Annotated in this window: 105 protein-coding genes, 4 tRNA genes, 1 rRNA gene and 1 riboswitch; of the genes, 61 read left to right on the top strand and 49 right to left on the bottom strand. The window is 34.2% G+C overall.

Annotated elements, in window-relative coordinates:
• Positions 1-15 precede the first annotated feature (15 nt).
• Together rrf and ABZA65_RS10945 are read left to right on the top strand one after the other, a co-directional pair.
• Positions 16-131, top strand: a 5S ribosomal RNA gene (rrf, locus tag ABZA65_RS10950).
• Between the two features lie 184 nt (positions 132-315).
• Positions 316-1572 carry an OmpP1/FadL family transporter gene (locus ABZA65_RS10945; RefSeq protein WP_373073569.1) on the top strand — a complete coding sequence of 419 codons (1257 nt, stop codon included), beginning with the start codon at positions 316-318 and terminating at the stop codon, positions 1570-1572.
• 14 nt (positions 1573-1586) lie between these two features.
• Here ABZA65_RS10945 and purM read toward each other — a convergent pair whose 3' ends face one another.
• Positions 1587-2585 (bottom strand): phosphoribosylformylglycinamidine cyclo-ligase, encoded by a 999-nt coding sequence (gene purM / locus ABZA65_RS10940; RefSeq protein ID WP_373073567.1) that lies wholly within the window; start codon positions 2583-2585, stop codon positions 1587-1589.
• An 11-nt stretch (positions 2586-2596) separates the two neighbouring features.
• Positions 2597-2797, bottom strand: coding sequence for a DUF2892 domain-containing protein (locus ABZA65_RS10935; RefSeq protein WP_373073565.1), 201 nt, complete (start codon positions 2795-2797; stop codon positions 2597-2599).
• 105 nt (positions 2798-2902) lie between these two features.
• Between ABZA65_RS10935 and ABZA65_RS10930 the strand changes: the two genes are divergently transcribed.
• The 3 genes from ABZA65_RS10930 to dapF are packed head-to-tail and all read left to right on the top strand — an operon-like array spanning position 2903 to position 4796.
• Complete coding sequence (locus ABZA65_RS10930) at positions 2903-3448, top strand: spermidine synthase (protein ID WP_373073563.1); 546 nt, start codon at positions 2903-2905, stop codon at positions 3446-3448.
• Positions 3448-4041 (top strand): dephospho-CoA kinase, encoded by a 594-nt coding sequence (gene coaE / locus ABZA65_RS10925; protein WP_373073561.1) that lies wholly within the window; start codon positions 3448-3450, stop codon positions 4039-4041. Before ABZA65_RS10930 ends, coaE begins: the two co-directional genes overlap by 1 nt.
• Positions 4038-4796, top strand: coding sequence for a diaminopimelate epimerase (gene dapF, locus ABZA65_RS10920; RefSeq protein WP_373073559.1), 759 nt, complete (start codon positions 4038-4040; stop codon positions 4794-4796). The genes coaE and dapF overlap by 4 nt, the downstream gene beginning before the upstream one ends.
• On the opposite strand, the gene prfA is transcribed toward dapF, so the two are convergent.
• Positions 4793-5860: a peptide chain release factor 1 gene (prfA, locus tag ABZA65_RS10915; RefSeq protein WP_373073557.1), complete on the bottom strand. Its 1068-nt coding sequence runs from the start codon at positions 5858-5860 to the stop codon at positions 4793-4795. The two genes, dapF and prfA, sit on opposite strands and share 4 nt — an antisense overlap.
• A 13-nt stretch (positions 5861-5873) precedes the next feature.
• Positions 5874-6134: a 30S ribosomal protein S20 gene (gene rpsT, locus ABZA65_RS10910; RefSeq protein ID WP_373073555.1), complete on the bottom strand. Its 261-nt coding sequence runs from the start codon at positions 6132-6134 to the stop codon at positions 5874-5876.
• 170 nt (positions 6135-6304) lie between these two features.
• On the opposite strand from rpsT, the gene glmM reads away from it, so the two are divergent.
• From glmM to def, 6 genes are all read left to right on the top strand, one after another.
• Positions 6305-7645, top strand: coding sequence for a phosphoglucosamine mutase (glmM, locus tag ABZA65_RS10905; RefSeq protein ID WP_373073553.1), 1341 nt, complete (start codon positions 6305-6307; stop codon positions 7643-7645).
• A complete protein-coding gene (lspA, locus tag ABZA65_RS10900; protein WP_373073551.1) occupies positions 7638-8093 on the top strand; it encodes a signal peptidase II in 456 nt (151 codons plus the stop codon). The genes glmM and lspA overlap by 8 nt, the downstream gene beginning before the upstream one ends.
• A 74-nt stretch (positions 8094-8167) precedes the next feature.
• Positions 8168-9466, top strand: a complete 1299-nt coding sequence (gene tig, locus ABZA65_RS10895; RefSeq protein WP_373073549.1) for a trigger factor — start codon at positions 8168-8170, stop codon at positions 9464-9466.
• A gap of 1 nt (position 9467) precedes the next feature.
• Complete coding sequence (clpP, locus tag ABZA65_RS10890) at positions 9468-10058, top strand: ATP-dependent Clp endopeptidase proteolytic subunit ClpP (protein WP_373073547.1); 591 nt, start codon at positions 9468-9470, stop codon at positions 10056-10058.
• Positions 10059-10067: 9 nt separating this feature from the next.
• Entirely contained in the window at positions 10068-11129 is a 1062-nt protein-coding gene (locus ABZA65_RS10885) for a GGDEF domain-containing protein (protein WP_373073545.1), read from the top strand.
• Between the two features lie 8 nt (positions 11130-11137).
• Positions 11138-11659 (top strand): peptide deformylase, encoded by a 522-nt coding sequence (def, locus tag ABZA65_RS10880; RefSeq protein WP_373073543.1) that lies wholly within the window; start codon positions 11138-11140, stop codon positions 11657-11659.
• 2 nt (positions 11660-11661) lie between these two features.
• On the opposite strand, the gene ABZA65_RS10875 is transcribed toward def, so the two are convergent.
• Both ABZA65_RS10875 and ABZA65_RS10870 read right to left on the bottom strand, forming a co-directional pair.
• Entirely contained in the window at positions 11662-12384 is a 723-nt protein-coding gene (locus tag ABZA65_RS10875; RefSeq protein WP_373073541.1) for a 2OG-Fe(II) oxygenase, read from the bottom strand.
• Between the two features lie 65 nt (positions 12385-12449).
• Positions 12450-12641 (bottom strand): hypothetical protein, encoded by a 192-nt coding sequence (locus ABZA65_RS10870; RefSeq protein ID WP_373073539.1) that lies wholly within the window; start codon positions 12639-12641, stop codon positions 12450-12452.
• A 144-nt stretch (positions 12642-12785) separates the two neighbouring features.
• Between ABZA65_RS10870 and ABZA65_RS10865 the strand changes: the two genes are divergently transcribed.
• From ABZA65_RS10865 to ABZA65_RS10855, 3 genes are read left to right on the top strand one after another with little or no spacing between them, the layout of a single operon-like run.
• Positions 12786-14291, top strand: a complete 1506-nt coding sequence (locus ABZA65_RS10865; RefSeq protein ID WP_373073537.1) for a YifB family Mg chelatase-like AAA ATPase — start codon at positions 12786-12788, stop codon at positions 14289-14291.
• Positions 14292-14304: 13 nt separating this feature from the next.
• Positions 14305-14721, top strand: coding sequence for a secondary thiamine-phosphate synthase enzyme YjbQ (locus tag ABZA65_RS10860; RefSeq protein ID WP_373073535.1), 417 nt, complete (start codon positions 14305-14307; stop codon positions 14719-14721).
• A 1-nt stretch (position 14722) separates the two neighbouring features.
• Complete coding sequence (locus ABZA65_RS10855; RefSeq protein ID WP_373073533.1) at positions 14723-15376, top strand: HAD family hydrolase; 654 nt, start codon at positions 14723-14725, stop codon at positions 15374-15376.
• Here ABZA65_RS10855 and metH read toward each other — a convergent pair.
• Positions 15357-18842, bottom strand: a complete 3486-nt coding sequence (gene metH, locus ABZA65_RS10850; RefSeq protein WP_373073531.1) for a methionine synthase — start codon at positions 18840-18842, stop codon at positions 15357-15359. The genes ABZA65_RS10855 and metH overlap by 20 nt on opposite strands.
• A gap of 203 nt (positions 18843-19045) precedes the next feature.
• On the opposite strand from metH, the gene ccoG reads away from it, so the two are divergent.
• Both ccoG and ABZA65_RS10840 read left to right on the top strand, forming a co-directional pair.
• Positions 19046-20482 carry a cytochrome c oxidase accessory protein CcoG gene (gene ccoG, locus ABZA65_RS10845; protein WP_373073529.1) on the top strand — a complete coding sequence of 479 codons (1437 nt, stop codon included), beginning with the start codon at positions 19046-19048 and terminating at the stop codon, positions 20480-20482.
• Between the two features lie 117 nt (positions 20483-20599).
• A complete protein-coding gene (locus ABZA65_RS10840; RefSeq protein WP_373073527.1) occupies positions 20600-21664 on the top strand; it encodes a YeiH family protein in 1065 nt (354 codons plus the stop codon).
• A gap of 116 nt (positions 21665-21780) precedes the next feature.
• Here ABZA65_RS10840 and ABZA65_RS10835 read toward each other — a convergent pair whose 3' ends face one another.
• Positions 21781-22314: a cyclic nucleotide-binding domain-containing protein gene (locus ABZA65_RS10835; RefSeq protein ID WP_373073525.1), complete on the bottom strand. Its 534-nt coding sequence runs from the start codon at positions 22312-22314 to the stop codon at positions 21781-21783.
• Complete coding sequence (locus tag ABZA65_RS10830) at positions 22311-23021, bottom strand: hypothetical protein (protein ID WP_373073523.1); 711 nt, start codon at positions 23019-23021, stop codon at positions 22311-22313. The genes ABZA65_RS10835 and ABZA65_RS10830 overlap by 4 nt, the downstream gene beginning before the upstream one ends.
• A gap of 85 nt (positions 23022-23106) precedes the next feature.
• Here ABZA65_RS10830 and ABZA65_RS10825 point away from each other — a divergent pair, with 85 nt between their 5' ends.
• The 14 genes from ABZA65_RS10825 (at position 23107) to ABZA65_RS10760 (ending at position 32688) form a co-directional block, all read left to right on the top strand.
• A complete protein-coding gene (locus ABZA65_RS10825; RefSeq protein ID WP_373073521.1) occupies positions 23107-23574 on the top strand; it encodes a hypothetical protein in 468 nt (155 codons plus the stop codon).
• The gene (locus ABZA65_RS10820; RefSeq protein WP_373073519.1) at positions 23571-24617 is read left to right on the top strand and encodes a tetratricopeptide repeat protein; all 1047 of its coding nucleotides are present in this window, start codon (positions 23571-23573) and stop codon (positions 24615-24617) included. Before ABZA65_RS10825 ends, ABZA65_RS10820 begins: the two co-directional genes overlap by 4 nt.
• Positions 24592-25029 (top strand): ribonuclease HI, encoded by a 438-nt coding sequence (gene rnhA, locus ABZA65_RS10815; protein ID WP_373073517.1) that lies wholly within the window; start codon positions 24592-24594, stop codon positions 25027-25029. Before ABZA65_RS10820 ends, rnhA begins: the two co-directional genes overlap by 26 nt.
• Positions 25029-25709, top strand: a complete 681-nt coding sequence (gene rnc / locus ABZA65_RS10810) for a ribonuclease III (RefSeq protein ID WP_373073515.1) — start codon at positions 25029-25031, stop codon at positions 25707-25709. The genes rnhA and rnc overlap by 1 nt, the downstream gene beginning before the upstream one ends.
• The gene (aroC, locus tag ABZA65_RS10805) at positions 25709-26785 is read left to right on the top strand and encodes a chorismate synthase (RefSeq protein ID WP_373073513.1); all 1077 of its coding nucleotides are present in this window, start codon (positions 25709-25711) and stop codon (positions 26783-26785) included. The genes rnc and aroC overlap by 1 nt, the downstream gene beginning before the upstream one ends.
• 10 nt (positions 26786-26795) lie before the next feature.
• Complete coding sequence (locus tag ABZA65_RS10800; RefSeq protein ID WP_373073511.1) at positions 26796-26927, top strand: hypothetical protein; 132 nt, start codon at positions 26796-26798, stop codon at positions 26925-26927.
• Entirely contained in the window at positions 26927-27196 is a 270-nt protein-coding gene (locus ABZA65_RS10795; protein ID WP_373073509.1) for a hypothetical protein, read from the top strand. The genes ABZA65_RS10800 and ABZA65_RS10795 overlap by 1 nt, the downstream gene beginning before the upstream one ends.
• A 263-nt stretch (positions 27197-27459) precedes the next feature.
• Entirely contained in the window at positions 27460-28791 is a 1332-nt protein-coding gene (gene soxC / locus ABZA65_RS10790; protein WP_373073507.1) for a sulfite dehydrogenase, read from the top strand.
• Complete coding sequence (locus ABZA65_RS10785; RefSeq protein WP_373073505.1) at positions 28769-29902, top strand: c-type cytochrome; 1134 nt, start codon at positions 28769-28771, stop codon at positions 29900-29902. The genes soxC and ABZA65_RS10785 overlap by 23 nt, the downstream gene beginning before the upstream one ends.
• Before the next feature lie 17 nt (positions 29903-29919).
• On the top strand, positions 29920-30372 hold the full coding sequence (locus ABZA65_RS10780) for a thiosulfate oxidation carrier protein SoxY (RefSeq protein WP_373073503.1): 453 nt from the start codon (positions 29920-29922) through the stop codon (positions 30370-30372).
• A 51-nt stretch (positions 30373-30423) separates the two neighbouring features.
• Entirely contained in the window at positions 30424-30732 is a 309-nt protein-coding gene (soxZ, locus tag ABZA65_RS10775) for a thiosulfate oxidation carrier complex protein SoxZ (protein WP_373073501.1), read from the top strand.
• 35 nt (positions 30733-30767) lie between these two features.
• Positions 30768-31205, top strand: coding sequence for a thioredoxin fold domain-containing protein (locus ABZA65_RS10770; protein WP_373073499.1), 438 nt, complete (start codon positions 30768-30770; stop codon positions 31203-31205).
• 8 nt (positions 31206-31213) lie between these two features.
• Positions 31214-31642: an MOSC domain-containing protein gene (locus ABZA65_RS10765; RefSeq protein ID WP_373073497.1), complete on the top strand. Its 429-nt coding sequence runs from the start codon at positions 31214-31216 to the stop codon at positions 31640-31642.
• 80 nt (positions 31643-31722) lie between these two features.
• Positions 31723-32688 (top strand): DUF302 domain-containing protein, encoded by a 966-nt coding sequence (locus ABZA65_RS10760; protein ID WP_373073495.1) that lies wholly within the window; start codon positions 31723-31725, stop codon positions 32686-32688.
• A gap of 26 nt (positions 32689-32714) precedes the next feature.
• Here the strand turns inward: ABZA65_RS10760 and ABZA65_RS10755 are convergent, their stop codons facing one another.
• The 7 genes from ABZA65_RS10755 to ABZA65_RS10725 form a co-directional block, all read right to left on the bottom strand.
• The gene (locus ABZA65_RS10755; RefSeq protein WP_373073493.1) at positions 32715-33770 is read right to left on the bottom strand and encodes a DUF6781 family protein; all 1056 of its coding nucleotides are present in this window, start codon (positions 33768-33770) and stop codon (positions 32715-32717) included.
• 21 nt (positions 33771-33791) lie between these two features.
• On the bottom strand, positions 33792-34061 hold the full coding sequence (locus tag ABZA65_RS10750) for a YbeD family protein (protein WP_373073491.1): 270 nt from the start codon (positions 34059-34061) through the stop codon (positions 33792-33794).
• Positions 34042-34512 carry a cyclic pyranopterin monophosphate synthase MoaC gene (gene moaC / locus ABZA65_RS10745; protein ID WP_373073489.1) on the bottom strand — a complete coding sequence of 157 codons (471 nt, stop codon included), beginning with the start codon at positions 34510-34512 and terminating at the stop codon, positions 34042-34044. The genes ABZA65_RS10750 and moaC overlap by 20 nt, the downstream gene beginning before the upstream one ends.
• A gap of 50 nt (positions 34513-34562) precedes the next feature.
• The gene (gene mobA / locus ABZA65_RS10740; protein WP_373073487.1) at positions 34563-35138 is read right to left on the bottom strand and encodes a molybdenum cofactor guanylyltransferase MobA; all 576 of its coding nucleotides are present in this window, start codon (positions 35136-35138) and stop codon (positions 34563-34565) included.
• Positions 35138-36397, bottom strand: coding sequence for a 3-isopropylmalate dehydratase large subunit (leuC, locus tag ABZA65_RS10735; protein ID WP_373073485.1), 1260 nt, complete (start codon positions 36395-36397; stop codon positions 35138-35140). Before leuC ends, mobA begins: the two co-directional genes overlap by 1 nt.
• Before the next feature lie 70 nt (positions 36398-36467).
• Positions 36468-38729, bottom strand: coding sequence for an EAL domain-containing protein (locus tag ABZA65_RS10730; protein ID WP_373073483.1), 2262 nt, complete (start codon positions 38727-38729; stop codon positions 36468-36470).
• Positions 38730-38774: 45 nt separating this feature from the next.
• Complete coding sequence (locus ABZA65_RS10725; protein ID WP_373073481.1) at positions 38775-39269, bottom strand: hypothetical protein; 495 nt, start codon at positions 39267-39269, stop codon at positions 38775-38777.
• Between the two features lie 263 nt (positions 39270-39532).
• On the opposite strand from ABZA65_RS10725, the gene ABZA65_RS10720 reads away from it, so the two are divergent.
• From ABZA65_RS10720 to ABZA65_RS10710, 3 genes are read left to right on the top strand one after another with little or no spacing between them, the layout of a single operon-like run.
• Entirely contained in the window at positions 39533-40747 is a 1215-nt protein-coding gene (locus ABZA65_RS10720) for a NifS family cysteine desulfurase (protein ID WP_373073479.1), read from the top strand.
• Between the two features lie 30 nt (positions 40748-40777).
• Positions 40778-41752: an iron-sulfur cluster assembly scaffold protein gene (locus tag ABZA65_RS10715; protein WP_373073477.1), complete on the top strand. Its 975-nt coding sequence runs from the start codon at positions 40778-40780 to the stop codon at positions 41750-41752.
• Between the two features lie 2 nt (positions 41753-41754).
• A complete protein-coding gene (locus ABZA65_RS10710) occupies positions 41755-42624 on the top strand; it encodes an HpcH/HpaI aldolase/citrate lyase family protein (RefSeq protein ID WP_373073475.1) in 870 nt (289 codons plus the stop codon).
• Here the strand turns inward: ABZA65_RS10710 and ABZA65_RS10705 are convergent.
• Complete coding sequence (locus ABZA65_RS10705) at positions 42619-43176, bottom strand: PAS domain-containing protein (protein WP_373073473.1); 558 nt, start codon at positions 43174-43176, stop codon at positions 42619-42621. The two genes, ABZA65_RS10710 and ABZA65_RS10705, sit on opposite strands and share 6 nt — an antisense overlap.
• Positions 43177-43273: 97 nt before the next feature.
• Here ABZA65_RS10705 and ABZA65_RS10700 point away from each other — a divergent pair, with 97 nt between their 5' ends.
• The gene (locus ABZA65_RS10700; RefSeq protein ID WP_373073471.1) at positions 43274-43717 is read left to right on the top strand and encodes a CZB domain-containing protein; all 444 of its coding nucleotides are present in this window, start codon (positions 43274-43276) and stop codon (positions 43715-43717) included.
• Here ABZA65_RS10700 and ABZA65_RS10695 read toward each other — a convergent pair.
• The 13 genes from ABZA65_RS10695 to ABZA65_RS10635 form a co-directional block, all read right to left on the bottom strand.
• Positions 43714-45633: a LapD/MoxY N-terminal periplasmic domain-containing protein gene (locus tag ABZA65_RS10695; protein WP_373073469.1), complete on the bottom strand. Its 1920-nt coding sequence runs from the start codon at positions 45631-45633 to the stop codon at positions 43714-43716. The genes ABZA65_RS10700 and ABZA65_RS10695 overlap by 4 nt on opposite strands.
• A 72-nt stretch (positions 45634-45705) precedes the next feature.
• The gene (locus ABZA65_RS10690; protein ID WP_373073467.1) at positions 45706-46245 is read right to left on the bottom strand and encodes a YceI family protein; all 540 of its coding nucleotides are present in this window, start codon (positions 46243-46245) and stop codon (positions 45706-45708) included.
• Between the two features lie 37 nt (positions 46246-46282).
• Entirely contained in the window at positions 46283-47188 is a 906-nt protein-coding gene (locus ABZA65_RS10685) for a hypothetical protein (protein ID WP_373073465.1), read from the bottom strand.
• Positions 47185-48726, bottom strand: coding sequence for a hypothetical protein (locus tag ABZA65_RS10680; protein ID WP_373073463.1), 1542 nt, complete (start codon positions 48724-48726; stop codon positions 47185-47187). The genes ABZA65_RS10685 and ABZA65_RS10680 overlap by 4 nt, the downstream gene beginning before the upstream one ends.
• The gene (locus ABZA65_RS10675; RefSeq protein ID WP_373073461.1) at positions 48713-49336 is read right to left on the bottom strand and encodes an ABC transporter ATP-binding protein; all 624 of its coding nucleotides are present in this window, start codon (positions 49334-49336) and stop codon (positions 48713-48715) included. The genes ABZA65_RS10680 and ABZA65_RS10675 overlap by 14 nt, the downstream gene beginning before the upstream one ends.
• Positions 49333-50406, bottom strand: a complete 1074-nt coding sequence (locus tag ABZA65_RS10670; protein WP_373073459.1) for an ABC transporter permease — start codon at positions 50404-50406, stop codon at positions 49333-49335. The genes ABZA65_RS10675 and ABZA65_RS10670 overlap by 4 nt, the downstream gene beginning before the upstream one ends.
• A gap of 2 nt (positions 50407-50408) precedes the next feature.
• Complete coding sequence (locus tag ABZA65_RS10665) at positions 50409-50873, bottom strand: hypothetical protein (RefSeq protein ID WP_373073457.1); 465 nt, start codon at positions 50871-50873, stop codon at positions 50409-50411.
• A complete protein-coding gene (locus ABZA65_RS10660; protein ID WP_373073455.1) occupies positions 50873-51508 on the bottom strand; it encodes a hypothetical protein in 636 nt (211 codons plus the stop codon). The genes ABZA65_RS10665 and ABZA65_RS10660 overlap by 1 nt, the downstream gene beginning before the upstream one ends.
• Positions 51508-52146, bottom strand: coding sequence for a transglutaminase-like cysteine peptidase (locus tag ABZA65_RS10655; RefSeq protein WP_373073454.1), 639 nt, complete (start codon positions 52144-52146; stop codon positions 51508-51510). Before ABZA65_RS10655 ends, ABZA65_RS10660 begins: the two co-directional genes overlap by 1 nt.
• 17 nt (positions 52147-52163) lie before the next feature.
• Positions 52164-53669, bottom strand: a complete 1506-nt coding sequence (locus ABZA65_RS10650) for a DUF4080 domain-containing protein (protein WP_373073452.1) — start codon at positions 53667-53669, stop codon at positions 52164-52166.
• Positions 53670-53673: 4 nt separating this feature from the next.
• Complete coding sequence (locus tag ABZA65_RS10645) at positions 53674-56496, bottom strand: EAL domain-containing protein (protein WP_373073450.1); 2823 nt, start codon at positions 56494-56496, stop codon at positions 53674-53676.
• 15 nt (positions 56497-56511) lie between these two features.
• Positions 56512-57495: a substrate-binding domain-containing protein gene (locus ABZA65_RS10640; protein ID WP_373073448.1), complete on the bottom strand. Its 984-nt coding sequence runs from the start codon at positions 57493-57495 to the stop codon at positions 56512-56514.
• Between the two features lie 11 nt (positions 57496-57506).
• Positions 57507-58763, bottom strand: coding sequence for a carbohydrate porin (locus tag ABZA65_RS10635; protein WP_373073446.1), 1257 nt, complete (start codon positions 58761-58763; stop codon positions 57507-57509).
• A 182-nt stretch (positions 58764-58945) separates the two neighbouring features.
• On the opposite strand from ABZA65_RS10635, the gene nifJ reads away from it, so the two are divergent.
• A complete protein-coding gene (gene nifJ, locus ABZA65_RS10630; RefSeq protein WP_373073444.1) occupies positions 58946-62521 on the top strand; it encodes a pyruvate:ferredoxin (flavodoxin) oxidoreductase in 3576 nt (1191 codons plus the stop codon).
• The gene (locus ABZA65_RS10625; RefSeq protein ID WP_373073442.1) at positions 62518-63513 is read left to right on the top strand and encodes a dihydroorotate dehydrogenase-like protein; all 996 of its coding nucleotides are present in this window, start codon (positions 62518-62520) and stop codon (positions 63511-63513) included. Before nifJ ends, ABZA65_RS10625 begins: the two co-directional genes overlap by 4 nt.
• 9 nt (positions 63514-63522) lie before the next feature.
• Here the strand turns inward: ABZA65_RS10625 and ABZA65_RS10620 are convergent, their stop codons facing one another.
• Together ABZA65_RS10620 and ABZA65_RS10615 are read right to left on the bottom strand one after the other, a co-directional pair.
• Positions 63523-64668 carry an iron-containing alcohol dehydrogenase gene (locus tag ABZA65_RS10620; RefSeq protein WP_373073440.1) on the bottom strand — a complete coding sequence of 382 codons (1146 nt, stop codon included), beginning with the start codon at positions 64666-64668 and terminating at the stop codon, positions 63523-63525.
• Between the two features lie 74 nt (positions 64669-64742).
• Positions 64743-65900, bottom strand: a complete 1158-nt coding sequence (locus ABZA65_RS10615; protein WP_373073438.1) for an alcohol dehydrogenase catalytic domain-containing protein — start codon at positions 65898-65900, stop codon at positions 64743-64745.
• Positions 65901-66074: 174 nt separating this feature from the next.
• On the opposite strand from ABZA65_RS10615, the gene ABZA65_RS10610 reads away from it, so the two are divergent.
• The 3 genes from ABZA65_RS10610 to ABZA65_RS10600 are packed head-to-tail and all read left to right on the top strand — an operon-like array spanning position 66075 to position 67195.
• The gene (locus ABZA65_RS10610) at positions 66075-66455 is read left to right on the top strand and encodes a DUF302 domain-containing protein (protein WP_373073436.1); all 381 of its coding nucleotides are present in this window, start codon (positions 66075-66077) and stop codon (positions 66453-66455) included.
• 10 nt (positions 66456-66465) lie between these two features.
• A complete protein-coding gene (locus ABZA65_RS10605) occupies positions 66466-66675 on the top strand; it encodes an SHOCT domain-containing protein (protein WP_373073434.1) in 210 nt (69 codons plus the stop codon).
• A 16-nt stretch (positions 66676-66691) separates the two neighbouring features.
• Entirely contained in the window at positions 66692-67195 is a 504-nt protein-coding gene (locus tag ABZA65_RS10600) for a DUF1104 domain-containing protein (RefSeq protein ID WP_373073432.1), read from the top strand.
• Positions 67196-67256: 61 nt separating this feature from the next.
• On the opposite strand, the gene ABZA65_RS10595 is transcribed toward ABZA65_RS10600, so the two are convergent.
• Positions 67257-68000, bottom strand: coding sequence for an SDR family NAD(P)-dependent oxidoreductase (locus tag ABZA65_RS10595; RefSeq protein ID WP_373073430.1), 744 nt, complete (start codon positions 67998-68000; stop codon positions 67257-67259).
• A 99-nt stretch (positions 68001-68099) separates the two neighbouring features.
• Between ABZA65_RS10595 and ABZA65_RS10590 the strand changes: the two genes are divergently transcribed.
• A complete protein-coding gene (locus ABZA65_RS10590) occupies positions 68100-68540 on the top strand; it encodes a MarR family winged helix-turn-helix transcriptional regulator (protein ID WP_373073429.1) in 441 nt (146 codons plus the stop codon).
• Between the two features lie 78 nt (positions 68541-68618).
• On the opposite strand, the gene ABZA65_RS10585 is transcribed toward ABZA65_RS10590, so the two are convergent.
• Both ABZA65_RS10585 and ABZA65_RS10580 read right to left on the bottom strand, forming a co-directional pair.
• Positions 68619-69206 carry a hypothetical protein gene (locus tag ABZA65_RS10585; protein ID WP_373073427.1) on the bottom strand — a complete coding sequence of 196 codons (588 nt, stop codon included), beginning with the start codon at positions 69204-69206 and terminating at the stop codon, positions 68619-68621.
• 49 nt (positions 69207-69255) lie between these two features.
• A riboswitch (cyclic di-GMP riboswitch) is annotated at positions 69256-69337 on the bottom strand.
• A gap of 40 nt (positions 69338-69377) precedes the next feature.
• Positions 69378-69725 carry a cyclophilin-like fold protein gene (locus tag ABZA65_RS10580; RefSeq protein WP_373073425.1) on the bottom strand — a complete coding sequence of 116 codons (348 nt, stop codon included), beginning with the start codon at positions 69723-69725 and terminating at the stop codon, positions 69378-69380.
• 214 nt (positions 69726-69939) lie between these two features.
• Here ABZA65_RS10580 and ABZA65_RS10575 point away from each other — a divergent pair, with 214 nt between their 5' ends.
• On the top strand, positions 69940-70434 hold the full coding sequence (locus ABZA65_RS10575; protein ID WP_373073423.1) for a cupin domain-containing protein: 495 nt from the start codon (positions 69940-69942) through the stop codon (positions 70432-70434).
• 42 nt (positions 70435-70476) lie between these two features.
• Positions 70477-71376, top strand: coding sequence for an AraC family transcriptional regulator (locus ABZA65_RS10570; RefSeq protein ID WP_373073421.1), 900 nt, complete (start codon positions 70477-70479; stop codon positions 71374-71376).
• Here ABZA65_RS10570 and ABZA65_RS10565 read toward each other — a convergent pair.
• The 3 genes from ABZA65_RS10565 to ABZA65_RS10555 are packed head-to-tail and all read right to left on the bottom strand — an operon-like array spanning position 71354 to position 72551.
• Positions 71354-71539 carry a hypothetical protein gene (locus tag ABZA65_RS10565; protein WP_373073420.1) on the bottom strand — a complete coding sequence of 62 codons (186 nt, stop codon included), beginning with the start codon at positions 71537-71539 and terminating at the stop codon, positions 71354-71356. The two genes, ABZA65_RS10570 and ABZA65_RS10565, sit on opposite strands and share 23 nt — an antisense overlap.
• A gap of 47 nt (positions 71540-71586) precedes the next feature.
• Entirely contained in the window at positions 71587-71910 is a 324-nt protein-coding gene (locus ABZA65_RS10560; protein ID WP_373073419.1) for a hypothetical protein, read from the bottom strand.
• Complete coding sequence (locus ABZA65_RS10555) at positions 71841-72551, bottom strand: porin (RefSeq protein ID WP_373073418.1); 711 nt, start codon at positions 72549-72551, stop codon at positions 71841-71843. Before ABZA65_RS10555 ends, ABZA65_RS10560 begins: the two co-directional genes overlap by 70 nt.
• A 135-nt stretch (positions 72552-72686) precedes the next feature.
• On the opposite strand from ABZA65_RS10555, the gene ABZA65_RS10550 reads away from it, so the two are divergent.
• Complete coding sequence (locus ABZA65_RS10550) at positions 72687-74177, top strand: extracellular solute-binding protein (RefSeq protein WP_373073416.1); 1491 nt, start codon at positions 72687-72689, stop codon at positions 74175-74177.
• Between the two features lie 3 nt (positions 74178-74180).
• Positions 74181-75935: an HD domain-containing phosphohydrolase gene (locus tag ABZA65_RS10545; protein WP_373073414.1), complete on the top strand. Its 1755-nt coding sequence runs from the start codon at positions 74181-74183 to the stop codon at positions 75933-75935.
• A 9-nt stretch (positions 75936-75944) separates the two neighbouring features.
• On the opposite strand, the gene ABZA65_RS10540 is transcribed toward ABZA65_RS10545, so the two are convergent.
• The gene (locus tag ABZA65_RS10540) at positions 75945-77516 is read right to left on the bottom strand and encodes an NADP-dependent glyceraldehyde-3-phosphate dehydrogenase (protein ID WP_373073412.1); all 1572 of its coding nucleotides are present in this window, start codon (positions 77514-77516) and stop codon (positions 75945-75947) included.
• Positions 77517-77624: 108 nt separating this feature from the next.
• Here ABZA65_RS10540 and ABZA65_RS10535 point away from each other — a divergent pair, with 108 nt between their 5' ends.
• Together ABZA65_RS10535 and ABZA65_RS10530 are read left to right on the top strand one after the other, a co-directional pair.
• Positions 77625-77930: a hypothetical protein gene (locus tag ABZA65_RS10535; protein WP_373073410.1), complete on the top strand. Its 306-nt coding sequence runs from the start codon at positions 77625-77627 to the stop codon at positions 77928-77930.
• 4 nt (positions 77931-77934) lie between these two features.
• A complete protein-coding gene (locus ABZA65_RS10530; protein WP_373073408.1) occupies positions 77935-78432 on the top strand; it encodes a nucleoside 2-deoxyribosyltransferase in 498 nt (165 codons plus the stop codon).
• Positions 78433-78460: 28 nt separating this feature from the next.
• Here the strand turns inward: ABZA65_RS10530 and ABZA65_RS10525 are convergent, their stop codons facing one another.
• From ABZA65_RS10525 to ABZA65_RS10505, 5 genes are all read right to left on the bottom strand, one after another.
• The gene (locus ABZA65_RS10525; protein ID WP_373073406.1) at positions 78461-80314 is read right to left on the bottom strand and encodes a hypothetical protein; all 1854 of its coding nucleotides are present in this window, start codon (positions 80312-80314) and stop codon (positions 78461-78463) included.
• Positions 80315-80587: 273 nt separating this feature from the next.
• Positions 80588-80676: transfer RNA gene (locus tag ABZA65_RS10520), tRNA-Ser, on the bottom strand.
• Positions 80677-80708: 32 nt separating this feature from the next.
• Positions 80709-80782, bottom strand: a tRNA-Cys gene (locus tag ABZA65_RS10515).
• Between the two features lie 19 nt (positions 80783-80801).
• A tRNA-Leu gene (locus ABZA65_RS10510) sits at positions 80802-80888 on the bottom strand.
• A gap of 37 nt (positions 80889-80925) precedes the next feature.
• Positions 80926-81000: transfer RNA gene (locus ABZA65_RS10505), tRNA-Gly, on the bottom strand.
• 140 nt (positions 81001-81140) lie between these two features.
• On the opposite strand from ABZA65_RS10505, the gene ilvD reads away from it, so the two are divergent.
• Entirely contained in the window at positions 81141-82829 is a 1689-nt protein-coding gene (ilvD, locus tag ABZA65_RS10500; RefSeq protein ID WP_373073404.1) for a dihydroxy-acid dehydratase, read from the top strand.
• 9 nt (positions 82830-82838) lie between these two features.
• On the opposite strand, the gene ABZA65_RS10495 is transcribed toward ilvD, so the two are convergent.
• Both ABZA65_RS10495 and ABZA65_RS10490 read right to left on the bottom strand, forming a co-directional pair.
• A complete protein-coding gene (locus ABZA65_RS10495) occupies positions 82839-83318 on the bottom strand; it encodes a DUF2721 domain-containing protein (protein ID WP_373073402.1) in 480 nt (159 codons plus the stop codon).
• The gene (locus ABZA65_RS10490; protein ID WP_373073400.1) at positions 83319-83960 is read right to left on the bottom strand and encodes a class I SAM-dependent methyltransferase; all 642 of its coding nucleotides are present in this window, start codon (positions 83958-83960) and stop codon (positions 83319-83321) included.
• A 57-nt stretch (positions 83961-84017) separates the two neighbouring features.
• Here ABZA65_RS10490 and thrS point away from each other — a divergent pair, with 57 nt between their 5' ends.
• Together thrS and infC are read left to right on the top strand one after the other, a co-directional pair.
• Positions 84018-85832, top strand: a complete 1815-nt coding sequence (thrS, locus tag ABZA65_RS10485) for a threonine--tRNA ligase (protein ID WP_373073574.1) — start codon at positions 84018-84020, stop codon at positions 85830-85832.
• A gap of 23 nt (positions 85833-85855) precedes the next feature.
• A complete protein-coding gene (infC, locus tag ABZA65_RS10480) occupies positions 85856-86347 on the top strand; it encodes a translation initiation factor IF-3 (RefSeq protein ID WP_373073572.1) in 492 nt (163 codons plus the stop codon).
• Here the strand turns inward: infC and ABZA65_RS10475 are convergent.
• Together ABZA65_RS10475 and ABZA65_RS10470 are read right to left on the bottom strand one after the other, a co-directional pair.
• Positions 86298-86480: a hypothetical protein gene (locus ABZA65_RS10475; protein ID WP_373073398.1), complete on the bottom strand. Its 183-nt coding sequence runs from the start codon at positions 86478-86480 to the stop codon at positions 86298-86300. The two genes, infC and ABZA65_RS10475, sit on opposite strands and share 50 nt — an antisense overlap.
• Positions 86481-86576: 96 nt before the next feature.
• Entirely contained in the window at positions 86577-87893 is a 1317-nt protein-coding gene (locus ABZA65_RS10470; RefSeq protein ID WP_373073396.1) for an MFS transporter, read from the bottom strand.
• 71 nt (positions 87894-87964) lie between these two features.
• On the opposite strand from ABZA65_RS10470, the gene rdgB reads away from it, so the two are divergent.
• A complete protein-coding gene (gene rdgB, locus ABZA65_RS10465; protein ID WP_373073394.1) occupies positions 87965-88552 on the top strand; it encodes an RdgB/HAM1 family non-canonical purine NTP pyrophosphatase in 588 nt (195 codons plus the stop codon).
• Positions 88553-88757: 205 nt separating this feature from the next.
• Here the strand turns inward: rdgB and ABZA65_RS10460 are convergent, their stop codons facing one another.
• Positions 88758-89528 carry an undecaprenyl-diphosphate phosphatase gene (locus tag ABZA65_RS10460; RefSeq protein ID WP_373073392.1) on the bottom strand — a complete coding sequence of 257 codons (771 nt, stop codon included), beginning with the start codon at positions 89526-89528 and terminating at the stop codon, positions 88758-88760.
• A gap of 130 nt (positions 89529-89658) precedes the next feature.
• Here ABZA65_RS10460 and ABZA65_RS10455 point away from each other — a divergent pair, with 130 nt between their 5' ends.
• From ABZA65_RS10455 to ABZA65_RS10405, 11 genes are all read left to right on the top strand, one after another.
• The gene (locus ABZA65_RS10455; RefSeq protein WP_373073390.1) at positions 89659-90768 is read left to right on the top strand and encodes an alanine--glyoxylate aminotransferase family protein; all 1110 of its coding nucleotides are present in this window, start codon (positions 89659-89661) and stop codon (positions 90766-90768) included.
• 3 nt (positions 90769-90771) lie between these two features.
• On the top strand, positions 90772-91620 hold the full coding sequence (locus ABZA65_RS10450) for an ATP phosphoribosyltransferase regulatory subunit (protein ID WP_373073388.1): 849 nt from the start codon (positions 90772-90774) through the stop codon (positions 91618-91620).
• A 2-nt stretch (positions 91621-91622) separates the two neighbouring features.
• Positions 91623-92879, top strand: a complete 1257-nt coding sequence (locus ABZA65_RS10445; protein ID WP_373073386.1) for an adenylosuccinate synthase — start codon at positions 91623-91625, stop codon at positions 92877-92879.
• Between the two features lie 18 nt (positions 92880-92897).
• The gene (locus ABZA65_RS10440) at positions 92898-93317 is read left to right on the top strand and encodes a flagellar export protein FliJ (RefSeq protein WP_373073384.1); all 420 of its coding nucleotides are present in this window, start codon (positions 92898-92900) and stop codon (positions 93315-93317) included.
• A 14-nt stretch (positions 93318-93331) separates the two neighbouring features.
• Positions 93332-93841, top strand: a complete 510-nt coding sequence (locus tag ABZA65_RS10435) for a magnesium transporter MgtE N-terminal domain-containing protein (protein WP_373073382.1) — start codon at positions 93332-93334, stop codon at positions 93839-93841.
• A 72-nt stretch (positions 93842-93913) separates the two neighbouring features.
• The gene (locus tag ABZA65_RS10430) at positions 93914-94465 is read left to right on the top strand and encodes a DUF507 family protein (RefSeq protein ID WP_373073380.1); all 552 of its coding nucleotides are present in this window, start codon (positions 93914-93916) and stop codon (positions 94463-94465) included.
• Positions 94466-94473: 8 nt separating this feature from the next.
• Positions 94474-95601, top strand: a complete 1128-nt coding sequence (gene carA, locus ABZA65_RS10425; RefSeq protein ID WP_373073570.1) for a glutamine-hydrolyzing carbamoyl-phosphate synthase small subunit — start codon at positions 94474-94476, stop codon at positions 95599-95601.
• A 209-nt stretch (positions 95602-95810) separates the two neighbouring features.
• Entirely contained in the window at positions 95811-97289 is a 1479-nt protein-coding gene (gene ccoN / locus ABZA65_RS10420; protein ID WP_373073378.1) for a cytochrome-c oxidase, cbb3-type subunit I, read from the top strand.
• An 18-nt stretch (positions 97290-97307) separates the two neighbouring features.
• Positions 97308-98000: a cytochrome-c oxidase, cbb3-type subunit II gene (gene ccoO, locus ABZA65_RS10415; protein WP_373073376.1), complete on the top strand. Its 693-nt coding sequence runs from the start codon at positions 97308-97310 to the stop codon at positions 97998-98000.
• A 12-nt stretch (positions 98001-98012) separates the two neighbouring features.
• A complete protein-coding gene (locus ABZA65_RS10410; protein ID WP_373073374.1) occupies positions 98013-98216 on the top strand; it encodes a cytochrome c oxidase, cbb3-type, CcoQ subunit in 204 nt (67 codons plus the stop codon).
• A 9-nt stretch (positions 98217-98225) separates the two neighbouring features.
• Positions 98226-98810 (top strand): cbb3-type cytochrome c oxidase N-terminal domain-containing protein (locus ABZA65_RS10405; RefSeq protein WP_373073372.1); only part of this gene is annotated, 585 nt, incomplete at its 3' end.

The raw sequence follows: 98810 nt of genomic DNA, 5'->3' as shown, positions 1-98810 counted from the left end.
TTTACACTTGATTGTCTAGGTGGCAACAGAGAGAGGGAAACGCCTGGTCCCATTCCGAACCCAGAAGCTAAGCCTCTCATCGCTGATAATACTTGTCCTTTCAGGATTGGGAATGTAGGTCGCCGCCTAGTTGATCAGTTTACTCTATCAATAATTCAATCACTTAATTTTATAATTACTTTTAACTTACACAATATATCAATAAACTAATTTATTTTATATTTTTATTTTCATAAAATTTTTTTATATATAAAAAAAAATTATAATTATTTGTGATATAATCTGCAACATCTAAACAGAGGATATGCAATTATTATGTGCAAAATATTTATTTATCTACTATTCGTTTCTTCTTTAATTATCCCTACATCACTGTTTGCTACAAATGGATCTGTATTAATTGGAATAGGTGCTAAGTCCCGTGCCATGGGTGGTACAGGAATAGGAATTAGCCATGGTGCTGATTCTGCATTAGTTAATCCATCTCTCATAGTTTACGTAAATAATAATCAAATATCATTAGGTGGTACTTTATTTATGCCTGAAGTATCTAATAGTATGGGGCAAGTTGGATTTATGAGTGCATACAAGGATGGTTTAGCTGATAAGAGTGTTATACCATCTGTTTCATTCTCTACTAAGATAGATGATAATTTTTATTTAGGCCTAGGTATGTGGGGAACTGCAGGAATGGGTGTAGATTATAGAAATAGTGTTAATAACTTTAATATGGTTACTAATCTTCAAATAATGCAGTTTGGAGTACCTTTAGCTTATAAAATAGATAACTTAAGTATAGGGATCACACCACTTGTACAATATGGTTCATTGGATGTTAGTTATAATGGAGTTTTAGACACAAGTCTAGTAGGTCCAGCAACAACTGAAATAGGACATGATGAAGGTGTATCTCAAGATTTAGCTATTGGATATAATATAGGTGTTTCATACAGGATAAACAGCATGACTATAGGGCTTTCATATAAGTCAAAAATAGATATGGTATATGATGGACAACTCTCAGGTGCAAGCACTGATTTTGCATCTTTTGGATTATTTGGTGGGAATAGGTTAGGTGATGAAATCTCAACTCCAGCGGAGATAGGTATTGGAGTGAGCTATAAATATAAATATCATACTATTGCAGTTGATATTAAACAAATAAAGTGGTCAGATGCAAAAGGTTATGAAGATTTTAAATGGGAAGATCAGAATGTTTTTGCTTTAGGATATGAATTTTTAAAAGATATATGGGCATTAAGAGTAGGATACAATTATGGTAGTAGCCCTATAAATGAGCAAAATACAAATACAATAGATGCTACTGCGTCAGCTATAAATATGTTTAATTTATTAGGTTTTCCTGCAATTGTTGAATCACATTTTACAATAGGGGGAGCTTATATGTTTTCAAAAGAAGCTTCGTTGGATTTTGCTTATGTGTATGCACCTGAAGTTACTAATACATATTCAATTAAACAGTTTAGTGCATTTGGAGGGACAAATCCAACACAACTAGAAACAAAACATTCTCAATCTAGCTTATCTGTTGGATTAAAATATAATTTTTAAATTTAGTAATGGTTTTAAACCATTACAGCTTCTCTTTTACCTTCTAGTATTTCACCTATAAGGTAAGAACCTTCAGCTTTTGATAACACTATATCTACATCTTTTTCATCTACTACAAGTATCATACCTACACCCATATTAAACGCTCTGTACATCTCATCTTCAGCAACGTGCTCACCTATTAGATCAAATATAGGAAGAGTTTTAACAGCATCTTTTTTAACTTCAGCACGTAAGTTTTCAGGAAGTACACGAGGAAGATTTTCAACTATACCACCACCTGTAATATGTGCCATAGCTACTATCTCGTTTTTAAGTGCTTTGAACGTTTTAACATAGATATTTGTCGGAGTTAAAAGAGTTTCAATTAAAGGCTTTCCGTTAAAGTCTTCATTGAAATCTAAATTCATTTTTTCAAACAGTACTTTTCTAGCTAGAGAGAAACCATTTGAGTGTAGACCAGAACTTGGAAGTGCTATTAGTTTATGACCAGCTTTAACTAAAGAAACTCTATCCATTTCAGACTTTTCAGCTACACCAACAGCAAAACCTGCTAAATCGTAATCATCCTCAGAATACATACCAGGCATCTCGGCAGTTTCTCCACCGATTAGTGCACATTCACTTTGTTTACATCCTTCGGCAATTCCGGCTACAACATTTGTTGCAATATTTACATCAAGTTTACCTGTAGCATAATAATCAAGAAAAAAGCTAGGTGTTCCAAAGTTACAGATCAGATCGTTTACACACATTGCAACTAAATCTATACCTACTGTATTATGAATGCCACTATCAATAGCTAGTTTTAACTTTGTACCTACACCGTCAGTTGCTGCAAGCATAACAGGCTCTTTAAAACCAGTAGGTACTTCAAATGCACCTGCAAATGAACCGATTCCACCCATTACACCTGGGATTTTTGTTGACTTTACAAGAGGTTTAATATTTTCAACAAAACTGTTTCCAGCATCTATATCTACACCAGCATCTTTATAAGAAATTTGACTCATACTCTCTCCACTTATTTAGGTGTATCACATTTTTTAGAAAAAATACAAAGCGGACAAAAATTTGTTAAACCAGCAATTAAAGGTATAAACCCTAAAAAGAACCAACCAGCACCATCAAATGCACCTAATTGAATAATACCTGTTCCAACAAGTAAAAGTCCTATAGTAATGCGAAAAACTCTACAAAATTTTCTGACTTTGTTGTAATCCATGATATACCTTTACGATTTTTAAATATAATGCAATTATATCAAATTATTAAGAAATATTAATCCAAAAGTGGTTAAAATCGCGGTAATTGAAAAGGAAATTATAGAATGAAAGAATTTATTTACAATGAGATGATGGTGCATGTACCGCTATGTACCCATAAAGAACCAAAACGAATTTTAATTATCAGTAATGATGCAGCGGGTCTTGAAAAAGAAGTAGAAAAACATACAAATATTACACTAGATAAGATCGAGTGTTCACTTGATAATGTTAGCAAACTTGAGGACTCTAAGTATGATGTAATTATCTCTGAAATGGAAGGTGATTCACTGTTTATATCTCAAATAAACCGTGTTCTTAGTGAAGATGGTATTTTAGTAATTAAGCATCCAAATCTTGACAAAATAGAAGAAAATAAGTCTATTATGCAAACACTGGGAAATTATTTTAAAATCATTATGCCGTATAATTTAGGTAATGGTGAGACTGCACTTTTATGTTCACACACTTATCATCCTACCGCTGATCTAATCTTACAACGTACAGACATGTTGGATGGTTTAGAGTATTATAACTGCGATATTCATCCGGCAGCTTTTGCAATGGGAAATAATGTTCGTAAAACTTACTTAGGTATTATCAAAAACTAATGCCATTTAAGTACGCTATTGCATTAACAGGAGGGATTGCTACAGGTAAAAGTACGGTCGCATCCCTTTTAGCTTTAAATGGGATGCGTGTAATAGATGCTGATACAATCTCTCATCAAATATTAGATGATTCAAAAGAGTGGGTAGCAGATACATTTGGAGAAGAGTATATTAACTCTAAAAAAGTAGATCGCGCGAAACTTGGAACACTAGTATTTTCTAATGCTGAGGCAAAGAAAAAACTGGAAGATTATCTACATCCTAAAATACGTCAAGAGATTGCTAAGCAGAGTGAGAAACAAGACAAGTTTAATTTTCCTTATTTGATTGATATCCCGCTTTTTTTTGAGAACAACTCTTATGATATAGAGGATTCGGTTGTTGTTTACACACCTGCTGATATTCAGCTAGAGCGCTTTATGAAACGTAACGGATACTCACTTGATGAGAGTCAAAAAAGAATTGCATCTCAAATGCCTATAGACGAAAAAAAGGCAAAAGCTACATGGGTAATAGATAATTCTAAAGATCTAAAACATCTTCAAGAAGAGGTTGAGGCTTTTGTTCAGAAAATTAAGGAGAAATACCTATGAAATGCTCAAAATATACTGCCAGTGGAAATGATTTCGTAATCTTTCACTCAGATATAAAAGAAGACAGAACTGAACTGGCAAAAAAACTGTGTCATAGACAAGAGGGAATCGGTGCAGATGGATTAGTGGTACTTATTCCAAATGATGATTATGATTTTGAATGGCAGTTTTATAATTCTGATGGAAGTCATGCAGATATGTGTGGAAATGCTTCTCGTGCTACTGCACACTATGCGTATAAACATGGTTTAGCTGATAAGAACATGACTTTTTTAACTGGTGCCGGTATTATTAAAGCAACAGTAGAGAGTGAAAATGGAAAGAGAGGTGTAGTTTTAAGTGAGTTAACTCCGCCAGAAATAATTGACTCAAATATTAAGTTTAACTCTAAATCGTATTGGCTTATAAACACAGGGGTTCCACATATAGTCAGTTTTACAGATAATATCGAAGAATTTGACATAGCTGAAGCTAGAGAACTTCGCCATAGATATAATGCGAATGTAAACATAACTCAAGTTATTGGTGGAAACTTGAGAGTGCGCACTTATGAGCGTGGTGTTGAAGATGAAACATTAGCTTGTGGTACAGGAATGGCAGCTTGTTTTTACAGAGCTTTCAAAGAGGGAAAAGTTGGTGATAATATAGAGGTTTATCCAACTAGCGGAGAGACTTTGTATCTTGGATACAATGGAAAAACTATTACTTTTAAAGGTGAAGTGAAAAATACTTTTAATACAGACTGGACAGATTAGAGTCCAGCTGCTTCAACAATTTTAGCTTGAGTATCTGCTATTAATGGATCGATTATCTCATCAAAAAGACCGCCACTCATAATCTCATTTAATCTATAAAGAGTCAGTGTGATTCTATGATCACTTATACGGTTTTGAGGATAGTTGTAAGTACGGATACGTCCGCTTCTATCTCCAGTACCAACTTGAGCTGCACGCTCAGCTGCATTTTCAGATTGTTGTGCCTGCATCTCGATCTCATAAAGACGGGACTTAAGTACTTTCATAGCCTTTTCTTTATTTTTGTGTTGAGATTTCTGATCCTGGTTTGTAACTACTATACCCGTTGGTAAGTGCGTAATACGAACAGCAGAGTCTGTTGTATTTACAGACTGACCACCACAACCAGATGAACGCATAACGTCGATTTTTAGATCGTTTTCATTGATCTGAACTTCAACATCATCAACTTCCGGCATGACTGCAACTGTAATAGCTGAAGTATGTACACGACCTTGGCTCTCAGTAGCAGGTACACGTTGAACACGGTGTGTACCACCTTCATATTTAAGTCTAGAGTATACTTGTTCACCTTTAATAAGTGCAGTTACCTCTTTAAAGCCACCAGCTTCTGAAGGTGAAGTAGAGATCAACTCTATTTTCCAGCCTCTAACATCTGCATAACGTGTATAAGCTTCAAATAGATCGCCAACAAATAAAGCAGCTTCATCACCACCAGTACCCGCACGAAGTTCAACAATAATATTTCTATCATCATTTGGGTCTTTAGGAAGCATAAGAAGTTTTATCTCTTCCTCAATCTCTGGTAGTTTAGGCTCTAGCTCTTTAAGCTCTTCCTTTGCCATCTCAGCCATTTCTGCATCGCCTAACATCTCTTTAGCTTCAGCAATTTCTTCTAATATTGATTTATATTCTTTTGCTTTTTCAACTATCGGTAAAAGTGAAGATTGTTCTTTTGAGAGTTCTGTCATCTTTTTGATGTCAGATGTTATGTCAGGTGAACTTAGCAATTCGCTAAGTTCGTTATAGCGGTTGATAAACGGCGTGAGTTTATCTGATAACATATTTGTTACCTAATTATATAGCGTTAACGGCTTTGTTAAGACGACTAACTTTTCTAGCAGCAGTTTCTTTTTTAAGAACACCTTTGCTTACAAATCTATGAATTTGTTTGTTTGCTACTTTGAAAGCTTCTGTAGCTTCCTCTTTATTTCCAGCTTCAACAGCACTGTTAACAGCTTTAACTATGTTTTTAAGACGAGTTCTATAGAAACGGTTACGTTCTGCTTTAACGATCGTTTGACGAATTCTCTTAATTGATGACTTATGATTTGCCATTTAATGAGTCCTTGTTTTTGGGTTAGTTTATATTGCCCAGATAATTTTAGTGCGCAATTTTAGCTTAAATATAATTAAATTTAAGTTAAACCAAAGTCTTATTCTAAAATATTCTAAATTTACGTTTATTTGTGCTAAAATACGTCAACTTTAAAAATGGATAATTTATTATGAAACTATTTGGAACTGACGGTGTAAGAGGCGAAGCCGGAACATTTTTAAATGCTTCTTTAGCAATGCGTGTAGCAATGGCTGCCGGAATATATTTTAAAAAACATTCAATAACAAACAAGATATTAGTCGGAAAAGATACAAGACGAAGCGGTTATATGATCGAAAATGCAATTGTGAGCGGTTTGACTGCAATTGGATATGATGTGATCCAAATAGGTCCAATGCCAACTCCTGCAATTGCATATATTACTGAGAGTATGCGCTGTGATGCAGGAATAATGATTAGTGCTTCACACAACTCTTTTGAAGATAACGGTATTAAATTTTTTGACGGTCATGGAGATAAACTTTCAAGCGAGGTTGAAGCAGAGATAGAGAGAATATACCGTGATGAAGATATTATTATACAAGCACAAGCCAGAGCAAAAAATATTGGTAAGGCTAAGAGGATAGATGATGTGATCGGTCGTTATATCATTGCCCTTAAAAATTCTTTTCCAAGAGAGTTGTCACTGAGCGGTATGCGTATAGTCCTTGATACGGCAAATGGAGCTGCATATAAAGTTGGACCTACTGTTTTAGAAGAGTTAGGTGCCGATGTAGTTGTTTTACATAATAATCCAAATGGATATAACATAAATGAAGACTGTGGGGCACTACATACAAAAGATCTATGTGAACATGTGTTAATGTTTCGTGCAGACCTTGGAATAGCACTTGATGGTGATGCTGATAGACTTGTAGTGGTAGATGAAAAAGGTGAGGTAGTAGATGGTGATCAGCTTATAGGTGCACTTGGAGCATATATAAATGAAAGAGGTCTTTTAAAAGGTGGCGGAGTTGTTGCTACGGTTATGAGTAATCAAGGTCTTGAGGACTATCTGCAAGGTTTAGGACTTGAACTGCACAGATCTGCTGTCGGGGATAAAAACGTTTTAGAGATTATGAAGCGTGATGGCATAAACTTTGGAGGTGAGCAAAGCGGACATGTAATTATGCATGATTATGCTAAAACAGGTGATGGTTTAGTATCTGCTCTTCAAACACTTGCACTTATACTAGATAAAAAAGAAAAAGCTTCAAAAGCTCTGCGTCCGTTTGAACTTTATCCTCAAAAACTTGAAAATATAAAAATTGCTAAGAAAAAGCCTTTAGAAGATATAGATGGATTAACACCTCTCCTAAAAGAGTTAGACGATAAACATATACGTCATCTAGTGAGATACTCTGGAACTGAAAATAAATTGCGTATTTTGTTAGAGGGTCAAAACTCTAAAGAACTTGACAAAGAGATGGATAAACTTATAGAGTTTTTCAAAAAAGCGCTAAATGGATAAGGTACATGTAAAACTAGGAGGGATTCTTTTTTTAACCCTTATTGGAATCTTTATAATAGATCAGAATATAAAAATGCTTTTTGTCGATGGTTTTAGGTACTACACAGAGTGCATCGATTTAATCCTTGTCTACAACAGGGGCGTGGCATTTTCTATGTTTGCATTTTTAGACGAGTGGCTAAAGTATATACAGCTTGTTATGGTTACTGGGGTGTTAGTTTATGTTTTGTATTTGAAAAAAATTTGTTATGCTATACCTGTAGGACTTCTTTTGGGCGGGGCATTTTCCAATATATATGATCGTTTTGTTCACGGCGGTGTTGTCGATATGGTTTATTGGCATTGCGGCTTTGATTTTGCAGTGTTTAATTTTGCCGATGTTATGATAGATTTAGCTGTTATCTGGCTTTTAATACTTAATTTTAAAACTAATTTATGCAAGAATTAACTTATTTTTAGATATTATTGCTCAAAATAATAGTTAAAATTTGACTATGTAAGACATATACTAAAAGGAAATTGATGGAAATCAAATCAAATAAAATTGATGGTGCTAATGCTGAGATTGAAGCAACTATACTTAAAGAAATAATAGATGCTAACCTAGAAAAGATTGCTAAAGAGTTTGCAAAAGGCGCAAACGTTCAAGGTTTTAGAAAAGGTAAAGTTCCTGTAGCAGTAATCAAGCAACAATATGGGGAAAAACTTGTTCAAGAAGCAGAATCTGAAGCATTGAGAAATGTATTAAGTGCAGGTTTAGACGAGATGGGAATTGAAAACAGTTCTTTAATTGGTGAACCAACTATCACAAAGTTTGATAAAAGCGATGATAAAATTGAAGTAATCGTTAAAATTGCTATCCGTCCTGAAATCGATTTAGGTGATTATAATGCTTTAGTAAAAGACTTTAAAAAGCCAGAAGTAAAAGATAAAGATGTAGATGCTCGTTTAAAAGAGATTGCTGAGAGCCAAGCTCCACTTGAAAATATTAAAAGAAATCGTAAAATGAAAGAGGGTGATACTGCTGTTATTGACTTTGAAGGTTTTGTTGACGGTGTTGCGTTTGATGGCGGTAAAGCTGAAAACTTTGAACTACTATTAGGTTCAGGTCAGTTTATCCCTGGTTTTGAAGATCAACTAATCGGTGTAAAAAGAGACGAAGAAGTTGAAATCAACGTAAAATTTCCAGACGAGTATCAAGCTAAAGATTTAGCTGGTAAAGATGCTATGTTTAAAGTGAAAGTAAACGGTATTAAAGTAAAAGGTGAAGTTGAGATTGATGACGAACTTGCTAAAAAACTTCTTGGAAAAGAGGATGCTACTGCTGATGAGTTAAAATCACAATTAAAAGAGCAAATGGAAAATGAAGAGTTAGCTAAACTTTACAATGAAGAATTAAAGCCTGCACTTTTAGAAACATTAGTAAGTGAAATCTCATTTGACCTTCCTGAGTTTGTTGTTGATCAAGAGATAGACATGGCTCTTAACAAAAAAGCTCAAAGCATGAGTGAAGATGAGATTAAAGAGCTTCGTGAGAATCAAGATAAATTAAAAGAGCTTCGTGAAACTTTCCGTGAAGAAGCAGAAAAAAGCGTAAAAGCTACTTTTATAATTGACTCTTTAGCAGTATCTGAAAACGTAAAAGTTGAAGAGCAAGAAGTTATGCAAACAATTTACTACGAAGCAATGCAAATGGGTCAAGATCCACAAAAAGCTTATGAACAGTATAGAGAAGCTGGATATATTCCTGCGATTCAAATGTCAATGATCGAAGATAAAGTACTTCGTCAAATTTTAGATACAAAGATAAAAGAGGCATAATATGAGCTATGTACCATACGTTGTTGAACAAACTGGGCGTGGTGAGCGTTCATACGATATATATTCTCGTCTTTTAAAAGATAGAATTGTTATGTTAAGTGGTGAGGTTAACGATGCAGTTGCTTCATCAATTGTAGCGCAGCTATTGTTTTTAGAAGCAGAAGATCCCGAAAAAGATATATATTTTTACATAAATTCACCAGGTGGTGTTGTTACAGCAGGTATGGCTATATTTGATACGATGAACTACATCCGTCCTGATGTATCAACTATATGTATAGGTCAAGCAGCATCTATGGGTGCTTTTTTACTTTCAAGTGGGGAAAAGGGCAAACGTTATGCTCTTCCACATGCAAGAGTGATGATTCACCAACCACTTGGTGGTGCTCAAGGTCAAGCTACAGATATTGAGATTCAAGCTAATGAAATTTTACGTATGAAAAAAGAGTTAAACTCTATTTTGGCTAAAAATACAGGTCAAAGTATAAAAAAAGTTGAAAAAGATACTGACCGTGATAATTTTATGAGTGCTGAGCAGTGTGTAGAATACGGAATGATTGATAAAGTATTAACTAAAAACGAGAAAGAGTAGGGGTTGACAATGGCAGCTAAAATAAGAGAGAGAGGACGCAGAGAAACAAAAAGAGAAACTTCTGTTAATGCTGAATCTTTAAGAGATAGCGGAATATCAAGTGAAGCTACTAGTGATTTGGAATTGTATGCAAAAGAGGTTCTTTCCGCTCTTATTAATGATAACCTGCCACCCACACCAAATAACTATTCTTTGTACTTCGATAGACTTTTAGAAGATAAAAGCGAAAACTTCCGCAAGCAAATTATGTCTATGCTTGAACTTGAAGAGAGCAATGATGCTGAAAATACTATTATGCTTGAACAGAGTTTAAAACAAGGTTTTACATCTGTCAAGGGCGTTCTAAATGTTTCAGCTTCACTATATAAAAATATATCTTTAATGACAAAAATACTTAAAAAACGTCGTGATGAATTAGATAGCAGTAGAGATGATGCTTCTGCATCTAGTAGTGTTATTGCAGCTTTAGAAGGTGATGTAGCTAAGTTGAATGCTATACTTAAAAAACAATCTACTTCTTTAAAAACTCAATATGACGAAACAGCAAAAGTTGTTAAAAATGTTGAGAATGAAACTATCTTCGATAATAAATACGGTGTTTATAATAAACGCTATCTTATGACAAAACTTGAACAAGAAATAGAACTTGTTCGTGAGTTCAAACACAGTTCATCTATGATCATGGTTGAATTAAGCAAAGAGCTTACTGAGAGTGTTAATAATGAAAAAGCGATAGTATTAATGACTAGAACTATTGCAAGACTTTTACTGAAAACTTCTAGAAGAAGTGATACCGTAGCATACTATGGAAACGGTCAGTTCTCAATGCTGCTAAAACACACTGATATTGAAAGTGCTAAAAAAGCAAGTGAGCGTTTAGTTGAATTAGTTTCAAACTCTAACTTCTTCTTAGGTGATCGTGAAATACAGCTTAAAATTGCTATTGGTATTACAGATATTAATCCATCATATTCTGTTGAAGAGACTATTGTCGCTACAATGGACGGTATAGAGAAAGCTTACGCGGACAAAGATACAGATTTTGCAGTATCGTTAAAGAATAAATCGTAGAGATTTTTATGAAATTAAAGATAGTTACATATCCAGATAAAAGATTACGTCAAAAATCTTTGGAAGTTGAAAAATTCGATAGTGAACTTCATGAACTTTTAGATGCAATGTACCCTTTCATGATGCAGACAAACGGCATTGGTTTGGCTGCTATTCAAGTTGCACATCCTAAAAGAGTATTGATCATTAATATTCCTGATGAGGAAGATATGCAAAATGATGATAACCTTATTGAGATGGTAAACCCTGTTATAGTTGGAAAAAAAGGGACTACTACTTATCAAGAGGGATGTTTAAGTGTACCTACTTTCTATGAGGATATAGAAAGGTTTGAAGAGGTAAAAGTTAATTACCAAGATAGAGACGGCAACACTAAAACTCTAGAAGCAAACGGTCTTTTAAGTATAGCTATCCAACATGAGATGGATCACCTTGAAGGTATACTTTTTATAGATAAGCTTTCATATTCACGTAGAAAGAAGTTTGAAAAAGAATATAAAAAATATCAAAAAGAGCAAAAAAACAAATAACTCTAGTTTAATATGGCATTATGCCATTGAACAAGTGTTAATCTATACCCGCTTTTAACTTTTTTTACTTCATGTGAAAAATACGGATTACTTGGAAAAACTACCATATCACCGGCTTCAGGTTTTAAAATTACTTCACTACCATCTAAATTTCTTAAAAAATTAAATACTAATTCTCCACCGCTAAAGTTAAATCTATCATTTGCATCTTCTTTATACGATGTAGCAAATAAAACAGTTGTAAGCTTTCGTTCAGGTGCTACGGTCGTATATCCAACAATATTTCCATCTTTATCTATCAATGCATTTGAATCATCTGCATGTTGTATATAAAATCCATCTTTTATATATTCAAGAGCTTGAACATCTGTAGATGTAGTTAAAGCTATATGAAAATACTCTTCAATAATTTTTTGATGTTTTAGAAACTTAGATTGATATAGTTCATTTAGATGAGTGTCTAATGAATAGATATTTGTATCTCTGTATTTTTTAATAACTTTTGGTTCAACAACACCGTGTATGACTTCACTTTTTACTTTGGCTTGCTCGGCATCTTCATCTTCGTTTACCTCTTTTACAAAAAGAGATAGTTCATGCGGCTCTAAAAAATTCTTAATTATAAGATATGGTGTTTCTTTGTAAGGACTTGGAAGATAGTTTGTTTGTATATCAAGGTTATATATATACTCATCAAGAAGTATTTTTTCACTGATTTGAATCAATATTAGTTCCAATATATAAAGTTGGAAATAATACTGATTTTTTTAAAATAAATCAATATCTAATATTATTTATTCTCACTCATATTATTTGAATTACCATTTATTCCGCATCTGCAAGCACTCCCGCATTGGCATGGTTTTGGACATTTACATTTAGGATTTTCACACACACCACCGCCAGCTGGTGCAGGCTGATTACATCCGCTAAAAGATAATATCATCATTAATACTGAAATAACATATACTATAGATTTCATATAGCTCCTTTTATTTGGATATGTATTATAGTCATTTCATATAAAAAATACAATATGGATTAAAATATAACAAATTGTCATATTTTTTAAGGATATTGATTTTTTTTACTATTATGATATGAGAAATTAATAAAAGGGTGATAGATGAAAACAATATTTTGTGCAACATATGAAGGTTTAGACGCAAAAGTGGTACAGGTTGAATCGACTCTGACAAAAGGTCTGCCCTCATTTTCTATAGTAGGAATGGCATCTTCAAGTATAAATGAGAGCAAGGAGAGAGTAAAGTCTGCACTGCTGAGTAATGAATTTAAATTTCCACCTAAGCGTATTACACTCTCTTTAGTACCGTCAGATCTGAAAAAGGACGGTTCACATTTTGATTTGAGTATCGCCCTTATGATAATTTTAAATACAGAAGATAAAGATTTTTCTGAATGGTTTGTATTTGGTGAACTTGGTTTAAACGGAGATGTAAGGGAAAACAGTTATATCTATCCATTACTTCTTTCATTAGCAAACCAAGGTGTATTAAAAAGAGCTATAGTACCGTATGAATCTCTTGAAAAACTATCAAAAATTCCAAATATTGAGTTTTATGGCGTAAAAACTTTGCAAGAGGCTATGGATATGTTGAAAGCCGAAAATATAGAGAGTCAACAAATGAATCAGACTGACTTTGAGTATCCTTCTTATACATTAGATGAAAAATACTATGTATATAACAAGTACGATGAAGACTTCTTAGATGTTAAGGGTCAAGAAATAGCAAAACGTGCAGCTTTAATCTCAGCTTGTGGTATGCATAATATATTATTGGAAGGAAGTCCGGGTAGCGGTAAAAGTATGATAGCTCAGAGATTAAGATATATATTGCCTCCTCTAAATAAAAATGAAATATTAGATATAGCGAAATTAGAAACTTTAGATGATAAAAGCCCAAGTTTTAAGCCTTTAAGAAATTTTTGCTCGCCTCATCATACTTCTACCAGTGCATCGATCTTTGGTGGTGGAAGTTATAAGGCAAAAATTGGTGAAGTCGGATTAGCAAATAATGGGATACTTTTTTTTGATGAACTACCACATTTTTCAAAAAGTATTTTAGAAGCATTACGTGAACCTATGCAGGATAAAAAGATAAAAATATCTCGCGTTAATTCAAAAGTAGTATATCCGGCTGATTTTTTGTTTGTAGGAGCGATGAATCCTTGTCCATGTGGAAATCTGCTTGATGAATCTAAGGAGTGCAGATGTAATGAGCTTGAGGTTCAAAGATATAAAAATAAACTCTCTGACCCATTTTTGGATAGGATTGATCTGAATGTAGTAATGTCTAAGGTCGGTTCAAATGATCAGCCTAGTATAAGTTCACGTCAGATGCACCAAAAAGTGATTGATGTGCATCATATAATAAAGAAGCGGGGACAAAAAGATTTTACTGCTAAACTTAGTGATAAAGAGATAGATAAATACTGTGTACTAGATTCAGATGCTAAAACCACATTAGATATAGCAGTTAATAAATTTACACTTAGTTTTAGAAGTATTAAAAAGGTACAAAAAGTTGCCCGTACAATAGCTGATATAGATGGATGCGAAACTATAAACAAAAGTCATATTTTGGAGGCTTTGAGTTATAGAAGAAGATAGAGTATAATTTTATATGGCTATATTTCAAAAAACGATTAAAATTTTACCACGAGCAAGAGGTTTTCATCTTATAACTAGAGAGATAGAAGATGCATTACTTTCTTTTCCGGACATTACAAAAGGTATTTTAAATATTTTTTTAAAACACACTTCCGCTTCACTAACAATAAATGAAAATGCAGATCCCACAGTTAGAGACGATATGGAAGAGTATTTTACTGATATGATTGATGAAAAACCGTATTATATGCATACTTATGAAGGTGAAGATGATATGCCTGCTCATATAAAAAGCTCAATTCTCGGAAACTCTTTAACCATACCTATAACAAACGGTGAGATGAATCTGGGGACATGGCAGGGAATCTACTTAGGCGAGCATAGGGATAATGGAGGGAGTCGAACTATAGTTTTGACTATGCAGTACTAGAATGAAAAAATATATCTTATTTGATAATGACGGTGTTTTAATAGAAACTGAGATGTGGTACTTTGAGGCAAGTAAACGTGCGCTAAAAGAGTTCTTTAACCTAGAACTTACCTTTGATCGTTACATGGATATTATGGCAAAGGGGCAAAGGGCTTGGGTTATTGCTGAAGAGATAGGTATTAGTGAAGATGAGATCATAATTGCTAGAGAGAAAAGGGACGAGTACTATCAAGAGTATATCAAAACAAAAGAGATAGCAATTGAAGGTGTGATAGAAACACTGAAGAGTTTAAGTAAAAACTACAAGATGGGTATAGTGACCACTTCAAGACGTGTAGATTTTGAGCTTGCCCATGCTGATCGTGGTATAGTTGATTTTATGGAGTTTGTTTTATGTGTTGAAGATTATCCAAACTCTAAACCACATCCTGATCCATATTTAAAAGGGATGGAGATTTTTAGGGCAATTAAGGATGAATGCATCATAATAGAAGACTCAAAACGTGGACTAAGTTCAGCTGTTAATGCAGGGATAGAGTGTGTAATAGTTCATAATGAGTTTACTAAAACACACGACTTTTCAGATGCTACCCATAGAGTAAAAAAGATTTCAGAACTTCCTGAACTTTTAGACTCTATACATTGTAATAAGTAGCATTAGGATGATAAACAACTAATGCACTTGTAGACTGCTCAGGATGGATTTGGAAAGTCTCGCTAAGTTCAATTCCAAACTCTTCTGGTTTTAACAGATCAAACAGCGGACGGTTAAGTTCCAGATCCGGACATGCTGCATAACCAAAGCTGTAACGGCTTCCCTGATATTTGTTCATCTGAACGTCTGCCAGAGTCGGACCCTCACCTTCTGAGATTCCTAGGTCAAGTCTGATCTGTTTGTGTGCTATTTCTGCAAGTGCTTCTGCAAGTTCTACTCCAAGACCGTGGAACTGATAGTACTCAGTATATTTACCATCGTCGTAAATCACTTTTTCAATCTCGCTAAGTTTTGCCCCTGCACTTACACAAGTCATAGCAACAACATCGTGTCTGTCAGAGTGGAAAAAGTCACTCAGTGCGCGGTGTGGTTGTTTTCTCTGTCTTGGAAAAGTAAACTCTTTTATAGCCCTGCCCATTACATGCTCAAGATGCTCTTTGTTTACTTCCGCTTCTGAATTATAACCCTCGCTCTCATCAAAGATTAAAAGCGTGTTGTCATCGCTTCTACAAGGCCAGTAACCATAAAGAATAGTCGGTTCAAACAGTTTCTCTTCCAAAAACTGTTTTTTTAGCTTTTCATATGCAGGCCATACAACTTCATCCAATTGTTTTTCATATGCCTCTTTACTCATCCCCTTAGAGCTATAGCCCCAGCGTGATTTAAAAAGAATTTTATGGTTGATCCACTCAAATGCCATTTCAAGCTGAGCTTCACTTAGTTTGATCTCGCGTCTGCCCCAAAAAGGAGGTGTAGGGACTTTTATATCGCGACTTGGCATTTTAAGTTCACTAAAAGGCGGAATAAGAACCTCTTTTTTCTCTTTAATATCCTCTTTTTCCACTTCAGGATGCAAGTTTGTATCAAAGTTCCCTGCTTCTATACGGCTCATTGCAGTTACACCATCAAACGCATCTTTACAATAAAAGATCGGACCATCATAAAAGGGGCGGCAAAACTCATCTATAAAATTTCTTGTTAGCGCAGCTCCACCTAAAAGGATTGGTATATCAATTCCCTGTTCTTTTAGAGCTTCAAGATTTTCTTTCATAACCTGAGTTGATTTTACTAAAAGCCCGCTCATACCAAATGCTGAAATATGCCCATCTTTTGTAGCTTGAATAAAATCTTCAAGTTCAACTTTAATCCCTAAGTTATTTACTTTGAAACCATTGTTTGTAAGGATGATATCTACAAGGTTTTTACCAACATCATGGACATCACCTTTAACAGTTCCAAGAGCTAGTGTAGTATCAACTTCTTTTTCAACCTTTGGCAGATACGGGTTTAGATAGTCAACTGTTGCTTTCATAGTCTCGGCAGATTGAAGTACAAAAGGCAGTTGCATCTCACCGTTTCCAAAAAGCTCACCTACAACCTTCATAGCATCTATCAGGATCTCATTTACGATTATCTCAGGTGCTATAGAGTGGCGAACCTCTTCAACAAGAGGTATCATTCTCTCTTTATCACCATCCATTAAAAGTTTGGCAATTTTTTCTTCATCGCTCATAGCCAGATACTCTTCATCTAGAGCATCTGTATCTATTGCCTCTTTTTTAGAGAAGTGTTCTATAAACTCAAATAGGGCATTGTCTGTTTTGTTGAAGATCAGGTTGTTACAAACATCCTGATCCTCTTGGCTTATTTTGTTTATAGGTATTATATGTTTTACGTTTATAATAACACTTGTAAGTCCAGCTTCAACACAATGGTGTAAGAACATTGAATTAAGATATGGTCTCGCATCTTTATCAAGCCCGAAAGAGATATTTGATAGACCAAGTACCGCTCCAACTTCAGGATGTTTTTCTCTTAGATGACGTATGGCTTCTATTGTATTTATACCAGCATCCAAATACTCTTCATCACCGCTTCCGAGTGTGAATGTAAGTACGTCAAATATTAGGTCTTCTTTTTTAAGTCCATGCCTATTAGTTGCAAGATCAATTATTCGATCAGCTACTTGAAGTTTATGTTCAACTGATTTTGCCATACCTACTTCATCAATAGTTAAACAAACAAGGCTTGTTCCGAATTTTTTAGCTAAGTGACATACTTCATCAAACTTCTCTTCACCATCTTCAAGGTTTACTGAATTGATTATTGGCTTACCGCCTATATTTTTAAGTGCAGTCTCAAGCCCTTTAACCTGAGTAGAGTCAGGCATAAGAGGAAGTTGAATCTTTTGGTTATACATACCCATTACAGCTGTCATATCTTTAGTCTCATCACGCCCTGCAAAACCGACATTTACATCTATTACATGAGCACCTGCACGAACTTGTTGTTGTGCTACACTTAACGTACCTTCGTAGTCCTCTGCTAAAAGAAGCTCGCGGAATGCTTTTGAACCCGTAGCATTACTTCTCTCACCCATTAAAAGTGGAGCAGGTTCCTGCATAAGAGGAGTTGAATGAAATAATGAAGCAACAGAGGTTGGATGACTTCCAGTTGGCTTTTTTGGTGTTTTATTTGATACTCTATCAACAAGAGCACGTATATGTTGAGGTGTAGTACCGCAACATCCACCTAAAAAACTTACACCGTCAAATTCTAAAAATTTCTCTTGGTTTGCTGCAAACTCATCTGGACCCATTGGATAGTAAGTATAACCGCCGCGGTTTTGAGGAAGACCTGCATTTGCATGAACACTTATAGGTTTATGCCACACTTCACTTAGAGTTTTTACATGCTTTAGTACCTGTTCTGGTCCTGTACCACAGTTAAAACCAAGACTTAAAATATTAAAAGGCTCTAATATGGTAGCTATTGTTTGTGCATCAGTACCGATAAGCATAGTACCGCTAAGCTCGATCGTAGTACTTACCATAATTGGAATGTTAGTGTTTTTGTTAGTGTTAGCAGCTTCACATGCGTGAAGTGCTGCTTTTATCTGAAGCGGATCCTGGCAAGTTTCAAGTAAAAATATATCAACTCCACCGTCTATTAAGGCTTCACAAAAAACAGTATAACCCTCATACATCTCATCATAAGTTATGTGCCCAAAAGAGGGTAGTTTTGTACCAGGTCCGACAGAACCTAAACAAAAACGTGGATGCTCAGGCGTACTAAACTTTTCACATTCTTTTTTAACAAGTTCAGCTCCGGCACGAGTCAGTTCATAAGCACGATTAGCTATACCGTACTCATCTAAAACCCATGCAAATGATCCGAATGTGTTTGTCGTTATTAAGTCAGCTCCAGCTGTTAAATAAGCATGAAAGATTTCACTTAAAACCTCAGGGCATGTAACGTTTAAAAGTTCGTTACAACCTTCATTGCCTTCCCAAGCTTCTTGTGGAATCTTATCTTCGCGCTGTTGAAGCTGTGTACCCATAGCACCGTCAATTATAAGCGGCCGCTTTTTTATAGTTTCTAAAATATATTGTTTTGTATCTGTCATTTAGTATTGTCTTTATTGAAAAAGTTTCTTATTTTAGCCAAAATGAGCATAAAAAATACTTTTGCATATTTTTGATATAGTCTTCAAAAAATATAACTGCTAAAAATAAATATAGATTATAACTTATATAATCCATATTTATAATAATAATTTTATATTAATTTAGTTATAATTCTCCCTAATATTCAATATAGGAAGTAACTATGGAAAACCAAAATATTAAAGAAACTTCTTCATGGAGGATTAAAAGATATTACTTTTACGCTTTTGTAACTGTTATAGCTTTGGTCTTACCATGGATACAAGTAAATGGAAACCACTTTTTTCTACTAAGTTTTGACAAACTTCAACTACATCTAGCTTTTGTTAAATTTGATATGCAAGAGATGTACTTAATGCCTTTTGTATTAATGCTTCTATTTTTAGGAATCTTTGGTATTACCGTTATGGGTGGACGTGTATTCTGTGGATGGGCTTGTCCCCAAACAATATTTCGTGTAATTTATCGTGATCTTATAGAAACAAAAATTTTAGGTCTTCGCAAGCGTATTAAAAATAAACAGCAAGAGCCGGATATGACAAAACCGGAAAATAAAGTTAAAAAATTGATAGCTGTTATTATTTGGACTGTTCTAGGATTCATAGCTACTGCAAACTTTCTTTGGTACTTTGTTCCTCCAGAAGACTTTTTTGCATATCTAGCAAATCCATCAGAACATATGACATTAGTTGGAATTTTGGTTGTTGTAACTCTATTTTTACTTTATTCTGTTGTAAAAATAAAAGAAGACTGGTGTGTATATGTATGTCCTTATAGCCGTATTCAATCAGTTTTATATGATGAACATACTGTTATGGCTATCTATGATCCACATCGTGGGGGTATCATCTACGATGAAAACAAAGATAAGCTTCCAAGTAAAACTCAAAGTGAGATTCAAGATCGTGAACCTACTGCAGAATGTACTGCATGTGAGAGTTGTGTGACTGTATGTCCTACGCATATAGATATTCGTAAGGGACTTCAACTAGAGTGTATCAACTGTTTAGAGTGTGTTGATGCATGTACTACTGTTATGGGTAAACTTGGTAAAGAGTCTTTAGTTAGATGGTCAAGTGATTATGAAGTGATTGATCAAAAAGGTAAAACTAAACTTTTCCGCACTAAGATAATCGCATATATAGTTTTACTTTTAGTTGTAATGGTTGCACTTGGTATTATGAGTACTAAAAAAGAGCATATGCTTTTAAATGTAAATAAAGAGAATCGTCTTTATTCTATTCATAAAGTAGCTGATGAAAAATTCAAAGTTGATAATGCATATGAGTTCCTACTTCAAAATACACAACGTGAAAATATGAAGTTCTTCTTTGAGATTATTCCACCAAAAGGGATGGAAGGTAAAATAGTTATAGATAAACCGACAAAACCTTTTACTGTAGTACCTGGTGTTAAAAAGAAAAAAATAGTAGTATTTACAACTACGGAAAAACTTGTAGATAGTGACAGACACGATACGGTGATTCCTATTACTATTAGAGCATATGCAGTTGGTCACGATAAAGCAGACAGTGAGCCTAAAATAGAAGTTTTTAGAAACTCTACATTTACATATCCTAGAAGCGATATGTTAAAATAAGTAAAGTTTATACTTCCCTTAATAATCTAGAGTTTTTTTCTCTAGATTAACTTCAAAACGTTATAATTCCATTTTTAATTAGTTAAAAAAATAATTTAATTGTAAAAGTGAGGAATTATGGCATTTTCACAAGAAAACAGAAAAGGTACGATCTCTGGAATCATATTTGTTGCTATTTTTGCAGCAGCAGCAACTATGATTGCAGATTTGTCGGCAGTTAAATCATTAGGTATCTCTCCTCTAGTTATAGGTATAGTTATGGGTATTTTTTATGCAAACACTCTTCATAATCATATTCCAGGTGAGTGGGGTACAGGAATTACATTCTCTGGTAAAAAAATATTACGTTTTGCGATTGTTTTTTACGGGTTCCGTATTACATTTCAAGAGATTGCAGATGTTGGTATGAGTGGATTTATGGTTTCACTTATTATGCTTGCTACTACATTCATTTTCGGATCATATCTAGGTTATAAAATATTTAAAATGGAAAAAGATACAGCTATGCTAACAGCTAGTGGGGCATCAGTTTGTGGTGCAGCTGCTGTTTTAGCAACTGAGCCTGTACTAAAAGCAGAAGGGCACAAAACTGCGATTGCAGTTTCAATGGTTGTGCTTTTTGGTACTATCTCTATGTTTTTATATCCTGTTCTTTATGCATCTATAATTGAGCCTGCTACTGGTTTTTTACATATGACACCTCAAGAGTTTGGTATATATGTTGGTGGTACAATTCATGAAGTAGCTCAAGTTGTCGCTGTGCCTGCTTCGGTTCAGGGAGCACCTGCTGAGATGGCAAATTCTGCGGTGATTGTTAAGATGACAAGAGTTATTATGATAGCTCCTATGCTTATTCTTTTAGGAATTTATCTTTCATATTCTGCTAAAAAAAGTGGTGGTGAAGCTGGTAAAGTAGGTCTTGTTATACCATGGTTTGCTGTTTATTTTGTAGCTATGGCAGGATTTAATTCACTTCAAATTGTTCCTCAAAATATAGTTGATGTTATAAATGAGATTGATACATTTTTACTTACTATGGCCATGACTGCTCTTGGAATGGGAACAATCTTTTCTAAATTTAAAGGTTTAGGTTTAGCACCTCTATATACTGCAGGAGCTATGTTCTTGTGGTTAGTAATAGGTGGTTTTGTTGTAACTAAGCTAGTTGTTGCGACATTTTAGCAATTTAATGAGCCCACGCTTTACGAACATGGAGCCAGTAAAATTGCAGTAAATTAATATGTCGTACTGATTTTGGTAATTTAAGGAGCTCGCTTTTTGTTAAAAAAGTGAAGCCCTTATAAAGTACTGATATCATGCATTTTAGAAGCTACTTTATTATTAAGCTTATCTAACTTTGCATTTATTTCAGCGGCTAAGTTTTTATATAAAATAGCCAAAGCAGCAGATGAAAAATCAAAATTTTCTTGATCAATTTTAAAAGATAAAAGGCTAGCTGTCTTACTAGAACATATAACAGTTGCGTTTCTTTTTTTACCAAATATCGCTCCACTCTCACCAAAAGAACTTCCAGGTTCTATTTCTCCTATTTGATACTTGTCTTTAAAAACTTGGCATTCACCGTCTATAAGATAATAAATATCACTACTTTGTGAACCTTGCTCCAGTATATGGTCTTTATAGTTATAGCGTAAGAACTTAAGATCATAAACGACTACTTTTAACTCATTAGGGTCTATATTCTTAAATATTTTTATCTTATTTTGAACACTTAAGAGTTTTTGCATAATTTCGGTATCGACTCTTGACTCTTCGTTTTGTGTTATTTCTAAAAACTCTTCTACATCATCAACGGTATATTTTTGATTCATCTTTTGTAAACCTTTAAGCATTGTTCTAAATATTTATATTCATCAGTATATGGTCGCATCATAGACATTATAAGATTTAAGTAAGACTCAGCATTTAGTGCTTCATCTAACTTTCTTACCTGTAAGTGTTTAATTATATTTTCCGATTTTGTAGCTCTTCTCCATATAAGCCTATCTAAATAAAATATTTTTGTATTTATAATCATTTTAAAATCATTATTTATATTTTTATAGCTTTGGGAAAATATTTTTTCAAAAACTTCAAAATAAATTTTTTTAAGATCTATTAGGTTTTGTTTCATGTGTTTTATCTGTTTAAAATCATCTGATGATTTGTCAGCCCCCTTTTGTAAGTCTAGTATTTCATTTGCATAATCACTCAGGACTGTTGAACTGGGAATGAAAAAATTTTTAAATACATTTTCAAAATGTTGTGTCTTTTCTAAAAAATTTCCATAAGTTTTTTCTATATGTTTAACATCATAACTTGTTTTTTTAATAATTGAAGATGCAAAGTCATGATCCATAACTTCAAATCTAGATAAAAGGAGTGATAAAAAAGGATAAATATGAGTATAGTTGATTTTTGGAGTTATTAGATGATTGTCTTCTATAAAATCTAATTGAGATTCTACTAGAAAAAGCTCTTCATCAAAATACTCATCTATAAAATCATATATTTCATTTTCTACAGTCTCAATATTCATAAAAATGATTATATCACTTATTTAATAAAACTCTATAAAATAAAATTATATAATCGGTGTATAGAAATCAAAGGGATCAAATAAGATGTCATATTTGCCAAACACATTGAACTCTTTTTGGTTATGGAAAGAGGTTTCATCTAAACTAGGTGTAAGTAATCCAGCATACAAATACTGGCGTGATACACAAAATATGAAACTAAACAATAAGTATGTTTTTGTAAAAAAAGCCACCCTTCCAAAAAAGCATGAATATATTGAATCTGTTTTGACTGATCTCTCAGGTCATCTTCCTATTAAGTTTGCATCTGATCAGCTACATGTAAATGAGCATATATTTTCGTATGAGAAGATGAAACTACATAGAGAATTTGAGTATAAATTTGTAGAAGATGTAAAGTTTGTGAATATAAAAAAATTTTTCAGAGAAAACGGTATATATGTTCCAAAAAATTCTATTGTTCAACTTGGAAAAGTTAAAGATTTGGATCTGGCATCATCTAGCTCTTTTTACAGGTTAAAAGATGATTATGGGGTAGTAATTTACGAATGAATAGTTTTTTCATAGAGTTCCGTGATCCGTTATTTGGAGTAATTGTTTTTTTTGTAATCGTTTTTTTGATCACTATATCATCTTATTGGTGGGCAAAATACAAGAGTAAAGAACATACAAAATCATTGGATAATTTTTTAAATGATTTTAAAAAGATACCATCATCCAAAGATATGGAGCAGTTAATCTCAAAGGGTGAGATGAGTGAAAAGTCTTGGTTATTGTTGGCTGCACTTTATTCTAAAAATGGTGATTATGAAAAAAGTATAGAGATATATTCCGAACTTATAAAAATCACTGATAAATCAACTGTAACAGAGATCATGTATCTACTGGGAAAGACCTATTTCAAAGCAGGATTTTTAGAACGTTCCAAAAAAATATTTTTAACTATACTCAAAGATAATCCACGATCTCCAAAAGTATTACATAACCTTCTTTTAGTTTATGAATATATGAAAGATTATAATAGTGCCTTAGAAGTTTTGGAACCTTTGGATGAGTTAAAAACAGATATAGAATTAGATACGCAGTATCTAAAAGCGACAAAAATTATCTATTCTACTAAGCTAGGGGTTGATGAAAAGAGTGAACAGCTATTAGAGATATATAAACAGAGTGGGAATTTAACATATATGATATTTGAATTTCTATTTAGGCACAATCCAAAATTTGCATGGAAAAATTTAGATGCTTCAAAAAGCGAACTATTAACGGATGTGTTTTGGAATTTACAAAGAAAAGATTTAGATTTTGATATAATTTCACAAAATGGTTACTTGCGTGAGCTTTATAGTGCCAGAGGGGACATTAAAGACGTTAGCAAAAGCAGTGTTTTCGAGTTTGATATTTTAATAAACCTAGATAAAAAAGCAAGTGCAACACTGAGTTTTGAATATATCTGTGATAATTGTAAACATGTATACCCTTTTGCTTTTAACAGGTGTGCTAATTGTCACTCAATAGACACATCAAACATAGAGATATCACTTGTAAAAGACTTTAATAGGGAATATTGTGAAGAAAATAACTCTTTTCAGTGATGGAAGTGCTCTTGGAAATCCTGGTCCCGGCGGATATGGCGTAGTTTTACGTTACGGGAATAAAGAAAAAGAACTCTTTGGCGGAGAAGCACATACTACAAATAACAGGATGGAGCTACTTGGAGCTATAGAAGGTCTGCGTGCTCTGAAAGAGCCATGTGAAGTTGAGATTGTATCCGATTCTTCATATGTTGTTAAAGCGATAAACGAATGGCTTGAAGGCTGGATAAAAAAAGATTTTAAAAAAGTTAAAAATATAGATCTTTGGAAAGAGTACATTGAGGTATCAAAACCACATAAAATAAAAGCTACTTGGGTTAGAGGACATAACGGTCATGATGAGAATGAACGTTGTGATCAGCTTGCCCGTGATGAAGCACAGAGACAAAAAGAATTATTGGAGAATAATTAATGTCAAATGATATTAAAAAGTTGGAGAAAGCCCTGGGGTATAAGTTTAAAACCCCAAGGCTTATTACCGAAGCGCTTACACATAAAAGTTATAAACAGCCATATGATAATGAGCGCTTAGAATTCTTAGGTGATGCTGTGCTTGATTTGATTGTTGGGGAGTATCTATATAAAAAATTTCCAAAATCAGATGAGGGTAAACTTTCTAAAATAAGAGCATCATTAGTTAATGAAGACGGTTTTACTAAATTGGCAAAGTATTTAAATCTTGGAGATTATATATACATCTCAAATGCAGAAGAAAAAAACGGCGGAAGAGAAAAAGCATCACTCTTGTCAAATGCATTTGAAGCGGTTATTGGCGCAATCTATCTTGAGTCAGGTTTGGAACAAGCAGAAAAGATTGCTTTAAAACTTTTAGACAAAAATTATAAAAATATAACTTTGGATGACCTATTTAAAGATTTTAAAACATCTTTGCAAGAGATAACTCAAGCTAGGTTTGGAATCATTCCTGAGTATGATGTTATAGCAGCACGTGGACCTGATCATAAAAAAGAGTTTGAAGTAGCTGTTGTTATAAATGATAAAGAGTATGCAAGAGCTATCGGAAAAAGTAAGAAAATAGCTCAACAAGAAGCTGCAAAGGTAGCAGTGAGTATGTTAAAGAAGGAAAAGTAGTGAATAGTTTTGGTGAAAAATTAAGATTTTCAACATTTGGTGAATCACATGGAAAAGCTCTTGGATGTATACTTGATGGAGTACCGGCTGGTTTGAAAATTGATGAAGAGTATATTCAAAGTGAACTAGATCGTAGAAAACCTGGTAAAAGCGAGTTTGAAACGGCAAGAAAAGAGGCTGACAAGATTGAAATACTTAGTGGTGTTTTTGAAGGCTTAAGTACAGGTACACCTATAGCTATGGTTATTTACAATACTAACCAAAAATCTAAAGACTACTCAAATATAAAAGATGTTTTCCGTCCGGGACATGCCGATTTTACATATTTTCATAAATACGGTTTACGTGATTATCGTGGTGGTGGAAGAAGCTCGGCCCGTGAAACAGCAGCTCGTGTAGCTGCCGGTGCAATAGCAAAGCTTATGATTAAAGAGCTTGGCATAGAAGTAAAAAGCGGTATTTGTGAGATAGATGGCATCAAATCTAAAAACTATGACTATAACGCGGCTAAAAAAAGTATTATCTATGCATTGGATGCCGAGATGGAAGAGGCTCAAAAAGAAGCTATATTAAATGCTAAAAATGAACATGATTCTGTAGGTGGTGTTTCACGTGTAGAGATCAGTGGTGTTCCAGTAGGACTTGGTCAGCCGCTTTACTATAAACTTGATGGTGTTTTAGCAGATGCTATGATGGGGATAAATGCTGTAAAAGCAGTTGAAATCGGTGATGGGATTTTATCTGCATCAGCTAAAGGCTCATACAATAACGATGAGATCCGCTCAAATGGATTTGAATCTAATCATGCTGGTGGAATTTTAGGCGGGATCAGTAACGGTGACGATATTATTCTAAATGTACATTTTAAGCCTACACCATCAATTTTTAAAGAACAACACACTATAGATGTGAACAATAACGAATTAGACTTTTCATTAAAGGGCAGACATGATCCATGTGTAGCTATTCGCGGGACGATTGTGTGCGAAGCTATGGCTGCTATTGTAATTGCAGATATGTGTCTTTTAAATATGGGTTCTAATATGGACGGTGTATTAAAATACTATAAAAATTAGAGGGTGTATTTTGGATAAAAAAGATATCGAAAAAAAACTTGAAGATGATCTCAGAAACTACATAAATGATCCCTCTTCTGTAAAACCGTATGCTCAAAGTATGAAAGAATTAGACAAGTGGTTAAGTGAGTTAAAAAAGTAATGAAAATTTTATGTACTGAAACTTATGAACAAGAGTTAAAAAATATACTCAAACCTATGGCAGAATTAAATTTTGAAGATACAAAAAGATTTAAAACATATCTAGACACTATAATTATTAATATACCAACAAAAGTCAGCAAATATAAAAAGTCTATATATTTTTATGATGAAAATGTCAAGGATATCGAGTACGAAAATTTCACAATAATATTTTATAACGATGAATTTAATAAAAATTATGTAATTTTATCGATAAAAGAAAAATAATAAATAATTATACATCTCTTTTAAGCCCCTGAAATAAGCACTTTTAAGAGTTTTATTTTAAAAAATTATCTCTTTAATTAATGTAAATTATATTACAATAAGTGTATCATATAGTAACATTATGTATCACATAAGTATCACGAATAAAGTATGAAAACATATTTCCCTCAGCAAAAAATGATATAATACACACGTTAAATTTCAGTATCTGAAAAAAATGATTGAAATTAAGATAATAAAATTATAAATACGAAGGAGAAAGTATGGATAACAAAAAATCTGAAAAAGATTTAGAAGTATCTAGCAGAAGAGATTTTTTCAAAAAAACTGCTGTAATGTCTGCGGCTGCTCTTGCTGGTACTAGTCTTTCTGCATCATCTACTGCATCAGAAAATGACGATCCTGCTATCATGCATCACCCTAAATGGGGTCAAACTTGGGGTGATCCAATAACTAAAAATCTATACGGAATACCATCTGCTTACGAGCATAATGTAACTAGAAGATATACAAAACTTTTAGCATCTGGTAACTATAGAGCATCAATTGCTGTAACACCGATTCACGAATCAGAAGGTATCATTACTCCAAATGGTCTTTTCTTTTCACGTTCTCACGGTGGTGTGGCTCATGTAGATCCAAACGAATTCCGTTTAATGATTCACGGTTTAGTTGAAAAACCAATTGTTCTTACATTAGATCAATTAAAGCGTTATCCAAGCGTAACACGTACTCACTTTATTGAATGTCCTGCTAATGGTGGACAAGAGTGGCGTGCTCCTCAGTTTAACTCACTTCAATTTTCTAAAGGTTTCATGAGTTGTGCTCAATGGACTGGTGTATACATCAAAACTATCCTTAAAGACTTAGGTATTAAACCTGAAGCTCAATGGATGCTTGCAGAAGGTAGTGATAACTCAGAAATGGGTCGTACAGTACCTATGGATAAAGTTTGGGATGATGCAATGATCGTTTGGGGACAAAATGGTGAAGCTCTTCGTCCTGAACAAGGTTATCCAGTTCGTCTTCTTCTTCCAGGTTGGGAAGGTAACTTATGTGTTAAATGGCTTAAACGTTTAGAATTTTCTAATGAGCCATGGTTCGCAAAAGAGGAGACTTCTAGATATACTGCTCTTAAACCAAGTGGTAAAGCTATCCAACATTTCTATGCAAATGAAGTAAACTCTACTGTTGTTAAACCATCTCCTGAAAAACCATGGACTGATTTAAAAGCAGGTGACGTAGTTGAGATCGAAGGTTTAGCATGGTCTGGTATGGGTACGATTACTAAAGTTGACTTATCATTTGATGGTGGTGACAACTATGTTGAAGCAAGCCTAAAAGGTCTTGTATTACCTAAGTGTTGGACTAGATGGTCTTACCTTTATACTATTCCAAAAGATTTCAAACATACTAACGGTAAACAACTTTTACTTACATCTCGTGCGATGGATGATGCTGGTTATATTCAACCAACAGTTCAGCAAGAGGTTGATGTAATGGGTGTTGAATCAATCTATCATAGAAATGGTATTGAAACTTGGGAAGTAAATGAGAAAGGAGAGGTGAATCATGTTCAAATTAGAAAAAACTAAATTAGTAATCTCTGCTTCAGCAGTAAGTTTAGCTGCTTTATTTGCAGCTGGTTGTATGGGCGGAGCTGCACCAAGCGATGTTGAGTATCCAAAAGGTGCTGATATCGGTGGTGGTGTGATTTACCCGCTTAAAGATGGTATGACTGGTCCTTACTATGTTAATGAGAAAGCATTAGCTAACTCTGTATATCAAGGTCGTGTACCAACTGCTAACGAACTAAAAGCTTGGGATAAAGATATTCAAGCTGGTGGTAAAGGTTTACCAGAAGGTGAAGGTTCAGTTGAAGATGGTGAAGCTATCTACGAAGCAAAATGTGTAATGTGTCACGGTGACTTTGGTTCAGGTGGTGGTGGATATCCAGCACTATCTAAAGGTAATGCTTACGAAGGTTTCAAAACACTTAAAAACAACAGATGGAAAGACCCTGAAGCTGAAGGTCCATCTCGTTTCTTTGGTTCATACTGGCCAGAAGCTAGTACTATGTGGTGGTACATTCAAGATGGTATGCCTCACCCTAAATCTAAAACATTAACTGCTGATGAAACTTATGCTTTAACTGCATATATGTTAGCAATTAATGAATTAAAAGTTGACGGTGAAGTAGTTGATGATGAATTTGTATTAAATAAAGAAAACTTTGCTAAGATTGAACTTCCTAATAGAGATGGTTTTGAACCAAATATTAGAGGTGATAAAGCTTTAGAAGATGTACGTGCATACTATGCTAAACCTGAAAACTTTGGTGCTATCAAAGTTGCTGAGGATGATCGTTGTATGACTAACTGTCAACAAACTGACAGAATAGCTCGTGTACAAAACGGTGGTATTGATGATTTCCATCCGCCAATGGCTACAGAGAGATCTTTACCAACAGTTGAGAAAAAAGCTATTGATGTTAAAAAAGTATATGCAGCTAACTGTGCAATGTGTCACGATAGCTACTTAGCTCCAGGTTCTGCTGAGTGGGCTGGTTATACTGGTAAAGGTATGGATAAGGTTCTTGCAAATGCTATTAAAGGAACACCAGGTGGTATGCCTGCTCGTGGTGGTACTTCTTTAGACGATGCAGATATGAAAAAAATGGTTAACTATATAGTTAGCGGAAAATAATTTAAAAGGATAATATTATGGATAGAAGAAATTTTTTAAGTTTTACACTTGGTTCATTAGCATTAGCAGCAATTCCTGCTAGTGTTAAAGCTGAAGACTTCAGAAAGTTAAAGCCGTCAGTATGGACTGCTCACACTGTTGAAGATGCTATTAAAAATATGTATGGTTCAACTACATTAATCGAAAAAGGTGTTAAGTTAAAAACTCCTGATGTAGCTGCAAACGGTGGGGCTATTCCAGTTGACTTTTCAACTAAGATTCCTGCTAAAACAGTAGCGGTTTTCCAAGATGCAAACCCAGAAGCTGCAGTAATGGTATTTGATGTAACTCCATATGATATGACTGATTATTCAATCAAAATCAAAATGGGTAAACCAGGTACTATCACTATTGTTGTAGAAGGTCAAGACGGTAAGCTTTATGCTGCTAAAAAATCTTTAGATGTTGCAAAAGGTGGATGTGAAGGTTAATCCTTTACGTCTTCTAATTGACATATAATATAGATATTTAAAAGGAAAATTATGAAAGTAAAAGCAAAACTAAAAAAAGGTGTTATCAAAGTTAAAGCTATGGCTAAACACGATATGACAACTTATAACCAAGCTGAGAAAAAAACTGGTAACAAAGATGATGCTAACTTCATCACTCACATTACTGGTACAATTAATGGTAAGACTGTTATCGACATGTCTACAAGCCAATTCTTATCTAAAAACCCAATTTTTAAATTCAAACTAAAAGGTGATGAGTTTAAAGCTGGTGATAAACTAGTTATGACTTGGACAGACCGTAAAGGTAATACTGATAGCGGTAAAGGTAAACTTAAATAATTTAATTTACTAAAACGTGCAATAAGGGTTCTATAGTGTTTCAAATATTTAGATATACCCTTATTGTATCTCTGCTTCAATTGTCTCTGCATGCTGGAGATATAAATCTCGATAAACTAATTAACACTGCTAATAAAGAAAAAAAACATCTACTTGTATGGCTACATAAAACTGATTGTGGCTATTGTGAGAGAATGAAAGAATTTACAATTAATGATGATGATATAAAATCTATAATCAAACAAAAGTTTATATTTGCAGATATAAATGTATATAAAAAGAAGAATGTAAAATATAAAGATTTTATTGGTAGTGCTAAAGAGTTTGCTATATATATGGGAAATGACTTTTACCCCACTTCACTGTTTTTTGATGAAGAGGGAGAAGTTGTTGAAGAGACTGTAGGTTATGTAGATGAAACAGCTTTTAAAAAAATTTTAGAATATATAAGTTCTAAATCATATAAAGAATAAGGAAACTAATGCTTAAAGGTAGTGTATTAGGACTGTTTAAGTCTATCAAGGGTGAAGATGGCAGAATAAGCTTTGAAGAGCTTTGTTTAGATGAAAATGGTATTATCGGGGATAAATACTATGGAAAAAAAATTGATAGATCAATTCTTATAACTTCTAAGTCAAGTTATGACTTGGCTAAAGATAAAGCTACAGAGATCCCTTTTGGCTACTTAGGTGAAAATATAGTTATAGATATAAACCCATACAGCATGAAACCAGGTGAAAAAATTGAGATGGGCGAAGTTGTACTTGAGATTACTAATAACTGTACTATATGTAATTCTCTAGGAAAAGTTGATAGTTCACTACCTGAACTTTTAGCAAATGATAGAGGAATATTTGCTAAAACGATCAAAGGTGGGTACATTAGAAAAGGTGATATTGTAAAATTTTAAAATATCAAAGATTTTAATACAAAAGTGATTAAAATGTGATATTATTTGCTACTTAATTTAATTCTCGAAAAGGACAAAGAATGAAAAAAGTGTATAGCGTAGTAATTGCAACTGTTATATCAGTGTTTTTTACAGCATGTATGGGAGAAGCTAAACCTGCTGAGTTTAAAGCTGATACTCCTCAAAGTGTTCAAATTATTTCTGTTAAAAATGTAGACGGTAAAATTACTCCAAAAACAATAGGTGCTGCTTTTGAAGCAACTGGTCTTAAAATGGGTGGAAACAATAATATGAACAGCCCGTTCAAATTAAGATTCAACAAGACTCATTATGAAACTTATCACTTAGCAATGTTCCGTGATAATGAACTAAGTAAGAAAATTGTTCTTAAATCTCCTCAATTTGGTAGACTAGTGCCATTAACTATGTCAATCTGGTCAGAAGGTGATACTATGAACATTGCTTGTTTAACACTAAATGGTTTAGCAAGAACTTCAGGTCTTCCTACAACTGATCCAGACTTAGTAGCATATGCTGCAAAAATTACAAAAGCACTAAAAGCTGCTTTACCAGGTGGTGAGTTTAAACAATTAAACCACAAAGTTTTAGAGCCAAAAGCTACATATGAATTAACTTTCACAGCTGAGTTAGATGAAGATACTGATCTTGAAGAGTGGAGAGAAGATTTTGAGGCAGAGTTTGAAGGTGAGATGGAGCCTGTTGGATTTATGCTTCCAAACTATACAAATATGAATGAAGAGCTTTTTGAAGAAGCTGGTATTGAAGATTTTGATTTTTACATCACTTATTCAATTTGTAAATTTGACGTAATTTTCCCTGTATCTAAAGAGACTCCTGAAGCTGGTGCTTATGCTCCATGTTCAATGTATGTTTATAAGAAAAAAGGTGATAACACAGTTCACATTGGTTACTTAGGTGTTGATAACTGGATCAAAACTTTAGATATTACTGACAAAGAATCTATTGCTAAACTAAAAGAAGCAGAAGGTTTAATTAATAATATCCTTAAAGGTATTACAGAGTAATACTAAAGAGAGTAAGCTTTTAAAGCTTACTTCTTATCCATCGCATTTCTTGCACTCTTAAGTGCACTTCCAAGAGCTTCTTTAGCAATTCCCCAAGCTTGAATACCCATAGCCTTAGCCTCTTTTGCTTTTTCACTTTTTAAAGCAGTATCAGCTTTTTTAACAGCCGTTTTTGTGAAATTAGATACTTTAGTTCTTATAACATTCGCAGTCTCTTTAGAAATAGTTACAAGTTCTTCCAAGTCTAAATGCATTTTTTGATTTAGCTCAACTAGAAGTTTTTTTATCTCTTCACTTGATTCATTTGCTTGAGTTTGAACAACCTGAACAAATAGAGTATCTGTCTGGTTTAGATCTTCCATAATATTGTCATAGTCCTCTATTAGAATATGTTTTGCTTCTAGAGGCATATATGCGATTCTTGCTTTGAATCTTTCAATAGAGTGTAAAAGACCGCTTCTCATCCCTTTGAGAGTAGGTTTTAAAATTGTTTGTGCGTTATTTGGACTAGCTTCAGATATTTCTATAGCCGAGCTTAAAATAGTAGATAAAATTTTTCTAGTGCGTATAGTGCTAAGTGAACCTTCTTTAATAGCCTCGTATGTTATCTCTTTTATAACCTCTTCAATGTCTTCACTAGCTTCTGAGTCTTTTGAGCGCTCTAGTGTAGTAATAATAGCAGATTCTACAGTCTCATTTAAAATATCAAAAATGTCAATTGACTGTAGTTTAATCTGGTGAAGTTTTGCAAGTGTATTTGAATCTTCATTATTCATAGTAGATTCAATAGCATTAAACACTTCATATTTTATCTGTTGAAGGTCTTCTCTTTTTTTATGAAGTTTAGATTCAATAGCTTCTTTTTTTGCAATTAAATCTTCTAGTTCATTATGAATTTTTTCACATTCGATATCCAGTATGGTATTGGATACAGATTTCATCTCATGGAGATTTAGCTCATTAAGATCGTAATTTAGAGTGTTTTGACTCTCATCTATAGCGTATGTAACTCTTTTGGTAACTGAGTGGTAATTATTATCGTATAGCTTTGTTATTTTCTCAATTATTTTTTCTAAATCCATAACGAATCCTTTATTTTTTGTTTATAACACCATCTTTATATTTTGATGTGCTTTAAGTGCTTCGTATATAAAGTTTCTATCATCTTCATTATGCACTAAAAGCTCTAAATTCATACTTACATACTTTCCTGTTTTACTTTCATTTGAATGCTTAAGTTTATGTTCACGTTCTAATATAACATCGTGAATAGCTTTTTGGATCTGCTCTTTTGAAAGAGAGATCAGTTTATATTTCCAGTTAACCGGATATTCAAGCTCAAGTTTTTGTTTGCTATCGTTTAAAATCACCACTTTTTCCTCCTGATTTTTCTTCAAGTTGAACATTACGTATGATCATCCCTTTATCTATAGCTTTAACCATATCGTATATTGTTAAAAGCCCAATACTAGTACCTGTAAGTGCTTCCATCTCAACACCTGTCTGACCTGTAAGTTTTGCAGTAACTATCAGTTTAAAGCCTGGCAGTTCCGGAATCTCTTCTACATCACAATTGATACCGCTTAGGTTAAGAGGATGACACATAGGGATAAGATCACTTGTTTTTTTAGTGCCCATTATTGCTGCGATCACCGCAGTTTGAAGAACTGGACCTTTTTTTGTTTTCTCAGTAACTATAGCATCGTAGGCATCTTGACTCATCTCTATGATACCGCTTGCTACTGCAACGCGTGTTGTTTGATTTTTATCTGACACATCGACCATTTTTGGTCTTTGATTTTCATCTAGGTGTGTTAAATTCATTATATATCTTTATATAGTTTTTTATAATTATAGCTATATTTTTATAACAGCTATTGAATTAGGTTTAGTGCTTGTTTATACTCTTGTTGATTGTTAAGGTTCAAAAAGAGTTTTTCCTCTTTAAAATCTACATAGGTTACATTGGAGTTTTTAAGTAAAAATCCAAGTTTATGGTTATCTGTTTCAAGCATCTTTTTTAACTCATCAAGTAGGCTTTTGTGATAGATTCCGCACATAGGTTGAAGTTTTGAATCTAAGGTAGCTATCGTAGCATCAGAATCATCTTTATCTATATCTATTATTGCAGAGATTATGTCTGAATCTATAAAAGGGGTATCTACACTAATAGCAAAGAATTTTTCGCATTGCAGTGTCTCAAACACAGCTATAAAACCTGCTGTCGGAGCGAAAGTATTATCTGATTTTACATCTTCTATAAACTCTGCAGAAAAATCAAACTTGTCTTTTGTTTTACAAGAGATATAAACATTTTTAAAAAGTTTTTGGAGTTTGTTTAGTTGATACTGTGTAAGAGTGTCAAAACCGCCAAAGGGTAGAAGAGCTTTATCCTCTCCCATGCGGCTTGATTTGCCACCTGCAAAGATGACACAAGGGATGTCAAACATTATCTAGGGTCTGTTATATAACCCGTAATAGCTGAAGCTGCCGCAACTGCAGAGTTTGCTAAGTATACTTTTGAACTTCTACTTCCCATACGTCCAACGAAGTTACGGTTAGTAGTTGAAATTGCTACTTCGTTGTCACCTAAAATACCCATATATCCACCAAGACATGCACCACAAGTAGGATTCGAAACAACCCCGCCAGCATCAACTATGATATCGATATATCCAAGTTTTGTAGCTTCGCGTAAGATCTTTTGAGTACCAGGAGTTACGATCAGACGAACATCTTCATGAACTCTTTTTCCATCTAAAATTTCAGATGCTACTTTTAGATCTTCTAAACGTCCATTCGTACAAGAACCTATAAATGCCTGATCAACTTTTATATGATCTTTTACAGCTTGGTTAACTGAATGACCATTTGATGGTAAGAATGGGTACGCAATAACCGGATCAAGATTAGCTACATCAATCTCTAAAGTTTGAACATACTCAGCATCTTCATCAGAGTAGTGGATCTTAGGCTCACGTGCTAGTTCTCTCTCATCCAAAAATGCTTTTGTTTTATCATCATAAGCTACAATCCCGTTTTTTGCACCAGCTTCAATAGCCATGTTACACATTGCAAATCTGTCATCCATACTTAAGTGCTCAATCGTGCTACCAACAAACTCTAAAGTTCTATAAAGTGCACCATCAACTCCGATCATACGGATAACTTCTAAGATAATATCTTTACCAGTAGTGAATTTACCAGGTTTACCGCTAAGAACTACTTTGATAGATTCAGGAACTTTGAACCAGTTACCACCTGTGATCATAGCAAATGCTAAGTCAGTTGAACCCATACCGGTTGAGAATGCGCCAAGTGCACCGTGAGTACAAGTGTGGCTGTCTGCACCGATGATTACATCACCAGGAACTACAAGACCTTTTTCAGGTAAAAGTGCGTGCTCAATACCCATGTCTTTTTCATCAAAAAAGTTTTTTAGTTTATGTTTTTTAGCAAAATCACGGCTGATTCTTGCTTGGTTTGCACTAGCTATATCTTTTGCAGGGATAAAGTGATCTAGAACGATTGAAAATCCATCAGGATTTGCTAATTTTTCTGCACCGCTATCTTCAAAAGCTTTTATCGATATAGGAGTAGTGATATCGTTTCCAATAACCATGTCGATCGGCGAGCGTACTATCTCACCAGCATAAACTTCACGTCCAACATGCTCGGAAAATATTTTTTCAGTTATAGTTTGACCCATAAGAATAACCTTTAATAGTTAAATAATTTCGGAATTATACCATTTAAGACTTGAAGTTTTTGTGAAACGATTAAGCTAAGTGTTTTGTGAACTCTTCAAAAGGCATTGGTTTACCGTAAAGATAACCTTGTCCGTAGTGACAACCGTGCATTTTTAGCCAATCTGACTGCGTTTGTGTTTCAACACCTTCTGCTACAACCTTTAGACCTAAGTTGTTTGAAAATGAGATTATGGATTTTACAATAACCTCTTGTTTTTTATCTTCTAAGTTCATTATAAATGAGCGATCAATTTTAAGAACATCTATATTCATCTGGCTCAGGTATGAAAAAGATGAATAACCTGTTCCAAAATCATCCAGACTGACAGATATTCCTAACTTTTTAATCTCTTCAAGATGTTTTGTAGCAATATCAATATTTTCTATTAAAGCGCCCTCTGTTAACTCTATTTCAATATATTTTGCCATATTGCTTTGTTCTATAGTATTTAGTATATTTTTCATATATCTAATATCTGAGAATGTATGACCTGATATATTAACAGCCAAATAAAAATCATTAAATCCTAGGGAGTGTATTTCTCTAACTCTTTCTATGGCTTTTTCCATAACCCATTGGTCTATTTTTTTAATTAGATTACTCTCTTCGGCAATATATATAAAAGTATCAGGTGGAATTATCTCCCCATCTTTTATCCATCTAAGCAGTACTTCGGCAGCATAAATTTTTGCAGTGCTGAAATTAACTTTTGGTTGGAAATAAAGTTCAAGTTCATCTTTCTCTATAGCTTCTCTTAGTCTCTTTTCAACCGTTAGTTTAGACTGCAGGTTTTCTTCTAGATCTTTGGTATAGTAAAAAGTTTTGTTTTTGCCCTTGTCTTTTGCACTATACATTGCCAAATCAGCTTTTCTAAGCAAGGAAAGAGCACTAGAGTCATCTTTCTCATAATAAACTATACCGGCACTTACAGTTGTGTACAATTCTTTATTGTCTATTACAAAAGGCTCAATGAAAATATTGTGAAGTTTATCTATAAAAATATTGGTATGTATTTGATTTGTTGATGGAGCTAACAATATAACAAACTCATCACCGCCTATTCTGGCAACGAAGTCTGATTCATTTTTTATTGATTTAATGCGTTTAGCAACATTAACTAAGAGTTTGTCTCCTAAGCTATGTCCCATAGAATCGTTTATCTCTTTAAAATTGTCTAAATCTATAAATACAAGCGCAAAAGTTTTATCCTCTTTTTTTGACTCATTTATAGCTTTTTCTATTTTATTTAGTATCTCACTTCTGCTAAAAAGACCTGTTAAACTGTCATGTGTTGCTAAATATTTTAGTTTTTCCTGATTTTGTTTATCTAGAGTTATATCTGAAAACACACTTACGTAGTTATGTGAATTTTCATCTTTTAGTTTCATAATTGTAAGGTGTTCATTAACCTCTTTACCGTTTTTCCTTTTATTTACGATCTCACCTTGCCAGATATTCTTTGATTCTATATCATCCCACATTTTTTCGTAAAATTCTTTATTGTGTTTTTTAGACTGAAGAACCCTTGGTGTTTCACCTAAAGCCTCATCTTTAGAATACCCTGTAATTTCGCTAAAGGCCTTGTTGACATTTAAAATCTTTTCTTCAGAATCGGTAATCACCATACCCTCTTTAGAGTTATTAAATATCTTTTCAAATATCTCAATATCTTTTGTACGTTTTTTTACCTCTTTTTCTAAATTGTTTACGTATTTTTTATTTGCACGAATCATAGGTATGATGATAAAGATAGCTTCCAGTATAAGCGTAAGTATAGTCCCTATATAGATATATAGTTCACGCTCTTTTGCATGGACAACAATTTGATCATACTCTTGCTCAAACATTTTTACGGCTTTATCAAGGTTTTTTAATAATGCAAAGCTATTGTTGGTTATAAGAATGATGTTTTTATCATTTCTGTCTGCTAAAAAAGTATCTAATAAATTAAAATAATTTTTTACCTGAGAATCAAGGCCGTTTTCTTTAAAATAATATTCTTTGATTTTTTCTGAAGTCAGATTTGAAGTAATAAAAGAGTGATCAGCTTTCATTATTCCAATCAACTCTTTGAGTCTCTCTATACCTGTCCCGGTCTCTTCTATCATATGTACATGCAGGGTTGTTTTTTGGGATAGCATTCTCTGTTTCCCACTCAAGTTTATAAGTTTACCAAACTTTTTTTGTGAGTCGATAAGTGAATGCATAGTATAAAATGCAAAACTTGCCCATAATACTAAGATTGCAAAAGCAAGCACATAAGATGCTGATTGAGATAATCTTCTTACCATACGATTATTATACTCCAATAAAAGTTACTTATGTGTTAAAAAAAATTAAATCTCGTATTTTAATGCTTTTTTTGTAAATTCCGTTGAGCAAAAAAAGATTGCTACAAATATTGGATTTATAGATGCATAACCATCTTCTACCTTGTCAAAAACTTTAAAAGTGAATCCATCACCGCTGTTTGCTTTAACTACAAACTCTATAGGTGCTAAAGTTTTTATCATATTTAATATTTTTTTTGCCGTTTTTGAATTGTCTGTGTCTAATATATTGAAGTTATAACCTTCAGAGCTTTTGTGTGAACGGATAACATCTTCAAGAGTATCAAACTTATCTTTAAACACTATTTTATTCCACTCTATTTGTGCTTCTTTAGATTTTACTTTTTTTTCTGAAAGTATAAGAGCATTTGGTTTTTTCTCTTTAAGCGATTCGATAAGCGATAATAAAATATTTACACCTCCGACACTTTGGCTTGCTTTTGTCATAAAAAGGTGTATGTATGCTTTTGCTTCATCATCATGGTTATTAAAATTGCACATTTATGTAGTTTATCCTTATGGGTGTTTAGTTTTTAATCTATTGTAGTATAAGAATTTTACAGAGTTTTGGCATAATAAATTATAAATTATAAATTTAAGTTTAAATGATCTAGCAGATCAGTTTTACTTAAGCGTATCGTAATAACAAAAGCATTATCATGTCAAAATTAAAAGAGGACAAAATTAGTCCGATTAATTTCTAATCAAGAAAACAGAGAAATTTTGAACATTAAATTGCTAAATTTTTACTGTAAAGGAAAAAGATGCAAGTATATTTAGATAATAACGCTACTACAATGTGTGATCCATTAGTAGTTAAAGAGATGTTACCTTATTTTAGTGAGTTATACGGAAACCCTAACTCACTTCATAAATTTGGTACGGCTACGCATCCTGGTATAAGAAAAGCTATGGATCAGGTTTATACTGCATTAAATGCAGGTGATAACGATGATATAGTTTTTACTTCATGTGCCACAGAGTCTAATAACTGGGTTTTAAAGTCTGTTTACCACGATCTAATTCAGCATGGTGAGAAGAACCATATCATAACAACAGAGGTTGAACACCCGTCAGTTTTAGCTACATGTAAAGCTTTAGAAGATGATGGTGTAAAAGTTACATACCTTCCGGTAAATCATGAGGGTATTGTTGATGCAGATACGGTAAGAAGCTTTATAACTGATAGGACAGCACTAGTTTCAGTTATGTGGGCATCTAATGAGACAGGTTCAATTTTCCCAATTAAAGAGATAAGTGAAGTGTGTCAGGAAAAAGGTGTACTTTTTCACTCAGATGCAGTACAGGCAGTAGGTAAAATACCAGTTGATCTGCAAGATGTAAAAGTTGATTTTGTATCTATGAGTGCGCACAAGTTTCACGGACCAAAAGGTATTGGAGCTTTATATATAAGAAACTCACGCAGACTAAGCCCGCTGTTAAATGGTGGAGAGCATATGGGTGGACGCAGAAGTGGTACACTGAATGTTCCATACATAGTTGGTATGGGTAAAGCGATGGAGCTAGCTACTACTAACATCGAAGAGAAGATGGCTTCAATTAGAGCAAAAAGAGACAGACTTGAAGATGCACTACTTGAACTTGAGAGTACTTTTGTTGTTGGTGACAGAGAAAAGCGTACACCAAATACTATCCTTATCTCGATCAGAGGTGTTGAGGGTGAAGGTATGCTTTGGGACTTAAATAATGGTCAAATTGGAGCTTCAACAGGAAGTGCTTGTGCATCAGAAGATCTAGAAGCAAATACTGTTATGCTTGCTATTGGAGCTGATAATGAACTGGCTCATACTGGTATTAGACTAAGTCTTTCACGTTTTACTACAGATGAAGAGGTTGATTACACTATAGAGCATTTTAAAAATGCAGTTGCAAGATTAAGAGGGATTTCGTCTTCATTTGCAAAACAAAAGCCGACTGAGGGCGGTGACGTTAAAGAGTGTGAATTACATCACCACTAATATAAAGAAATAAATTAAAGGAAAAAAATTATGGCAAGAGCAGATCTATTTGGTGAGTCACTTTGGGATGCATATTCAAACAAAGTAACTACACTTATGAACAACCCTCAGCATCAGGGTGAAATTTTTCAAGAAGATGTTGATAAACGCGGAAATAAACTTATAGTTGCAGATTTTGGAGCTGAGAGTTGTGGTGATGCCGTAAGACTTTACTGGGAAGTTGATCCAAAAACAGACAAGATTATAGATTCTAAATTTAAATCTTTCGGTTGCGGTACTGCTATCGCTTCAAGTGATGTTATGACTGAGCTTTGTATCGGTAAAACAGTACAAGAAGCTGTAAAAATTACAAACATTGATGTTGAGATGGCACTTCGTGATACTCCTGATGTTCCTGCTGTTCCGCCTCAAAAAATGCACTGTTCGGTTATGGCTTACGATGTAATTAAAAAAGCAGCAGGTATGTATCTTGGTGTAGACTCTGAGAGTTTTGAAGAAGAGATCATCATTTGTGAATGTGCAAGGGTATCTCTTAAAACTGTTCAAGAGGTTATTAAACTTAATGATCTTACTACTGTTGAGCAGATAACTGACTATACAAAAGCTGGTGGTTTTTGTAAATCATGTATTAAACCAGGTGGACATGAGGCAAAAGATTACTACTTAGTAGATATATTAGCAGATGTACGCCGTGAGATGGATGAAGAGAAAATGAAAGCTGCTGCTGATGCAGGGACAAGCGGTGATTTTGAAACTATGACACTTGTTCAGCAGATCAAAGCGATCGATGCAGTTATTGATGAGAGTGTACGTCAGTTTCTAGTTATGGACGGCGGTAATATGGAAGTTATCGATATTAAAGCAAATGATGAACATATAGACGTATATATTCGCTATCTTGGTGCATGTAACGGTTGTTCAAGTTCAACTACAGGTACACTGTATGCGATCGAATCAACTCTAAAAGAGAAGCTTTCTCAAAAAATAAGAGTACTTCCAATCTAATTATGATTGAGTATGTTAAGCTTGGTGCAACACTCTTTGTACCAAGTACCCATAAAAATCTCCAACAAATTTTAACTCAAGAAAAATATCCAAATTTAAAAAGTATAGTTATTGATGCAGAAGACGGGATCAGTGAAGATGATCTTTTATATGCAAAACAAATCATAAAAGATACACTTAAAAACTATCAAAAAAATTCTCTTTCGGTATTTATACGCCCAAATGATCCAAACACTTTAAAAGAGTTTCTTTCATATAAAAATATAGATAAAGTTGATGGTTTTATACTTCCGAAATTTTCACTAGACAATGCAGATCAATACTTAGATCTTCTAAAAAACACTAAACACAATTTTATGCCTTCCATTGAAGGAAAAGAATTATTTGAAACAGATGATCTCAAAGTACTGAGAAAAAAAATAACAGAATATAAAGATCGTGTAATACTGATTCGTTTTGGACTAGAAGATATGCTTAGACAGCTTGGAATGAAACGAACTTGTGAATATAGTATATTTGACTATGCCGTTTGTTCATCAGTAATAGGCAACTTCCTTTGTGTATTTAAAAGTAAAGGATTTGCAGTTAGCGGAGGAGTGTATCCTTGTTTTAAAGATAAAGATGGATTTATAAAAGATCTAAAACGAGATCTTAAAGAGGGGCTTTTTACAAAGACTGTCATACACCCATCACAGATAGATTTAGTACATGAGATATATAAGGTAACTAAAGAGGAGTATAAAGATGCTAAAAGCCTTCTAGAGGCTTCAGATGCAGTTATAAACCTTGGTGGTGCAATGGGTGAAGTTAAAACAATGAGCCCTTATGCAAAAGAGATAATTCAAAGGGCTGATGTATACGGAGTCTTATGAAAATATTTTTTTCATAGTTTTAAAAAATATTTTAAAAATACCGCTATTACCTACGACTTTATTTATAAACTCATCATATGTAACGTTGTTTTCTTCTAGGTATCCTCTTAAGTATTTTTCACTTGCTTCCATACCGCCGTCTTTTTCTATCTCAATAAGTTTTGCATATATCGGAATCATAGTATCAATAGCTTTTTGAGGTGCAGCTTTTCTGAATGCGGTGTGGGATATGATCTCATCACTCATCGTATCGCGCTTTGGTTCAAACTCTGTAACAACCCAGTAGTGGTCACCGCTTTTAGCCATGTTTTTTACTACGGCTAAAATATTTCTACCTTTTTGAATGCGATCCCACATCATTTTAAAAACAATTTTCGGCATATCCGGATGTCGTACTATTGAATGAGGTTTCCCTATAAGTTCTGTTTCACTGTATCCCGCTACTTCTACGAAATAGTCGTTTCCATACTCTATAATACCTTTGGTATCAGTTTTTGAAACAATATATCTTTTAGGATCTAATTTAATCTCATTGTTGGTAGGTGTTGGCATTCGAATTCCTCTATATTTATTTATGTTACACAAAATTAATGTTTTTATGTAATAATTATATATATGATATAAAATTTTTTTTTAAAGTTTATTAAAGATGAATAAAAATGAAACATTGGAAGCGATACTTGTAGCAAAAAAATCCCACTTAGATAGAATGGATAAAGTTAACAGACGCATAAATGGAAATTTTGAAGATGCATTACTACTTATATCACGAACGGAATGTGGTTTTGGTACATGGTTTTACGGCGATAAAAGGCTTAAAAGTATGCTGGGTACTCAGTTTTTTGAAAATCTAGAAAACTTGCATTCAAAATGGCATCTGGAGTATCATAAAATATATGAAATATTTTATGAACATGAGAATAAAAAAGGCCTTTTATCAAAGTTGGTAGGTAATAAAAAAATATCACAAATGGAGTTAGATAAAGCAAAACTGTATTTTAGTGAATTACAAACAACTACAAATGAGCTTATAAAGGTAATAGACGCATCTCATAGGCGTCTAAATGCTCTAAACGAGTCGTACTTTACTTAACGCTCAAGTGCTTCTGTAGCACGTCCCTGAATTATATGAATATCTTTTTTCTCTAATTCTTTTAAAGTATCCATATTCATAACTCCCGTAGCGATAAGTTCAATCCCTACAGAGTCTGTAATAAGTCTAAGCGCAGATAAGCTTTGTTCACTTTGATTTATATAGTAATCAGCTTCACCTTTTATATATGCAGGGCGCAAGTCTTGTAAATACTTATAATCACTGCTCTCACCGATAAACTCAAATACAGCCATTTCAAAACCGTATTTTTCAAGTAGTTCTTTGTATAGTTTTATTGATTCTGAATTTTGAGCTATTAATTTATCAGGCATCTCAATAATTAGTTTAAACGGAAGATTTGAAGCGTATTTAGAAAATAGTTCAACCATATGATCATATGTATCTTTTGGATATAAAAAGTCATAAGGAAGTCTAAGCGAACAAGTAGAACCTTTAAGTCTCATATCCGGTTGTGTAAACATCATACTCATGATTTTTTTATATATATCATTTCCTAAACCTGCTTGATTTGCCGGAGCCATAAACTGACCGAAATAGTAAGTTTTTCCATCGGAATTCATTGAGATACTAAGAGCATTATGGACATCTTTTTTTGTTTTAGCATCAACTGCTTTATAAGATAAAAATTCAAAGCCGTTGTCTTCTATAGCTTTATGGATGATCTCGCGCCATGCATCTTTACCCATAACTTCTGTAGCATCTTCAGCATGCTCTAAATGGATCTTAGAATCGTTAAATTTTGCTTTTGCCAGAGCGTTATCAGATAAAGATAGAAGTTGACCAGTGTTTTGTGTATAGTTATACTCGTAAAGTCCTATTGAGATATAAGTTTCTGCCGTATCAAGCCCTGCATCTTCTATAGCTTCATTAACAGAGGCACTTATACCCTGAGCTAAGTCTAAACCGTCTTCACTTTCACAATCAGGTAAAAGTATAGAAAACTCCGTACCGTTCATACGAGCTACAATTGAGTTAAAGTAGTTATTGGCATGAGCCTTAAAAATATCAGCCATAGAGATAAAGAGTGCATCCACATCTCTGTGTCCTATTTTTTCATTTGCTTCTACTACACCAGAGAGTGCGATCATCATATGGATTCCACCTTTTGATGAAGCATCTATTTTTAAATATTCAGGCAGTTTGTCTATAAGGTATTTTCTGTTTCTTAATTTTGTCGCAGGGTCTATATATTCTAACTCTTTTTGACGCTTTAGCTCTTCATTACCCTTATCAAACATAACTTTAACTTTGTGAACCATAGTGTTCATTCCAACCACAACATCTTTAAACTCTTTTGTTTTTGGGATATTAGTTTGTGTAATAAACTCGTTTCTAGAAACAGCCTCAGCTTGTAGTTGAACTTGTTTTAATGGTTTTAGCACAGCGTGTATAAGCAGGTTTAAAATTACTAAACCGATAGTAGCTAAAATAATAAAAGATATTAGAAGGCTTTTAAGAACAGAATAGAGTTGAACCTGAGCGTAAGATACGTCGCTTTGTACATATAAAATACCGATAGGACTCCATCCTGCAGAAACATTTGCACTTGCAACAGGAGCTTTTATGTTTATAAGATTAACGAACCACTCAGGAATATCAATAGCTCTTATATCACCCTCGCGTTTAAACAAAACACTGCCATCAATATCTTCTAAAGATATAAACTGATAATTACCACTGTCAAAGTTCGCATTTATCATAGTAGACATCATAGTGATATCACCGTTTGCACTTCCAAGTGACAAACTAAGTGAGCTAGCCGTATTTTTTGCATCTTCAAACAATCTTTTTTGCACGCTGTCATTAGCACTTTGAAAATTTAGAACTAAAACAGTCGATAGTAGGATAATTAAAAAGACCGATAACATCATTGCTATTTGTTTGAAGAGTGTCATACGCTAGTCCTGGTAAATTTTTTATATATTAGAAGTCATTTTATCAACATCTTGCTTAATAGTGTTTGATAATCAGTTTTTATTTAAAACAACGACACCGTCTATATTTACGTTTTCATCTACACACATTGTAAAGCCAAGTAAACAAGGCATGTCGATCTTATAGTCTTCAACATTGATCTGTGTTTTTGCATCAATACTGACTGTACTATCATCTTGTGTGATCTTTGCATTAAAATCAAGTGGTCTTATGACACCATGAAGCTCAAGCTCACCTTTTAATACATAAGTATCAGGAGATTCTGTAGCTTCAACACCGTTGATTGTATAGTTGCTCATCGCAAATTTTTCACTCTCTAGTGTTTCATGCATATTTTCATCTCTATCTGCATTTTCGCTTTTAAACTTAGCCATCTCTACGCTTATAGTCCCGCGAATAGATTTAAGATCATCACCGTCCATTGATAACTTAGCATTTATTGAATCAAATTTTGGATCAACTTTAGAGTCTCCAAGAACACCTGTTAATGCTGATACAGAACCGCTTTTTACTTGTAGATCTCCTGCAATTAGAGAGGCTCCAAGCAACATTGAAAAAATTAAAAACTTCATGGTATATCCTTTTGAATGAGAATTTATTATTATAGCACTAATGTAGTAACCCAGATAGTGCAAGTGCCAAACCACTTCCGGATGCTATCCATCCTACAAATACCATAACTAAAGACAACTCTTTTAGACTGGTTAGTTTTGTAAGGGATGTAAAGATAATAACATTGTAATAAGAGATCACAAACGGGTAAACTATAGCTAGAATTAGTGGTACCTCTAAATAAGACAATGTATAGCTTATAGTGAATAGTAGAAATATAATAAGATGTTGCCACTTCTCTTTAATTTTGACAAAGTATGCAGCTACAAGACCCAGGAGATGAAAAAACATAATTGTATATGTATATTTATCCCAAATATTTATATAATCATGCCTTGATAGAGTCTCAAACAGGTTTGAATCAAGTAAGATCCACAATACCAACGGTACAAAAGTCGCAATTTTATAGTGTGTTTCAGCTACTTTTTCAATTTCAAAATTTCTAAGTGTCAGAGCACTAATTAGCACAATAGCTGAAAAAATAATCGCCAAAGTCATCCTGTCTTCTGCAATAGATGTAAAGTTATATGTTCCAATCATATAAGCTATAGCAAGTGCGAAAAAGAGTTCACGCTGTTGATGCTGTTTAAAAAGATATATACCAAGTGGAGCCATCATACCTATTGATAAGCCAAGTAAAAAAAGTGTAAAAGGGTTATAAAACGGATAGAAAAATGATAAAACAAGCTGGAAACTCAGGGCTATTATAATCTTATGTATTGGATTGTTTAATTTACCCCAATCTATACCGGCAATTATAGTTCCGGATACTCCACCTATAAAAAGTGGAGATAGAGCTACTAAGTCTGAGTGAAAATGCTCCGTTATACCGGTTTGAACGATCAAAAGATAAAAACTAAGTTCAAATCCTAAAAGTAAAGTAAGTGCTATAGAGTTTATCATCTGTTTTTGATCCATAACATATAGATAAGTGCATATGAGAGATCATAAAATCCTACAAGTAGGGCTAATGCATCTAAACTAGAGATATAAAAAAGCGAGAAAAATATTGTCCCTGTAATTATACGTGCGTGAGATGTCATATCACCTAGAAAGTGAGAGTGTTTTGTTGCTCCAATTAGATGCAGGATTCCTACAAAGCCCATAAAACCAAATACTAAGTAATAATGTGGCGAAAAGCTAAACCCTAAAAATTCAAACAATTGAGGTGCAAAAAGAATAAGTATAACTGCACCAAGCCCGTCAGATGCAAAACCACCTAGATGGTAAAACTGTAGTAGATCCGGTTTTATTAGAGATAATTTTTTATATATAAAGTATAAAATAGCTCCAAGTGCCAAAATTCCGGCAGATAATCTTAGCCACCAAAAAGTATCAATAGAGATATCCATAAAACCTGCTTGTGCAAAACCTGAAATACTAAGTGGGAAAAAGATCAGAGCTATTACATAACTCCAGGCATGTATAAGTTTTTTAGGAAATTTGTAAAAATAGCTGATTATACTTAAAGACATAAAAAATATTCCAAGACCTATGGCAACGTGTGCATGAGCTACAATTAGATCATTTCTGTGAAACAACCATCTTAGCTCAGGTACAAACAGAATATTGCCTTCGATCATTACAAACAAAAACGCCCAGATTGATATGATGAGGTATGGATGTGATTTTAGACTTAGTTTTGCATCTTTATACCATATATATAAAATAGGTGCATAGAAAAATGTCAGCCACTGAAAAAACCACTCTTGGTTATATGAAAGTTCACCTATGAAAATTCTATGTGCAACAGAAGCTATATAGCCTACTAGAGGAATTATCCATAGTATGTGCAGTCTTGGTTTTATCTCATCGTTAGAATGAAGCTTAATCATAAGATAAAAGAGTGGAATAAGAGTAAAACTCATTCCCAAAGTATTGTCCCCGTGAGGTCCGCTGATCGTTGCTTCAACTTGACCGATAACCGGATTCATAAGTATTACAAGTGCAACAGGTGCTGCAAAAAGAACAGCTTTTGATACTTTTACCCAAAGAGGCTCTATTTTGTATTGTTTAATAGTTTTGAAAATAGCGATAATATAAAAAATACCGCTGGATGCAAGTAGAAAGTTTAACTCATACGCAAAATCGTAAAATGCGAGTCCTCGCTGAGCTCCTAAAAGAAGTGATATACCTGCCATAAACAAAAATAGATGCCATAAAAAGAAGTAGTTTTTTAAGTATTTCTCTGCATTGTCTAGGTTAAGGCCGTCTTTTGCAAAAAGTGCAAACGGAAGAAGTGAAAGACCTAGCATTATAGGCCCATAAAGCATAAGTGTAATATGAAGGCTTCTTGTAGTTACAGGATTTAGCAGAGTATCATTTAAAATTCCAAATCCTAGAAGCTGAGCCGCATATACAGCACCCACAAGAACGGATATGAAAAATATCCATACCCACACAGGGATTATTTTATTTACTAGTGAATTAAATTTTTCCATCAATCATCTTTATAGTTCTTGTTGCGTATTTCTCAATGGCCGCATCATGGGAAGCTACAACAACCGTAGTTCCTGCATCGGAAGCATTTTTTAGAAGTTCGTAAACAATTTTAGAGTTTTTAGAATCCAAACTCCCAGTAGGCTCATCCGCAAATATTATTTTGGGTTTATTTATAAGTGAGCGAGCAAGTGCTACGCGTTGACGTTGACCGCCTGAGATCTCATTTGGATATCTTTTTGATAACTCAAGTATACCAAGCTTTTCCAACAAAGAGTTAATATCTTGTTTAAACTCATCTTTTGCAGCTAAAGCGATGTTTTCATAAACGTTTAGATAGTTTATAAGAAAATGAAACTGAAATACAAAACCTATTTTATCTGATCTGAAAATATCTATGTTTTGAATATCATTTACATTTGTTTTATCTAAAAAAAGCTCACCTTCACTTGGTTTCAAAAGGGTTGAAAGAATTGAGAGCAGAGTTGATTTACCGCTTCCGCTCTCACCAGATAAAAATAAAAATTCACCCTCATCTATTTTAAGAGAGATGTCGTGTAGGACTTGTTCGTTTTGCTCATAAAAATGAGATATGTTTTTTAATTCAATCATGCACATCCTTGATTGATCAGAATTATTGGGTCTGTTTTAGCAGCTATATATGCAGGAAGAATTGAACCCATGATAGCCATAGTTATAGTCGAAGCAAACACATAAAGCGCCATTGTTAGATCAATTGAGCCATCAACATAACCTTGAAGTGTCTCTATATGTGGAATTATCTCCAAAATAGATACACTTAAAAGCAGTGCAAAAACATATGCAGCAACACCCATGATAACACCTTCAAAAAAGAGGTTTTTAACAATGAAAAACCTGCTTTTTCCAAGTGCACGCATAATTCCAAACTCCTCTTTTCGAGAGTTTACAATCATACTCATTACAGAACCAATTCCCATTAGACCCATAACGTATGCCAGTGTAGAGATAACAAGCGATGAGTTTTCTATGATCTTAAACTGGTTGTATTCATCTACAAAGCTTTGAGTTGTTTTTACTTCGATATCTTCACTTAGTTTTGAGATCTGTTCTTGCAGAGTCTCTGTTTTGTTTGGGTCTTTAGATGAGACAAGTATATATGAAGCTGAACGGTTAAAAAGTTTTCCGGCATCTTCTATGTTCATAATAACACCGCCTTGCTCAAACCCTATCTCACTTGAGAATTTACCGGATATCTTATAGTGCTGATTCCCAATTTTTACACTCTCATCTTTGATTTGCTTAGCTATATTTTCCCCTATGATAACTTCACCCTCTTGTGGGTATTTTCCTTCATAAAGTTTGTAATAATCAAGATGATTCTTTGTAACACCGTAAATACCGGCTATTGGAATAGCTCCAACTGGAGAAGCCCCTACTATAACTGCATAACTTGATTTTGCATCTTCAAACTCATCTATTTGTTTTCTAAGATCTATATCTATGTTTGAAAAGAAAGTATCGGCTATACCTTTTTGTGTAACAATGATATCCCCATCAGTTTTGATCATGCTTGAGAACATTCCGATTACGCCTTGAGATATTGAAGATATTAAAAAAATAGCACTTACAGCTATAGTTATTGATAAAAAGATTAAAAGACTTTTGAATTTGTTTTTACTTAAAGCTCTAAGTGCGATCATCCTTAAAATACCTTCGAGAGTTCATCTTCTGTAGAGATGAAAGAGATACTTTTTACCTGGTTGTTTTCAAATTTTATTACGCTGATTTTTTCATCCTGTTTTGGGACATCGTTTTGAAATTTTTCACCATAGTGAAGATAGATCAGGTGTTTGTACTTTCTTAGTTTCGGAAGTGCGAACATATTAGTTATAACTGTGGGCATTCTGTTGATATCTGCAATAAAAATAGCTTTTTGTTTTTGTAAAAAGTATTTATTTTTAGTAGATAGGTACTCATTTACAAGTGCACCGGTATCTTTATCAAACGCTATAAGTACCATTTTTGTATTTAGAGGCACTTTCATCTTGCGCGACTTTGGAGTCTCAAAATCATAACTGTTTAACATCTGTATATCAGATCCTATTTTTAAACTCTCTGCAGATAGAATCATTACAGACGTAATTAAAAGAAGTAGTATTTTTTTCATTATTTAATTCCTTTGTTGATCTCAGATGCCACGTTTTCTACCCATGCATCAATAGGTTTCTTTAGATCATCTAATGTTAAAAAATCATCGTTTAGAGATATAGGGATCTCTTTTATCAGTTTTAGTGATCTCGCTAATGTTTTATTTTCTGCATCTAAGCTGTACTCACCGACTAAACGTGCTGATTCATCCAAGTAAGCATTTAAAGAGACTACAGTAATTCCAAGTGCTAAAGGTGAAAGTTGGTTCCAGTTTTTATCTTCAAAATGTACCTCAGATGCAGAGATTGCACCGCTTAAGACAAGAGTGTTATTTGATTTTTTGTCACTGTTTTTAAACTCCAGTGCTTCTTTTAGTCTTGAAGTAGCATATTTTGAGATCTCTTTGTAAAGATTTTTTTGTGACTGAGTTTGTTCTTTATCATCTATGGCAGATATAACTATTACATCTTCTACGTATACTTTTTTATACTTAGACAACTCTGTCGTATCGCCTATAAACTTAGAAGTATTGTTAAAAGCTTCATAGCAGTTAAAAAAGCCGGAGTTTTGAGGAGCCTCCATTTTTGAAGCACATCCGCTAAAAATAACCATTGAAGTGGCTACAAGCCCAGATATTAGAATATTTTTTTTCATTATATTTTTCTCTCTTTCATATTTTTTAGAAGTTGATCCCACTTTTTGTGAGATTTTTTTTGTTCCACTTTTTTACCCGTTCCGGTTGTACTCGCTTTATACAAAGAATCTCCGTTAAAGTTGTAGATCGGGATAAGGTCTTTTCTTTTTGATGCAGGGAATATTCTACGGTTAGTATTATCAAGAATCAAAGGTTCGCTTCTTGGAGTTTTAAAGTAAGTTAAAACCATATGCGGTGCTTTAAATTTAGTTGATCTAACATAGGTAAAAAACATTTTTTTTGTATCAACACCAAGATATTTTAGTGCAAAATATTTTGCAATAACATAGTCTTCACAGTCGCCTCTGTCTTTGCCTAAAAACTCATATGGAGTAGCCCAATAGTCTTTTGTATTGTACACCTTTATATCGGGTGCATACCTAACGCCGTTATAAAATTCATTTACGGCGTGAAGCTTTTCCATATCTGTTGCTTTTTCAACACCGTCAAAAGTTTGTTGTTGGAAAAAAAATCTTTTTTTCGCAAACATTTTGTATTTTTGTTCTATCTTTTTTAGTGTAACGTTATCAACATAAGGCTCTTTAGCATAGGTAATAGAAAATAATAAAAATATTAAAACTATACTTCTCAAAATCATATTTAATTATAGCGGATTTAGTGTTGTCGTTTATTAAATCCTGATGTACCATTTTTTGCTTGGACATTAAAACCATCAGCATATGGTTTTAAATAGCTTGGAATTGAGCGACCTTTTAGTTTCATCATATCTTCAAGCATGTGCTCTGCAATGCCTTTTGCAGGGAGTTTTTTAATATCTTTTAGATATATGAACAAAAGTTCACCCATCCTAATTAAAGAGATCTTATATGTTGAATCTGTTTGCTCATATATCCATAAGGAAAACTTGTAAAAGTTCTCATAAACACTCTCATTTTTCCATAAAAGTTTCATAGTATTTTTAAAGTTTCCGCTGTTATAGGTAATGTCCCAAAATCTGGCAAATCGTTTCATAATTTGTATATCTTTAAAAGATAAAAGGTTGTTTTTTAATATATCGTAGGGCGGGTATTCACTATAGATCATCCCATGTTCTATATCGTGTCTGTTTATATATGTACCCGAGAGTTTTTTTAATATACCTATTTGGATCTCACAAGAACTAAGACCCACTAACTCATCTAAATTCTTTCCAAACCTCTCAAGCGTCTCACCCGGAAGACCGACAATAAGATCAAGGTGTATATGGGCATCTGTATCATTTTCCAAAAAAGCTATATTCTCTTTGATCTTATCTAACTTCAGATTTCTCGATATATTTTTTGCAACATCCAGATTAAGTGTCTGTATACCAATTTCCAGTTGTAGTGCTCCATGAGGAAAACTTTTTATTTTCTCTTTTATAGAACTTGGAAAGTGATCTGGTATAACTTCAAAGTGTGCAAAATAAGGTGGTTGTTTCTCTAAAAAAAAGTCGAGTATTATATTTGCGGTTTTTATGTTTATATTGAAAGTTCTGTCCACGAATTTAAAGTTTCTTGCACCCCTGTCCCACAGTTTTTGAAACTCTTGCAGTGTTTTTTCTATATCAAATGTTCGTACACGCTCATCAATGGAAGATAAACAAAACTCACATTCAAAAGGACATCCGCGTGAAATCTCAACATATATATATCTGTTTTGAATATCTTCATCAGTGTAATATTCATACGGCAGATTTACCTCTTTTAGATTTGGCATACTCTGTTTTATGATTTTTGTTTTTTCAAGAGTACTTGGAGAATTTTTTATCTCCTTACACAACTCATAAAAAGCAAGTTCACCTTCGCCCTGAACTATGTAGTCTGAATCTGAAAAGTCAACCCTAAAAGGTTCGTGAGATACTTCCGGACCGCCTAAAACTATGATCGTCTCCGGTGATACTTTTTTAATAATATGGACCAGCTCTTTGATCTCTGAAGCATTCCAAATATATACCCCCAGCGCTATAACATCAGGTTTTTCATCCAGCAGTTTTTCCGCAACACTTTGAAGGGCATCGTTTATGCTAAATTCTAAAATTTGAGAGTTTTTTTGAAACTCTTTTAAATTGGCATAGATATATCTCAGAGCTAAAGAGCTGTGAGTATATCTTGAATTGAGTGTAGATAGTAGTATGTTCATTATTTTACATACTGTTTTGTGATTGTATAGTTTCTATTATCTCTTTATGAGTATTTAGCATCTCATTAAGAAGTTCTTCTCTTTTTTTGCCATGAGCGCTTAGCGCATTTCTAGCCTCTGCATGAAGTTTAACATGCATATTATCTATTTTTTCAATCACTTTTTTTGAAAAATGTTTTTTAGCGTCATTGTATAACCATTCGTGAAAGTTACATCTATGATCATCCAGTTCAGGAATAGTAGGGTAGATATCTGGATTTTTTATATGTTCTTGTAGGTTTTTTACCCACTGTTTATGTTCAACTATTGCATATAATGATGAGTGCTCGTGAAAGAGTTTTTTAGAGTTTTGCTCCCATATATCATGCCCTTGAAAAGATGTAAGCCAAGTTTCTACTTCATATGAAGGCATAGGTTTTGAAAGCACGTAACCTTGAGCTTTGTAACAGCCAAGCTGTATTAAAACATTCCCGTGTTCTACACTCTCAACACCCTCAGCAATAACATCGCATCTAAAAGCTTCCGCAAGTGCTATTGTAGCTTCGAGAATTGAGAGGCTTGCACGATCATGAAGCATATCCATTACAAAGCTTTTATCTATTTTGAGAGTATTAACGCTTAGATCTTTTAGGTAAGTAAGTGTCGAATAACCGGTACCAAAATCATCTAAAGCTATGTTAAAACCTAACTCTTGGAAAGTGCTTATCATTTTGTTTGCTTGTGAAATGTCATCAAAAGCATGAGTTTCTAGTATTTCGAATTCCACATCTTTAGGTGAAATATTTGGATATTGTTTAAGTAATGATTTTAGAAGTGCAAATGTTTTTGTCTCTTTAAATTCATGTGCACTGATGTTTATACTCAGATCAAAATCATAGCCAGCTTCTTTCCATTTAGAAAACTGAGCAAAGGCATTGCTGATCACCCACTCTCCCAAATTTAACATCAACTCTTTTTGAGGGTTAACATACGGTAAAAACTCATCAGGGAAAAGAAGACCTTTTGTCGGATGCTGCCATCTTAAAAGAGTTTCAAACCCATAAATTTTATTTGTACGCATATCTACTTTTGGTTGATAATAGAGTATAAAATCGTTACTTATTAGAGATTGTTCAAAATCTTGTATTATGTGTAGATGTTCTTTGTTAGCCATGTCACTGTCTATATTAAAGATGTGATACTGGTTTTTACCAAGGTTTTTAGCATCATACATTGCCTGATCTGCTTGACGAAGAAGAGCTTCCGGTCCTATCTCTTTATTTTGAGGGTAAAATGTAACACCGATACTTGCAGTCATATGTAAAGATTCATTTTTATCTTTTGGGTTTTCCACTTTTTGTCTAATAGTATCTAGAAACTTATTTAACATAGGGACTACATTATTTGTACTCTCCAAATTTGAAACAGCTACAATAAACTCATCTCCGCCGAGTCTAGCGACAAAATCCTCTTTACGCAGAATATTTTTTATTTTTTGCGCTACGTGTATAAGTATAGAATCCCCTATAACATGACCGAACTCATCGTTGATCTCTTTAAATCCGTCCAGGTCTATATATAATAAAGCCATATGTGTTTTATTTTCTTGTGTATTATTCAAGAGTGTTTGAATATATTCTGTAAATAAGAACCTGTTTGGAAGGTCTGTAAGCATATCGTGTTTAGCTGTATAATCAAGTTCCTCATTATGTAAAACCTGTGAAGTTATATCTGTTATAAAACCTACAAAACGTACTGGGGTGCCATCATCGTTAAATAAAGCTTTTCCTCTACTTGTTATCCAAATATATTCTCCATCTTTTGTAAGCATTCTAAAAGTATTTTCATATTTATACCTGCCTTGGTCATTTAAGTAATCTCTTAATACTTGATTTGAATCTTTTAGATCTTCAGGATGGACAAGTTTATTCCATCCTTCTGCCGTCTGTATAATCTCGTTTTTTTCATATCCTAGCATTTCGTAAAATCTATCTGAAAAAGTGACTATGTCATTTTGCATATCCCAGTCCCATAAACCGTCTTGCGTACCGTCTACTGCCAGCTCAAACCTATCACGCTCGTTGATCAGTTCTTTATTCTGCATATCAATTTTTAGTCTTGATTTTTTTATAGAGTCAAGCATATAGTTTATTGTTTGTGCAAGTCTTGAGACCTCTTTTGGTCCGTTTAAACTTAAAGGATCAGTAGGAATTCCGTCCTCGTCTTGTTTTGTTAAGATATATGAGATGTCTGATATCGGTTTTACGATAAAGAGATACATAGTTATAAAAAGTGCTATAGCCAATACTGTACCGATTAGGAAAAATTCTAAGATTGAATCTTTGATTAGTTCGTTTAATTTACTTTGCAGATATCTATCAGATATATAAACAGTGATATTTCCTATGACCTTTCCATGTGAAGAGAGTATATCTTTACTTTGTTTGAAGAAAGCTTTTCTTACAAGCTCAGTGTGTTCAAGGTTGTTTTGGTCATAATCAACAATTATGTTCGTACTTTTTCTTATTTTCCCGCTTATGTATACTTTACTTCCAAGTATTTCACCCATATTATAGTCTTTAACTATAATAGCAAGATGTTGAGATAGTTTCATCTCGTTACCTACGATTTTATCGTAATCGTTAACTGCATAAGATTCTATATCATCTGAGATATTTTTTGTTAGAAGCTCTATAGTTTTTGATGAGTTCTTCTTCATCTCTACTACGGCTTTTGATTTAAGTTCAACATAACTTGCTCTTGTATGAACTGCCAATACTAACATAACGGTAAACATTATGGTTAGTGCAAGAGTTAAATAGATCGATGTGTTGTACTTAAACGGCATTTACAAATATCCCTGTCATTTTTTTGCATTCAAACCTAAAACATTTCTATGTATTGTTTTTAGGTTTTCTTTTATATTCTCTTTAGATATAGCTAAAATAGGGAGCTGTTGTTTACGCGCGACATCTAGTGAGTTCAGATGTGCATCTAGACTCTCAACAGCTTTCTCACCCATTAAAAACGGTTGCTGCATCGCTGCACCTACAAGTACACCATTTGGAATAAGTTCTAAAAAGATAGGTTCTGCATCAAAACATATAAGCAGAATTTTTCCTTTTTTCCCGGCTTTTTTAATAGCGTCTAGTGCACCTTTATATCTGTCAGATCCTTGAAGCCATATGGCACGAAGATTTGGGTCGTTATGTATCAGTTCCATAGAAAAGTCATATGTTTCTTTATATGAAAAATCAACTTGCTGGTATAGATTTGAAGCTTTTATATCGGCTTCGTTTAAAGCTCTCATAAATCCTTGTGTTCTTGCTTTACCGTTTTCACGTGTTTGAGGGATAGATATAATTCCTACAGTCCCGTAATCAAGACCGCGTTTCTTCATCTCTTTTGTTAAAACTCTTCCTATATCATAGGCACCCTGCTCATTGTTTGAAGAGATAAAAGATACATATTCCCCGCTGTCAGTCCCGATGTCTGAGATCACAACCGGTATGTTCGCATTTTTTAAAAGTTTTAAAATAGTTACTGCTGAGGAAGAGTTTGTCGGTGAGAGTATAACTCCTGCAGGTTTTTGTTTAATGGTTTTAACCGTGTTTTGCAGCTCTTTTTTTAATATATTATCAGCTGTGTAAAGTGAAAATCCATAACCTAGCTCTTTTGCTTTTGACTCAACACCTTTAGCCATAATGGACCAAAAAGGTATTCTTGTGTCAGATACAATGTAAACAATCTCTTTGTTGTTATGTTTTATTGGCTGATCTGCTGGTAAGTTATATGAAAAAACAACACTTAATAATACTAAAACCTTAAAAAAATAAGTTCTTAACACCACTTTCCCCTCTACCACCAATATTCTATTTGTATACCTGTATTATACCCATTATTTTTATTAATATAATAATCACCGCCAACTAAACCAACAGAGCTGTCTGACCAATCTGCATACGTGTAGTATATACGAACAACTGGTCTCTCCCAAATACCCTTGTCAAATGCAAATTCAAGGGCAGAAGTCAGTTTTGTAAGTGAGTAATTTTTATCCGTGACAAGATTTTTCACATTGTCATATCCACCCTCTAAAACAACGCGTGAGTTTTTATGAAAAAACCAGTATGGACGCAAACCAAAAGAGGTCCATTCCTGCTTTGTATTTGTTAGCTGAGTATCATCTTTACGTTCATATACAAAGTTGCTCATAATTCCAAAAATATCGTTTTCAAATGTGTTGTAGTTTATAAAGCGGATAGTTTTGGCACTCTCTATATTTACGTTTTTATCGATCATCTCTTCTATAAGAGAATCTTGTAAAAAAGGTGCTTGTAAACCTGCACTTTTTGAAGCTCCACGACCGTAAAAAATACCCGTCGTACTATCACCTTTCATATCAAATAGACTTTGAAATATCTCTTTGTCTGTATATAGCAAACCAAGTGCATATCCATCATTTGAAGAGATTGACTGAGTGGCATTAAATCTTTTTTTAGAGATATGCATATAGTTTAAAAACAGAACAAGATTACCTCTGTCATAATCTTCCTGTACTCGAAAATCATGACTATCAAATCTTGTCGTTTCCTCACCTAAAACATTCTCAGGATTAATATCCTCAACCATATAACTATATGAGAGTTTATACCCACCGACTTGCAGGTCGCTCATACCTATACCTGTCCCACTCATATTTAGGAAAAAATAGTCATTCATATGATCTTCATATCGTTTATAAAATTTTCTACCGATCCAAAATGAAACACTGTTGTCAAACAGGTTGAAAACTTCACTGTATGCTTCATCAAAACGAACATAGTCAATGTTCTTGTTGTTTTCACCGAAGAATACTGGTCTTACCTGGTTGTGGATTTTAATATCGTTTTCAAATACCACATCTTGAGCAATACCAAGCTCCAGCCATGTTTCACACTCGTTACCTAAACGGTATTTACTCCCTGCACCAGGAGCTTTAAAACAAGTTGTTTGTTTATCATCATCAAAAGAGCTCTGCAAACGAAAATATCCAAAAGAAGAAAATTTATTGTCAAAACCAAATAGCGAAGAAGCAAGAAGTGAAGCCAGAAGTATTTTTAGTATTGTCCCCATAATTAAATCCCCAAAAATAATTAATTATATAAACATTATACCTATTTATTTAATAAGTGCAAGTTAGAAAAAGTACTATAAAAGATAGGCTTTATGGGGTATAAATCATAAATTATAATATTTTCTGATGATTTATGTATAATGGTGTATAAGTATTATTGTTTAAACCAAGGAGTAGTTCAATGCCTAAATATGTGATGATTGATGGAAATGAAGCTGTTGCTCGTGTAGCCCATAAAATAAATGAAGTTATTGCAATATATCCGATTACTCCATCTTCTCCTATGGGTGAACTTAGTGATATATACTCTGCTAGGAATGAGAAAAATATTTTTGGAACTATTCCTGAAGTTATGGAGATGCAAAGTGAGGGTGGGGCTTCGGGTGCTGTGCATGGTGCACTCCAAAGTGGTGCTTTAACTACGACATTTACCGCTTCTCAAGGTCTTTTGTTAATGATCCCTAATATGTATAAAATTGCAGGTGAGCTTACTCCTGCGGTTTTTCATGTAGCTGCCCGTTCATTAGCTGCGCAGGCGCTTTCAATTTTTGGTGATCATCAAGACGTTATGGGTGTTCGTCAAACTGGTTTCGCACTTTTTAGTTCAAACTCCGTTCAAGAGGCACACGATTTTGCTTTAATCTCTCAAGCTGCTTCACTTCATTCGCGAATACCTTTTTTACACTTTTTTGACGGATTTCGCACATCCCATGAGGTGTCAAAAGTTGAACTGCTTGATGAGACCGTATTAAAAGCAATGATCAAAGATGAACTTGTCTCAGCCCATAGAAGCAGGGCGATGACACCTGATAAACCAATAATCAGAGGTACATCACAAAACCCTGATGTATATTTTCAAGGGCGTGAGAGTGTAAACAAATACTATAAAGCACTTCCTGCTATACTGCAAGAGCAGATGGATCTGTTTGCTTCACTTACAGGCAGACAATACAACTTGTTTGATTATGTAGGTCACTCTGAGGCTGAAAAAGTTATAGTTTTGATGGGTTCGGGTGCAGAAGCTGCACATGAGTATTGTGAACATCTCTCAAGTCAAGGCGAAAAAGTAGGCGTAATTAAAGTACGTCTGGCACTGCCGTTTGCTAAAGAGGCATTTGCAAATGCACTTCCAAAAAGTGTTAAAGCCATTGCAGTGCTTGATCGCACAAAAGAATCAGGTTCACAAGCGGAGCCTTTATACCATGATGTTATTACAGCATTATTTGAACTCAATTGTGAAGGCAAACTGCCGTTTAATATGCCGATCGTTACAGCGGGGCGTTTTGGGCTTTCATCAAAAGAGTTTACACCTGCAATGATTAGAGGGCTTTTTAATGAGCTTACAAAAAAATCACCTAAAAAACATTTCACAGTCGGTATAAATGATGATGTGACAAATACGAGTATAGAGTATGATAAAAGTTTTATCATAAAAGATGACGACACTATTGAAGCACTTTTTTACGGTCTTGGATCAGATGGAACAGTTGGTGCGAATAAAAATTCGATTAAGATTATAGGTGAAGAGACAGATAATTTCGCGCAGGGTTATTTTGTGTACGATTCTAAAAAATCAGGTTCAATGACAACATCGCACCTGCGTTTTGGTCCACGCCCCATACATTCAACTTATCTGATCCAACAGGCTGATTTTGTGGCGTGCCATCAGAGTGTATTTATGGAGAAGTTTGACATTCTCTCAAACATAAAAACTGAAGGTACATTTTTACTAAACACGCCTTTTGCAAAAGATGAAGTGTTTGCAAGACTTCCTGTAGATGCGCAAAAGCATATTATTGAGAACAAATTAAAGTTTTATGCCATAGATGCATATTCTGTTGCCAAAAAGTCAGGTATGGGTTCACGTATAAACACAATAATGCAGACATGTTTTTTCGCAATATCGGGCATATTGGAGCGAGATGAGGCTATTGAAAAAATAAAAGGTGCTATCAAAAAAACATACGGACATAAAAGTGAGCAGATAGTCGCTATGAACTTTCAAGCCGTTGAGAATACCTTAGAGAATCTTTTTGAAGTTGACGTGCCTCAGTCACCACAAGGCAATACTCAGATGCAGCCGATCATCAAAGGTAAGTACAGTGAGTTTGTAGAAAACGTAACTAAAAAAATAATAGAAAACAAAGGTGATGAGCTTCCAGTTAGTGCAATGCCGGATGATGGTACCTGGCCAACCGGAACAACTGAATTTGAAAAACGAAATATCGCTCAAGAGGTACCTGTATGGGACAGTGATGTTTGTATTCAGTGTAACAAGTGTGTACTTGTATGTCCACACTCTGTAATTAGATCAAAAGTTGTAGATTCGTCCCAGCTTCAAGATGCTCCAAAAGCTTTCTCGTTTGTTAAAGCCAAAGGTAAAGAGTTTGGAGATGATGATCAGTTTATGATCTCAGTAGCGGTTGAAGATTGTACGGGATGTGCGCTTTGTGTTGAGGTGTGTCCGGCAAAAAACAAATCGCAAACGAATTTAAAAGCGATCAATATGGCCCCACAACTTCCTCTTCGTGAGAGTGGAGCACAGCAGTGGGATTATTTTTTAAATCTTCCTCAGATGGATAGAAGTAAGTTTGATCACTCCAAGGTTAAAGAGAGTCAGTTTTTAGAACCTCTTTTTGAATTCTCAGGAGCGTGTCCTGGTTGTGGCGAAACACCTTATGTGAAACTTGCTTCTCAACTTTTTGGTGATCGAATGCTTATAGCAAATGCAACAGGATGTTCATCTATTTACGGCGGTAATCTTCCAACAACTCCATGGAGAAAAGACAAAGAAGGTCGTGGACCTGCATGGTCAAATTCACTTTTTGAAGACAATGCGGAGTTTGGACTGGGATTTAGGCTTACGGTAGACAAGCATAGTGAGCAGGCAAAAGAGTTGCTTGTAGCACTTAAAGATAAACTGGATGAAAAGCTTGTTAATAATATACTTGAAAATCCACAGAAAGAAGAGGGTGATATCTACAAACAGCGCGATTTCGTCGCAGAATTAAAAGAGAGCCTCAAAGCAATTGATGGTGATGAAGCAAAACGTCTTGAGGAACTCTCAGATTACTTGGTTAAAAAATCTGTCTGGATCATGGGCGGTGACGGCTGGGCATATGACATTGGTTACGGAGGTCTTGACCATGTGCTTGCAAGCGGACGCAATGTAAACATTTTGGTACTTGATACTCAGGTTTATTCAAACACTGGCGGACAACAATCTAAAGCGACACTTACTGGAGCTGTTGCAAAATTTGCAGCAAACGGAAAAGCTCAGATGCCAAAAGACTTGGCAATGATGGCGATCGCTTATGAGAACGTGTATGTAGCTAAAGTAGCTATGGGAGCAAGTGATAAGCAGACTGTAAAAGCTTTTATGGAAGCGGAGAGTTATGATGGACCATCGATCATCATAGCTTATTCACACTGTGTTGCACACGGTTATGACTTGCGCTATGGGATGAATCAGCAAAAGCTTGCAGTAGATAGCGGTATTTGGCCTATATTTAGATATAACCCTGATCTACGTGATGAGGGTAAAAATCCGCTTACACTTGACTATAAAGAGCCAAAAGTAGGTGTAAAAGAGTTTATGTACAACGAGACACGCTTTAAAATGGTTGAGAAGATGAATATAGATGATGCAAAACAGTTCTTGCATGATGCAGGTGCACATGCTCAGGCACAGTATAATCGTTATACAAACCTTGTAAACGAGTTTGAAAAAAGACATGTAACAGGAGATGAGATATGAATTTACAAACAAAGTATATGAATCTAGATTTGAAAAACCCTATAATTGCGGGAGCATCTCCTTTGACAACAAGTGTAGAGAGCATTTTAAGACTTGAAGATGCAGGTGCGGCTGCAGTTGTTATGCACTCACTATTTGAAGAGCAGATAAACCATGAGAGTCTGGCGCTTGATCATTTCCTTTATGCAAATAATGAAAGCTATGCAGAAGCGTTAGATTTTTTACCAGAAACCGGAAGTTTTAACAACATAGATGCACAACAACATATAGACGAGCTCTCTCGTATAAAGAAAAGTGTAGATATTCCTGTAATCGCCAGTATAAACGGTGTAAGTAGCGGTGGATGGATAAAGTATGTAAAACGTTTTGAAGAAGCTGGTGCAGATGCGATTGAGCTTAACATTACATACATACCTACCGACTTAAATATGAAACCAGATGCGGTAGAACAGTTGTATGTAGATGTTGTAAAAGATGTATGCAGTTCTTGTTCCCTGCCTGTAAGTGTTAAGATGAATCCGTATTTCAGTGCGCCTGCAAATATGGCTTATCAGCTTGTTGAAGCTGGTGCATCGGGCTTGGTGCTTTTTGATAACCCTGTGCGCGTTGATATTGATTTGGAAAATCTAAGTCCAATTCAACGTGCAAATTTGACATACTCCAGCAGACTAAGTGAGACTTTAAGATGGAATAGTATTCTTTATAACAAACTTGACGCTTCACTTTGTGCATCTACGGGTGTACATGAGTATGAAGATGTATTAAAAGCTTTAATGAGTGGGGCAAATGCTGTTCAGATGGCTTCTGCACTGCTTCAAGACGGTGAAGGTCACATTACTAGAGTCTTACAAGACTTAGAGCGCTGGATGGAAGAAAAAGAGTATTCATCAGTAGAGCAGATGATAGGGAGTATCTCACTAGAGCATACAAGCAACCGCGATGCATATGAACGTTCAAGCTATATGCAGGCACTACAAAGCTATAAAAGATAAATACTTCTTTTATGCTTTGTGAAGTATATCTTTTATAGTTTGTTCATTATAGTTCTCTTCTAAACCCCAAAGTTTGGAAGTCTGCACTGCATTTTCAGCCATTTTGTCTATATCATCTTTAGAAATTCCTGCTTGATCCAGTGTTACAGGTGAACCTATTTTGGAAAACCATGACTCAAGTTCATTGATACCTTCATCGGCTGTACTAAGACCAAAAATCTCTTTTGCAAAACGTTCAAACTGAGCTGTGTTTTGTTCTTTATACCATTTCATCCATGCAGGGATCACTATAGATAACCCAGCACCGTGAGGTACATTATACAGAGCTGATAGAGTATGTTCTATCATATGGTTTGGAAAGTTACCTCCATGTGTTCCTGATGTAGTAAGACCGTTTAGTGCTTGTGTAGCCGCCCATGCAAAATCACCTCTGGCTTCATAGTCGTTAGGATCTTTTATTAAGATCTCTGTAGTCTCCATTATGGTTTTTATAATAGCTTCTACAAGTCTTGAATTAAATTTAGGGTGCTCAGTAGCTGTAAAATAGACCTCTATAGTATGTGCAATCGCATCAACGGCAGAGTACGCAAGATAATCTTTGCTTACCGTTGCCATAAGTTCAGGATTTATAACCGATAAAACAGGGTTTACCAATACTGTACCGATTGAGAATTTTTGTTGTGTCAGCTCATTTGTAATAACTGCATTTCCGTTCATCTCACTGGCAGTCGCAGCAAGTGTCATAACAGTAAAAACAGGAAGAGCTTCTTTGATTACGGCTTTTTGAATAAAAAAGTCCCATACATCACCATCATACTTAGCTCCCGCAGCTATGGCTTTAACGGAGTCTGCAACTGAACCTCCGCCAACTCCAAGCACGGCTTGAAGCTTGTTGTCTTTTGCGATTTTTATACCATCTCTTACTTTACTTATAAGAGGATTACTAACAATGCCTGAGAGTTCTTCGTACTTTAACCCTGCTTCTTTTAGTGAAGCAATAGTGTCATCATAAAGAGAACTCTTTTTTATGCTTCCCGTACCATACACGAGCAGAACGCTTTCATACCCTGAGTCTTTAATATATTTACCTATATTTTTCTCTTTACCTTTTCCAAACTCTATTTTTGTCGGGTTATAGTATGTAAAGTCATTCATTAAAATATCCTCTAATTTTTTTCATATTTGAATTATAAACTTAATAATCCTAATGTAAGCACAACAGATTTATATTAAATAGTTGCCGTATCTATTACGTATCTGTATCTTGCTTGTTTATTTTCTACTTTTCTCCAGGCTTCAGTGATCTCTTCAGCTTTAATAACTTCTATCTGAGGGTATATTTTATGCTCAGCACAATAGTCAACTACTTCTTGAGTTTCTTTCATACCACCGATTAGTGAAGCGTTAAAGTTAACTCTGCTAGCTGATAGTCCTAGTGCGTTTAGAGTAACTTCAAAACCTACAGGCATACCAACTTGTGTATAAAAACCATATGGTTTTACAACTGATGCATATGCTGCTACATCGTATTGGTAAGGGATTGTACAGATCATATAGTCCATCACTCCTGCATACTCGTAAAGTTTTTTAGTGTCATCTACTACTATAACCTCTTTTGCACCAAAGCTTTTAATGTCATCTACCTTATCTGCAGTTGTAGTAAATGCATAAACTTCAGCACCCAAACTTACTGCAAATTTTACAGCCATATGTCCAAGTCCACCGATACCTGCAACTGCTACTTTGTCACCTTTTTTAAAGTCTGCTCTCATAATAGGTGAGTAAGTAGTGATCCCTGCACATAAAAGGGGAGCTGCTTCTTTAAAATCAAGACTCTCAGGAATATGTACAGCGTAGTGATCTCTTACAACTATCTGTTTAGAGTACCCGCCTTGAGTTATACCGGTTGGTTCTCTTTTGTCAGGGTAACCATAAGTAAAAAGAGTATTTGGTTGGTATTGTTCTTCATTTTCGCATGTAGTACAGCCATCTACCATACAACCAACACCTGCGCGATCTCCAACTTTGAACTTAGTTACGTTTTTACCAACTGCACTTACTACACCAGCGATCTCATGACCAGGAACTTGTGGGTATTGTTGTTTCCCCCAGTGACCTTTTTGTTGGTGAATATCTGAGTGACAGATACTAGCAAACTTGATATCTATTAAAATATCGTCATCTCCTACAGGACGTCTTGTAAAAGTCCAAGGTTTTATAACTCCTGACTCATCAAATGCTGCATATCCCTTTGTTTCTATAGCGTTCATTTTATATCCTTTATCTGTAGCTAAAATATCTACAGGACTCCATAGTATAAGTCCCGCACCGATTGCTGCTGAGGTTTTTATAAAATCTCTTCGAGATTGATCGTTTGATGTTTGCATCTGTCTTCTCCTATTAAAGGTTTTACTTATATTATTGTATAACTTTATGGAAAAATCGTATAGATAGATACTCCATATGAAATGCCTAATTCTCCAAATTTAATATTTCGGTTTTCCGCTACACATTTACTACACGTTTAAATAATAAACTTATTAATATAAAAAGGAGTAGTTATGATTTACACAACACATGTAACAGCAACTCTAGATACTGTAAAAGAAAAATTGAGTGACCATGCTAAAGAACAAGGGTTCGGTGTATTAAAAGAATATAGTTTTAAAACTTTACTCGAAGAAAAAGGATTTCCGATTGAACGTGATATAACTGTTTATGAACTGTGTAATCCTGCAGTAGCCCAAGAGGCACTTTCTACTCATCCAGAGATTTCTGTGTATTTACCTTGTCGTATATCATTATATAAAGATGGTAATGATGTAGTGCTTAGCACGATTGGGCTGGAAGATATTATCAGTAACTTTGAGTTAGAAGATGAGTTAAAAGTAAAGTTGGAAGGAATCTTTGAACGCATTAAAGCTTTGATAGATAGCTTCTAGGAGGTGTATTATGATGAATGATTATTTTGGATATCATGGTTTAGGAATGGGCTTTGGCTGGATTGGATTACTTGTAATTGTTTTTTTCATTATATATATTATGAAAAATGACAATAATAGTTCAGAGCTTTCAGCTAAAGAAAAGCTGGATAAACGATACGCAGATGGCAAGATAGATACCAAAGAGTATCTTGAACGTAAAAAAAATTTAGAAGAATAAATATAAAGGATAAGTTATGAAAACATTAGTAACACTTATGTTAATGGCAGTATTAGCTATGGCGGCAGATTATGGACACATGAGTACAGATGATATGATGCAGATGCAAGGTAATGTTCCTGTAGATCAAAGAGCAGAATTTCGTACAGAGATGCAAAAACGTATGCAAGGTATGACACTAGATGAACGTCAAAGATATCAAGGTATGATGGGTAATGGTATGATGATGAACTATCAGGGGATGATGGGCAATAATGGAATAAATAACAGAGGTCAAGGTATGATGAAACAGATGATGGTTCAAAAATTTAATTTGACACAAGAACAACAAAAAAAACTTGATAAGATCGTTGCAAAGATGCAAAAAAGTCAAAAAGAATATAGACAAAGTATTATAAATATGTTGACACCTGAACAAAAAGACCAATTCATTGAGAGATTCTTACAATACAGACAAGGAATAATGGGTAACGGTATGATGGGCATGATGGGTGGTCAAGGCATGATGGGTAATAGATAAAACTCGTTCAGACATTGACTAAAGTTCTATACAATGAGAAGAACCTCATTGTATAAAGTTTTTATGAAAGGTAAGCCCCACCGCTTACCGAAAGGTATGCACCAGTAACTTGAGCACTTTCATCTTTAACAAGAAAACTAATAGCATTAGCTACGTCTTCAGGCTTTGAGATTGTTTGTGTCGGAGTCATTGAGCGTATAAACTCTTTAAATTCCTCTGGAGCTTCACTTGTTGCATCTGTCAAGACTAAGCCAGGTGCAATTATGTTTGATGTGATCCCGTGTGCACCTAACTCTTGAGCAAGATATTTACTAAAAGTATCTAGTGCGCCTTTAGCAGATCCGTGAGCTATAAAACTTGGAGCTGGACTCTCAGACAAAGTACTAGATATAAACACCAAACGACCAAATTTTTTATTGATCATTGAGTTTGTTGCGTGTTTAGCACATACATAAGCTGCATGCATCTCATCATTTAACTTTTGTGAAAACTCATCCCAAGTTTGGTTTACAAAAGGTTTTTGAGTAAAGTTCATATTTGCGTTTGATACTAAAATATCAACACCGCCATGCTTAGTTTGGATCTCTTCAAACATACTCTCTACTTGTGTGTCTTGTCTAATATCTGCTTGAATTGCATATGCTTCTCCGCCATTTGAGTTGATTTCAGAAGCTAGAGCTTCAGCAACCTCAGTAGAATTTACATAGTTTATGAATACTCTATATCCTTGGTTGCCAAGTTCTTTTGCCGTTGCAGCTCCAATACCTCTTGCTCCACCTGTGATCAATACATTCTTTTTAGACATTTTTATTCCTTGAAATTACTTGTTAAATGCAAGTATATTTGCATACAACTTAAATACTTGTTAAAGACAAGTATTAGTTTATTATGATATTATTTTGACATGGAAAATAAAGAATTTAATATACAAGAATCATTAGGGTTCCACTTTACAAGCATTACCGTATTTATAAAAAGATCAATAGAACAGCTGTTAAAACCGTACAATTTAACTCACCTGCAGTTTAGTATTTTGATGAATATGTATAAAAACAATATTTCAACTCAAAAAGAGATGTTAAAAAACACATACGGAGATGAAGCAAGTATTACAAGGATTTTAGACAGACTTGAAGCAAAAGGTTATATAAAAAGAGTTAGATCTGAAGAGGACAAACGAAAGAAAAAACTTGTCCTAACTGATGAAGGAATAGAGTTGATGACAGAGATCATCAAATATACAGGATATATAAATAATGAGCTTGCTAAAGATCTAAAAAAAGATGAAGAAAAAGAGTTCTTAAGACTGCTTCAAAAAGTACACAACTCACTTGATAAGATTTAATCTGCTTTAATCTCTATTATTCCAGAGATATTTTAATGCTCTCACAACCATCTATACAATTTTCAAGCACTTAGAGTTCTAATTCATTCTGTTGTTGCCTCTTTCAATTAAGTTTATTTTATTATATACAACATCTAGTTGAGCTCTTTTTTCTGATATTTCAGGACCAAGACTGTTTATTTCTTTATCTATTTTTTCTAACCTTAAATTATAGTGCTCTAGAATAGCTTTAGCTTTAGCTTTTGCTTGCATTCCTATTGATATGTTTTTTTTAGCCTTTTCAATTTTTTCAAAAAGCCTTGCTCTTTTATCATTTAAATAGCTTTCTCTGCTAACACTTTTTTTTATAGATGTTTCAAGACTATTTTTTAGATCTATTAACTCAGTCCATTGTTTTTTTAAATTTTTATTCTTATCTATATCTTCTAATTTATCATCAATACCCAATTTATCTTGTCTTAGATCTAAATTTAAAATAAACAATAGCAAGAAAAATAGCACAAGGGAAATGCTAGTAACATTTTGATCCCACTTATCAAAGTTCAATCGTCCACGATCAAAGATTGAAACTAAAATATATAAAAAAGTTAATAAGAATGAAAATACCACATTAGCAACACGATGCAACAAACTCAAGTTATGTCCTTCTGTAATTTTTGAGTTCATCGGCTTAATAAATAATTGTTAGGTGGAGCAAATTAATTTTGAAAGTAAAATATGCAACCTGGCAATCTTTATCTAGTCAAAGACCCATAGCTTTCCGTCCTTGCTTCACAACAAGTTTGGCTAAAGTGTGAAATTTTATATATATAAAGCTTTAAAAGATATAAATATTACTTATTTTTTAAGAACCTTTATCTCTATAATACCTGACATATTTTTTATGTTTTCACAGTTTTCAATACATCTGCCAAGCTCGTACAGTCCGCTTACACTACCAAAATCTTTATAGAACATAACTACATCTCCCCAAGGTGCATAATAAGCTAGAGTTCCATTTTTAGCATTAGCCATTGGTGTGTTTGATGTAGATAATTTTTTTGGAGGATAAAAGATCTTCTCATTATGGCTATAGTTTTCAACTTCAATATTCATAGGCAGCTGAGCCAGAAGATCTTTTGAAGCATTTGAATTATTTAGTTCAAATATAGTAACCTCTCCATTTGACTCAATAGAAATTTTCATAATATCTCCTTTTATGTCGGCAATTAAATTCAATGTAAGTAATATAATAAGTATAAATTTAAACATACCAATATTATAAACTAAATTACAATATATGCATAGAATAAAATTCCATATTTAAATTTTGTAGAATTAGGCAAGTAATATGCATGATCGTTCTATTAGTTTTTTTAATTTTGATTTATAATATTGGTATATGGTTGAAGGAGTGGTTATGAAGTTGTTATCTTTAATAATTTTAGGTCTACTTATTGTAGTAACTCAAACTCAAGCAAAGGAGAATAAGACTATGACACCAATATCAAAAATTGAGGATAGAAAATCTATAGCAGTTAGTGAAACTGAATATAAAAATTATTTTAGCGGCGGTGAAGTAAGACTAGATATGTTGTATCCACAAACAGATGCTAAAACACACGGTGGGGCATATGTTACTTTTGAGCCAAAAGCTAGAACGAATTGGCATGCACATCCGGCAGGACAACATATAATAGTGACTTCGGGGGTAGGATACTTTCAAGTTTGGGGTGAACCTATTCAGGTTATAAAAACTGGTGATGTGATTTGGATCCCAATAGGTGTAAAACACTGGCATGGAGCTTCAAAAGATATTGCTATGACTCATTTGGTAATAACTGGTGCTGATACAGATGGTAAAAATGCAGAGTGGCTAGAGGCAGTGAGTGATGAGCAGTACAATGCTAAATAAAATAATTTAGTATATAATACTTGTTATATCGGAGGTGTTAAAATGGATAGCAATTTATCAAACCTAAGATCCGAGATGATCGATTTTATAAGTTCTAAGTATCCGCTTGAAGGTACTGTTCAAAGTGATATACCTAATTTGGACTTTTTCTTCTCAAAAACACCTACAGAGCTGATCAACATTATGTACGAGCCGTCACTTTGTGTAATTTTACAAGGGCATAAAGCCGTAGGTTTCGGTGATGAGACTCTTAGTTATAATACACAAGAGTATCTTATATCTTCTACACACCTTCCTGCAAAAATGAAAATTTTAGAAGCATCAGAAGCCCATCCGTATATGTCGTTAAGAATAAAATTTTCTCTTGAAGATATATATGATCTTTTAAAAAATACCAAACCTGTGGAAGAGAAGTTAGACAAAAATGCCCAGCAGGGACTTTACTTTGGAGAGATGGATACCCAGTTGTACGAATCTATCCACAGACTTATAATGCTTCTTAAAAGATCACCTGAAGATATAGAATATTTATATCCGCTGCTTACAAAAGAGATCCTATACAACCTTGTTAAAAGCAAGGGCGGAAATTTTTTAAGAAAGTTCTCACAAGTCGGTACTGTGTCAAACAAGATTACAAATGTAATTACACAGATCAAAGATAAGTTTGATGAAAAGTTAAATATAAAAGAGCTGGCATACAGTGTTGATATGAGTGAATCATCTTTGTATCAGCATTTTAAAACGATCACTACGATGTCGCCGTTACAGTTTCAAAAGAATCTCAGACTTGAAGAAGCCAAGCAGCTTTTACTTCTAAAAAATATTGAGATAAGCGAAGCTGCATTTGAAGTGGGGTATGAGTCACCTTCACAGTTTAGTAGAGAGTTTTCAAGAATGTTTGGTTCATCTCCAACAGCATTTAAAAATAGTATCCAAAGTTGATATTCAGACGATGCTCTAGATCGTGACTTGAATTTTCCGCAAAGTTATTAGTACCGCCGTCTGAACTTGTGTATGGTCCTACAAAGTAGTTTCCGTTTGCCAGAGCTAGATCTGCATTGATGTACCAGTTTCCTCTTGCAAGTGCACTACCAATAACCCACATGTAGCTGTCGTTGAAACTGTCTTCATCTTTTACTATGTTGCTGTACTCTATGTATGGAAGTGCATAGTCAAGCCTTCTATATTTGGAGTATCTATTTTATAGTTAATTGAAACAGATGGCAGCCATGCTTTGGCAGCTACACCTTCGCCGTAGTTAAAACCGCCCATTTTAACCAGAAGATCATCAACTGTGTCATTGTTTCCATCAACACTTATTTCGTATCTTGTTAACTGAGTAATAAATGTAAAATTATCATAACGGTTGATCATATGAAGAGATGCGGCAAATCTTGAACCGTCATCTATACCGACATTCTGAGCTTCAAGATCTGAATAAAGTAACGATACACCGTATTCTTGTTTTTTACCCACATTTCACTAACGTACATCAAGCGTGCAGAGAGTTGATCTTTTTCATGGAAATCATCAACAACATCGTAGGCATAACGCGTACTCTCTCCACCTGCACCTATACCGTCAGGCTCACTTTTAGGGTAATATGCAAGAACGTATTTAAAATTATTAAACTCTCCGGTAAGCTTTATACCCAAGTCCATATCATCAGATAATCCGACATAGTGGTGCTGATCAAAAAACCAGCTGTTAGATGTAGCATACGCAGTTGCACCAAAAGGCACTCGGTTTATTCCTACTTGAATTTGTGTAGTAGAATCAAAATCATAACCAACCCACAGAGTATGGATGAAACTGTAGTTTGTACCGTTTTGTGTATTGCCAAAGCCAGGATACCATCTGTATTCAAACTTACCTAAAATATTATCTTTTTTGTAGTCTACATTTATTCTAGCCATGTCCAGATCGAACACACCCTGACTTCCCTTTGAGGCATTTGCGGTATCTGTTTTTGAACTGTCTTGTACATAGTTTGCTCTTAATGCTCCGCCTAAACTAAAGTCCCCTATTTTGATTGACTCATAAGCAGAAGAAGCCTCAAGTAAAGAGCTTGTAATAAGAAAAATAGTACTTAAACGTAAAAAATTTGAATATTTCATTAGTTGTCCTTTACAGATAATCCTAATTTATATTGACTTAAAGTCATGTTAACTATAAAGTAGAAAAGTATATAGCTGCTTTATCTATTTTTTATATATTTAGATGTAATATGAATCAATGTGAAAGGTTTGGTCATGTTTAACTATTTTTTACTATTTAGAGTTTTTACATTGTTTTTATTCGTACTATTTTTAAGTAGTTGCAGCAGTGAAAAAAAAGATAATATAAAGACTTCAAAAAAATATGATGGTCAGTCTATTATTGTGATAGTTCCGACTCTTCATGCAGGTTTAATTCGCGGGCCTATAATTGATGAAGCTGAAAAGTTTGAAAAAAAGACCGGTGCCAGAATAAGAGTTGTTACTCCTAGCTGGGATGAAACAATTCAAAAAACAAAGCAGTCGTTGACAGATCCAAATTTGAATTATGATATTTTTGTTGTTATCTCTATGTGGACTGGTACTTTGCTTCAAAATCAAAATGTAGCTCCAGTGCCGGAATGGGTAAAAGAGAAGATAGAGTGGGAAGATGTACTGCCTATTTATAGAAACTCAGTTTTATCGTATAACAATATAGCTTATGGTATGCCTTATGATGGCGATTGTATAAACTTGTACTATAGAAAAGATATATTTGAAAACCCGTCAATTCAACAGCAGTTTAAAAGTGTCACAGGTAAAGAGTTAAGTGTCCCAAAAACTTGGAGTGAATATAAGCAGGTTGCAAAATTTTTTAACGGTTGGGACTGGGATAACGACGGTAAAATAGAGTATGGTAATGCTTTATTGCGTAAAAAAAGTGATATCGCAATGTTACAGTTCTTTGCAACATCTGCCGCTTATGCAAAGCATCCTCAAGACAAAGCTTACTTTTTTGATCCAGATAGTATGAAACCTAGAATTGATTCACCGGCTTTTGAAGAGGGATTAAAAGATTATATTGAACTAGTAAATTATGCACCTCCAGGAGTTGTAAACTATGCAGGTCACGATGTACGAAACAGTTTTGTAACCGGAGAGGTAGCTATGGCTCTTGACTGGGCAGACTTGGGTATTTACTCAGTTGAGAACGATATATCAATTCTTAACGATTCTCAGGTTGGATATGCTCAGATTCCAGGCTCTGAAAAGGTGTATAATCATAAGTCTAAAATGTGGGAAGATAGATATAACCAAGTTTCATCAATTAGTGGAAGTTGGAGTTTTTTTGTAAACAAAGATACAAAAAATAAAAAATTGGCATTTGATTTTGCAGCATTTATGACTTCTAAGAAAATGACCACAAAATACGTTGCTATCAGCGGTAATGCAGTAAATCCATCCAGATACTCACATTTTAAAGATTACGATTCGTGGACTAAAAGCGGTTTTAGCAAAGAAGCTGCTAAACGTTATTTGAATGAGATTTCGAAATCTTTGACAAACGATAATATTGTTTATGATATTACACTGCCGGGGGCAGGTAGATATTATCAGGCACTTGATGAATCAGTATATGAAGCATTAAAAGGTAATGTGACTCCAAAAGAAGCTCTAAAAAAAGCTTCTAAACGTTGGGATGAGATAACTGATAGCATAGGTAGAAAAGCTCAAATTAGCTACTATAAAGAAAGTTTAAACGAGTAATAAATGAAGCAAAAAAGTATTAAAAAAATTGCATTATACGGATTCGGAACTGTATTTACAACTTTTTTTATTACTGTATTCGTCGCAATTTTTTACCTAAATCATTTTGAAAAACTTGAAGAAAAAAATAATTTTTATGAAGAGTCATATAGCTCTTTAATGGAGTTTAAGTACTATACAGAAAGACTTTTAACTACGTATGATCTTAAAAAAGAAACTCTGCTCTGGATAGAATCAAAAGGAAAATTTGATCGTTATTTTAAGGTGATTCAAAATAATAGTAAAAATCAAAATGCGGACTTTAAAGATTTTTGGCATGTTGTTTCTGAAGAATCAGAAAAAGTGGAACATAAGTTAAATAATGAACTGTTTGATAAAAAAAATACACAAGAGCGTTCACTCCTTAGGCGTTTAGGTGAAGGACTAAATCAAAGTAAAGATAGTGACTATTATATAGCTTTAAGTGACTTAAAGACCTCAATTGATCATATAAAACAATATGCAGTTTTTTTGCTTGAAGAGTTAGAATATATAAAACGTCAACAACAGGGTGTTATTTTTGAACAAACCAAAAATGCGAAAACTACGGCATTTATATTAGTATCAATTTTAACCGTTCTTTCAATACTGACTCTATACTTTGTTGTACATTTAATCTCAAAAACTGAAGATAAGTTAAGAACATCATTAGATGAACTAAAAGTCTCTAATAATGACAAAGAACTTTTAAATAAGAGATTATTAGATAATTATGAGAAAACATTACATGCACTTGTAAATATGATAGAGGAAAGAGACACTTATACTGGCGGACACTCTCAAAGGGTAGCTTCGTATGCCGTAATGATCGCTAAACAAATGGGATATTCTGAATCAGAGTTAGAAATAATACACCAAGCAGGTGTACTGCACGATATAGGTAAAATAAATATACCAGATTCAATCTTACTAAAGCCCGGTAAACTTGATGCAGAAGAGTACCATTTAATTCAAACTCATGCTCAAAACGGTTATGATTTCTTAAAACAGATTCCTATGTATTATGAGTTAGCTGACATAATTTTATACCATCATGAACATTACGATGGCAATGGTTATCCTACGCATAGATCAGAAGAAGATATACCAGTTGAATCATATATATTGTCTGTGGCAGATGCATTTGATGCTATGACAACCAGTAGAATTTATAAACCGCGAAAAAGTGTATCGGAAGCTCTTATTGAGATAAAAGAATGTTCTGGAACACAGTTCCATCCAGATATAGCTGAAGTTGCTCAAAAAGCACTTAAAGATGTATATATTGACGGAAGTATTTCACAAATACCTCAAAGTACCATTGAGATGGAGCGTTTTTCATATTTTTACAAAGATCAGCTTTCCGGAGTATATAATGATCACTACTTAGAGTTCATACTAAATAAAAATTGTTATACAAATGAATATAGATTTGTAAGCGCTTTTTTACTGCATAATTTTTCTCAGTATAACGATAAACATGGATGGCAGATGGGAAATGTATTTCTTGGTAATTTTTCAAAATATCTAAAAGAGTTTTTTGAAGATTCTATCGTTTTTAGAGTCCATGGTGATGACTTTATAGTTTTACATAAAAAATATCATAAAGATATTCAGATCAGTTACAAAAACTTCTCTGAATTAAAAGAGAGTAAAATTGAAATTACTCTAAAAAGCTTAGACTTAAAAGAAAAGGAGATTTGTACTTTTCTTTCTCTTGAGAATGAACTAAAGATTTAGTCATATATTTTATAATATAAAATCTGTCGATAAAAAGTTAGAACTTCTTTCATTAATTATATTTTTGATGATCTGCGTATTTTGCTCGTTGTCTTTTGTTGAGACAAGAGTTCTTATTGAAAAAACACGAAGTGCATCACCGACTGAGAGTGTCCCCTCAGCTGAATCTTTTCTTCCCGTAAATGGAAATGAATCTGGTCCTCTTTGACAAAGAGAGTTTATATTTACACGGCAAACCTGATTTACCAGAGGATCTATTAAGCTTGCAATTACCTCATAGTCTGTTCCGAAAACACTTACTTGTTGACCGTAGTTTGAATTTTCTATGTATGAAAGTGGCTCTTCTATACTTTTAAAAGGAACTACAGGAACAACAGGACCAAACTGCTCTTCATAGTAGATCTTCATCTTGTCATTTACTGGGTATAAAACAGCAGGTTTCATAAGAGTTTGAACCACTTCTCCGCCACCTTCATTTATAACTTTCGCACCGTGTTTTTTTGCATCTTCTATAAGATCACTCAGGTAGTCTGTTTTATGATCTTCAGGCAAAGGAGTTATTTGTACTCCCTCTTCCCAAGGCATACCAACTTTTAGCATGTTTACTTTTTTTGTAAACTTATCTAAAAACTCATCTACAATTTTTTCATCTACATAGAGGATCTTCAGTGCTGTACATCTCTGTCCGTTAAAAGAGAGTGAGCCTTGTACTGACTCTTCAACTGCAAGATCCATATCAGCATGATCTAAAATGATCCCTGCATTTTTTGCTTCAAGTCCCAAAACCGATCTTAGTCTGTTTGGTTTTGGATGGTGCTGCTTTAAAATGTTGGCAACTTTTGATGTACCTATAAAAGCAAGTACGTTTATATCACCTGATTCTATAATTGGTTGGACAACCTCTTCACCTGAACCGTAAACAGTGTTGATCACACCTTTTGGAAACGACTCTTGAAAAGCTTTTAAAAGCGGTTGATGAAGTAAAACACCGTATTTTGGCGGCTTGAAAACAACTGTATTACCCATAAGTAAGGCAGGTATAAGTGTTGTAAAAGTCTCATTTAACGGGTAGTTAAAAGGTCCCATACATAAAACCACACCCAAAGGTGCGCGTCTTATCTGAGCCAGTACACCTTGTTCTTTTGTAAATTTTGAAGAGTCTCTATCTAAATCTTTTAAGGCTTCAATAGTATCTGAAACATAATCAACTGTTCTCTCAAACTCTTTTTGAGAGTCCTGCAGGCTTTTGCCGATCTCCCACATCAATAGTTTTACAATAAGCTCTTGCTGTTCTTTCATCATTTGAACAAACTTATGCATATGCTCTATTCTTTGTTCAATACTCATAGTAGGCCACTGACCTTTTCCATTGTCAAAAGCTTTTTTTGCAGATTCTAATGCTTTTAAACTCTCTTTTGATGAGAGCATCGGGTAAGCACCAATTTTAATTTTTTGAGCTTTACCATTTTGAGTAGTGCAAACTGGAGAGAAAACTTCTTGCATTTCTCCATTCCACTCTAATAGTTCTCCATCTTGGAGATAGCTATTTTGCTCTAAATATATTTTTAAATCCTCTTGCACCATTAAGCCTTTTTAGAGAGTTTTTAGAAACTCTAAATAATATTCGTATTTTAGAGCAATTGGTTTTTGAAGTCAATATGTTAAGTAAAAATAGGATATTCTTTAAGAATGGATAAATATACGGTAGATATAGACTCATTTGAAGAGGATGAAGAGCCTACTTGGTTAGTGAAACAGAGAGAAGATGCAAAGTTTGCAGAGGAGGCTTTTCTAAAAAATGAAAAGATAATTTACAAAGCAGGTCAGCAGGTAGGTAATTTTTTATTTGTAAAATACAATAAAGCAAAAAACCGTGCTACATTTGAATGTCAGGACTGCGGCAGAAGATTTACTTACAATATATACTCGATCAAGAATAAGAAAAAATGTAAGTGGTATAAGTTCCATGATAAAAACTTTAAGCGCAAAGGTTAAAATAATGTCTAAAAAAATATATATAGCTGGATTTGACGTATTTGAAACAGACTCTATAGAGATCGGTAAAAAGTATGTCAAACTGTGTCAGGACTATGGATTTATAGGCCTGTACCCTCTTGATAATGAAGTAGATTTTAACCAAGAGAAGAGAAAAATAGCCTCAGATATATTTGAGGCCAATCGAAAGATGATCGAAGAAGCTGACATAGTGGTTGCAAACCTAAACAGCTTTAGAGGGTACGAACCAGATTCAGGGACTGTGTGGGAATGTGGATATGCGACGGGACTTGGCAAAAAAGTATACGGTTATATGGAAGATTGTTCAGACTACATAGACAGGTTTAGTAAAAATGAGACAAGTGTCAAAGAGAATTATACTCTCGACAAAGACGGATTAATAATTGAGGATTTTAACCACCCCATAAACCTTATGATCGCGTGTTCTGTCGATGGCATAATAGAGGGTGGGTTTGAGGATGTACTTAAAGCTATAAAATAGGATTAATAGTTTGTTCTTTAGCATATACCTATTTTTTGATTGCCATAACTATACGGTCTTCTTTAATAACAACATCTCTAAATAATTTATATGGGAATTTTTCAATTTTTGCATCTTTAAATGCTTCTAGGATGTTTTTTAGTGATTCTGCTTGTAGTAATGATAGATTAAGGTCAAAATCTAATTCGCATTCTTTTATAAAGTCATCTGTAAAGTCTGGTGCTACCAGAATTGACTTTACAACTTTATATCCTTTTTTTTCTGCCACTGAAACATATGATTTAATTTGTCTTGAAACAGAACTAAATTTATTATAGCCAGATTCTTTTACTGATTTGCATTCAATAATAATTATGTCATTGTTATCTAAATTAATGACGATATCAATTTTGTCTTTATTTGTACTAATTTCTTTACGCATGTTTTCATCAACATTCAAACCAAGTTGAATAAAGATATTTTTTGTTATTTCTTCAAATTTAATACCTAAATCTGCTTCTTTGATAACTATCCCATTGGATTTTAAAGTGTTTAAATCTCTCATGCCAATGCTTGTGTAATTTTCTAACTCTAAATAGTCAGTATTTTTATAAGCATCTAAAATATTAAGAACATTATTGCCTCTTGTTGTTATATCTTTTTTGTTACAGAAAGTTTTTAACATGTTGTCATCTAGTAACTCAAGAAGATCTCTTGGTCGAATATTGTAATTTAATAACATACTCGCATCAAGCACATTTTCTTCTTGTAATTCAAAAACAGCTTTTATTATTTTTGTTATTTTAGCCTTAAAGACTTCTTCTAAGTCAAGTAAGAGATGTTCATAACCACCTACAGAAATACCAATAGTATCAGCACTATTAATTTCTTCAAAATACTCTATTAAACTATTTATTTTATCGTCAATAGTGGAACCTTTTGGTGATTTAGTAAACTTTAGACCCTTTTCAGCAATTTCATTGATAGTTGCTTTACGTTCAGTTAGGCTTGTATTTGGTTTATAGATATCATTAGATAATAGTTGGCGAAATGAAATACCACTATCAATTAAAGTTTTAATTTTTTCATCAATTCCGATATCTTTGATTGTAATATTATGTTTTTTACATGCTAGATTTATTTGAGAATCTTTTAGAAGTTTTAGTACTCTTCTTAAATGCTTATCTGCAACTTCCCGACCCTTAATATGGCGTAGTAATACTACTATTTCATTAGGTACATACATTGTATTTGTTTTTTTTGAAAATAGTACAATACCAGCATTTTTTAGGTCACTTATAATATCATCTAAATTATTTTTAACTAGTGGTAGAATCATGTAGTTTACGAGTTGTTGTTCGTTTTGAGAAAGAGAAAGCTCATTTGCTAATGTTTGTAGAATATGTTGTTCATCTGTACTTATCTTAGGTTCTAAATTATTAAGTAAATCATTTTCATAAGCACTTTGTACACACGATTTATAAATTTTATAATCTCGTTTACGATTTTCATCTAAGTCAGATGAGTCATTTTCTATTTGTTTTTGTAGATTGGAGATACTTTGTTTATGAGATTTTATCTCTTGGTCATATAGTTTAGATAACCAATCGTATCTCATAATAGCGTTACCATCACGAATTAAAATATTAGAAATAAAATCTATTTGCGATTCCATATTGCATAAAGAATCTTCAATATGTTCTGAAAATTCATCTTGAAGAAGTGAAAAAATTTCAACAATATTTTTTAAATCAGTATCTTTTAAACCTTTATTTGATGAAGATAGAATTTTATCTATTTCTTTTTGAGCCTGAGGTTCACTAGAAATAATATTATCTAGTATTTTTAAAAAAGGATTTTTTTCAAATGAATTCATTTCATTTAATACATCAATTAATTTCATGGCAATACCTTGTATGATTTTTAATTAAATTTTATTATATCTTAAATAATAAAAGATTCTTTTTGAGAGGAGAACTTTTATTGACTGTTTATTTTATATGAGAATTAGTGTGTTGAAATTACACTTAATATTAAAACTGTGTAGAATCATATAGAAAGATGTTGATAAATATTCCAGTTTTCTGACCGATGCATATGAAAAATATAGACATAGAAATAGTTAGTTAAAAATTTCTGTAAGTATTGTAAATAATTGGATTGTGTTTAAGAAAAATGGTGGACCCTCTGAGATTCGAACTCAGGGAGGTGTGACCCTCGCCGGTTTTCAAGACCGGTGCATTCGACCAACTCTGCCAAAGATCCACGTTTTGTTGTAGCGATAAAAAATTATAAACTGGAGGTGCCACCCAGATTTGAACTGGGGATAGCAGCTTTGCAGGCTGCGGCCTTACCACTTGGCGATGGCACCAGTCACAATTTTCAATCAGTGGTGCCCAGGGCCGGACTCGAACCGGCACAGTATTGCTACCGGGGGATTTTAAGTCCCCTGCGTCTACCAATTTCGCCACCTGGGCATCGTGAGTGATTTCACAGTTTAACAATGTTTTATAATGGAGCGGGAAACGAGGTTCGAACTCGCGACCCCAACCTTGGCAAGGTTGTGCTCTACCACTGAGCTATTCCCGCAATTTTCAGCTTATTTTCATAAGTGAGACGGAATTATAGCCGTTTTTTTTTTCGATGTAAAGAGTTTTTGTAAAAAATTTTAAAAAAAATCAAAATGATGTTATAATCGCGTTAATTATTTATACATTATAAGGATTATTATGAGAAGTGACATCATAAAAAAAGGGTTTGACAAAGCACCGCATCGTTCACTACTTCGTGCAACAGGTTTAAAAGATGAAGATTTTGACAAGCCGTTTATCGGGATTGCTAATTCATACATAGACATTATTCCTGGACACTTTTTCCTGCATGAGTATGGCGAGATAGTAAAAGAAGCTATCCGTGAAGCTGGCGGTGTACCGTTTGTTTTCAACACTATAGGTGTTGATGATGGTATAGCTATGGGGCATGACGGTATGCTTTATTCACTTCCTTCACGTGAGCTGATCGCAGATACTATGGAGACTGTTATGAACGCTCACAAACTAGATGCTATGGTTTGTATTCCTAACTGTGACAAGATCGTTCCGGGTATGATTATGGGGGCACTTCGTGTAAATGTTCCAACTGTATTTGTATCAGGTGGACCAATGGCTGCCGGACATAAAAAAGATGGAACTCCTATTGATTTAGCTACTGCATTCGAGGCTGTTGGTCAACATGCTGAAGGAAAAATGACTGATGAAGAGCTTTACGAGATCGAGTGTGAAGCTTGTCCGTCAGGCGGAAGCTGTTCAGGTATGTTTACGGCTAACTCTATGAATACTTTATGTGAAGCTATGGGTATTGCACTTCCTGGTAACGGAACTGTTTTAGCTATGACACCAGAGCGTATAGAGATGGTTAAAAAAGCTGCTCGTCGTGTAGTTGAGATGGCAAAAGCTGAGAAACCTGAAAAATATAATATCCGTAATGTATTAAATGAAAAAGCTGTTCACAACGCATTTGTTGTAGATATGGCTATGGGTGGAAGCTCAAACACTGTATTACATATGTTAGCGATCGCTAGAGAGGCTGAAGTTGAGTTTGATATTACAAAAATCAACGAAATAGCTAAAAATGTAGCTCACATTGCAAAAATTTCACCGTCACTATCAACTGTTCACATGGATGACATCAACAAAGCAGGTGGTGTAAATGCAGTTATGAAAGAGGTTTCTAAGCGTGGTGGTATGCTACATTTAGATAATCCTACTGTAACTGGTGAGACTATAGGTGAGCGTATAGCTGATGCCAAGATCTTAGATGAAAATATTATTCATACAAATGAAAATGCTTACTCACCGGTTGGCGGTCTTTCAATTTTATTTGGTAACTTAGCAGAAGAGGGTGCTGTTGTAAAAACTGCAGGTATTGCTCCAAGTATGCGTCAGTTCAAAGGTAAAGCGGTATGTTTTAACTCTCAACCTGAAGCACTTGCTGGTATTTTAGGTCACAAAGTTAAAGCTGGTGATGTTGTAGTTATCCGTTACGAGGGACCAAAAGGTGGACCAGGTATGCAAGAGATGCTTGCTCCTACTTCACTTATCATGGGTATGGGTCTTGGTGAGAGTGTTGCACTGATCACAGACGGACGTTTTTCTGGTGCTACTCGTGGAGCTTCGATCGGTCATGTTTCACCTGAAGCTGCTGAGGGTGGACTTATTGCTTTAATCGAAGATGGTGATGAGATCGAGTTAGATGTTGATGCTCACTTATTACAGTTAAATGTTGATTATGAAGTATTAGAAGAAAGAAGACTTAAATTCAAGCCTTACAAAAACGAAGTAAAATCTAAATGGTTAAAACGTTACCAACTTCTAGTATCTAATGCATCTAACGGTGCAGTTTTAAAAACGGAGCTTTAATAGCCTCCGTTACTCTATAAAAATATGTTCCTTTTTATCTTTTATATATGAGATTGTAAAAGATATCTCTCTTAAAAATACCAATAAAGACATTATTAAAAAAAACATAGCGAGTACAAAAAGTACAGATATAAAAGTCTCTGCATGATAAGACATCAAAGAGCTGGAAAACACACTAATAATTACTAAAGCTACCATAAGCCCTGTTGCCGTTGCGAAAAATATTGCCAAATTAGTATTTTGCATACGTTTAAGAAGGTTTTTTCTTCTTGTACAAACAGCATCTGATGGATGATAACTTGGATCTTTGAGCTCTTTTTGATGAACATAATCATCTAAACTTTCCAACTTATCTATAATCCTTGTCAGTCTGTTTGTAAATACATTTAAAAGTCCTGCAACACCAGCAAGTAAGAAAACAGGAGCAACTGATAGTTGTATTAAAGATGAAACTGTAGTGATAACACTTGAATCTTCTGGTATAAACATCTATATCCTTTGTAAAAGTATACTCTTTTTAGAATCATTCTTTAATATTTTAAAGCCACTTTTTTGTGCAAGGACTTCAAAAGTACGAGGGCGAAAAAAACATATATGTGTCGGATCATTTTTATACCACCACTTTTTAAACTCTTCTGGCACGTTTGTATGAAACTGTGTCATTAAAGCCAAATAGCCACCGCTTTTTACATGCTCTGAGAAAAACTCAAAGATCTCTAAAGGATTTTCTATATGTTCGATCACCTCAGTTGAAGTGATTAAATCGTATTTTTTACCTTCATATACTTTATTTGGTGAAAAATATTTATCATAAATATCTACTTTTAATCCACGTCTTTTAAGAAGTTCACTTAAAACAGGTCCTGGTCCGCTTCCAAACTCTAATGCTGTTTGTACATCATCAATGTGCTCTTCAAATGTATTACTCATAAACTTCTCAAACATCTCAACATAACCCGGAGAGTCCATAGTGTTATTGTGATTATTATATTGTTTTAACTCATCTTCATCGCTTACAAAATCAAGCGAATTTTTAAAAATAAATTCACATTTCTGACAGTGAAAAAACTCCCAATTATTGCGCTTATCTTGAATATTTAATACAGGAAGGTTACAGAGTTTGCATAGCATTTATCGACTTTGAAGTGATTTTTAGTTATTATAGCAAAAATTTTTATATAGGGACAAATTAATTTGGATGCTATTGCACTAAGACACAACGACGAAATTATTGATCTTCAAACAGCAAGAGAGATAGGTTTCGAAGGTGAAGCTATAGAGTTGGACAACTCTCCAGAATCTCTGGACGTACTTCGTCACTCTACTGCTCACCTAATGGCTCAAGCTATTAAAAACTTATATCCAGACGCGATGTTTTACGTAGGACCGACAGTAAAAGAGGGGTTTTACTACGACTTTAAAACTAACGAAGAGATAGGTGAAGCTGACCTAAAACGCATTGAAAAAGAGATGATCAAACTTGCTAAGAAAAAAGCAGAGATAGAAAAGTACTCGATCTCAATGGACGAAGCGAAGAATAAGTTCAAAGATGATTATCTGAAACTTGAAGTAATGAAACGTATCCCGGGTGATACTGTAAGTATTTACAAACAAGGTGAATTTGAAGACTTATGTCGTGGACCACACTTGCCAAATGTAGGGCTTATTCGCTACTTTAAACTTTTAAAAATAGCAGGAGCTTATCTTGGCGGTGATTCTAAAAATGAGATGTTAACTCGTATTTACGGAATCGCTTTTGCAGATAAAGAATCTCTAACGGCTCACATGGATATGCTTCGTGAAGCTGAAAAACGTGATCACAGAAAGATCGGTAATGAGATGAAACTATTTACATTCCGTGAAGAGATCGGAGCAGGTTTCCCACTATGGCTTCCAGCTGGTGCACGTTTACGTTCACGTCTAGAAGACCTACTTTTCAAAGCTCACCGTAAACGCGGTTATGAGCCTGTTCGTGGTCCTGAGATGTTAAGAAGTGATCTATGGAAAACATCTGGACACTACCAAAACTACGGTGAGAATATGTACTTCACTGAAATCGATGAAGTAGAGTTTGGTGTAAAACCAATGAACTGTGTAGGTCATATTAAAGTTTATGAAGATGAGCTTCACTCTTACCGTGACTTACCAATCAAGTACTTTGAGTACGGTGTAGTTCACCGCCACGAGTTCACTGGTGCACTTCACGGACTTTTCCGTGTACGTGAATTTACACAAGATGATGCACACATTTTCTGTAGAGCTGATCAGATCGAAGAGCAGATCATTGAAGTTGTTGATTTTGTTGATAAGATCATGACAACTTTTGAATTTGATTATAAGATGATGATCTCTACTAAACCTGAAAAAGCCGTTGGTAGTGATGAGGTTTGGGAAGTGTCTACAAATGCTCTTAAAGCTGCAATGGATAAAAACGAATTAGCATATGAGATCGATGAGGGTGGTGGAGCTTTTTACGGTCCTAAGATCGATATTAAGATCACGGATGCAATCGGTCGTGAATGGCAGTGTGGTACTGTTCAGCTAGACTTCAACCTGCCTGAGCGTTTTGCACTTGAATATAATGCAGATGACAATGAAAAGATTCAGCCAGTTATGATCCACCGTGCGATTCTTGGTTCATTTGAGCGTTTTGTAGGTATTTTAACTGAACACTACGCTGGTGAATTCCCAATGTTCATAGCACCTACGCAGGTAGCTATCATCCCTATAGCAGACACTCATAAAGAGTATGCTAAGGATTTATCAGATAAACTTATCGACATTGGTGCCGATAGTAGTATATACGATAAGAATGATTCTTTAAATAAAAGAATCCGTACAGCTGAAAAAAGCCGTGTACCTATGCTAATCATTATTGGTGATGAAGAGGTAGAGGGTAAAACTGTGGCAGTTCGTGACAGACGTTCTCGCGAACAATATAACTTGAGTGAAGATGAGTTCTTGACTCTTATAAAAACTAAAATTAATGAGGTAAATTTTTGAGTAATAAAAAAGACCGTGTCATAATGAATGACGATATCAGGGTTCCTGAGGTAAGATGTAATATAGACGGTGGTGAGTCTTTAGGTGTAATATCAACAGATGAAGCTATGGATAAAGCGAATGAGATGAATTTAGACTTGGTGTTAATTGCACCGGATGCTAAACCGCCAGTTGCAAAGATTATGGACTACGGTAAATTTAAATACCAAAAAGAGAAGCAACTAAAAGAGCAAAGAAAAAAGCAAGTTAAAATAGATGTAAAAGAGATTAAACTATCTGTTAAGATTGCTGAAAACGATATAGCTTATAAAGTTAAACATGCTCGTGAATTTTTAGAAAAAGGGAAACACGTTAAGTTCCGTGTATTTTTAAAAGGTCGCGAGATGGCTCATCCAGAGGCAGCTAAAGAAGTTTTACTTCGTGTATGGCCAATGGTTGAGGATATTGCAGTAATGGAAAAAGAACCTAAGTTTGAGGGTCGTTACTACAATATGTATGTAACTCCACAGAAGTAGTCTCCGCGCTTAGATAATGATAATCTAAGCCATCTTCACAAGTTATGCTAAGACTGTCAAAAGTCTTAGCTTTTTCATCTTCATATTTATCTTTTTCGTTTGGAAAGTGTATTTGTTTTTCTATCCAATCCATGATTAACTCCTTTTGATACCTAAAACACCGGTACAAAAATAAATCTGATTAGATAACTTTAAAATAAAAAAATGTAAAAAAAATGTAACTAAATTGTCACATTATTATTTTAGACTTTAGTTCATCTTCGCTTATAGCATCGCTTACATATTTAATAACTACAATATTTTCAGTATCATTTATATACCACTCAGCGATATGTTCATGCTCTAATGCATTTAATTTAGTCTCATCAATTTGATCATGATTTATAAATAGATGGGAATGTTTTGTTGGGTTTTGCAGTTTAAAAGTCCAAAGTAACCAAATGACTGCAAGAACAGCCATAGATACACCAAGCACTTCTCTGTCTGATATATCTAATAATAATCCGGCACTAGTACCACCTATAAAAGTCATAAAGTATGCAGCAGAGTTGGACATACCAAGAGCTGCACCTTTTTGATGAACTTTGGCAAACTTGGAGATCATAGACTGTACAAGTGGCTCCATCATATTAAAAGCTATAAAAAATGCAACAACACCAACTATAAAAACCATACTTGAATTTGTAAGTCCCATAATTAAAAAAGAGATTATAAATAATACAATCGAGATTAAAAATATCTCGCGTGGTTTATTTTTCTTCTCACCAAATACGGCAGCTGGTCCCATAGCGATAAGACCAAATACCATAGCTGGTAGATATGCCATGTAAAGATCTGACTTAGCCCATCCAAAACTATCACTTGTTAAGATTATTGGTATAAGTACAAATGCAACAGTCATAAGACCTTTTTGCATAGCGTTTATGATGATCATATTTAAAAGGTTTGGATCTTTTAGTATATCTGATGTTTTTGCTTTTTCATGATATGTATGTTTTATGCGAGGTGGTGTAGGAACTTTTGTAAAAAGTAAAATGATAGCTAGAACTGATAATACTGCAGTTATAATAAATAGAGTGTCAACTCCATATTTAGCTCCTAGAATTGGACCAGCACCCATAGCTATCGCAAAACTAAGAGCAATACTTGCACCCATAACTGCCATAGCTTTTGCACGTTTTTCCTCTTCAACAAGATCAGATATCATAGCAGTAATTACAGCACCGATAGCTCCTGCACCTTGCAAGAAACGTCCTAACATTAATGTATATATATCTGTAGCGTATGCAGCAATAAGTGAACCTATCAAGAAAATAAGAAGACCGACTAAAAGTGTAGGTTTTCGTCCTATCTTGTCACTCATATTTCCAAAAGGAACTTGAAAAATTGCTTGTGTTAAAGCGTATCCACCAACAACTATTCCAACAAGTAACGGTGTGGCACCTTCAAGCGTCAATGCGTACACAGAGATGATTGGTAAAACTAAAAACAGACCTAAAAATCTAAGTGAGAGAATAATTGAAAGAGGCATTACTTTTTTAAACATAAGAATCCTATATAAATGTGATTGGTATAATTTCAAAATTATAATAAAAAGATATAAATAAAGGCTTTATTTTGAAATTAGTTTTGGCAACGGGGAATAAAGGTAAAGTAAGAGAGATCAAAGCACTATGCGAAGATCATGAAGTTGTACCGTACAGTGAGCTTATAGATGAGTTTGAAATAATTGAAGATGGAGATACTTTCAAAGAAAATGCTCTTATAAAAGCAAGAGCTGTTTTTAAAGCACTGAATGATGAAGATGTGATAGTTATAGCAGATGATAGTGGGATTAGTGTAGATGTACTTGATGGTGCTCCTGGAATATATAGTGCAAGATATGCTGGAGCAGATGCAAACGATAAAGATAATCTGTATAAACTGATAGAAGCAATAAAAGAAAAAGGTTTCGATTCAAGTCCTGCTCACTATACTGCTGCAATAGCTATAGTTACAAAAGATGCAGAGTATTCAGTTCATGGTTGGATGTATGGTACAGCTTTAACAAAAGCTATTGGTGATGGCGGTTTTGGTTATGATCCTATGTTTATACCGTTAGGTTTTGATAAAACTTTAGGTGAGTTGGATGATGAGATAAAGAAAAAGTTATCACACCGCTCAAAAGCACTTGCACTGGCAAAAAAAATTATAAAAACATTATAATAAAACTCCATCCTTGGAGTTATAGCCAATAATCAATCCATTTTAAATAAGGCTTTTTTTACAAAAATTTGCGACTTAAATCATAAAAAGATTCTTCTAATCTCTCTATAATACTTTGTATTTGGTTGTTATATCTGCTTAAAGTTTGCATGATATCCTCCTAATATAGACAAATGTCAAGGATAAACAAGCAAAAAATATTCCATTAGTTAAAAAATATTAAAAGTGATATTCCGAATAAAATTCTATAAACTCCAAAAGCTACAAACGTGAATTTTTCTAAAAAAACCAAGAAGAGTTTTATGGTTAGATAAGCCACTATAAAAGAGACTATAAAACCTATTCCCAAAGTGATAAGCGACTCATCAGTAAACTCTTTATAGTGCTTTAGCAGATCGTAGCCAGTAACGGCACACATAACAGGAAATGCAAGTAAAAAACTAAACTCGGCACTGGCACGACGACTAAGACCTACAAGGAGCGCACCGATAATGGTAGAACCAGCACGACTGGTACCTGGAATCAGTGCAAAAACCTGTGCAAAACCGATCCATAGTGTTTGTTTCATGCTTATTTTTTCTATATCATCAAGCATAGTTTTCTCATGCGGTATAAAAAACTTCTCGACAAGCAAAAATATAATTCCTCCAACTATAAACATTGTAGCAACTATTTCTAGGCTAAACATTGCTTTTATCTGATCTGAAAATATATAACCAATAGCTCCGATAGGTAAAAAAGCTATAAAAACTTTTGTCCAAAGTGGGATTTTACTTACATGGAATTTATCTCTGTAGTTAAAAAATACGGCAAGAATGGCAGCAAACTGTATGATTACCTCATAAGCTTTTGTTACATTTGTTTGATTTATCCCTAAAAATTCACTGGCTACAATTAAGTGTCCAGTCGATGAGATTGGAAGAAATTCCGTAAAACCCTCTATAATACCTAAAATAATAGAATCTAATATTGTCATATATAACCTTACACTCACGGCTTAAATTTTTTGCTATTTTAACATAACTAAAAGCGGTTAATAATAGTTACTTAAACATATTTTGATATAATACGAGGTTTTTTTATTAAACTTGTAAGTAGGAAATTAAATGTTACTTTTTACACCTGGACCAACTCCAGTACCACAAAATGTTCGTAATGCTATGTCTGATGAGACAATGCACCACCGTACACCTGAATTTGAAGCTATTTTTGAAAAGACGCGTAAGCATCTTTTTAATCTTTTTAAAACTGATGAAGTAGTTATGATCGCATCAAGCGGGACAGGAGCTATGGAAGCAGCAGTTATTAACATGTGTCACTCTACGCTTTTAAATGTAAACAGCGGTAAGTTCGGTGAGCGTTTTGGAAAGATAGCAAAAGCTTACGGACTTGGTTCTATAGAGATTAAAAATGAATGGGATACTCCTGTTAGTGTTGAAGAGATCACGGAAGTTTTAAAAGCTAATCCTGAGATCGATGCGATAGCTGTTCAGATTAGTGAGTCTGCGGGTGGACTTCGTCATCCGGTAGAAGAGATAGCTAAAGCTGCAAAAGAGATCAATCCAAACATTATGATCATTGCTGATGGTATTACTGCTGTTGGTGTTGAGAAGATCGATGTTACGAATATTGATGCACTAATTGCAGGAAGTCAAAAAGCTCTTATGCTTCCTCCGGGACTTGCAATCATAGGTTTATCAAATGCTGCGATTGAAAAGATTGGTGAGGGTAAAGGTTATTACTTAAACCTAGCAAGCGAGATCAAAAAGCAGCGTCAAAATACTACTGCATATACTGCAGCTACAACTTTGATTATCGGTTTATTAGAGATTTTAGAAACTATTGAAGCTAGAGGCGGTTTAACTAAACTTTATGGTGAGACAGCTTGCCGTGCAAAATCTGTAAGACGCGCACTTGAAGCTATCGGTCTTCACATATATCCAAAAGAAGCTGCAAAATCTATGACAACTATAGATGATGAAAATGCCAATGAGATCAGAAAGATCCTAAAAGAAGATTACGGCGTTAATGTAGCAGGTGGTCAGGATCATTTAAAAGGTAAAATTTTCCGCATTAATCAAATGGGTTTAATTCAACCATATGAGATTGCATGGGTTGTTAATGCAGTAGAGTTGGCTCTTCACAAGCTAGGTAGAAGAGAATATGATGGAACTGCAAACAAAGTTTTCAATAGCGGTTTTTTAGGTGTGGATTAAGATATGATACTTGAACACGAGATACCAAACGGCTCAAAACTTTATTTTGGCAAGAGTGCTAAAGTAAAAAGAGAGATCGAATCTATAGCAAGTACAGTTTTAGACTCAGAAGGATTTGAAGAGATCTTAACTCCTTTATTTTCATATCATCAACACCTAAGCATTGCAAATGAACGCAAGCTTATACGTGTTAATGATGAGAAAAACAATCCAATTTCACTTAGAGCAGATTCGACTATAGATGTTGTTCGTATTATTGAAAAACGTCTTGGACGCAACACTGATGAGAGAAAATGGTTTTATATTCAACCAATATATAAATACCCTACTACTGAGCAGTATCAGATAGGTGTTGAGTATATGGGTGAAAAAGATCTTTCATACGTTTTAAACATCTCAAATGAGATCTTTAAGAAACTTGAAGTAGATGCACTGACTCAAATAAGTAATATGAAAATTCCTCATATTCTTGTTGATATGTTTGATGAATTGAGTCTGGATGACTTTAGACATCTAAATATAGAGAAATTTTTAAATCTAAAAGTTGACTGGTTAAGTAAACTTGTATATCTTCAGCATGTAGAGCAGGTAGATGAACTTTTAGAAATTATTCCTGATGTGTTAAAGCCTGAGCTTATTAAAATGAAAGACCTTTGTAACGGTTCAGCATGTAACAACGGTGTTTTAGCACCTATGTATTACGCAAAGATGCTTTACTATGATGAACTGTTTTTCAGAGTTATAAAAAATAATGAAGTGTACGCACGCGGTGGAAGATATAAAAACGAAGATACAACTTCGGTAGGTTTTGCAATTTATACAGATACGATAATAGAAGAGAAGGTTCAATAATTATGGCAACAAAAGCAGATTTAGTAGTTGGAATCCAATGGGGTGACGAAGGTAAAGGTAAAATAGTAGATGCACTTGCATGTGAATACGATATGGTATGTAGAAGCCAAGGTGGTCACAATGCAGGACACACGATTTGGGTTGATGGTGTAAAGTATGCACTTCACTTAATTCCATCAGGTGTACTTAATCCAAAAGCTATCAATGTAATAGGAAACGGTGTTGTTTTATCACCTGAAGCTATAATAAAAGAGATGGAGCAGTTTGACAACTTAGAGGGTCGTCTGTTTATATCTGATAAAGCACACCTAAACCTTTCTTACCACTCTTTAATAGATCAGGCTCGTGAGCGTCTAAAAGGCGATAAAGCTATCGGTACTACAGGAAAAGGTATCGGGCCATCTTATGCAGACAAGATCAATCGTAGTGGTGTACGTGTAGGCGAGCTTTTAAATCCTAGTGAATTAGCTGATTCAATTATTGGTTATTTTGAAGAGAACCGTGCTATTTTTGATGTTTTTGAGATAGCTACACCAAATAAAGCAGAGTTACTAGCTGAGCTAGAAGGTTTTAAAGAAAAACTTGCTCCATTTATAGCTGATACTACTCAGATGTTATGGAAAGCTCTTGATGAAGATAATAAAAAAGTTTTATTAGAGGGTGCTCAGGGTACACTACTTGATATTGACCACGGTACTTTCCCATATGTAACATCAAGTTCTACTGTAAGTGCTGGTGCTTGTACAGGTCTTGGTATAAACCCTAAAGACATTGGTAAAGTAGTAGGTATTGTTAAAGCTTACTGTACACGTGTTGGTAATGGGCCATTCCCATCTGAAGATTTTACAGAAGATGGTGCGCGTTTAGGTGAACAAGGTCATGAGTTTGGAACTACAACAGGTCGTGCAAGAAGATGTGGTTGGTTTGATGCAGTTGCTACTCGTCATGCATGTAGATTAAACGGTGTAGATGAGTTATCACTTATGAAACTAGATGTATTAGATGGTTTTGATGAAGTTAAGATATGTGTAGCGTATGAGTATAACGGTCAAGAGATAGACTATATGCCGGCTGATCTTGAAAATGTAAAACCTGTGTATAAAACTTTTAAAGGTTGGACTAACTCTGTTGGAGTTAGAAAATTTGAAGACTTACCAAAAGATGCACAAGACTACGTAAAAACGATCGAAGAGATCAGTAGAACAAAAGTTGGTATAATTTCTACATCACCAGAAAGAGATGATACAATCATTTTATAAAACAAAGGACTAGATGCAATGAAAACGCGCTACTCTCCACTTGTAAAACTTAAAAAGAGTACAATGGACAGAAGTGAGCGTCTAGTTCAGCAAAAAAATGCTGAATTAAATAATGCTATAGAGGCATTAAAAAATTCATATGAATTTTTAGAAGATATAGAACAGCCTAGTTCTGGAAATATTAACGACCTTCTAGCTTCAAGAAGGCTCCTTTCAAGTCAAAGAGATCTAATAGATAATAATAAAAACTGGGTTAATTTTGCAAGAGATCAACTAGATGATGCTAAGAACCAATTTAAAAAAGATATGATAGAGTACGAGAAGTATAAATATTTAGATCTAGAAGAGATTAAGAAGTATCAAAAAGAATTAAAAGTTAAAGAGGCAAAAGATCTTGATGAAGTTGCACTTATGACTTATGGTAAAGAATATAGATAAAGAAGAGGATGTTTATGAGATTATTGGTTGTTTTTTTAGTTATTGTAAGTCATGTTTTTGCTATTGAAACAAGTGAAAAACTTTTTGAATGTAGCGAGATTTTTAAAGCTAGAAAAAGTGAACTTTTAATTGAATTAGAACGTATAGATGAGCAAAAACAAGCTTTGGAAGCTTTAAAAAATGCTACTGAAGATCTGCTAAAAGATAAAAAAAGAAAAGTCGATTACGAAGCTGAAGTAGTTGAAGCAAAAAGACAAGAGATCACTGAAAAAGAAGCTAATATTAAAAAAATGTTAGATGAAAATAAGGCTATTTTAGAAAAACTTACAAGCATTAAAATGGATAAAGTTGCTCAAACATTTGCAAAAATGAAAGCAGCCTCAGCCGCAAGTATATTATCAGATATGGAAGTGCAAGATGCAGCCGACATATTATCATCTTTAAAACCAAAAACGGTAGGGAAGATATTATCTAAAATGGATCCTAAAAAAGGTAGTGAATTAACTCTTCTTTTAGCAAAATAATCTCGCCTAAACACTTTCTAACCTAAATTATAGTAAAATGCGTGAATTTAATTTATTTTGAGGCTGAACGTCATGAAAATTTCGCTAAAAACTATCCCCCATATTTGTTCTAAAATAGCAGTTGATTTAAATAAAAGTGGTGCAGTTACTATGACCAAAGGGCTTGAAGCTGTAAGCAGTGAGGCTGAAAAAATATTAACTGAAAGTGTTAAAAAAGAGATGGCACTTGATGAAAAAGTTCGCGAGATATGTGAAGATAATGAAGAAGAGATAGAGTTCAATCTTGTTGATGAACGTCAACTTTTCTTCATGATTAAGAAAAAGCTTGCACCTGAATATGATGTTATTCTAAATTATGAAGAGCGTTACTCTGATATATCGCACAAAATTTTAGATGAGTTGTATGAAGAAGATTTGATTCACTTTGAAGTTTCAGAAAACAGAATTAAAAATATCATTTTCAACTCAATAACTTCATTTATTGCAGATGCTAGCGAAGTTGATGATGCTGTAATGGACAAGATTCGTTCATATAAAAAGCATTATATTCCAGGAACCGATGAATTTGAGATCCTTTATGAAAAAATTTATCGTGAAGAGATGGCTAAGAGAGGAATGCAATAATGGTAGATATAAAAAAAGTATATATTTATCTTGAAAACGGCACTTATTTAGAGGCAAACAGTTTCGGTGCAGATACAACATCAGTAGGTGAGATCGTTTTTAACACATCACTAACAGGATATCAAGAGGTTATGAGTGATCCGTCTTACGCTGGTCAATTTGTAACTTTTACTATGCCTGAGATTGGAAATGTAGGTGTAAATAGCCAGGATATGGAAAGCTCGAAAGCACATGCTAAAGGTATGATAGTTCGTAAGTATCAAAAACGCCATTCAAGTTTTCGTTCAGAAGGCTCACTTGACGCATTTTTAAAAGAACACGGTGTTATGGGTATTTGTGATATAGACACTAGATATCTTACTAAAATGCTAAGAGCAGAGGGTGCTATGATGATGATTGCATCTACTGAGATCAGTGATAAAGAAGAGCTAAAAAAAGTTCTTGAATCTAGTCCTAGAATTGAAGACGTAAACTACATCGAGCAAGTTAGTACCAAAACAGCTTATAAACATACGCAATCAACGTATTCAAAAGTTGAATTTGAATACGAAACTGCACCTGAAGCAAAAGCAAAAATAGTAGCAATTGACTTTGGTGTTAAAAGAAACATATTAAATGAATTAGTTAGTGCAGGTTTGGAAGTTGAAGTAATACCTAATGACTTTTCTGCAGACAACTTAATAGAGAAGTATACAAACAAAGAGATAGACGGTGTGTTTTTATCAAACGGACCAGGAGATCCTTTAGTTCTAAAAAAAGAGCAAGAGCAGATTAAAAAGCTTATATCTGCAAAAGTTCCTATGTTTGGTATTTGTCTTGGTCACCAGCTTTTATCTATCTCACACGGATATGATACATATAAACTAAAATTTGGTCACCACGGTGGTAATCACCCTGTTAAAAATGAAAAAACAGGTCTAGTTGAGATCACTGCACAAAACCATAACTATAATGTACCGGATAATATTATTGAAATCGCAGAAGTTACACACTCTAACCTTTTTGATAATACAATAGAGGGTTTAAAATATAATGACTCTCCAATATTCTCAGTACAGCATCACCCAGAGTCTTCACCAGGACCTAAAGAGAGTAGATACATATTCTCAAGCTTCTTAGAACTTATCAAAAGATAAGTTCTTCTTATTCTGCTTCTTTTCTTAAAATAAAATAAAATTACAAAAGTAAACAAAAAGATAATAAATTTACAAATTTATATCTAAAAAGTATAGAATTTAAGATTTATTGAATTTTTTAGTTGATAGTATATTGTCGTTAATTAGTCTAATTATATTTGTGGAAAATTTTTAGACATAATTGCTTTGAATCTTTAAGGAGGCTATATATGGAGAATCGTCCATTAGAGTACGACTATACAGTTGCAAAGATGTTCATGCTAACTACAGTTCTTTTAGGAGCTGTTGGTATGTTAATCGGTGTAATCTTAGCATTTCAACTAGCGTTTCCTGAACTAAACTTAGTTCTAGGTGAGGGTCTTGCGGAATACACTAACTACAGTCGTCTTCGTCCACTGCACACAGATGCAGTAATCTTTGGTTTTACACTAAGTGGTATTTTTGCTACTTGGTATTATGTTGGTCAGCGTGTTTTAAAAGTATCAATGGCAGAGTCAGGCTTTTTGATGTTTTTAGGAAAATTACACTTTTGGTTATACCTATTAGTAGTTGTAGCAGTTGTTGTTTCACTATTCGCAGGTGTTACTACATCAAAAGAGTATGCTGAGTTTGAATGGCCAATCGACATCGCTGTTGTTGTTGTATGGGTTTTATTTGGTTTAAGCATCTTCGGTCTTATCGGTATCCGTCGTGAAAAATCATTATATATTTCAGTTTGGTATTACATTGCATGTTTCTTAGGTATAGCAATGCTTTACTTATTTAACAATATGGAAGTACCTACTTATTTCGCTTCAGGTGGAATTGGTAACTGGTGGCACTCAGTATCTATGTACGCTGGTACAAATGATGCATTAGTTGAGTGGTGGTATGGACACAATGCGGTTGCATTTGGTTTTACAGTGCCTATCGTTGCAATGATCTACTACTTCTTACCAAAAGAATCAGGTCAAGCTATCTATTCTTATAAATTATCATTACTTTCTTTCTGGGGATTAATGTTCGTTTACCTATGGGCTGGTGGTCACCACCTTCTTTATTCAACTGTTCCAGATTGGATGCAGACTATGGGTTCAATTTTCTCTGTAATCTTAATTCTTCCGTCTTGGGGTTCAGCGATCAATATGCTTCTTACAATGAAGGGTGAGTGGCAACAAGTTGCGGCATCTCCATTAATCAAGTTTATGGTTCTTGGTTCTACTTTCTATATGTTCTCAACATTAGAAGGTCCTATTCAAGCAATTAAATCAGTTAATGCAATTGCACACTTTACAGACTGGATCGTAGGTCACGTTCACGATGGTGTTCTTGGTTGGGTTGGATTCATGATTATGGCTTCACTTTTCCACATGGCTCCACGTGTATTCAAACGTGAGATCTACTCTAAGTCTTTAATGGCTGCGCAATTCTGGATTCAAACTGTAGGTGTTGTTTTATACTTCACTTCTATGTGGATCGCAGGTATCACTCAAGGTATGATGTGGCGTGCTCACGATGAGTTCGGTAACTTAGCTTACTCATTCATCGATACAGTTACTGTATTACACCCATACTATACTATCCGTGGAATCGGTGGTTTACTATACTTAGTTGGTTTCTTAATGTTCGCTTATAACATTTACAAAACTATGTCTGCTCGTCCTGTTGAAGAGTCTGAGCTACAAAACGCTTCGCCTATGGGCGCTTAAGAAAGGGAGGATTATATTATGTTTCATTGGTTAGAAAAACACCCGTTCTTTTTCGCAGTTGGTGTATTCGTTACAATCGCTTTTGCAGGTTTAGTAGAGATTCTTCCAAACTTTGCACAGCAGTCACAGCCTTTAGTTGGTACTAAGCCTTATTCAACTCTTGAGTTAGCTGGACGCCACGTGTATATCAAGAACTCTTGTAATGCATGTCACTCACAGTTAATTCGTCCGTTTAAATCAGAAACTGACCGTTACGGTCACTACTCTTTAAGTGGTGAGTATGCTTATGATCGTCCTTTCCTATGGGGTTCTAAAAGAACTGGTCCGGATTTAATGCGTGTAGGTAACTACCGTACTACTGACTGGCACGAGAACCACATGAAAGATCCTGCTTCAGTTGTTCCAGGTTCAATCATGCCAGGTTATGCTTGGATGTTTAAAAACGAAGCTGACGTTGATACTGCTTATGCAGAGATGTTAACTGTTGCAAACGTGTTCTCAGTTCCATATAACAAACCAGTACCTATGAAAGACGGGTCTACTGAAGTTGTTAAAATGGGTGCTACTTTAGATGAAGCTAGAGCTATGGCTTTAGAAGAAGCTAAATTAGTTGCAGCTGATATGAAAGATCAAAATGTAAAAGATATGGTTGCTGCAGGAAAAATTCCTGAAATTGTAGCTATTATCGCTTACATGAATAGTCTAAAATAGTAAAGGTTTAAAGTGGATATTGCACAACTTCAAGCTTATGGTTACTTTATCTTAACTACTTTATTGGTAGTTGTTTTATATGGATATATTTATCATCTATATACAAAAAGAAAAGATTCAGATGGGCATGATTATGAAGACTATGGCAATTTAGCACTTAAAGACGATATAACTGATACTCCGGTATCAGCTATATCAGATGATAAAGAGAAATAGGAGAGATATATGAATAAGCTTTATCTTGGTGGTATTATCTTCACGGCTCTAATGTTACTACTAACGTATCTATCGATTGGTGGTTCTGAGGGTGGTTTAAATGGTGATATCGTTAATATACTTGGTGTTGCTGGTGCTATCGCGCTTGTACTTATTACAGTATTTGTAGTAATCAAGTATGTTCGTCAAATGCAAACTGATACAGCTACTGGTGATCTTATGGAAGAGAACTGGGATGGTGTTGGTGAGTATAACAATGAGTTGCCTTTTGGTTGGGCAGTGTCATTCTTCTTAGTAACTGTTTGGGGTATCTGGTATTTTGTAGCTGGTTATCCAGTAAATGCTTACTCTCAAATCGGTGAGTATAATGAAGATGCAGCTGCACACAACGCTAAATACAATGCTCAATACGCTTCTATCACTGGTGATAGATTAGTAGAGATGGGTGAATCAGTATTCTTAGCAGAGTGTAAAGTTTGTCACGGTCTTACTGCTGATGGTATTGATGGTAAAGCAGCTAACTTAAACAAAAGAATTGATGAAGTTGCTGTTAAACATGCTGTAATGAATGGTTCTAACAACATGTTATTAGGT

This window comes from Sulfurimonas sp. (genome assembly GCF_041583195.1).
GTDB lineage: Bacteria > Campylobacterota > Campylobacteria > Campylobacterales > Sulfurimonadaceae > Sulfurimonas.
This window is presented reverse-complemented; position numbering and strand designations above follow the sequence as displayed.

What these genes read in the sequence shown, in the direction of transcription:
- ABZA65_RS10945 (WP_373073569.1), top strand. Translation starts at nt 316, where the DNA reads ATGTGCAAAATATTTATTTATCTACTATTCGTTTCTTCTTTAATTATC.
- purM (WP_373073567.1), bottom strand. Translation starts at nt 2,585, where the DNA reads ATGAGTCAAATTTCTTATAAAGATGCTGGTGTAGATATAGATGCTGGA.
- ABZA65_RS10935 (WP_373073565.1), bottom strand. Translation starts at nt 2,797, where the DNA reads ATGGATTACAACAAAGTCAGAAAATTTTGTAGAGTTTTTCGCATTACT.
- ABZA65_RS10930 (WP_373073563.1), top strand. Translation starts at nt 2,903, where the DNA reads ATGAAAGAATTTATTTACAATGAGATGATGGTGCATGTACCGCTATGT.
- coaE (WP_373073561.1), top strand. Translation starts at nt 3,448, where the DNA reads ATGCCATTTAAGTACGCTATTGCATTAACAGGAGGGATTGCTACAGGT.
- dapF (WP_373073559.1), top strand. Translation starts at nt 4,038, where the DNA reads ATGAAATGCTCAAAATATACTGCCAGTGGAAATGATTTCGTAATCTTT.
- prfA (WP_373073557.1), bottom strand. Translation starts at nt 5,860, where the DNA reads ATGTTATCAGATAAACTCACGCCGTTTATCAACCGCTATAACGAACTT.
- rpsT (WP_373073555.1), bottom strand. Translation starts at nt 6,134, where the DNA reads ATGGCAAATCATAAGTCATCAATTAAGAGAATTCGTCAAACGATCGTT.
- glmM (WP_373073553.1), top strand. Translation starts at nt 6,305, where the DNA reads ATGAAACTATTTGGAACTGACGGTGTAAGAGGCGAAGCCGGAACATTT.
- lspA (WP_373073551.1), top strand. Translation starts at nt 7,638, where the DNA reads ATGGATAAGGTACATGTAAAACTAGGAGGGATTCTTTTTTTAACCCTT.
- tig (WP_373073549.1), top strand. Translation starts at nt 8,168, where the DNA reads ATGGAAATCAAATCAAATAAAATTGATGGTGCTAATGCTGAGATTGAA.
- clpP (WP_373073547.1), top strand. Translation starts at nt 9,468, where the DNA reads ATGAGCTATGTACCATACGTTGTTGAACAAACTGGGCGTGGTGAGCGT.
- ABZA65_RS10885 (WP_373073545.1), top strand. Translation starts at nt 10,068, where the DNA reads ATGGCAGCTAAAATAAGAGAGAGAGGACGCAGAGAAACAAAAAGAGAA.
- def (WP_373073543.1), top strand. Translation starts at nt 11,138, where the DNA reads ATGAAATTAAAGATAGTTACATATCCAGATAAAAGATTACGTCAAAAA.
- ABZA65_RS10870 (WP_373073539.1), bottom strand. Translation starts at nt 12,641, where the DNA reads ATGAAATCTATAGTATATGTTATTTCAGTATTAATGATGATATTATCT.
- ABZA65_RS10865 (WP_373073537.1), top strand. Translation starts at nt 12,786, where the DNA reads ATGAAAACAATATTTTGTGCAACATATGAAGGTTTAGACGCAAAAGTG.
- ABZA65_RS10860 (WP_373073535.1), top strand. Translation starts at nt 14,305, where the DNA reads ATGGCTATATTTCAAAAAACGATTAAAATTTTACCACGAGCAAGAGGT.
- ABZA65_RS10855 (WP_373073533.1), top strand. Translation starts at nt 14,723, where the DNA reads ATGAAAAAATATATCTTATTTGATAATGACGGTGTTTTAATAGAAACT.
- metH (WP_373073531.1), bottom strand. Translation starts at nt 18,842, where the DNA reads ATGACAGATACAAAACAATATATTTTAGAAACTATAAAAAAGCGGCCG.
- ccoG (WP_373073529.1), top strand. Translation starts at nt 19,046, where the DNA reads ATGGAAAACCAAAATATTAAAGAAACTTCTTCATGGAGGATTAAAAGA.
- ABZA65_RS10840 (WP_373073527.1), top strand. Translation starts at nt 20,600, where the DNA reads ATGGCATTTTCACAAGAAAACAGAAAAGGTACGATCTCTGGAATCATA.
- ABZA65_RS10835 (WP_373073525.1), bottom strand. Translation starts at nt 22,314, where the DNA reads ATGAATCAAAAATATACCGTTGATGATGTAGAAGAGTTTTTAGAAATA.
- ABZA65_RS10830 (WP_373073523.1), bottom strand. Translation starts at nt 23,021, where the DNA reads ATGAATATTGAGACTGTAGAAAATGAAATATATGATTTTATAGATGAG.
- ABZA65_RS10825 (WP_373073521.1), top strand. Translation starts at nt 23,107, where the DNA reads ATGTCATATTTGCCAAACACATTGAACTCTTTTTGGTTATGGAAAGAG.
- ABZA65_RS10820 (WP_373073519.1), top strand. Translation starts at nt 23,571, where the DNA reads ATGAATAGTTTTTTCATAGAGTTCCGTGATCCGTTATTTGGAGTAATT.
- rnc (WP_373073515.1), top strand. Translation starts at nt 25,029, where the DNA reads ATGTCAAATGATATTAAAAAGTTGGAGAAAGCCCTGGGGTATAAGTTT.
- ABZA65_RS10795 (WP_373073509.1), top strand. Translation starts at nt 26,927, where the DNA reads ATGAAAATTTTATGTACTGAAACTTATGAACAAGAGTTAAAAAATATA.
- soxC (WP_373073507.1), top strand. Translation starts at nt 27,460, where the DNA reads ATGGATAACAAAAAATCTGAAAAAGATTTAGAAGTATCTAGCAGAAGA.
- ABZA65_RS10785 (WP_373073505.1), top strand. Translation starts at nt 28,769, where the DNA reads ATGTTCAAATTAGAAAAAACTAAATTAGTAATCTCTGCTTCAGCAGTA.
- ABZA65_RS10780 (WP_373073503.1), top strand. Translation starts at nt 29,920, where the DNA reads ATGGATAGAAGAAATTTTTTAAGTTTTACACTTGGTTCATTAGCATTA.
- soxZ (WP_373073501.1), top strand. Translation starts at nt 30,424, where the DNA reads ATGAAAGTAAAAGCAAAACTAAAAAAAGGTGTTATCAAAGTTAAAGCT.
- ABZA65_RS10765 (WP_373073497.1), top strand. Translation starts at nt 31,214, where the DNA reads ATGCTTAAAGGTAGTGTATTAGGACTGTTTAAGTCTATCAAGGGTGAA.
- ABZA65_RS10760 (WP_373073495.1), top strand. Translation starts at nt 31,723, where the DNA reads ATGAAAAAAGTGTATAGCGTAGTAATTGCAACTGTTATATCAGTGTTT.
- ABZA65_RS10755 (WP_373073493.1), bottom strand. Translation starts at nt 33,770, where the DNA reads ATGGATTTAGAAAAAATAATTGAGAAAATAACAAAGCTATACGATAAT.
- moaC (WP_373073489.1), bottom strand. Translation starts at nt 34,512, where the DNA reads ATGAATTTAACACACCTAGATGAAAATCAAAGACCAAAAATGGTCGAT.
- mobA (WP_373073487.1), bottom strand. Translation starts at nt 35,138, where the DNA reads ATGTTTGACATCCCTTGTGTCATCTTTGCAGGTGGCAAATCAAGCCGC.
- leuC (WP_373073485.1), bottom strand. Translation starts at nt 36,397, where the DNA reads ATGGGTCAAACTATAACTGAAAAAATATTTTCCGAGCATGTTGGACGT.
- ABZA65_RS10730 (WP_373073483.1), bottom strand. Translation starts at nt 38,729, where the DNA reads ATGGTAAGAAGATTATCTCAATCAGCATCTTATGTGCTTGCTTTTGCA.
- ABZA65_RS10725 (WP_373073481.1), bottom strand. Translation starts at nt 39,269, where the DNA reads ATGTGCAATTTTAATAACCATGATGATGAAGCAAAAGCATACATACAC.
- ABZA65_RS10720 (WP_373073479.1), top strand. Translation starts at nt 39,533, where the DNA reads ATGCAAGTATATTTAGATAATAACGCTACTACAATGTGTGATCCATTA.
- ABZA65_RS10715 (WP_373073477.1), top strand. Translation starts at nt 40,778, where the DNA reads ATGGCAAGAGCAGATCTATTTGGTGAGTCACTTTGGGATGCATATTCA.
- ABZA65_RS10710 (WP_373073475.1), top strand. Translation starts at nt 41,755, where the DNA reads ATGATTGAGTATGTTAAGCTTGGTGCAACACTCTTTGTACCAAGTACC.
- ABZA65_RS10705 (WP_373073473.1), bottom strand. Translation starts at nt 43,176, where the DNA reads ATGCCAACACCTACCAACAATGAGATTAAATTAGATCCTAAAAGATAT.
- ABZA65_RS10700 (WP_373073471.1), top strand. Translation starts at nt 43,274, where the DNA reads ATGAATAAAAATGAAACATTGGAAGCGATACTTGTAGCAAAAAAATCC.
- ABZA65_RS10695 (WP_373073469.1), bottom strand. Translation starts at nt 45,633, where the DNA reads ATGACACTCTTCAAACAAATAGCAATGATGTTATCGGTCTTTTTAATT.
- ABZA65_RS10690 (WP_373073467.1), bottom strand. Translation starts at nt 46,245, where the DNA reads ATGAAGTTTTTAATTTTTTCAATGTTGCTTGGAGCCTCTCTAATTGCA.
- ABZA65_RS10685 (WP_373073465.1), bottom strand. Translation starts at nt 47,188, where the DNA reads ATGATAAACTCTATAGCACTTACTTTACTTTTAGGATTTGAACTTAGT.
- ABZA65_RS10680 (WP_373073463.1), bottom strand. Translation starts at nt 48,726, where the DNA reads ATGGAAAAATTTAATTCACTAGTAAATAAAATAATCCCTGTGTGGGTA.
- ABZA65_RS10675 (WP_373073461.1), bottom strand. Translation starts at nt 49,336, where the DNA reads ATGATTGAATTAAAAAACATATCTCATTTTTATGAGCAAAACGAACAA.
- ABZA65_RS10670 (WP_373073459.1), bottom strand. Translation starts at nt 50,406, where the DNA reads ATGATCGCACTTAGAGCTTTAAGTAAAAACAAATTCAAAAGTCTTTTA.
- ABZA65_RS10665 (WP_373073457.1), bottom strand. Translation starts at nt 50,873, where the DNA reads ATGAAAAAAATACTACTTCTTTTAATTACGTCTGTAATGATTCTATCT.
- ABZA65_RS10660 (WP_373073455.1), bottom strand. Translation starts at nt 51,508, where the DNA reads ATGAAAAAAAATATTCTAATATCTGGGCTTGTAGCCACTTCAATGGTT.
- ABZA65_RS10655 (WP_373073454.1), bottom strand. Translation starts at nt 52,146, where the DNA reads ATGATTTTGAGAAGTATAGTTTTAATATTTTTATTATTTTCTATTACC.
- ABZA65_RS10650 (WP_373073452.1), bottom strand. Translation starts at nt 53,669, where the DNA reads ATGAACATACTACTATCTACACTCAATTCAAGATATACTCACAGCTCT.
- ABZA65_RS10645 (WP_373073450.1), bottom strand. Translation starts at nt 56,496, where the DNA reads ATGCCGTTTAAGTACAACACATCGATCTATTTAACTCTTGCACTAACC.
- ABZA65_RS10635 (WP_373073446.1), bottom strand. Translation starts at nt 58,763, where the DNA reads ATGGGGACAATACTAAAAATACTTCTGGCTTCACTTCTTGCTTCTTCG.
- nifJ (WP_373073444.1), top strand. Translation starts at nt 58,946, where the DNA reads ATGCCTAAATATGTGATGATTGATGGAAATGAAGCTGTTGCTCGTGTA.
- ABZA65_RS10625 (WP_373073442.1), top strand. Translation starts at nt 62,518, where the DNA reads ATGAATTTACAAACAAAGTATATGAATCTAGATTTGAAAAACCCTATA.
- ABZA65_RS10620 (WP_373073440.1), bottom strand. Translation starts at nt 64,668, where the DNA reads ATGAATGACTTTACATACTATAACCCGACAAAAATAGAGTTTGGAAAA.
- ABZA65_RS10615 (WP_373073438.1), bottom strand. Translation starts at nt 65,900, where the DNA reads ATGCAAACATCAAACGATCAATCTCGAAGAGATTTTATAAAAACCTCA.
- ABZA65_RS10610 (WP_373073436.1), top strand. Translation starts at nt 66,075, where the DNA reads ATGATTTACACAACACATGTAACAGCAACTCTAGATACTGTAAAAGAA.
- ABZA65_RS10605 (WP_373073434.1), top strand. Translation starts at nt 66,466, where the DNA reads ATGATGAATGATTATTTTGGATATCATGGTTTAGGAATGGGCTTTGGC.
- ABZA65_RS10600 (WP_373073432.1), top strand. Translation starts at nt 66,692, where the DNA reads ATGAAAACATTAGTAACACTTATGTTAATGGCAGTATTAGCTATGGCG.
- ABZA65_RS10595 (WP_373073430.1), bottom strand. Translation starts at nt 68,000, where the DNA reads ATGTCTAAAAAGAATGTATTGATCACAGGTGGAGCAAGAGGTATTGGA.
- ABZA65_RS10590 (WP_373073429.1), top strand. Translation starts at nt 68,100, where the DNA reads ATGGAAAATAAAGAATTTAATATACAAGAATCATTAGGGTTCCACTTT.
- ABZA65_RS10585 (WP_373073427.1), bottom strand. Translation starts at nt 69,206, where the DNA reads ATGAACTCAAAAATTACAGAAGGACATAACTTGAGTTTGTTGCATCGT.
- ABZA65_RS10580 (WP_373073425.1), bottom strand. Translation starts at nt 69,725, where the DNA reads ATGAAAATTTCTATTGAGTCAAATGGAGAGGTTACTATATTTGAACTA.
- ABZA65_RS10575 (WP_373073423.1), top strand. Translation starts at nt 69,940, where the DNA reads ATGAAGTTGTTATCTTTAATAATTTTAGGTCTACTTATTGTAGTAACT.
- ABZA65_RS10570 (WP_373073421.1), top strand. Translation starts at nt 70,477, where the DNA reads ATGGATAGCAATTTATCAAACCTAAGATCCGAGATGATCGATTTTATA.
- ABZA65_RS10565 (WP_373073420.1), bottom strand. Translation starts at nt 71,539, where the DNA reads ATGTGGGTTATTGGTAGTGCACTTGCAAGAGGAAACTGGTACATCAAT.
- ABZA65_RS10555 (WP_373073418.1), bottom strand. Translation starts at nt 72,551, where the DNA reads ATGAAATATTCAAATTTTTTACGTTTAAGTACTATTTTTCTTATTACA.
- ABZA65_RS10550 (WP_373073416.1), top strand. Translation starts at nt 72,687, where the DNA reads ATGTTTAACTATTTTTTACTATTTAGAGTTTTTACATTGTTTTTATTC.
- ABZA65_RS10545 (WP_373073414.1), top strand. Translation starts at nt 74,181, where the DNA reads ATGAAGCAAAAAAGTATTAAAAAAATTGCATTATACGGATTCGGAACT.
- ABZA65_RS10535 (WP_373073410.1), top strand. Translation starts at nt 77,625, where the DNA reads ATGGATAAATATACGGTAGATATAGACTCATTTGAAGAGGATGAAGAG.
- ABZA65_RS10530 (WP_373073408.1), top strand. Translation starts at nt 77,935, where the DNA reads ATGTCTAAAAAAATATATATAGCTGGATTTGACGTATTTGAAACAGAC.
- ABZA65_RS10525 (WP_373073406.1), bottom strand. Translation starts at nt 80,314, where the DNA reads ATGAAATTAATTGATGTATTAAATGAAATGAATTCATTTGAAAAAAAT.
- ilvD (WP_373073404.1), top strand. Translation starts at nt 81,141, where the DNA reads ATGAGAAGTGACATCATAAAAAAAGGGTTTGACAAAGCACCGCATCGT.
- ABZA65_RS10495 (WP_373073402.1), bottom strand. Translation starts at nt 83,318, where the DNA reads ATGTTTATACCAGAAGATTCAAGTGTTATCACTACAGTTTCATCTTTA.
- ABZA65_RS10490 (WP_373073400.1), bottom strand. Translation starts at nt 83,960, where the DNA reads ATGCTATGCAAACTCTGTAACCTTCCTGTATTAAATATTCAAGATAAG.
- infC (WP_373073572.1), top strand. Translation starts at nt 85,856, where the DNA reads ATGAATGACGATATCAGGGTTCCTGAGGTAAGATGTAATATAGACGGT.
- ABZA65_RS10475 (WP_373073398.1), bottom strand. Translation starts at nt 86,480, where the DNA reads ATGGATTGGATAGAAAAACAAATACACTTTCCAAACGAAAAAGATAAA.
- ABZA65_RS10470 (WP_373073396.1), bottom strand. Translation starts at nt 87,893, where the DNA reads ATGTTTAAAAAAGTAATGCCTCTTTCAATTATTCTCTCACTTAGATTT.
- ABZA65_RS10460 (WP_373073392.1), bottom strand. Translation starts at nt 89,528, where the DNA reads ATGACAATATTAGATTCTATTATTTTAGGTATTATAGAGGGTTTTACG.
- ABZA65_RS10455 (WP_373073390.1), top strand. Translation starts at nt 89,659, where the DNA reads ATGTTACTTTTTACACCTGGACCAACTCCAGTACCACAAAATGTTCGT.
- ABZA65_RS10450 (WP_373073388.1), top strand. Translation starts at nt 90,772, where the DNA reads ATGATACTTGAACACGAGATACCAAACGGCTCAAAACTTTATTTTGGC.
- ABZA65_RS10445 (WP_373073386.1), top strand. Translation starts at nt 91,623, where the DNA reads ATGGCAACAAAAGCAGATTTAGTAGTTGGAATCCAATGGGGTGACGAA.
- ABZA65_RS10440 (WP_373073384.1), top strand. Translation starts at nt 92,898, where the DNA reads ATGAAAACGCGCTACTCTCCACTTGTAAAACTTAAAAAGAGTACAATG.
- ABZA65_RS10435 (WP_373073382.1), top strand. Translation starts at nt 93,332, where the DNA reads ATGAGATTATTGGTTGTTTTTTTAGTTATTGTAAGTCATGTTTTTGCT.
- ABZA65_RS10430 (WP_373073380.1), top strand. Translation starts at nt 93,914, where the DNA reads ATGAAAATTTCGCTAAAAACTATCCCCCATATTTGTTCTAAAATAGCA.
- ccoN (WP_373073378.1), top strand. Translation starts at nt 95,811, where the DNA reads ATGGAGAATCGTCCATTAGAGTACGACTATACAGTTGCAAAGATGTTC.
- ccoO (WP_373073376.1), top strand. Translation starts at nt 97,308, where the DNA reads ATGTTTCATTGGTTAGAAAAACACCCGTTCTTTTTCGCAGTTGGTGTA.